Origin of the sequence: Mesorhizobium album, from assembly GCF_033977205.1 — a bacterium.
Classification (GTDB): Bacteria; Pseudomonadota; Alphaproteobacteria; order Rhizobiales; family Rhizobiaceae; genus Mesorhizobium; species Mesorhizobium album.
The window spans coordinates 114116-226829 of sequence record NZ_JAVIIW010000001.1 but is presented as its reverse complement, the minus strand read 5'-3'; the positions used below and the strand labels follow the sequence as shown (position 1 = coordinate 226829).

Below are 112714 nucleotides of genomic sequence, written 5' to 3'. Positions count from 1 at the left end.
GACAGCATTCTGTACGGCAAGTGGGATGCGCTGCGCTCGGCGCTCAGCCATCTCGTCCTGCCGGCGATTGTGCTCGGCACCATTCCGCTGGCGGTGATCGCGCGCCAGACGCGCTCCGCCATGCTCGAAGTACTGGGCGAGGACTATGTCCGCACCGCCCGCGCCAAGGGGCTGTCTGCCGCCCGCGTCATCAGCGTGCACGCGCTGCGCAACGCGCTGATCCCGGTCGTCACCACCATCGGCCTGCAGGTCGGCACGCTGCTTGCCGGCGCCATCCTCACCGAAACCATCTTCGCCTGGCCGGGCATCGGCAAGTGGATGGTCGATTCCATCTTCAAGCGCGATTATGTCGTCGTGCAGTCAGGTCTGCTTTTGATCGCGCTCATCGTCATGGCCGTGAACCTCATCGTCGACGTGCTCTATGCCGTCATCAACCCGCGCATCAGGGCGGCGTGATGAGCCAGTCGACCGAAATCGCCCCGATGCCCGCGGGCAGCCCGGACCGCCTGACCGGCTTCAAGACTTTTTGGCACTATTTCTCGGTGAACCACGGCGCCGTCATCGGCCTGCTCGTCTTCATCCTCCTGGTGCTGGCGGCGCTCCTTGCGCCGCTGCTCGCGCCCTATGCGCCCGATATCCAGGACAAGACCGCGTTCCTCAGACCGCCGGCCTGGCAGACCGGCGGCAGCACCCAGTATCTGCTTGGCACCGATCCGGTCGGCCGCGACATCCTTTCGCGCCTGCTCTACGGCGCGCGCTTTTCGCTGCTGATCGGCGCCGTCGTGGTCTCGTTGGCTCTCACCGGCGGCATCACGCTCGGCCTGCTCGCCGGCTATTTCCGCGGCTGGGTCGACGTCGCGATCATGCGCGTCATGGACCTGATCCTCGCCTTCCCGTCGCTGCTGCTGGCGCTGGTGCTGGTCACCATCCTCGGCCCCGGCCTGTTCAATGCCATGCTGGCGATCGCGCTGGTGCTGCAGCCGCATTTCGCCCGCCTGGTGCGCGCCGCCGTCATGGCCGAGAAGAGCCGCGAATATGTCGTTGCGGCCAAGGTCGCCGGCGCCGGCCATCTGAGGCTGATGCTCGCCACCATCCTGCCCAACTGCCTGGCGCCGCTGATCGTCCAGGGCACGCTGTCCTTCTCGAACGCCATCCTGGAAGCCGCAGCGCTCGGCTTCCTCGGCCTCGGCGCGCAGCCACCGACGCCGGAATGGGGCACCATGCTTGCCTCGGCGCGCGAGTTCATCCTGCGCGCCTGGTGGGTGGTGACTTTCCCTGGCCTCGCCATCCTCATCACGGTGCTCGCCATCAACCTGATCGGCGACGGCTTGCGCGACGCGCTCGATCCGAAGCTCAGGAGGTCGTGATGGCGCTGCTCGACATCCAGAATCTCGTCGTCGAATTCCAGACCGCGTCCGGCCCGTTCCGCGCCGTCGACGGCGTCTCGCTTCATGTCGACGAGCGCGAGGTGCTCGCCATCGTCGGCGAATCCGGCTCCGGCAAGTCGGTCTCGATGCTGGCGGTGATGGGCCTGCTGCCCTGGACGGCAACCGTCACGGCCGACCGCATGACGTTTGGCGGCCGCGACCTTTTGAAAATCAGCCCGGCCGAGCGCCGCAAGATCATCGGCAAGGACATTGCGATGATCTTCCAGGAGCCGATCGCCAGCCTCAACCCCTGCTTCACCGTTGGCTTCCAGATCGAGGAAGTGCTGCGCTTCCATCTCGGCATGGACCGTGCGCAGCGCCGGGCGCGCGCCATCGAGCTCCTGAAGCAGGTCGGCATTCCCGAGCCGGCGGAGCGGCTGAGTTCCTTCCCGCACCAGATGTCGGGCGGCCAATGCCAGCGCGTCATGATCGCGATGGCGATCGCCTGCAATCCGAAATTGCTCATCGCCGACGAGCCGACGACGGCGCTGGACGTGACCATCCAGAAGCAGATCCTCGATCTCCTGGTCTCGCTGCAGGCCAAATACGGCATGGGCCTGATCATGATCACCCACAATATGGGCGTGGTGGCGGAGACCGCCGACCGCGTCATCGTCCAGTACAAGGGCCGCAAGATGGAAGAGGCCGACGTGCTGTCGCTCTTTGAATCGCCGAAGAGCAACTACACGCGCGCGCTGCTCTCGGCGCTGCCGGAAAATGCCGTCGGCGACCGGCTGCCGACCGTCTCCGACATGCTGTTCGAGCCGGCGCCCTCGGGAGCTAGTGCATGACCGGAGCCGGCGCATGACCAAGGTTGTCGAAGGCAAGAACATCGTGCGCGACTACCATGTCGGCGGCGGCCTGTTCCGCCCCGCGCGCACCGTCCATGCGGTGAAGGGTGTCTCCTTCAGCGTCGAGAAGGGCAAGACGCTGGCGATCGTCGGCGAGAGCGGCTGCGGCAAGTCAACGCTCGCCCGCATCATCACGCTGATCGACCCGGCGACGGCAGGTGAACTCTTCATCGACGGCCACAAGGTCGACATCGCCAGGGATGGGCTGACCAAGGAGATGCGCCGCAAGGTGCAGATCGTCTTCCAGAATCCCTACGGGTCGCTCAACCCGCGCCAGAAGATCGGCGACGTGCTCGGCGAGCCGCTGCTCATCAATACCGACAAGCCGGCCGAGGAACGCCGCGACTTGGCGATGAAGATGCTGAAGAAGGTCGGTCTCGGCCCGGAGCATTATAACCGCTACCCGCACATGTTCTCGGGCGGCCAGCGCCAGCGCATCGCCATTGCCCGCGCCCTGATGCTGAACCCCAGCCTGCTGGTGCTGGACGAGCCGGTCTCGGCTCTCGACCTGTCTGTGCAGGCGCAGGTGCTTAACCTGCTTGCCGACCTGCAAGACGAGTTCAAGCTGACCTATGTCTTCATCAGCCACGACCTATCGGTCGTGCGCTACATCGCCGACGACGTGATGGTGATGTATTTCGGCGAGGCGGTCGAATACGGCTCGCGCGACGAGGTCTTCTCGGACCCCAAGCACAGCTACACCAAGACGCTGTTCGCTGCGACGCCGCGCGCCGACATCGCGAGCATTAAGGCGAGGCTGGCAAAGAAGGCGGCCTGACGCTAGGGGCGGAGCGCCGCGAAGCGGCGCGCAGACCCTAAGATCCATTCCGTTACCTCAGCCGAAACCTGCAACGGAGCAGAATTCTGGACCGTTGCAACGCTCGTATGTCACGGAATGGATCCTCGGGTCTGCGCCGTGTCGCTTCGCTCCTTGCTTCGCCCGAGGATGACGACGCCAAAAGCGCCCCACCTCCCCCTTGTAGGGAGGTCGGACCGAAGGTTCGGGTGGGGGTAAGCGCCCGACTTACGACAACTTCGCTATAGTCGCCCGCAACGCCTCGCCGAACCGGTGAACCTCATCAACCTTGTTATAGTGAACCAGCGAGGCGCGGATCGCGCCGCTGTCCATCGAGAGGTTGAGCCGCTTCATCAGCCGAGGCGCATACATGTGGCCGTCGCGGATGCCGATCTGCATGGCAGCCATCTCCTCGACGATCCTCTGCGGCGAGAGCTTGCCGATGTTGAAGCAGAAGGTCGGCACGCGCTCGTGGATGCGCGTCTCGTCGGCGACGCCGTAGATCGTGGCATTGCAGTCCTTCAGCACCTTCAGCATCTCGCGCGCCAGCGTCAGCTCGTAGTCGCGGATGGCGTTCATGCCGGCGACGATGTTGTCGCGGCGCGAGCGGTTGTTCTGGGCTAAGAAATTGCGGCCGACCGATTCCAGGTAGCGGACGGCGGCGTCCATGCCGGAGACGTTCTCGTAGATGAAGGTGCCGGCCTCGACCTTGTAGGGCGGCTCGTCCGGAATGAAATCCTCGCGGAAGGTCGGCAGCCGCTTCAGCGTGTCGAAGCGGCCCCAGAGGAAGCCCATATGCGGCGAGAAATTCTTGTAGCCTGAGCAGACGAGGTAGTCGCAGTCCCAGGCCCGCACGTCGATCAGCCCGTGCGGGCCGTAATGCACGCAGTCGAGGAACACTTCGGCGCCGGCCGCATGCGCGATCCTGGCCACGGAAGCGACGTCGACGATCGAGCCTATCGAATGCGCCGTCACCGTGCAGGCGACGAGACGGGTGCGGTCCGACATCAGCGGCTTGAGGTCGTCGACATGGAGATTGCCGTCCTCGCGCATGCGCCACCATTTGAACTTGGCGCCGGCCTGTTCGAGCGCCAGCCAGGTGGCGATGTTGGCGTCGTGGTCCATGTCGGTGACGACGATCTCGTCGCGCCCCCCATCTGTGTCTTTGGCAAGCATCTGGCCGATGCCAAGGCTGACCAGGCGGATGAAGGAGGTGGCGTTCATGCCGAAGCAGATCTCGGACGGGCTGTAGGCGTTGATCAGAAGCGCCACGCTTTCGCGCGCCTCGGCGACCGACTGGTCCACAGTCACGCTGCGGCCATAGCGGCCGCCGCGCTGCACATTGTGCCCCACCAGATGGTTGGTCACCGCGTCGAGCACGCTTTGCGGAATCTGCGCGCCGGCGGCGTTGTCCATGAAGATGAACTCGCCGGCCTGCTGAAGCGCGGGAAACATGGCGCGGATCTTCTCGACCGGGAACGAAGCGGCGCCATCCGGCGCTTTCGAAACATGATGCTGGTTCACGGGAGTCTCCTTCAATTCATGGATGCTATGCTGGGAGGGTCAGTGCGCGCCGGACTTGGCCTTGCCGCGCTCTTCGAGGTAGCCGACCAGCCGCACCAGCGGCCACAGGAAGGCGAGGTAGATGATCGCGGCGCCGATCAGCGGCGTCGGGTTGGCCATCAGCGCCTGCGCGTCGGTCGCCTGTTTCAAGAGGTCCGGCATCGCCACGACCGAGGCGAGCGCCGTGTCCTTGAACACCGAGACGCAATTGCTGGTGAGCGGCGGGATGACGACGCGGATCGCCTGCGGCAGGATCACCTTGCGCATGGCGACCCAGAAGGGCAGGCCGAGCGCGGAGGCCGCCTCGAACTGGCCTTTCGGGATGTTCTGGATGCCGGCGCGGCAGACTTCCGCAGTGAAGGCGGCGAGCACCAGCGACAGCGCAAGAGCAGCCGACGCGAAGGATGACAGGCGGATGCCGATGAAGGGCAGGGCGTAATAGATCAGGATCAGCACCACCAGGATCGGCAGCGCGCGGAACATGTCAATGTAGAGCGTCGCCAGCCGCCGCAGCGGCTTCGGCGCGTAGAGCCGCACCAGGCAGATCGCCAGCCCGGCGACGGTGCCGAAGACGATCGCGGCGCAGCCGAGCAGGATGGTGTTGCCAAGCCCGCGGATGAGGATCGGAAATGACCGGACCAGGATGCCCCAGTTGAAGAAGGTGTCGATCAGTTCCATCGGCATCACCCGTGAGACAAGGCCCGCCGCGTTTGGCGAAAACCCAAATGGCCGAAGCGAGAGCGCCAGCCGTTGCCGTCGCTCTCATCGAGGCTTGTGATTAGCCGGCTTATTGCGGGATCGGGCCGGGCGTCACCGTGCTGGTGCCGACTTCCGGATCGACGCCGAACCACTTCTTGTGGATCGCCGCCATCGTGCCGTCCTTCTTCATCTCGCTGATGGCGTCGTTGACCTTCTCAAGCAGCGGATGGCCCTTCTTGGTCATCATGGCGAAGCGTTCGCCGGTCGGGATGCGCACCAGGATCTTGAGCGCCGGCATCTGCTTGATGGCGAACAGGAAGCCGGCAAGCTCGCCGGCGCCGCCGTCGATGCGGCCGTTCTGCACATCGAGCAAAAGGTCCTGCTGGGCGTTGTAGCTCTTGGTCTCGGCGACGCCGAGCTTGGCGGCGTTTTCCTTCATATAGGCTTCGCCCGTCGAGCCGGCGATGACGCCGATGGTCTTGCCCTTGAGGTCGTCGAGCGCCTTGATGGCGGAGTCCGCCTTGCCGACGATGGTGCCGTCGCTGTCGTAATATGCCTGCGTGAAGCCCTGGTTCTGCAGCCGCTCCTTGGTGACCGAGATCGACGACACGGCAAAGTCGATGCGGCTCGAAGCGGTCGCCGCGAACAGCGCCTGGAAACCGAGATCCTGGAATTCGACTTCGGCGCCGATGCGCTTGGCGACATCATTGGCAACATCGATCTCAAAACCTTCGAAGCCGCCGGAATCGGTCTTGTATTCCCACGGCGGATTGGCCGGATAAGCGCCCACCATGATCTTGTCGGCGAAGGCGGGCGCCGCGAAGGCGACGCCTGCGGCGATGATCACCCCAATCAGTCCTAGACGTTTCAACATCTTGCTTCCCTCTGGTTCGGTCGTCGACTGCGACGCATTTCGTCTTCCGCTTCTTCCGGCGCCCCACTCCCGGGCGCCGCAGGCGATGCGGTGCCTGAATTCAGGATGAGCGGCGCCGCCGCGAACCGATATGTTCCTTGAGCCGCGCGATCAGCGCCTCGATCGCCGCTTCCGTGGAGACCATGCCGGGCGACAGCCGCAGCGTCGTGCCGCGCGCGTCGCAGTACAATCGCTCTTTGCGCAGCGCGGCGATGATCTTCGCTGGCTCGATGCCCTGCGGCAGGCTGAGCATGACGCTGCCGCCACGCTCCTTGGCGTCGAGCGGCGATCGCACCGCCCACCCGTTATCCAACGCAGCACCGATGATGCGTTCGACCAATGTCGCATTCTGCGCGCGTATGGCGTCGATGCCGGTCTCTTCCACCCATTCCAACCCAGGCAGCGATGCGACGCTAGCCAGGATCGCCGGCGTGCCGTGGTCGAAGCGGCGGGCGTCGTCGGCATAAGTGAAGGCGTCGAGATCCCAGGAGAACGGATTCGGCTGGCTGAACCAGCCGCGCAGCTCCGGCCGGCAGGTCGAGAGAAGGTCGGGTGCTACCTGCAATATCCCGGCGCCGGAAGAGCCGCACAGCCATTTGAGCGAGGTCGAAACGACGAAGTCGACCGGAGTTTGGGCAACTGAGAAAGGCGCCACGCCGACACCTTGCGTGATGTCGACGCCGACGATGCTGCCCATGGCGCGGCCATGCGCGGCAAGCCGCTCGACATCGCAGCGGTGCGAGGCCGTCGAGGTGACGAAGGTGAGCAATGCAAGCCCGACATCCGCCTGCCATTGGGCGATGAAATCCTCGTCGCGCACCCAGCTCTTGCCGGGCCGCAGCGGCACCGTGTCGAGCGTGAAGCCGAAACGCTCGGCCAATCCCGCCAGCAGGAAATGCAGGCTCGGAAAACAGTCGGCCGCAACCAGAAGCCGCCTTCCCGCCAGACGCTCGGCAGGCAAGGCGCCGATCAGGCTGTAGAGCGCCGAGGTGACGTTCTCGGCCGTGGTCAGCGTGCCTTGCGGCGCTTCGATCAGCCGTGTCCAGGCATCGATGAAGCGTTGCCGCGCGGCAAGGGCAGCCGGCCATTGGCCGTCATCCTCCGCCGACCAGATGTTGGAAAACTCCGTGAGCGCGGCGGCCATTCGCTCGGCCTTGCCGGGAAAGGTGCCGATCGAATGATAGAGAAAATAGCCGGACATTCGCTGTCTCTCGCTCCCTTGTGATCATGTGATCACAAAACCGGACACGGATCAATCGCCGCGGCTGAAGAAATGCGGATCGGCGCCTGCAAAATCCGGCTATTTTCTTGGTCCAGAGTTCGCGACGGATAGCTCGGGAGCCCGCCCGCTATCGCCTATGTCAGGGCGCCTTGCCGAAGGCGGCGAAATCGACCGGCCTGGGCTCCGGGCAGATCGTGCGCAAAGTCGCTTGCGTCGCGGTGATGTCGGCCACCACCTCGTCGCGGGCGCGCAGAAAATCCTTGTCCTTCAGCGCCGCGATGATCGCGACGTGCCGGCCCGAGGGCTCCATCACGCCTGCGCGCATCAGTGGCGCGACGTGGTTGGATAAAAGCCGCATATAGGGGCCGAAGCGCAGCCAAAGCGTCTCGATCAGTTGGAACAGCACGTCGGAGCCGGAGGCGCGATAGATGGTGAAGTGGAACTGCTGGTTCTTGGCGATCAGTTCGTAGATACTGCCGTCGCGCCCGATCGCCTGCTGGTCGTCGGTAACCTTCTGCAGGGTGGCGATCTCGGCCGCGGTCAGGCGCGGCGCCCCAAGCTCGGCTGCCAGCCCTTCGACGGCGAGGCGCGCGCGGCAGAGGTCGTCGAGCCGCGCCCGCGTCACCACCGGCACGCAGGCTGAGCCGTTCTGGGATATCTCCAGCGCGTTCTCCGCCGCCAGCCGCCGCAGGGCCTCGCGCACCGGCATGTTCGAGGTGCCAAAGGCCTCCGCCAGCGAGGCGATAGTCAGCACTTGGCCCGGGTCGAACCTGCCGACCATCAAGGCATGGCGAAGCTGCTGATAGACGCCATCCTGGACGGTGATGCGTCCCGATACCGGTTCGAAGCCCAGAGCCACGCTTTTGCTTTCCTTAAATCCTGACAGAAGCTATGTGCGGAGACGTGTAAACACATCTCTCCGCCAAAGCTTTGATCATCTGATCACAGATTGTGGCGGGAGCCAAGCGGTTGCGAGAGTCGCCGGTCTGACCACGTCGGCGCTGCCCCTTATCTGCCCGCCCGTCCTCCGCAGCAGCTGCGCTGCAGCTGCGGAGGGTGGACCGGCACCTTCTCGCCGTGAACGGGAGAACAGGGCTGGCCGCAGCCTTGGCGTCTGTCTGCAACGTTGGTGATTGGCGAAAGCGGCGACGACGGCGTCCTTCTCCCCCGATCACGGGGAGAAGATGGCGGCAGCCAGGTGAGGGGCGGCGCCGACGTTGAAAATTTGCCGCCTAAAATTGAGCGCCATACGGGTCATCGACCGTTGAAAGACCGGGGTCGGACAAGCTCGATCTCACTCCGGAATCACCGCCATCGCCTGAATCTCCACCTTGGCTCGGTCCTCGACCAGCGCCACCACCTGCATGGCGGCCATCGCCGGAAAGTGCCGGCCGATGACGGCGCGATAGGCTTCGCCGATCCCCTTGAGATTGGCGAGATATTCGGCCTTGTCGGTGAAATACCAGGTCATCGAGGTGATGTGCTGCGGCTCGCCGCCGGCTTCGGCGAGCACCGCGACTATGTTGGCGAGCGTCTGGCGCACCTGGCCGACGAAGTCCTCGGTCTCGAAACGGCACTCGGCATTCCAGCCCACCTGGCCGCCGATAAAGACAAGCCGGCCACGCGCGGCCACGCCATTGGCGTAGCCGATCGGCTTGGCCCAGCCTTGCGGCTGCAGGATGGTGTGCATATCTAGCCCCTCGAGTTCACTTTGCCGGCTCATGACGCTCCCATGACCTGCCTGGCGATCACCACCTTCTGCACGTCCGACGCTCCCTCATAGATGCGCAGCGCCCGGATCTCGCGATAGAGGCTCTCGATGATGTAGCCCTTGCGCACGCCGTCGCCGCCATGCAGCTGCACCGCCTTGTCGATCACCTCTTGTGCCTTGTCGGTGGCGAAGAGCTTTGCCATAGCCGCCTCGCGCGTCACCCGCTCCGCGCCCGTGTCCTTGGTCCAGGCGGCGCGATAGACAAGCAGGGCCGCGGCGTCGACATCCAACGCCATGTCGGCAATGTGGCCCTGCACCATCTGCAGCTCGGCCATCGGCGCGCCGAACAATTTGCGCTCCGCTGCACGTCTCACGCTTTCATCCAGCGCGCGTCGTGCGAAGCCGAGCGCCGCGGCGCCGACCGTCGAGCGGAAAACGTCGAGCACCGACATGGCGATCCGAAAACCGTCGCCGGGCTTGCCGATCAGGACAGAAGCCGGAACGCGGACATTGTCGAACGCCAACCTGGCCAGCGGATGTGGGGCAATCACCTCAAGCCGTTCGGCAATGCCGAGGCCTTTCGTTTCCGCAGGCACGATGAAGGCGGAAATTCCCTTGGCGCCGGGCGCCTCACCGGTGCGGGCGAAGACGGTGTAGACGTCGGCGATGCCGCCATTGGAGATCCAGGTCTTCTCGCCCGAAAGCACGTAACCGTCGCCGTCGCGGACGGCCGTCATCTCCATGTTGGCGACATCCGATCCCGAGCGCGGCTCTGAAAGCGCGAAAGCGGAGATTGCCTGGCCGGTCCGCGTCCTTTCGAGCCAGCGCTGTTGGTCCCGCGTGCCGAAAAGCGAGATCGCGCCGGTGCCAAGCCCTTGCATGGCAAAGGCGAAGTCGGCGAGCCCGTCGTGACGTGCCAACGTTTCCCGCGTGATGCAGAGCGTCCGCACATCGAGCGGCGCAGGGTTGTCAGGGTCGATCGCCGTCGGCTTCAGCCAGCCGTCGCGGCCGAGCTTCGCGACCAACTCGCGGCAGGCCATATCGACATCGTGGTGATCGACCGGCAGGTTCTTTGCACACCAGGCGTCCAGATTTTCGGCGAGCTCGCGATGGCGGTCTTCGAAGAATGGCCAGTTAAGGAAGGAGCGGTCAGGCATTTGCGCCCCCGCTGTGCTTCGAGCGTCGCGCTCTATGGCGCCCCCCTCTGGCCTGCCGGCCATCTCCCCCTCTAGGGGGGAGATCAGCCGTCGCCCACGTTTTCGCCAATCGCCAGCGTTGCAGAAAAGGCGTCGCCGGCGGAGCTGCCAATCTCCCCCCTAGAGGGGGAGATGTCCGGCAGGACAGAGGGGGGCGCTGTCCCGCCAACATGCCCGCCTTGATCGTAGAAAACATCCTCAATTCCCCTTGAACACCGGCTTTTCCTTCGCCACAAACGCCTTGTATGCTCGCTCGAAGTCGCCGGTCTGCATGCAGATCGCCTGCGCTTGCGCTTCGGCCTCGATCGCCTGGTCGAGGCCCATCGACCATTCCTGGTTGAGCTGCGTCTTGGTGATGCCATGCGCGAAGGTCGGGCCGGAGGCGATGCGCGCCGCCATGTCGAGCGCATCGGCCTCGAGCGCGGCAGCCTCGACGAGGCGGTTGTAAAAGCCCCAACGCTTGCCTTCGGCAGCACTCATGGTGCGGCCGGTGTAGAGCAGCTCGGCCGCGCGGCCCTGGCCGATGATGCGCGGCAGGATCGCGCAGGCCCCCATGTCGCAGCCGGCGAGACCGACGCGGGTGAACAGGAAGGCGGTCTTCGCCTCCGGCGTCGCGATGCGGATGTCGGAGGCCATGGCGATGATCGCGCCGGCGCCGACCGCCACCCCATCGACGGCGGAGATGATCGGCTTGCCGCAGTTGAGCATCGCCTTGACGAAGTCGCCGGTCATGCGCGTGAAAGCGAGCAGCGCCTTCATGTCCATCTTGACCAGCGGCCCGATGATGTCGTGCACATCGCCGCCCGAGCAGAAATTGCCGCCATTGGGCAGGAACACCACGGCGTCGACATCGTCGGCATAGACAAGGTCGCGAAAAGTGTCGCGAAGCTCCGCATAACTGTCGAAGGTGAGCGGGTTCTTGCGCTCGGGCCGATCGAGCCGGACCTTCGCGACCGTGCCTTCGACATCCCAGAGGAAGTGCTTCGGCTTGAGATTGGCCATGGCGCTCATTCGCGTCCCTCCCAATTGCTGCGGAACGACTTCAGCATGCCGGTCAGGCTCCGCGCCTCGTCCTCGCGGACATTGCCGAGCAGTTCGCCGATCCAGCCCTCATGCGCCGCGGCCATCGCAGCGAACGCCTTCGTTCCTTCCTCGGTCAACCGCACCATCGAGGTGCGGCGGTCGCCGTTGCGGCGCGCGCGGGTGACAAGCCCTTCCGAAACCAGCCGGTCAACGATGCCCGTCACATTGCCGTTCGACACCAGCAGGAAGCTCGAAAGGTCGCTCATCAGCATGCCTTCCGGCGACCGGTAAAGCGCCGCCATCACGTCGAAGCGCGGCAGCGTGGTGTCGAACTCCTTCTTCAGCCGCTCGCGCAGCTCTGCCTCGATGGTGCGCGAGGCGCGCAGCAGCCTGATCCACAGGCGCAGCCTATCCTTGCCGGAACTCGCGGGCAGGGGGCCGGCTACCATGTCTCGCCTCCCGAAACCGAGATCGCCTGTCCGGTGATCGATCGCGCGGTGTCGCTGCAGAGCCAAAGCACCGCGGCGGCAACTTCGTCGGGCTGGATGAAACGCCCTTGCGGGTTGGTCGCCGCAAGGCTGGCGCGTGCGTCATCGACGGAGCGGCCGGTTCTCTCGGCGATGCGCTGAATGGACTCTTCCAGCATGTCGGTTTCGACGAAACCCGGACAGACGGCATTGACCGTCACCCCGGACTTGGCGGTCTCGGCTGCCAGCGCCCGCATCAGCCCGACCACGCCATGCTTGGCCGCCACATAGGGCGCGACATAGGCATAGCCTTTCAGGCCGGCGGTCGAGGCGACGAAGACGATGCGGCCGGTCTTCCGCGCGAGCATGCCTGCCAGCGCGGGTTTCACCGTCAGGAAGGCGCCGGTCAGGTTGACGTCAAGCGTGCGCTGCCAGTCCACCAGCGCGGTCTTGTGCGCCGGCGCGCTTTCGGCCATGCCGGCATTGGCGACGACGATGTCGAACGGTCCGCGCGCGGCCTCCGCCTTCTCGTATAGAACCGTCATTTCGGCTTCGTCCGTGACATCGGCGGCGATGCCGAAGATGCGGTCGTTTTCCTTCGAGACCTCGGCGAGTGCTTCTTCGCGCCGTCCGCAAATGGTCACATCGACGCCGGCTTCCGCCAGGGCCAGCGCAGTTGCCTTGCCGACACCGGAGCCGCCGCCGGTGACGAGGACATGTCGGCCGGCGATTGTTCGAGCCGCGCTCATACTTTGAGCCCCGCTGCCGCTTCGCGTTCGGCCAGCCGGTAAATCTGGTCGCGCCCGGGCAGGTAAGGATCAGGCCATTTGACGCCGCGATCGCCGAGCGTCACCGCCGCATGCAGTGTCCAGTAGGGGTCGGTGAGATGCGGCCGCGCCAGCGCCACCAGATCGGCGCGCCCGGCCATCAGGATCGAGTTGGCATGGTCGGGCTCATAGATGTTGCCGACCGCCATCGTCGCCATGCCGACCTCATTGCGGATGCGGTCGGAGAACGGCGTCTGGAACATGCGGCCATAGACCGGCTTTGCGCCGATCGAGGTCTGGCCGGCCGACACGTCGCAAAGGTCGACGCCGGCCTCATGCAGCAGCCGCGCGATCTCGACCGCATCGGCCGGCGTGACGCCTTCGATGCCGACCCAGTCATTGGCCGAAATGCGCATCGAGATCGGCTTCTCGGCCGGCCACACGGCCCGCACCGCATGGAAGATCTCCAGCGGGTAGCGCATGCGGTTTTCCAGCGAGCCGCCATAGTCGTCGGTGCGGCGGTTGGTCAGCGGCGTGATGAAGGAGGAGAGCAGATAGCCGTGCGCGGCATGGATCTCCAGCATGTCGAAGCCGCAGCGCTTGGCCATCTCGGCCGAGGCGACGAACTGGTCGCGTACAAGGTTCATGTCGGCGCGGTCCATCGCTTTCGGCACCTGGTTCTGCGGCGACCATGGCACGGCCGAAGGCGCCATGACCGGCCAGTTGCCAAAGATGAGCGGCACGTCCGTTCCTTCCCAGCCAAGACGGGTCGAGCCCTTGGCGCCGGAATGGCCGATCTGCGCGCAGATCTTGGCCTCGGTCTCGGCATGGACGAAATCCACGAGCCGCTTCCAGGCGACCTCATGTTCGGGCTTGTAGAAGCCGGTGCAGCCGGGCGTGATGCGCCCCTCGGGGCTGACGCAGGTCATCTCGATATAGACGAGCCCGGCGCCGCCCTTGGCGCGCTCGGCATAGTGAGCGAAATGCCAGTCGGTCGGGCAGCCGTCGACCGCCTTGTACTGCGCCATCGGCGAGACGACGATGCGGTTGGTGAGTGCCATGTCGCGCAGCCTGAATGGCGCGAACATCGGCGCGCGGCGCAGCATGTTGCCGCCGGCGCCGGCCTTGCGCTGGAACCATTCCTCCGCGCCCGCCAGCCATTCGGCGTCGCGCAGCCTCAGATTCTCATGGCTGATGCGCTGCGAGCGGGTGAGCAGCGAATAGTTGAACTGCACCGGATCGAGGCCGAGATAGCGCTCGACCTCCTCGAACCATTCGAGTGAATTGCGCGCCGCCGACTGCAGCTTCAGCACCTCGGTGCGCCGCGCATCCTCGTATTTGCGGAAGGCAGCCTCGAGGTCCGGCTCGGATTCGACATAGTCGGCGAGCGCGACGGCACTTTCCAACGCGAGCTTGGTGCCGGAGCCGATCGAGAAGTGCGCTGAAGCCGCGGCATCGCCCATCAGCGCCAGGTTCTTGTGCGACCAGCGCTCGCAAAACACACGGGGGAAGTTGATCCAGGCGGAGCCGCGAATGTGATTGGCGTTGGTCATCAGCGGATGGCCGCCGAGATGCTTTTCGAAGATGCGCTCGCAGACCGCGATCGATTCCTGCTGCGTCATTTGGCCGAAGCCGAAGCGCTCCCAGGTCTCCTGGCTGCACTCGACGATGAAGGTCGCGGTCTCGCTGTCGAACTGGTAGGCGTGCGCCCACACCCAGCCATGCTCCGTCTTCTCGAAGATGAAGGTGAAGGCGTCGTCGAATTTCTGCGTCGTGCCTAGCCACACGAACTTGCATTTGCGGGTGTCGATGTCGGGCTTGAAGACATCGGCGAAGGCGGCACGGGATTTCGAGTTCAGCCCGTCGGATGCGACGACCAGGTCATGTGTTTCCATAAAGGGGCGGGGATCCGAAATCTCTGTCTCGAACATCATCTTGATGCCGAGCTCGCGTGCCCGCCGCTGCAGCAGGATCAGGAGCCGCTTGCGGCCGATGCCGCAAAAGCCGTGGCCGGAGGACACCGTGCGCACGCCGTCATGGATGACGGCGATGTCGTCCCAATAGGCAAAATGCTTCTTGATCCAGACCGCGCTGACGGGATCGTTCCTGGTCAGGTTCTCCAGCGTTTCGGCCGACAGCACCACGCCCCAGCCGAACGTGTCGTCGGGGCGGTTGCGCTCATAGACCGTCACCTCATGCGCGGCGTCGCGCAGCTTCAGCGAGATGGCAAAGTAGAGCCCGGCCGACCCGCCGCCGAGAACCGCAACCTTCATGTCTTGCGATCTCCTCTTCGCATCCGCAACCGCCGGACAAGGCCGGCGGTTCCAACTTCCAATATTGCCCTCACGTGAAATTATTTCAAGCTTGAAGTTTTATAATTGAATAATCGGTTCCGGGCCGTGCCGGCAAGCGCCTTGGCGCTCATCGACGAACCGCGACGAGTGCGAATTCCAGCCCGCGGCTTTTCAATTCATTTGCATATTTCCGGTGGAGGTCGGAGCCGGCGAACAGGCTCAAATTCACCGCGCCGAAATCATGCCGGAGGCCGGGAGGTGTGTATTCGCCCGTCCGGACGGCGCCGCCGATCGCCTGGCTGCGCTCGAAAACCGCTATTTTCCAGCCTTTGGCGGCCAGATGCGCGGCGCAGGCCAGACTGTTGTGCCCGCCCCGCCAAAGATGGCGTCGAACTCGCTCACGCCCCGCCCCGAAATGCTTATGCTTAAAGATAATTGCAGATGCATATGTTTTCGTCTAGTAGGATATTAAGGGCCGCTACGAGCCTTGATGATCACGAACAAGAGGGAACGAAGACAATGGACACGCAACAACTCCTCGGCGAGGTCGCCGGCCAGCTGCTTTCGGGCGCCATCAAGGTGGTCGACCTGTCGGCGCCGCTTGGGCCGAACACGCCGCTGATCAAGCTGCCGCCGGAGCTCGCCGTCGACACGCCGAAGGTCGAGATCCATGCCATCTCCAAATATGACAAGAACGGCCCGTGGTGGGCCTGGAACTGGCTGAAGCTCGGCGAGCATTCGGGCACCCATTTCGACGCGCCGCAGCACTGGATCACCGGCAAGGACTATCCGGACGGCGCCACCGACACCATTCCGGCGCAGAATTTCGTCGGGCCGGTCAACGTCATCGACTGCTCGAAGGAGGCCGCGGCCGATCACGATTTCTTGCTCACCGTCGACCACATCAAGGCCTGGGAGGCCAAGCACGGCGCCATCAACCCCGGCGAATGGGTGGTGATGCGCACCGACTGGTACAAGCGCAACGGCTCGGAAGCCGAGTTCCTCAACGCCAACGAGACCGGCCCGCACACTCCGGGGCCGACGGCGGAAGCCATCCAGTTCCTGATCAGCAAGGACATCAAGGGCTGGGGCAGCGAGACGATCGGCACCGATGCCGGCAAGGCCGGCGGCATGGAGCCGCCATTCCCGGCCCACACGCTGATGCACAAGGCCAACCGCTATGGGCTGGCCAGCCTCTGCAATCTCGACCAGCTTCCGCCGAAGGGCGCGATCCTCATCGCTGCCCCGCTCAAGATCGAGCACGGCACCGGCAGCCCGATCCGCGCGCTGGCGCTGGTGCCGGGCAAATAGGGCGAAGTGGCGGTCTTCGGGAGAAGATCATGCTCGTGGGCAACGGAGTGACGATGGGTGATGGGTGGCAGCCTTGCAGCGCTGGCGCTCACCCCCCTCTGTCCTACCGGACATCTCCCCCTCAAGGGGGGAGATTGGCAGTTTCGACGCCCTGCTCACTCTGGCTGCGTTGGCGATTGGCGAAAGCCGGCGCGACGTCCAATCTCCCCCCTAGAGGGGCAGATGCCCGGCAGGGCAGAGGGGGGCGCGAAGGAACGCCGTCCTGCGCGATTGCATATCCCGTCCCGAAGGCAGAGCCACCACCAATCACCTCGCCGGTAAGCCGCAACCACGAGACCGGCATCAAGGGTCTCTATCACATTGACGCCTCGACCCATCCGGGCGCGGGCCTTGGCGGCGGCTCCGGCTTCCTGCTGGCAGGGAGGCTGTGATGGACGAGAAAGCTCCGCCAAAACGCCAGCGCATCTCGACGCTCGGCGAGATTGGCCTGCAGCAGTTCGCGCCCTATCTGATGAACCGCATCATGGGCCGCTACAACGCCACTTTGCGCGAGGATTTCCGCAAGCAGGGCCTGACCATCCCGCAGGTACGCACGCTGGCCGTGCTCTCGGTCACCGACGGCGTAACCGTCAACGATCTCTCAGTCTATACGGTGATCGAGCAGTCGACCTTGAGCCGCACGCTCGACACGCTGGAAGGGCAGGGTCTCGTGCGGCGCGAGCAGGGCGTCACCGACAGCCGCTTCCGCCATGTGTTCCTGACCGATGATGGACGGGCGCTCTTTACCCGCGCGTGGCCGGGCATGCACGACGCCTTCGAGGCGATGTTCGACGGCGTCGACGATGCCGAATATGCCGCGCTGATCGCGATTCTGCAGAAGATGCTGAAGAACATCCGCAAGCACGACATTTGAGTTTGACGTACGCGCCGCCGACCAGCGGCGGCAACGGAAGGAGGCAGAGATGGCCGAACGGTCTTTTGCCAAGGAAGTCGAAAAGCTGAGACTCGGCGCCGGCGAGGAGTTCGCGGGCGAAGGCATCCTCGCCATCACCAAGGCGCTGCTGCAATGCGGCGTCGGCTTTGTTGGCGGCTACCAGGGCGCGCCGATCAGCCATCTGATGGACGTGCTCGCCGACGCGCAGGACATTCTGGGCGAGCTCGGCGTGCACTTCGAGGCGAGCGCCTCGGAGGCGACCGCCACCGCCATGCTGGCGGCGTCCGTGCATTACCCGATCCGCGGCGCCGCCACCTTCAAGTCGACGGTCGGCACCAATGTCGCTTCCGACGCGCTCGCCAATCTCGCGTCCGGCGGCGTCACCGGCGGCGCGCTGATCATCGTCGGCGAGGACTATGGCGAGGGCTCGTCGATCATGCAGGAGCGCAGCCATGCCTTTGCCATGAAGAGCCAGGTCTGGCTGCTCGATCCGCGCCCGAACCTGCCCTCGATCGTCAAGGCGGTGGAGGACGGCTTCGAGCTGTCTGAAGCCTCCAACACGCCGGTCATGCTGCAGGTGCGCATCCGCTGCTGCCATGTCCACGGCCATTTCACCGCCAAGGACAACAAGTGTCCGCCAATGTCGGTCGCCGACGCGCTTGCCGCGCCGCGCCGCGACACCGGCCGGATCGTGCTGCCGCCCGCGTCCTTCCTGCATGAGAAGGAAAAGGTCGCGAAACGCTGGCCGGCGGCCGTCAGCTTCATCCGCGAGCGCAAGATCAACGAAATCTTCGGCTCCGATCACGGCTCGGTCGGAATCGTCATGCAGGGCGGCATGTACAATTCCGTCATCCGCGCGCTGCAGCGGCTCGGCCTTGCCGACACCTATGGCGACACCGATGTGCCGCTCTATGTGCTGAACGCCGTCTATCCGCTGGTCGACGACGAGTTCCTCGCCTTTTGCGAGGGCAAGCAGGCGGTGCTGGTCGTCGAGGAAGGCCAGCCCAACTATATCGAGCAGGCCTTTGCCGCAATGCTACACAAGACCGGCCGCGGCACCAAGCTGGTCGGCAAGGAGCATCTGCCGATGGCCGGCGAATACACCGGACAGGTTATGCTCGACGGCATCGGCTCCTTCCTGCGCGCCTATGCCCCGCATCTTCTGCCCGGCGAGGTTCGCGCGCCGAACAAGCTGGGCGAGGGCGTCGACACTGCCGATCTCGTCAATGTCGTTCCCGGCCGCCCGCCCGGCTTCTGCGTCGGCTGTCCGGAGCGGCCGATCTTCGCCGCGACAAAACTGGTCGAGCAGGAGCTTGGCAAGCATCACATTGCTTCCGATATCGGCTGCCATCTGTTCTCGATCATGCCGCCCTTCGAGCTCGGCGCCACCACCATGGGCTACGGGCTTGGTCCGGCCTCGGCTTCGGCCTTCAATTCGCCGGAAGCAAAACGCCGCTCGATCTCCTTCGTCGGCGACGGCGGCTTCTGGCACAACGGCCTTACTTCATCGATCGGCAACGCCGTCTTCAACAAGAATGACGGCGTCATCGTCATCGTCGACAATTTCTACTCGGCCGCGACCGGTGGCCAGGACATCCTATCCTCGCGCGCCTCGAACCGCACGAAATCGACCAAGCACCCGATCACCGAGGCGGTGAAGGGCATGGGCGTCAAATGGCTGCGCCACATCGACCGCACCTATGACGTGGGCAAGATGCGCGATACGCTTCGCGAGGCGCTGACCACAGAGGAGAAGGGGCCGAAGGTCATCGTCGCCTCCTCCGAATGCATGCTCAACCGCCAGCGCCGCGAGAGGCCGGGGATCGACAAGGCGATCAAGGAGGGGACGCGCATCGTCAAGCCGAAATTCGGCGTCGACGAGGACATCTGCACCGGCGACCACGCATGCATGCGGCTCTCCGGCTGTCCGTCGCTGTCAGTGAAGACGCTCGACGATCCGCTGCGCGACGATCCTGTCGCAAGCATCGATCAGAACTGCGTCGGCTGCGGCAATTGCGGCGAGGTGGCGGATGCGGCCGTGCTCTGCCCCTCCTTCTACCGCGCTGATGTCGTCCACAATCCCAGCCGCTGGGACCGTTTCCTAGAAAGCGCGCGCCGCGCCGCGATCGGCGTTTTGCAGCGTCGCCGCGAAAGCCGCCGTTTGATGTTCGCCGATGCTTGAGCAGACCTCGCCCCTTCGTCCGAAATCCGGCGCCCATGATGAGGGACGCGTCATCAAGCTTGCCGTGCTTGCGGTCGGCGGCCAGGGTGGCGGCGTGCTTGCCGACTGGATCACCGACGTCGCCGAGCGCAGCGGCTATATCGCGCAATCGACTTCGGTCGCCGGCGTCGCCCAGCGCACGGGCGCCACGATCTACTATATCGAGATGGCCCGCGACACCGGCCGCCTGCCGGTCTTCGCGCTGTCGCCTTCGCAGGGCGATGTCGACATCTTGATTGCCGCCGAGCTGATGGAAGCCGGCCGCGCCATCATCCGCGGCTTCGTCACGCCCGAGCGCACGACGCTTATCGCCTCCTCGCATCGCATCGCCGCCGTCTCGGAAAAGATCGAGCCGGGCGACGGCCGCGCCTCGTCGCAGAAGGTGCGCGCGACGGCGCAGGTCGCGGCAAAACGCTTCATCGCCTTCGACATGGAAAAGATCGCCGCCGAGAACGGCACCATGATCTCTGCCAGCCTGCTTGGCGCCTTGGCCGGCTCCGACACGTTGCCCTTCACGCTTGAAAGCTACGAGCAGGCGATCGGCGCCGGCGGTCGCGGCGTCAAGGCAAGCCTTGCCGCATTCGGCGCCGCCTATGAGCGCGCGCGCAACATCGCGGCCGCTCCGGCGGGTGAAAAGGCCGCAGCGAAACCCGCCGAAGCCCGCTCGAAGGTCAGCGGTCCGGAAACCCTGCTGAAGGGCTGGCAGGAACTCGCCGCTCGCGTCGCAGCACTGCCGGAACCGGTGCGCGCCATGGCCGAGCGCGGCCTGAAGAAGGTCGTCGACTTCCAGGACATCGCCTATGGCGGCGAATATCTCGACCGGCTAGCCAAGGCGGTTGCGCTGGATAATGTGGAGCGCAGCTATGCGCTGTCGATCGCGGCGGCCAAGCATCTGGCGAATGCCATGTGCTATGACGACATGATCCGCGTGGCCGACCTCAAGACCCGCTCGACGCGCGACAAGCGCGTACGCAAGGAGGTCGGCGTCGAGGAAGGCTCGGTCCTGCAGGTCACCGAATATTTCCATCCGCGCATCGAAGAATTCTGTGGCACGCTGCCGGCGGGACCCGGCAGCTATATCGAGAGCCGGCCGAAGCTCGCCGCCTTCCTCGACCGCCGCATCAATCGCGGCCGCCACATCCGCACCGACAGCTTTGCCGGTTTCGCCACGCTGTGGTTCATCGGCGGCCTGCGCCGCTGGCGCCGCCGGCTGCTGCGCCACAGGGTCGAGATGGAGCATCTGGAGCGCTGGTACGAGCTGGCGCTCGCCCATGCGCGAGAGAACTATGCGCTTGGCACGGAAATCCTGAACTGCCGCCGGCTGATCAAGGGCTACAGCGACACCCATGCCCGCGCCCAGTCCAAATTCGACCGCGTGCTGTCGGCGCTTCCCATGCTCAAGGGCCGCGACGACGCCGCCGACTGGATCCGCCGCCTGCGCGAGGCGGCGCTGAAAGACGAGAAGGGCGACATGCTCGATGGCGCGCTGAAGACGGTGGCGACGCTTGGCGACAGGCCGGCTTCATAAAGATTCGAAAGTCGCCAGCACTCGAAAACACTGGCGATGACGCTCAGGCAAAGCGAATCAGAGACACGGCTCGCGCGCCGAACGGCGGAAACAGCTATTCGCTTGCTTCTCGTCCCGAGACCTGTTCGACAAGGATCCGGAAGAAAACGTGCGGCAGGTTATCCGACACGGGAGGCATGACAGGCTTGAGCGCACCGGGCTCCCACCAGTCTGTGTGCTTGCTCAACACCGACCATGCATGGTCGCGCTGAACCCGGTGGCCGATTTTGTCTGGCAGTTCCTCGTAGCGGCCGTCGACAATCACGCTTCTCCAGCCGCGCCCCTGGGTGTGTTCGTCGATCTGGGCGCACACTAGGGGATTGGCCCGCATCCAGTCGATCTTCTTGCCCGGCAAGGAGAATGCGTAGAGGTGGTTGTCGGCGTAGGCGTAGTTGAAGCACACGACGTAAGGTTGTCCGTCCTTCGCGCATGCCAGATGGCCGGAGCGATTGGCCGCCAGCAATTTCGTGCATTCCAAAGCAGAGAGCGTGCGGATCAACATCGAACGATCTCCCATCCGGCCTTCGGCCTTAACAATCTCCGTTCATAAAAACTTAGTGCGGGGCACTTCATGGCTCATTGATATGGATCAATGAGCCATGCGGCAAAGGCTAAGCTTGCCATCTCATGGGCGAACTCTGAAATGAGCTGACGAATATGTGATCAGCCTCAATGCGACGGAATTCGGCCGTTTCCTCCGTTTCACGGAGGTAGGGATGAATGACGGAGACGAACCTTATGCTCACCAAATATTTTCTGCCCTTCGCATTGGCGGCCGGCAACCTGCTGCTGTCCGCCGCCGGCTCGCAGGCCATGCCGCTGGCGAAACCCAACGCCGCGCCGCCGCCGATCGAAACCGTCGGCTGGCGCTGCGGTCCCGGCTGGCACGTGAACCACTGGGGCAGATGCGTGCCGAACCGCCGCGTGGTCATCAGGCCGGTGCGCCATTGGCATCCCGGCTTCTGGTACCACCACCGCTGGCACCCCGGCTATTGGAGCTGGTGATCGCTTTCAGGGGACAGATGCCCGCGCCGGAAACGGCGCGGGCCTTTTCACGCAATAAGTTCGCGCATCGGCTTCACCGCCACCGAGTCCGGAAACACCTTGTCGCCGAGCACGGCGGCCGAGAGGCCGAACTGGTCCGCGAGCAAACCCTTCAGCACCGCGCGCACATCGCTGGTCGGTGCGAGGTCGCGGCCCTCGTAGAGCTGAGCCGGCTTCAGGCCGGGCCAGTTGGCGATGACACGGCCACCCTTGATCGCGCCGCCGGCGAGCAGCACCACCGTGCCGGTGCCGTGATCGGTGCCGACGGTACCGTTGATGCGGGCGGTGCGGCCGAACTCGGTGATGGCGACGATCGCCGTATCCTTCCAGCGCTCGCCGAGCCCCTTCTCGAATTCCTCGAAGGCGCCGTCGAGGCCGCCGAGCAGATTGGCGAGCCGGCCGGTGGCGCCGCCTTCGTTGACATGCGTGTCCCAGCCATCGAAGGCGAGCGCGGCGATGCGCGGTCCGTCGTCCGCCGCCATCAGCTTCGCCGCGCCTTGCGCGGACTGGCGCATGCCGGCGGCATTGTCGAGGCCGCCTCTGGGCTTCATGGCCTTGCCGTCGAGCTCGTCGCCGAGCGCCATCCGGTCGGCGTCGAGGCCTTTCTGCAGCGCTGCCGCCAACACCGGATCGCGGTGGTTGTAGAGATCGAGCAGACGCTCGGCCAGCGCGTCGCCTGGCGTCGGCAGGGCCTGCGGCGCCCAGCCGAGCACGGATGCGGCGCCGCGGATCACCAGCGGCGTCGAAGGCCCGACTGCGAGCCCGCCGAGCTTTGCCACTTTTTCGCCTGCCGGTAGGCTGGCAAGCGTGCGGTTGAGCCAGCCGGTCGTGGCGTTTCCGGGTCCGGGCAGGCCGCTTTCCAGCACGTCCTGGCCGTCGAAATGCGAGCGGTCGCGGTAGCCGGTCGCCGCCGCGTGCACCACGGCCGCGTGGCCCGCCCTGAACAGCCGCGCAAACACCGGCATCGCCGGATTGACCGCGAAGAAGCCGTCGAGCGGCAGACCCGGGTTCGGGCCTGAAAGCGAGAGCGCGATATCGCCATGCAGGCCGGCATAGTCGGGGTCGCCGACCGGACCGACCGTGGACAGCCCGTCCAGGGCGCCGCGCAGCACGATAACGATCAGGCGCGGATCGCGATTGTCGGCGGCGCGCGCGAAACGCGGCAGATAGGCCCAGGCGAACAGCGCGCCGCCGGTCATCAGCACGGCGCGGCGGGAGGGATTGGGAGTTTCACAAAGAAGGCTCATGGCCGCGTCTCCGCTCGTCGATAGTGGACTATCTGCGCTGGAATTCCGGCGCCATCAGCAGCAGCGCCAGGCCTTGCTGCTTGGATTCGGCGCGCGCGATCGCCTCTCGCGTCTCGGCCGAAGCGGAGGCGCCAACCAGGGTGGAAAGCATGTCGTCCGGATTGCCGATATCGCTCGCCTGTCGCGCCGCCTGCCAGCCGATGTCGAGGCGCGTCTTCAGGCCCTCGGCCGAAGCCCAATTGTCGGTCCGGTCGGAAAAGCCGTTCGGGCCGGGCGGTTGCCAGAGCGGCCCACCCAGCACCCTTAGCCAGCGAAGCGTTCGTTGCGGCTCGTTGCCGGCGGAAGAGCCGAGCGCCCGCCGGACCGCAACGACATAGTCGAAGGGCGAGCGCAGCTTGGAGAGCGGCGTCGACCAGGCCTCCGGCATGTCGACCAGCGCAAACGCGAGCGCGCGCAGATCGCCGTCCCTCTTGGCGAAGACCTCGGCAAGGCGGTCGACCGCCGCCGGCGGCGGATCGTCCGCTATGAAATGGCGAGCGAGCTTGGTGGCGATGTGCCGCGCGGTCGCCGGATGGCTCGCAATGTCGTTGAGCGCAGCCTCGGCCTGGCCCATGCCGCCGGCGGGATAGGTCTTGCCGAGCAGCATCGCCTCGCCGGGTTGGTGCGCGTTGGCGTTGAAGACGAAAGAGCCGGGTTCGCCGAGCCGTCCCTCTCGTCCGGCCATCGTCCAGCCGGTGAGCATGCCGGCGAAACTGGTGACGTCGGCTTGGGCATAGCCGCTGCCGACGCCGAGCGTATGCAGTTCCAGGATCTCGCGGGCGAGGTTTTCGTTGAGGCCGCGTCCGCGCCGTTTGCCGGCGCGGGAGTCCGGCCCGATCGATTGCTGGTTGTCGAGATAGAACAGCATTGCCGGGTGATGCTCGACCGCCAGCAGCATGTCGGCGAAGCGGCCGAGCACGAAGGGGCGGATGGCCTCGCGCTCGAAAGCGCCGGCGCAGGCCCGCACGAGCTGACCCTTGGCGACGGAGACGCAGAAATGGTTCGACCAGAAGCCGACCAGCCGCTCGATAAAGCCGGGCGCGGCAGCGAGTGCCTTGTCGAAACGGGCTTGGGCTTCATCCCGATAGATATCGGCCTCGACCGGCGGCACGACCGGCTTCTCTTTTGCGTCGGTCGGGTTGTCCGCAGTGTCTGTCGCAGGCTGCATGACGGGCCCCGCCTTCTTCTCCCGCGCCACCTTGCGCTCCGCAGCGGCTGCCATGCTCGCCTGGATGGCGGCGGTGCTGTCCAGCAGCCAGGCATTCGCCGGATCGTCGGTCGCGATCAAGGCTATGTCGGGCTGCTTGAGTTCCGCCTTGAGATAGCCGCGCGCGTCGCCGGCGATCTTGCCGAGATCGTCGCCGGGCCTAGTGCCGAGCCCGAACCGGTTGAGCGCGACAAGCGCCGGATCGGGCGGAGCGGCATTTGAAACGGGTAGGGCCAACGCAGCCTCCGTCGCAGGGCCGACACAGATCGCGTCGGCCGACCAGTTCTGAAAGATCAAAGGCTGACGATCCGGCTTCGGCGCCGGCATCGTGAGCTGGGCCGGGCTTTACCAGCGGCGCCAGTGATGCCAGCGGTGGTACGGGTGCCAGACCGGGCCGATATAGACCCTCGGTCCACCCCAATAGTAATAGCCCGGATAGACGACGCGGCGATTGGGAACGCAGCGTCCCCACGGGTTGGGGTGCCAGCCCGGGCCGCAGCCCCAGGCCGCGTGTTCCACCAGCGCTGGCGCCGCAACCGGCGCGATCGGCATTGCGGAAGCCGCATTTGCCGCGACCGTCCCGCCGATGGCGAGGGCGGCAGCGAGCGAATATTTCGTCAGACCGTTCATGGGATACTCCCCAAGTTTCTCGAAGGTTGAAACCAACCTGTGCCGCATTCGCGCGGCGGCAGGCCTGTCCCTCTTCCCTTGAACGGAGGTGGTCGGCGGTTTCCGTCGCTCCTCAGGGCGTATTTTTTGCCGAGGGCGGCCGCTGCCTGCCAACATGGCGCAGCAAGGCGTCGGCCAGCAGCTTGCGGTCCTCCGGCGAGCTCGACGCGGCGAACTCGACGATGCGCTGTTCCAGCCGCGTGCGGATGGTGGCGTCGGCATTACGCGCCCGCTCGAGCGCTGCCGCGAGCGCTGTCGCGTCGAGCGTCGGCTGCTGCAGAAGGTTGGCCGCCTCGCGCCTTGCCTGCTGCCCGTCGAGGATGATCTGCCGCGACTCGCGACGAACGTCGCGCAGCGCCTGACGGAATGCCTTGCGGTCGTTGGCGGGAAGCTGCCAACCCGCCGATTCCAGCGAATAGCCCACGCCGGAGCGGCCGATCAGCCAGCCGGCGCCGCCGGCCACAGCACCGATCAGAAAGATGTTCAGCACCAGCGATGCCACGAAAAGACGAGTGCTCATAGGTCCTCCGTGTCGGCGTCGGGACCGGCATCGCCGAACGACGTTGCGTTGGCATCCATCACATAGTGGTCGGACGGGGCGTCGGGGGTGACGACGGTGACCAGCGCCAGCCCGGCCACGGCGCCGGCAAGGCCGACGCCGGCGAGCCCGAAGCCCAGCCACCAGAGCCGGCGATGACGTCCCTGTCTGAGCGGCACCCCGGCCTTGGCGACAATCTCGCCATGCAGCGTCCGGCTGGGGACTTCGACGTGATGACGGTCGAGGATGGCGTCGAGTCTGGCGGCGCGCCGCAGGATGGCGCGGCCCTCTTCGCTTTCGGCAAAAAGCGTCGCGGCTGCCTGCTCGGCCTGCGGCCAGCGATGCAAGGCGCTGCCATAGGCATCCGCCAGCGCGGCAAAGCGCCGGGCATCCATCGGCTTGTCGGTCCCTTTGCGGTTCTCAGCCATCACTTTTCCCCTTCCGTCGTCTCGACGTGGCCCCCCACGCCTTCATGCACGAAGCTGGCAGTGCCTTCGCCGTCTCAGTCATCGCGTTCGTCTCCGACGAGCATGGCCTGCAGCGCGCGACGACCACGCGCGACCAGGCTTTCCAGCGCATCGACGCTGACCTGCATGGCGTTGGCGGCCTCGATGTTGGACATCTCCTGATAATAGACCAGTACGATCGCCTCGCGCTGGCGCGGCGCGATGCGCTGCAGCGCCTGCTGGACGCGCCGGCCTTCGTCTCCGGCAACGGCGTCGGGCAGCGGTGCCTCATCGGGAACCTCCGGCAGTTCGTCCGTCGTCCATTCGCGGCGCCGCCGCAGCCGGTCGTAGCAGAGGTTGAGCGCGACCCGGTGGATCCAGGTGTCGAAGCGCGCGCGGCCTTGACGCCAGCCGGAGGCATGGCGCCAGATGCGCACGAAGGTCTCCTGGGCGACGTCCTCGGCCTCGGCGGCGTCGCCCAGCATGCGGGTGGCGAGCGAAAGCACGCGCGGCAGCTTGCGCGCCACCATCGCCTGCACGGCAGCCTGGTCGCCGGCGCCGATGCGCCGTACCAGTTCCTCGTCCGGATCGGCGCCCATCAGGCTGGGCGCTCCCAATGATCATCGTGCTGCATAACCTCTCGGTCATTGCTCCTGATTGGGAGCGGTTTTGTGGCCCGGCCTTTCGTCGGCGCTAAGCACGCCGTCGTTATTCTTGTCGAGCCTGGCGAAGCGCTTGGCGAGGAAAGCGTCGAGCTCGGACTTGTCGACGAAGCCGTCTTTGTTGGCATCCATCCGCGCAAAGGATTTGGCGGGATCGCCCTTGGCCTTGCGCTGGGCCTGGAACGCCGTCCACTCGGCGAGGCTGACCTTGCCGTCGCCGTCCGTGTCTGCCCGCATGAAAGCCTTTTCCCGGCGCGCCTCGAACTTTTCTAGCGTGGTGCCGGGCTTGGCGGGAGCCGAGGTGTTTGGCGCGGGTTGGGTCGGCGCGGGGGCTGGCGTCGTTGTCTGGGCGGCCGCGGCGGCGGCCTGAAGGCCAAGGGCAACGATAAATATCGAACGGCGGATCATGCTCTCGTTTCCGGTTGCGCGCGGCCATTGGCGGCCGCGCTTCAGCCGTTAAACGCGGTGACACGGAAAATCCGTCGGTCGTTCCGCCAAACCGGGTCGGCGGGTCCGGCAGCGCCGGAAAGCAGCCTCTCAGGGGCGCGGAAAACTATTTCCGTTCGTTGACCACCACCAGCTGGTCCGACTTGAAGCCGGCATGTTGCGGGGTCCAGACGTCGCCCTCGCGGTTGAACCAGTGGCACAGATACGTGCCCGACGCCGCGCCGTCGCTCACCGTCATATCCGGGCCTCCGGATTTCAGCCTGACGACGTCACCGGTCTTGAAACTGTTGGGCATTTTGACCTCCCATGCTGAAGTCACAAGTTTCCCACCAGATAACGCGCTCAACAATGGTCGAGATGCATCGGCAGGGTGGTGCAGGGCAGGAAATACACGGAAAACTAGTGCTGCTTTCGGGCCGGCAAGCGCGGCGTCGCAGCGCGATCAAGCCTTCGGAGCGCGCGACGCTTCGCCGTCGTCATTCCGGTGTAGCATCATGCGCCGGAAGCTCATCGAGATATGCGCCCGCCTGATGTGGCCGATCGAGGCCCAGTCGCCGATCTCGGCCGCCGCGAGCACCTCCTCAATTTCGCGGCGGAACGCGGTGAATTCCTCGACCAGCCCGAGCCTCGGCATCATCTTCAGGACGACCCGGGCAACCTGGATGTAGAGCCGCTCGCTGATGTCGCGTAGCGGCTGGTTTCCGGTCATCGCGCTGAGCTCGTAGAAGAAATCCATGTTGAGCCGCAGGAAAGCGCGCTGATCCGGACTGAGGATGTCGGCGTCGCAGCGTTCCATCAGCGCGCGTATGCGGTCGAGATCGGCGGCGGTGCGCGGGATCGGCGACAGCTTGCCGATCAGCTCCGCCAGTTCCATGCGCAAATGATAGACCTGCTCCAGTTCCTCGATGTCCACGTCGGTGACGATCGTGCCCACCCCATGGACGGACTGGACGAGGCCTTCCGATTCCAGCCGCGCCAGCACACGCCGCACTGGCGTCCGGCTGACTTCGAACTCCTGCGCGAGCTCTTCTTCGGAGAGGTGGCTTCCCGGGGGATAGTCCAGCAGGCAGATACGGTCCCTGAGGATCTTGTAGATGCGTTCCGACCTCTCCCGTGCCGAAGGCGGTCGCGCTGGACCGGTCATGACCTGTTCTGTCACCGCATCGTCATTGCGGGTCATCCCGCCTCCAGTACCGCACGCAGGAATTGCCGCGTCCGTTCGTTCTTCGGCGCGCCGAACAACTCGCCTGGAGGTCCCTGTTCGCAGATCTTGCCCTGGTAGAAAAAGCAGACCCGGTCGGAGAATTCCTTCGCGAAACCCATCTGATGGGTGACCATCAGCATTGTGAGGTCATGCTCCCGCCCGATCTGCCTTATCACCTGCAGCACTTCGCCGACAAGTTCCGGGTCGAGCGCCGACGTCACCTCGTCGAACAGCATGACTTTGGGCCGCATGGCGAGCGCGCGGGCGATCGCGACGCGCTGCTGCTGCCCGCCGGAGAGCTGCGACGGATAATGGTCCTTTTTCTCCGACAGCCCGACCATGTCGAGCAGTTCGGCCGCGCGCGCCTCGGCGTCGGCGCGCTTCATGCCGAGCACGGTCATCGGCGCCTCGATGCAGTTGGCCATCGCGCTCATATGCGGGAACAGGTTGAACGACTGGAAGACCATGCCGATCTTGGCCCGTACCCGCCTGATATGGGCAAGGTTCGCCGGAACCAGCTTGCCGCCCTTCTCCATATGCGTGAGCGGTTCGCCTTCGACCCAGATGACGCCGTCATTGATCGTCTCGAGCGTCATCAGCATGCGCAGCACCGTCGTCTTGCCGGAGCCGGAAGGTCCGATGATCGACACCTTCTCGCCGCGCGCGATATCGAGGCTGAGCCCGTCGAGAACCGTCAACGCGCCATAACGTTTCGACACATTGTCGAAGCGCACCATGGGCTTGTCTGTCATCGTGAGGTCCTCCGGTTGAGCAGGCGTTCGAGAACACGGATGATCGCGGCCGACACCAGGCTCATCACCAGGAAAAACAGCCCGACGAGCGTCATCGGCTCGGTGTAGCGGAAGGTGTCGGAGCCGATGATCTTGGCCGTCTGCATCAGTTCGAGAACGGCAATGGCCGAGAGCAGCGGCGTCTCCTTGAACAGCGCGACCAGGTAGTTGCCAAGCGCCGGAACGATCGGCGGAATAACTTGCGGGATGATGATATCCCGGAAGGTCGCCCATTGCGGCAGGTTGAGCGCGATCGACGCCTCCCATTGGCCGCGCGGGATGTTGTCGAATCCGGCGCGATAGACCTCGGAACAATAGGCCGCGTAGTGAAGTCCGATCGCGATCACCCCGGCGGTGAAGGCATCCAGCACGACCCCGAACTTCGGGAAGACGAAATAGAGGAAGAAGATCTGGATCAGCAGCGGCGTCGAGCGGATCAGCTCGACCAGCACCGAGATCGGCCAGGCGGTCCAGGGTATGGCGATGCGCACCAGGGCGAGCACAAGCCCGAGCAGGGCCGCGATCACGAAGCCGATCAGCGTCGCCTCGACGGTGATGATCGCCGCGCTTGCCAGCGTCGGCAGGATTTCGAACGTGAAGGACCAATCCCACATCAGGCGGCCCTTCCTCGTGAGAGCCCCGCGGATGCCCGCTGCTCGAGGAACCTCATGCCGATCGTGATCACCAGGGACATGACGAGATAGATCAGAAGCACCAGCGTGAAGATGGGAACGGTTTTAAGCGTGCTCTGGTTCATTTGCTGCGCTTTGAAGGCAAGGTCCGTGAGCGTGATGAGCGACACCAGCGCCGTCGATTTCAGCAGCTCGATGAACAGGTTGCCCCAAGGCGGGATCATGGCGATGAAAGCCTGCGGCAGGATGATCCTGCGCAGCATCTGGGCACGGCTCATGTTGAGCGCGATCGACGCCTCCCACTGGCCGGGCGCCACCGCGAGGATCGCCCCGCGCACCACCTCGGATCCGTAGGCCCCGACATTCAGGCCCAGCGCCAGCACGGCCACGCTGAATGCGTCCATTAGTATGCCGAATTGCGGCAGCACGAAAAACAGCCAGAAGAGCTGCACCAGCGCCGAGGTGCCGCGAAAGATCTCGACATAGACCGTCGCCAGCCAACGCACCGGGGCCGGCCCGTAAAGGCGGGCAAGGGCCGCCAGCACGCCCATCACGACGGCCAGTAGGCTGCCCAGAATAGCGATTTCGATGGTCAGCACCGCTCCCTCCAGCAGTCCCGGCAGGAACAGGCTGTAGGAAGTCTGCGTGGCGAGCAGGCCGATCACCGCCAATGCGGCAACCAGCATGCCAACAAGCGTTCGGATGCCCATCTGCCTCTCCGAAGAAAAAGGCGGCGCCGGAGCGCCACCCGGAGTTGGGACTTTACTTGCCGGCGCAGAGCTCGGCGGTCGTCTTGTTCGGCAGATAATCCTTGCCGAAGCCGAACGGCTCGACGAGGGCGATGTGCTCGGGCGAGCCGATGAACTTCTTCATCTCGGCGTTGAAGGCCTTGAGCAGGTCCGTATCTTCCTTGCGGAAGCCGAAGCCGCCATGACCTTTCACAGACTTTCCGTTCACTTCGCCGAAGGGCTTGGTGGATTCGACGCCGTCGGCCTTCTTGGCCATCTCGGCGATCGACAGCGCCGTCAGCGCAGCAGCGTCGGCACGGCCCGACTGGACCGCAGCAACCAGGCTTGACTGGTCCGGCAGGACCACGAGCTGGGCCTGGGAGACGCCGGCATCCTTGGCTTCTCCCCCTTCGACGGCTCCCGCCATGACCGCGAGCTTGAGGTCGGCGTTGTCCTTGAAGGTCGAAAAGTCCTTAACCTTCTTCGGATTGCCCTTTTGCACAAGCATCGCCGCGCCGATGCCGTAGGACGGCTCGGAAAAGTTGATCTCGGCGCAGCGCTTGGGATTGATGAACATGCCGGCGGCGATGATGTCGAAGCGACCGGCCTTGAGCCCCGGGATGAGCGAGCCGAACTCGGTCAGCACGCCGTCGACCTGCTTGATGCCGAGCTTGGCCAGCACCGCCTTGGCGACTTCCGGCGCCTCGCCGGTCAGCTTGCCGTCGGGCGTGGCGTATCCGAACGGCGCCTCGTTGGCGAAGCCGACCCGGATATAGCCGTTCTTCTTAGCGCGCTCCAGCGTCGTCTCGGCCAGCGCGACTCCAGTGCCGGACAACATGACAAGCCCTGCGCCGAGTCCAAGCGCAGTGCGGCGCGAAATTCTGATCGTCATCATCTTGCTCCCATTTTGCGAAACCGCCGCCTGATCCGACCCCGTTTTCGGCATTCGGCAGCTTGAACGTATGGTTGCAGATTTTTCGCCGCGTTTCAATAGATGTGCACATCAATGCCCGCGCAAAAGCGAAAAATCCTTGACATACTCGAAACTGAGAGCCGATATTGACTGAAGTTGTACACAACATGTCTCATGACAAGGCATGCAGCTGAAGCTGGGGCATCTGCTCCGGAGGGGAATGAACATGCTCGACAAAAGTTCCGGCGAAGCGGTCGCGCCGTATTTCGAGAGCGAGGAATTCGACCGGCGCCGCGACGCCGTCCGGCATGCCATGGCCGCGCGCGGCATCGACACTCTTCTCGTCTCCGCGCCGGAGAACATCTTCTATCTGACCGGGCTCGATCACTGGGGCTACTTCGCGCCGCATATCCTCGTCGTCCCGGCCGACGGCGAAATGATCCTTCTGACGCGCGCGATGGAAAAGGTGACCATTGCCAACCAGGTCAGGAATGCGCGCTTCGAAGGGCACCATGACGGCGAGACGGTCGCTGACCTTTTGGGGCGCGTGCTTTCCGGCAGGCTTGGTACCGTCGGCATCGAGTCATGGTCATCCGGCCTGCCGCACGGGCTCGCCGAGGCGCTGAAAGAGCGCCTGACCGCCGCGCGCTGGGTCGACGCCTCGGGCATCATCGACGACATCCGCATGGTCAAGAGCCCGGCCGAGCAGGCGCTGATGCGGGCGACCGCCAAAGTATCCGATGCCGGCGCGCAGGCGGCGATCGAAGCGATCGCGCATGGTGCGAGCGAGCGCCATGTCGCGGCGGAAGCCGAGCGCGCCATGATCGAGGCGGGCGGCACGTTTCCCGGCTTCGGGCCGTTCATCCGCTCCACCCGGCGGCTCGGCGAAGAGCATACGACCTGGACGAGCGACCGGTTCGGCGCGGGCGATGCGGTCTTCCTCGAGCTGACCGGCTGCGTCGCCCGCTACCACGCGCCTCTCGGCCGCCTTATCCATGTCGGCCACGCCGCGAAGGAAACCTACGAGATGGCCGCGCTCACGGCCGACGCCTTCGCGGCGGTGGTCGCCGCGATGCGCGAGGGCGTCCTGTTCCGCGACGTCTATGCGGCCTGGCAGGGCGTGGTCGACCGCGCCGGCCTCTCGCACTACCGCCGGCATCATTGCGGCTATGTGGTCGGCATCGGCGTGCCGCCGAGCTGGACCGGCGGCAACAAGGTGACGGGGCTGCGCCGCGACAGCGACATCGTGCTCAAGACCGGCATGAGCTTCCACGTGCTCTCTTGGCTGATGGGCACCGGCCGCGGCGATTTCTTCATGTCCAACGCGGTTCTTCTGGGGCCTTCGGGCGCCGAGGTGCTCACCAGGACGCCCTCGGGCGTGACCGTGCGCTGAGGACATTGGTGATGCAGTTCGGCAGCAACAACACGCCGTTCGATAAAGAGGAGTTCGCCGCCAGACTGGCGAAGACCAAGGAGCGTATGGCTGTAGCCGGGCTCGACGCGCTCTATGTGTCGGAGCCCGCCAACCTCAATTACCTCACCGGCTATGACGGCTGGTCCTTCTATGTCCATCAGGGGGTGCTCGTCGCGCAGGAGGCAACGCTTCCGGTCTGGATTGGACGCGGCCAGGACGTCAACGGCGCACGGCTCACCACGATCCTGCCGGAGGAAAACATCGTCGGCTATTCCGACGACCATGTGCAGTCTGAGGCGAAGCATCCGCTGCAGGCGGTGGCACGCGTGATGCGCGAGCGCGGCCTCGAGCGCGCAACCATCGGCGTCGAGGCGGATTCCTTCTATTTCACCGCGAAGTCGCTCGACGTGCTGAAGGCGGAACTGCCGAACGCCCGCTTCGTCGATGCCGGCACGCTGGTCAACTGGGTCCGCGCGGTGAAGTCGGACGCCGAGATCGGGCTCATGAAGCAGGCGGCGCGCATCGCCGAAAAGACGATGGCGCGGGCGATCGAGGTGATCGGCCCAGCCGTTCGCCAATGCGATGCGGCCGCCGAAATCCTCGCGACCGCCACACATGGAACCGAGGCTTATGGCGGCGACTACGCCGCGATCGCGCCGCTGATGCCGACCGGCGTCGGCACATCGTGCCCGCATCTGACCTGGCGCGATGCCCCGTTCGCTTCGCCGGCCGGCACGACGGTCGAGATCGCCGGTGTCAGGCACCACTATCATGTGCCGCTGACGCGCACGATCTATCTCGGCACGCCGCCGGAGAAGATGCGCAAGGCCGCGGACGTGGTTGTCGAGGGGCTCGAGGCGGCGCTCGGCGTGGCGAAGCCCGGCGCCGGCTCGCGCGACGTGCACGCCGCTTGGACGAAGGCCATCGAGCGGCATGGCTTCTTCAAGGATTCGCGCTGCGGCTATTCGATCGGCCTCGGCTATCCGCCGGACTGGGGCGAGCGGACCATCTCGCTGCGCTCGATCGACGAGACGGTGCTGGAGCCGAACATGACGATCCATTTCATGCCGGGTCTTTGGCTGGACGACTGGGGCATCGCCATTTCGGAATCGATCCGCATCACCAAGACCGGGGTCGAAGCCTTTTGCGAGTTCCCGCGCCGCCTCTTCGTCAAATAGAACCCAAGAAGCCTCCGATGCGCCGATATTCGGCCCTCTCCATCCTTGCCAACGGGCTTGCCGGCCACAGGCGCTGGCAGCGCGCCTGGCGCGCGCCGGAGCCGAAACGCTCTTATGACGTTGTCATCGTCGGTGGGGGCGGCCATGGGCTGGCGACGGCCTTCTATCTCGCCGAGAACCACGGCATCCGCAACGTCGCGGTGATCGAGAAGGGCTATGTCGGCGGCGGCAATGTCGGCCGCAACACCACCGTCATCCGCTCGAACTACCTGCTCGACGGCAACACCCAGTTCTACGAATTCTCGATGAAGCTGTGGGAAGGTCTGACGCATGCGCTGAACTTCAACGTCATGTTCTCGCAGCGGGGCCAGATCGTCACCGCCCACTCGGCCGACCAGCTCGACTTTTTCAGCTACCGCGCCAACGTCATGCGGCTGAACGGCATCGATGCCGAGATCCTGAGCCGCGACGACGTCCGGCGCCTGGTTCCCTATCTGGACTATTCCGACACGGCGCGCTTCCCGATCCATGGCGCGATCATGCAGTGCCGCGCCGGCACGGCCCGCCACGATGCCGTCGCCTGGGGTTACGCCCGTGCCGCCGACCGCCACGGCGTCGACATCATCCAGAATTGCGAGGTGACGGGCTTCCTGCGCGAGGGCGAAAGGATCGTCGGCGTCGAGACCGCTAGGGGCCCGATCGCCGCCGGCAAGGTCGGCCTCGCCGTGGCGGGGCATACCTCGGTTCTCGGCCATAAGGCGGGCTTGGAGCTGCCGATCGAGAGCCATGTGCTGCAGGCCTTCGTGACGGAGCCGCTGAAGCCGATGGTCGATCACGTCGTCGCCTACGGCGCCGATCATTTCTACGTCAGCCAATCCGACAAGGGCGGGCTGGTCTTCGGCGGCAATCTCGACGGCTACAATTCCTACGCCCAGCGCGGCAATCTCGGCGTCGTGCGCGAGGTCGCGGAAGCGGCGATCGCGCTGATGCCGTGCATCTCGCGGGTAAGGCTGCTGCGCCACTGGGGCGGCGTGATGGACATGACGCCCGACGCCAGCCCGATCATCTGCCCGACCCCGATCGACGGGCTCTACCTCAATGGCGGCTGGTGCTACGGCGGCTTCAAGGCGACGCCGGCTTCCGGCTGGTGCTTCGCGCACACGATCGCGACCGGCAAGCCGCATCCGCTGAATGGCGCCTACAGCCTCGACCGCTTCCGCACCGGCCGCACGCTCGACGAGGCCGGCGTCGGCCCCTTCGCGTGGCTGCAATAGGGGACGCCAAGACATGCTGCGCATCGACTGTCCCTGCTGCGGCCCGCGCGACCATGACGAGTTCCGTTATGGCGGCGACGCCTCGGTCATCCGCCCCGCCCTCGACGATGCGGATTTCGAAGCCTGGTACCGCTATGTCTTCGTCCGCAAGAACCCGGCTGGATTGCACCGGGAACACTGGCAGCACGTTCTCGGCTGCCGCCAGTGGCTGATCGTGGAGCGCGACACCCGCAACCATGCAATCACTTCGGTCGCACTCGCCCGAAGACCGCCTACGAAGAAACCGCCTGCGAAGAAGTCGCCTCCCAGGAAATCGCCACAATGAGTTCCAATCCCAAACGGCTGGCCGAGGGGGGCCGCATCGATCGCGGCCGGCCGCTCGAATTCAGCTTCGACGGCAGCAAGCTCACCGGTTTCCAGGGCGACACGCTCGCCTCGGCGCTGCTGGCTAACGGCGTGTCGCTCGTCGGCCGCAGCTTCAAATACCACCGGCCGCGCGGCATCTTCTCGGCCGGGGCCGAGGAGCCGAATGCGCTGGTGACGCTTGGCACCGGCGGACGGCGCGAGCCGAACCTGCCTGCGACGATGCTGGAACTCGCCGACGGCATGGTCGCCGAGAGCCAGAACCGCTGGCCTTCGCTCGCCTTCGACGTGCAGAGCCTCAACAGCCTGTTCGCGCCATTCCTTTCCGCGGGCTTCTATTACAAGACCTTCATGGGTCCGACCCGCCGCGCCTGGATGTTCTACGAGCATTTCATCCGCAAGGCGGCGGGGCTCGGCAAGGCCGCCATGGAGCCGGACCCCGACCGCTACGAGGTTCGCCACGCCTTCGCCGACGTTGCCATTGTCGGCGGCGGGCCGGCGGGGTTGTCCGCCGCGCGCGCCGCGGCGAGCGCCGGGGCGAGGGTGGCGCTGATCGAGCAGGATTTTCGGTTCGGCGGACAGCTCCTGTCCGAACGTCCCGGTTCGGAGGCCGCCGCCTGGCTGCAGGCAGTGGAAGCCGAACTCGAGGGTTTCGGGAACGTTCGCCTCATGGCGCGGACGACCGCCGTCGGCCTCTATGACGGCAAGGTGCTGGGTCTCGTCGAGCGGCGGGACGATGCGCGAGCCGCCGGCCAGGCCCGCCAGGTGTTCACGATCCTGCGCGCCGGCGCGATCGTCTTTGCCAGCGGCGCCATCGAGCGGCCGCTGGTGTTTTCCAACAACGACCGGCCGGGCGTGATGCTTGCATCGGCGGTCAGGGCCTATCTCAACCGCTTCGCCGTCCTGCCCGGAAGGAAGGCCGTGGTCGCCACGTCGAATGACGGCGCCTGGCGCACCGCCTTCGATCTCGCCGCGTCGGGGGCGCGGGTCACGGTCGCGGATCTGCGGGCTACCCTTGCGCCTGCCCTGCAGACGGAAGCCTCGCGGCTCGGCATCGCCGTTCACGCCGGCACGCATATTGCTGACCTACGTGGCGGCCGTGCGGTCAAGGCGGCCAGGCTTGCCGGAGCGGGCGCGGAGACCGAGATCGATTGCGATCTGGTCTGCGTTTCCGGCGGCTGGTCGCCGACGGTGCATCTCACCTCGCAGCTTGGCGTCAAGCCGGTCTATCGCGAGGATATCGACGGCTTTGTCCCCGGCCCCTTCGCGGCCGGCCAGTTCGGCGCAGGGTCCGCGGTCGGCGGCTACAGCACCGCGGAAGCGATTGAGACCGGCCATCGCGCCGGCATCGAGGCGGCCGCCTATTGCGGAAAAATGAAACCTGTGCCGGCCGCTCTCCAGCTTCAATCGGCGGAACTGGCCGCGACTGCGTTCCGCAATGTCCCGCGGGCACGCGGCAAGGCCTTCGTCGACTTCCAGATGGACGTCACCACCGGCGACATCGAACTCGCCCATCGCGAGGGCTATGAATCGGTCGAGCATCTGAAGCGCTACACCACGCTCGGCATGGGGACGGACCAGGGCAAGACCAGCAATTTCCCGGCGCTCTCGGCCATGGCGGCCTTGCGCGGCGCGACCATCCCCGAGACGGGCACGACCACCTTCAGGCCGCCCTATACGCCGGTAGCGATCGGCGCGCTCGCCGGGCGCGCCGTCCGCCATCACTTCAGGCCGATCCGCCGCACGCCGATCCATGACTGGCACGTCGCCAACGGCGCCGACATGCTGGAGGTCGGTCTCTGGATGCGGCCTTATTTCTATCGCGGCGCCGGGCGGGACGTGAACGAGGCCTATGTAGCGGAGATGCGGTTCGTCCGCGAAGCCGCCGGACTGATGGACATCTCTACCCTCGGCAAGATCGATATTCAGGGTCCCGATGCCGCCATGCTGCTCGACCGGGTCTACGCAAACGGGTTCGCCAGGCTGCCGGTCGGCCGCGCCCGCTACGGCGTCATGCTGCGCGACGACGGCATCGTCTTCGACGACGGCACCACGACAAGGCTTGGCGAGCACCGCTTCTTCATGACCACATCGACAGCCAAGGCGGCCGACGTGATGTCGCGGCTGGAATTCCAGCTCGATACCGCCTGGCCGGACCTGCGCGTCGCCGTCACCTCCGTGACCGACGAATGGGCGGCGATGTCGGTCGCCGGACCGAGGAGCAGGCAGGTTCTCGCCGCCGCCTTCCCTGCGCTCGATCTCTCCAACGAGGCTTTGCCGCATATGGGCTTCACGGAAGGGGAGTTCGACGGTCGCGCGCTGCGGATCATCCGGCTGAGCTATTCCGGCGAGCGGGCCTATGAGGTCTATGTCGGCGCGAGCGCGGGCGAAGCCGCTTGGCGCCGGCTGGTGGAGGTCGGCGAGCCGTTCGGTCTGAGACCCTACGGGGTCGAGGCGCTGGGCGCGCTGCGTGTCGAGAAGGGCCACGTCGCCGGCCCCGAGATCGACGGCCGCACGACGCTCGACGATCTTGGACTTGGCCACATGGTTGGAAAGCGCTCCGGTTTCGTCGGCGATGTGCTTCGTCGCCGCCCTGCTCTTTGCGACCCGAACCGGCAGCGCCTGGTCGGGATGAAATGCGTGGAGGCGGGAACGCGCCTGAGCGGCGGCGCCATTCTTTTCAAGCCGGGCGAAACCCGGCAGGGGCACGGCCGCGGCCGCATCACCTCGGTCACCTACAGCCCGAGCCTCGGAGCCTATGTCGGCCTTGCGCTGCTCGCCGGCGACGTGGCGACAGGGGAGGAAGTGGTGGCGGTCCACAGGATGAAGAACGAGGCCGTCCGCGCCCGCGTCGTCTCGCCGGTCTTTCTCGACCCGGAGGGAGAGCGGCTCCATGGCTGAAACCGTATCCGTTGAGGCTTGCGCGATCCTCCAGGTCGAGGCTTGGCCCGAGACGCAAGCGGCATTCGAGGCGGACCTGTCGCGCCGGTTGGGCGCCGCGCTGCCGATGGCCTTCGGCGCGGCAGTGCGGGTCGGCGGATGGGTCGCGGTTCGCATCGCGCCACGCCGGCTCTGGCTGATCGCGGAGGGCAAATCGCCGCCGCGCCTGTCGATCGATCCCGCCCTTGGCTGTTCGGTGTCGCTCGGCCAAGGCCGGATGCGGCTGAGGCTCAGCGGTCCCCGCACCTTCGACATCCTCAAGGCCTGCGTGGCGATCGACTGGGAGTCGCCGCAAGCGCGGCCGCGGAGCGCATTGCAGACCGGCCTCCATCATGTGCCGGTGCTTCTCTTGCGTACCGGAGCCGACGCCTGCGACATCCTTGCGCCGCGCAGCTTTGCCCAGAGCCTCATCGATTGGATCACGGACTTAGCCGCGTCCTACGATGCGCAAAAAGACGGGAACAGGCAGCCCGCCTGAGAGCTGCTGCGCGCCGAACCGAAGGCAATTCGGGGGAACTGGTGCCGCTTGCGTGACTCGAACACGCGACCCCATCATTACGAATGGCGTATATATGGGTCGATTTTGCCATTGGTTTCAGAACTTAAGCCGCATCCGCTTTCTTTATCCGGGAGTTTTTCCGGGATTTCGCTAGATTTTCCATCGCGTTGGCGACTTCGTCGTCCAAAACATGGGCGTAACGGGCAGTTGTTGCGATATTCGAGTGGTTCAGCGCTTTTTGTACGAGCCGCATGTTCCCGGTTTCGCGGAGCAGCTTTGTTGCTACGTCATGCCGGATGTCGTGAAACCGGAAGTCGGCCACGCCCGACCGCTTCTTCAGTCGCCGCCATTGAGACTTCGCCCCTTCGGGCGTGATCGGATAGCGCTTTCCCTTCACCTGTCCTTCACTGGGGCGCTGGCACACGTAGGTGAACACCCACTCGGGATGATGACCCACGCATTGGTCGAGGATCGCCCGCACGGTCGGGGTTATTTGTCCCGTCACCTTCTTTCCACGCTTCCCGATGGTCACGATTTGCTTCGGGGTTACGTTCTTCCATCGGATGAGCGTTTCATTGCGGCGTAGGCCAGTTAAGCGTGCGAACTCGAACCACGGAGCATAGTCGTCCCGGACTGCCCGGTCCAAGGCTTCGGCTTCTTTGTCATCCAGTTCCCGCACTCGCTCGTCAGGCATTTCTAGCCAATGCGACCGCCAGTCCGGCTCGACGGGGAGCGGATATTTCCATGTGCGCTTGGCGCGGGTGAAGATCGCCTTCAACACGACAACAGTGGTACGGTTAACCGTGGAATTGGACACGGTCGGAACCGGGTTACCCTCCATGTCTTCGGCCTTTCCGCGAAGGGTGTGCGTTCGCCGCCACGCGATAAGCGCCGACACCTCCGCGTCAGTGATATCTTCAAGGCGTTTATCCTTCCCGAAAAATTTCAGGAGCAATTCGAGGTAGTGCCACGTGTTTTTATGGCTGCTCCCCCGGTGATGTTGCCCGACTTCCTTCCAATAGCGGCCTGCGGCGATATCGAAAGTCATCGGGCCGTTGCCGGTCTTCATCTCGCGTTCAATGTCTTCCTTGGCCTTTACTCGGATTTGGCGCTCTATGGCTTCGGCTTCTTTTTTGCTCCGGGCTTTTGTAGAGCCGAAAAAGCGACGACCGTGGAGCTGGAAGTCATAGCTGTAGAATGGACTTTTGGGGCTTTTATAGACTGACATGACGCGGGAACCTCACGCTGTTGCTGCTTCTGCGAAAATTGTTTCAGGATGTAGTCTGTGAAGCGGTATTGCTTCCGGGAAGCCCCCGGCAGCGCGACGTTGATGTATCTGATGCGTCCGGCGCGGATGTGCCGCATAAGATGCTTGACCGATATCCCAAGCCTCTTAGCGGCTTCCTTTGCCTTGAACTGTTCCTCAAGAGGGCGGTCAATGAGTGCCATGTGTTGCCATCCTCAATGCATTGATGAACTCTCGTCCGGCTTCCCCGACCAGCATCATGAACCCGTCGAAATCGCTAAGCTCCGCCCGGAGTGTATCCACAGCCTTCGCCGCTGCGGTCTTGCGGACTTTGACTTGGCTCGCGCTGTCTTTGCCGTCCTTGCCGGCTTTACCGTTGGCCTCTGAAATCAGTCGCTCGACTTCATCCTTGGACTTCGGCGTATTGTTCTTGGCGGCGTTGATGACATCAAGCCGCAGAGCATCGGGAGTGGTCTTGGCCGCAAGACGGTAGATCGTGGGCGATGGGAGATACGTCAGGTAGTGATAGTTGTCGGCAACCCGCTCGGCGACGGCGATGTAGTTCTGCGCCGTCCTAGCGGTCCAACGGAACTCGGCCTCAACCCAAGGGCCAAAAAGCCCGCGCCCTAAGTCCTCCTTGATCGCCAATAGCTCCCGCCCGTTGGCGAGCAGGTTCTTTTCCGTGGCGCGGACATTGGCACGGATGCGATTGGCGATGGCCTGCGCCTTGGCGCGAACCTTACCGCTTTCAATCTGGCTGTAGTCGAATGCAGGTGACACTGCGTCCGGCTTGGCGAGTTCGGCCTTCATTTCGGCCTTGGCTTTGGCGGTGTTGAAGTGTGCAGCTTTCGGCGGTTTGGCCTTGGAGTGGCCTATCGTTTTCGCGGATATTGCAGCCGTGGGCTGCGAGCCGAGTGTGAGGCTCATTTCCATCATCTCCTCATTATCCGATTGGAAGCGGCGCACCTTGCACCGAGTGGATATCTATTGTATTATATGTGATATCTTTGTCAACTAATGCTAACTAAGAGATATCAACCCATGACCGAAGACGGAAACAGCCAGTCGGACCGCCCCATGTTGATCCGATTTCCACCCGGTTCTGATCTTCGCCAGCGTCTGGCGGACAGCGCACACGCCAATAGACGGACCTTGACGGCGGAAGTGATTAGCTTGCTGGAAATGGGCCTAAGCGGGGTCGAGGCCCGCCTTCACGCACAGGAGAAGGCCATCAACACCGCTCATGACCTCGGCAGCGATCTTAACGATATGGTGTGGGATTTGTTTGGTCGCGTGGAGAGGCTTGAAAGTCACTGCGGGATTGTCGATGGCGATAAGGTCGTTCCAACGAAACCCAAGGGCAAAAGGCGCTAAACATCAAAAACGAAATCCGATTTCGCTTTTGGGAACGGCTTGGTCTGATCGGAGACAGAATTGACATCCCTCCAAGGCTAATGCGGGGAAGGCATGTCAGGCCGAGCATTTGAAGGTTTAGAAGACTGTGTGGACTGTCGGGTGAAATTGATTTCACAAACATACATGACCTGTGAGAGCGCGTGGGTCTGATCGAGTAGTGTGCTCAATTCTTCATGCGTGTGAAGTTGTATCTGAAGTTGCCTGCCCTAGCCCAAAACTCGATGGTCGTTCCATCCTTTTCCCAGATAAATTGCCCTAAGTCTCCAAGCGTATCGAGGAGGATGACTTCTGTGTCCTTAGGGATGATGATGCAGTCGAGCTTGAGTGCCAGATCGAGGCGATTGGCACTATAGAGGTGGTTGAATTTGTCAACGTCGCCCGGCAATTGACAGCCCGGAGCGCTGTATTGGGCAAACTTCGCGTCCGGATTAGATGGATGTGGCTGGACCGGTTTCACAGGCGGGGGTTGATCTACCACCGGGACGGTCTCCGCTGACGCTGGAGTAGAAACATCGGTTGGCGCATATGCCGCGCCGGCATCGGAAACGGGTTGGCCCGCAGGCAACAGCTTAGCAACGAGGTTAACTGCTTCGAAAGACAAAGGTCCCGCCGAGACAATAGCTATTCCAACAATCACTTTCCTGAAGGCATCTCGTTTGACAATTGTCAGCACCGCAAGGGCGAGCAGCAGCGCCACAAGAACTAGCATGACTAGGTAATGAAAAATCGATAGCTGGCCCATATCAGCGTGTCCTCCACCCCGAGATACGTCTGGCAAAAGCTGGGCTGAGCAAAGACATCCTTTCCCAGATCGTGAATTACCGAAACGCTCAAAAATGGTAGCTGACTTGCGGTTAGTTGCAAATAGATTGCAACTTTTTGAGAACTCGGAGAAAGCGGCCCTAAAGTGAAATCCGCTCCGCATCTACACCTGCCGGTGTGGAGACGCGGATGGACGATCTAAGGAAGCGGTTCGGACGGTTGGTGATGGCGCACCGCAAGCGCGGCGGCTACACCCAAGAACAGTTGGCCGAACGAGCTGGTGTTAGCGTCGACACAATCTCAAAGATCGAGATCGGTGCGACCGGTGCTCGCTTCCCGATGATCGAAAAGATCGCTGCGGCACTTGCGGTTGATCCCGCAGAGCTATTCAGCCCTGAAATCCCTTCTGGGGCGCTACGGCGCGGCCTGCTGCTCGAATTGACAACCCGACTAGCTGCGCTGTCTGAAAGTGACCTTCAATGGGTAAGCGGTGTCATTGAGGCAGCGCTAAGAAACAAGAGCTAGTGCCGGATCGCAGAGCGAATGTCAGGAGATCAGAAAATCCGCGCTCAGACTGCCTTCGTTGCTTTCGAGCCAAGCCTTCGAGCGTTCGAAATCTGGTAGAATTGACGCCAAATAGGACCAAAACTGGGGGCCGTGTGAGCGGTGTCGAAGGTGCGTAAGTTCGTGAGCAACGACATACTCCAGAACCTTCTTCGGAGCGAAAACGAGATGCCAGTTGATGAGGATGTTACTCTCAGCACCGCATGATCCCCAGCCATTGGCGAAATCAGCGACGCGGATCGAGCGAGCCGAAAGGCCGAACCGGGCCTTATAGTCTGCGACGATCTCCGTCACGTCACGCCGAACTCGTCGTTTAAGCCACAGCTTGAGTTCGCGGGCGACGAGTTTTTCGCTGTCGTCAGCTGCCCACGACGGAAGATCGACTATGAAGCCATTGCGGAAAGTGAGTTCGATCCGCTCGCCATCGGTGCGTCGAACCGTCAGGGGCATGCGGCGGCCCCGAAAGAGTATCTTCGAACCGGTCATGAAGCGGGGCACGGCATGCCGGTCGGAGGCGATCCGCTCCATCTCGCGAACGGTATTGAAGACCCACTGCCGCTTGCGCTCCAAGAAGCCTGAGATGTCATCATCGTTGTCGCTGGTGAGCGCCAGCACCTCGACATGGCCCGGCGTGATGGTAATGCGGCGCTCCGATGCAGCAGCCGAGCGGCGAAGCTCGTAGGGGATTTGCTTTCTGCCAATCTGAAGCGTCGGCATCAGGCAGCGCCCGCAAAGGCATGGATGGCGAACTCTTCGACCTTCTCGCGGATCACTTTGGTCTCGCCGATGCCGTGCTCGGTCAGGATGCGCCGGACCTGTTGCCGCAAGGAACGCAGGTAAGCCTCCATGTGGGCGAAAGCCGGCTGGGTCGCGGCGGCCTCGGCATAGATAGAGCCGATGGCAATGGCCGCGTCCTGTAAGGTGGCATGGTCGGTATCGGGCACGATGGTTTCGATGATGCGCAGGACCGAGAAAGCATTCTCGTCCATGCCAAGCTCGGCGTGGGCACCTCGTTCGGCCTCGATGTCGCCAGTTAGCCTCTCGAACTCGTGCAGGCCATCGGCGACGACGAACTGGCCTTCCTCGAACCGTCGAATGATCTCCAGCACTCGTTCGGAAAAGCGGCCATACTGCGCCGGGTTCTTGTCCACCAGTTCGCGAGTGACGCGACGAAGCTCAGCGGACTTGCGGACGAACGCCTCGTGCAATTCCGGTTCGGCCTTGCCCTCGGTGGCGAAGTCGTCGGCGAAATTCGGATCGGTGATGTTCCGCAGGCGGATCGTCGTGGAGAGGCCGGTGACATGGACGTGCTGCTCCAGCATCTCCCTGATCTTGGCCGAATAGCTCCGATGGTCGAGGCTCTCGTGCTTGCTGATCGCCTGTGTTGCCAACCGCAGGAAGGCGGAAGCCCATTTGACTTCGGCGGTGAACTCAAGGATGGCCGGGTCGGGCGACAGGTCGCCATAGACCTTAATGAAGGTCCGGGTGAGACGCTGGAGGTCGAACCAGTCGTCCTCCTGCCCGCCGGCTGCCAGCTTGGCAGCGGCATAGGCGGCGGCCTTTTCATCCATGCCCTCCAGCCCCATGGCGCGCTTCTGCACGCGGTAGCGGGCGTGGGCTTCGTTGAGATCATTACGCAGGATGGCGATATCGCGCATCGCGTTCTCGACATCCTCGGAGCGATAGGATTGCAGCGCCTCGTCCAGATGGGCGGTAACGCCGATGTAATCGACAATGCGCCCGTTGGGCTTCTCAATCTCGCCCCCGTTCGGCAGCTTGATCGCGCAGGTTCGGTTGGTCCGGGCAATGGCCTGAAGCAGGTTGTGCTCCTTCAGCGGCTTGTCGAGATACATGACATGCTCGATGGGCGCGTCGAAGCCGGTCAGCAGCTTATCGCACACGATCAGGAAGCCGGGCTCCTGCCCCACCGCCTTGAACCGCTTCTTCACCTCCTTCTCGGCGGGATCGTCGAGGTAGTGCGTCTCCAACCCGGCGCGCAGCGCTGCAACTTCCGGGTTCTCGGACGGTTTGTTGTCCTCTTGGCTTTTGGAATAGACGCAGGCGATCATTGCATTGGCCTTGGCCTTTGCACTCTCGGCATCCATGCCGCTTCGCTCCAGATCGGCGGCTACCACGGCTGACAACGCGGCGAGGTAGAGGATCACTGCCTCCCGATCCACGACGACGATCTGGGCCTTGAACCCGTCCGGCTGGCAGACGGTCTTGAAGTGCTCCCAGATGTCCATCGCTATGAGCCGAATGCGCTCCGGATGCTTGGCGATGGTCGCCAGCGTCAGGCCCTTGCGCTTCAGTTCCTCGCGCTTGTCGTCCGGCAGGTCCACGAACCATCGGTCGAACAGGATGTCTATCTCGGCCTCGTTGATCGCCCAGTCGGCTTTGCGGCCTTCATAAAGGATCGGCACGGTTGCACCGTCGCGCACAGCGTCGTCGATCCCGTATTTGTCGAGATAGCCTTCGCCCGCTATGCTGAACCGGGCGTAGGTGTCCTTGTCGGTCGATTTGATCGGTGTGCCGGTGAAGCCGTAGAAGTGAGCGTCGGGCAGGGTCGCTTGCAAGAAGGCTCCCAAGTCCTTTTCCTGTGTGCGATGGCACTCGTCCACCAGCACGATCCAGTTGGCCGAGTTGGGGATCGGGTCTTTCGATCCGGCGAACTTGAAGATGGTGGATAGCAATATCTGTCCATTGCCGCCCCGGTTCACAGCCTCGCGCAGCGCCGCGACTGATCCGCACTGCGTCGGGTTTGGCAGACCGCAGGCAACGAACGTCTTGCTAATCTGGTCGTCGAGGTCGATCCGGTCGGTCAGCACAAGGATGTTGGGGTTGGCCAGCGTTGGCGCATCGAGCGTCAAGTGGGTTTTGAGCTTGAGGGCGAGGAACACCATGGTCAGGCTCTTGCCAGACCCCTGCGTGTGCCAGATCAGGCCCTTTCGGTGCTGCCCTTCCGCCACCCGCTTCACTGCCTTGTTGACGGCGCGGAATTGCTGGTAACGGCAGACTTTCTTGATCTTGCGGCCCGTTTCCGGGTCGATTTCGAACACGACGAAATGAGCCAGAAGGTCGAGCAGTCGCGACGGTTCGCATAGGGACCACAAGTCCTTGGCGAGATCATCGGCAAAGTCGTCTCGGTGGCGCGGCCATGCGTCGGGCCACGAAGCATAGAACTGGGACGGCGCACCTGTCGCGCCATAAAGCGTCGCCATGCCATCCGTGACGAGATTGACGGCGTTGGAATAGAACAGCCGGGGAATGTCCCGCTCATACTGCTTGATCTGCTCGAACGCTTCCTCGGCCTTGGCCGTGGTCTTGAGCGGAGACTTGGCCTCGATCACCACAAGCGGGATGCCGTTCACGAACAGAACGATGTCAGGAACACGGGGCCGCTGGGCGGCAACACGCATCTGGCGGACGACATGGAACCGATTGCGGCCCAATTCCTTGAAGTCAATCAGCGTGATCGGGCTGTCGCGGTTCTCGCCGGTTAGGCGGCGCGAATAGCCACCGCGCAGCTTGGCGCTCCATTCCTCATTGTCGGACAGAGTAGCAAGGTCGTTGTAGATCGCCTCGGCATCCTCCACACCGATGCGGTTCAACTTGCGAAGGGCATCCAACAGGATCGGCTTAAGGATGACCCGGTTTTCTTCAACCCGCATCCCCAAGGCTGCTTCTGGCGACAATGCCTGCCAGCCTAGCGCCGCCAGCGCATCCAGCGCGGGCTTCTCGGCGAGGCGGTATTCGCTCATGCGGGCACCCGCACGCGACCCGAGAGGAGGTCGGACATCAGGTCGGACTTGATCTGGCGCAACGTCACAAGTTGCTCCAGTGCAATTCGACGAGCAGCTTCAGCCGATTGCAACTGCTCCGAGATGCCCCGCTGATCCGCGAGCGGTGGGAGCGGGATGATCTGCTTCTTCAGATTGGTCGGGTTGATGTTCGATTGGCTCACGCCCGGTGTCGCAATGGATTTGAACTGCGCCTGTGCCCGGCGAGAGTGCATCATTGCGAACAGGTAATAGGGATCGGCAACCGATTGGTCGACCCGAAGCCGGACAATGTAACTGGCATAGAGGAAGTCGGTTGGCTCGCGGACCAATGCCACCTTGCCAACCAAATCCCGGCTGTTGGTCCGGTTGAAAAGGATGTCGCCGACATCGAGTGCGAGCGTCAGTGCCTCGGCATCGGCAATCTCGCCCCACTTCATGTCAGTGGGGTCTATCCAGCCGTCTTGCAGGTTCCCCATACGCAGCACGGCATATCCGGTTGGCTCGTTGCCGAGCGGCGCGTTGACACCATAGTCTGTGCCCAACAGCGCATGGCCAAGCGGCTGGGCTACATTGGGACTGCTTGAGAGCCGATCCCATATCAGCGTTTCGGTCAGGCCATTCCATACTGTCTGTGCCTGCTCCGCGACGTTCTGGCCACCGGCCATCGCATTATCCACCGACCGCAGCACCTCGGCGATCCGCCGCTGCTCGTCGAGGGGTGGGAGCGGAACACTGAGGCCATCTATGAGGCCCTTGCTTAAGTTGGGCTGACCCGATCCTTGCGTCATGGTCAACAAGCGTGGGGCTTCCGCTGATAGGAGGTGAAAACAGAACTCGTTGTCGAGTTTCGTCCCGACAGGTTCTATGGCGAGAACGGCTTGATTGAGGGCTGCATCAACTTCCAAAATGCCTGCCACCCCCGCCGTAGCTCCATACATTGCGATGACAGGGCTTCCAGCTTTTGCAATACGGGCTGAACTTTCTTGCAACCCAATTTCGGTAATCTGCTCCTCGACCATTGAAATGCGGCCAGCCCGAACTTCACCGGACTTCAACCAAGGGATGCCGGGGCCGTAATAAGCTGGATTGCTCCGGGAAGGTGTTCCACCGGCAAAACTGCGACTGACATCTCCCAAACGGGTTGATCGCCACTCCTTCGGCACCTCACCCGACATAGCCGAGCCTTTTGAGGTGGCCGAACATCACCGCCTCGGCCTCATTGCGCTTGACCATCAGGTCTTGCAGCTTGGCGACCTCCGCCGCGACATCAACCGCTCCGGCATCCGCACCGGTCTGGACATAGCGGCTGATATTGAGGTTGTGGTTGTTGGCCGCGATCTCCTCGACCGAGACGACACGGGCCAGCTTCTTGATGTTGGTAAAGCCGTGGACCGCCTCGGCTAACATGCGAACATGATCGTCCGTCAGAAAGTTCTGTGCCTTGCCCGACTGGAAGGTGGCATCGCCGTTGACTATCAGCACTTTACCCCGGCGCTCGGCAGACTTGGCCCTCCGGCATACGAGGATCGCCGCAGGGATGCCCGCTCCGTAGAACAGATTGGGAGCAAGGCCCACCACCGCCTCGATCACATCTGCGGCCAGCATGGCCTCTCTGATACGACCCTCAGCGCCGCCACGAAACAACACGCCGTGCGGCACCACCACCGCCAGCATCCCGTCATCCTTCACATTGGCGAGCATGTGCTGGACAAAGGCAAGATCGCCGTAGCCCTTTGGCGGGCAGCCATAGGTATCGCGTCCAAACGGATCGCCGTTCTGCCAGACCTCGTAACCCCATACCTTCTCCGAGAACGGCGGATTGGCCAGCACCCTGTCATAAGCGCCAATGCCTTCCACAAACTCGCGCATCTTGGGGTCGTAGCGCTTGGGGGAGAGGATCGTGTCACCCTTGGCGATGAAGGCGTCATCGACGTTGTGGAGGAACAGGTTGATCTCCGCGATGCCCCACGTCGCGAAGTTCTTTTCCTGACCGTAGAGCGATAGGGTGCGGGCATCCTCGCCCCGGTCCTTCAGATACTGGACGGCCTCCAACAGCATGCCGCCCGAGCCGCAGGTCGGATCGTAAATCGACATGCCGGGACGCGGCTCAACAATCTCGACCATGAGCCTGACGATCTGGCGTGGGGTGTAGAACTCGCCACCCTTTTTGCCTGCACCCTCGGCGAACATCTTGATGAGGTAGAGATAGGCGTCGCCGAGCATATCTGCGGGCACATCAGCATTGCGCAGTCGGTGCTTCTCGAAATGAGCCAGCATTTTTTCGAGCAGGGCATCGGAAAAGCGGTCCTGATTGGCGAAATCTACATCGCCGAACACCCCTCGTAGCCGGAGGTTGGCATCTTCGATGGCGTTTAGGGCGTTGTTTAGCCGCTGGCCAATCTGTGTCGATTGCCGGCGCACGGCCTCCCAGCGGTGTTCCATGGGGATATGGAACCGGTGCTCATCGGGGTCGGCGGCTTCCTCGCGGTCTCCGGTCTCGGCGAGAAGCTGCTCATACTCCTCGTCCCATACGTCGCAGAGACGTTTGTAGAAAAGCAGGCCGAAAATGTATTGCTTATAGTCGGCAGCATCGACGGTGCCACGCAGGATGTCCGCTGCCTGCCACAAATGTCGTTCGAGGTTCTGCTGGGAAAGGATGGGCATGAATTGGCGTTACGCTTTCAAACATGCGCCAACCTGACGGCGCCTCCTATACCCATAGGCGCGAGCCGTCGCTCGGTCCAGATGGGCGACATAGGCGGGAAGATCGTGCTTCGATGCTAATGTCGATCTGCACCTATGTTTCGTTGATCCGGGGATGTAGCTGCCAGACATAATAGGGGACATTTTTTTGCGGCAACCCGGGACTACTCGCCATAGTGTTGACGAGAGCAACAGCTGAGGCTTCCAAAATCCACCACTCCATGGCCCTTCTGGCGTCGATATTTATTCGCAAACCCGGCCTATCGCTCATAGCGCGGCCTGAGGCGCAAATGAAGGAATGCTTCGAGCAGTGAAAGCATCTCCCTTGGCTTGTCAGCGGCCATCAATATGTTCGCGCGGCAGGTATACTCCTTAATCCATGCACCCGGAAAGGCGGCGTCAAATCCGGCAATCGTGGTCATCGCCTCGTCGCCGCGAAGGGAGGCAGCTAGGGTGCTAGGCGCGCTACCGGGATTGTAATGCTGGCTCGTGTAACGCGCGTGGGAGTTGCTGCCAACCTTGCCGATCTTCAGCCAGCAGCCATTAGCCCAGAAACCGTAGACGGCCACTTTCCCGCTGGGCAAGCGTGAAGGCGGGCGGTGTGGCGCGTCAAGATACTCTACAACCAACTCGTGGCGGAGCAACGTTGAGTTACCTAACTGAGCAACGACACTGAATGCCTCAAGCGCGGCCTCAACGTCTTGTCTGTAGCTCATGGTGTGAAATCTAAATCGAGTTGCTTGGGATCAGGGATCACCCCTATTTCGATCCCGTCGCGCTGAAGCGTGATCTGTACAGACACGTGCTCTCGGGCAAAGGCAATTGTCCGACTTTGTCCAATCTCGCTGAAGCCAAAGAAAGCAAATGGCACTCGGTAGGTTCCTGCCCGAGTATATTCCCCGAACACCTCGGGGCTGATCGTCTCCTCCCTCAATAACTCACTGTCGGTCGGCTTCGGCAAACTGGTTCCAATAAGGAGACGTCCCTCGTCAAAGCCCCCCACCTTTTTGCGCTTACGCTCTGCCTCCAAAGCCACTGCATCGAAGTCGATTTCATACGATGAGATCATTGCACGAAGCACCTCGAACACATCTGCGAGTTCTGTCGTCAGATCGGAACGATCACCCGCTTCGCGTGCTTCCAAAAGTTCCTCAAGAAATTTCCCTATCAGGAACCCGATCCGGCCTGATTTTGGGATGGTCGCAATCGACTGTTGCTCGCGCTGGCTTGCAATCTTCGCAGGTATTTTGTCGCGCACGAGCTTACCAAAATTGGCCTGCCGTCTTACTCTGAGATGATCTTTATCGCCTTCGGGGATGACGACGCACCCGTGCTTTCTTAACTGATAATAAGCGTGAGCAAGCGTTGAGCCCGACAGGACAATGGGAACGCCCAATGGCACAGTAGCTTGCGCTACCTCTCCAAGGAATACATTGTCCCTCAACAGCTCTACAGTATCCGGCAAGAGGCCGACGGCAAGTTTGGGCTCGCGTTTTCTCAGCTCCGCTATACGAGCGATGTCGGCTCGTGTTCTAACTGCAAACGTGATCGAACGAGTGCGCTCGTGCGGCTCAGTTGAATGCGCGCCTGTCCAATACCACGGGATGTTTAGCACCCGGCCATCGTCTGTTCTGCAACCCACAAACCACATGACGTGGCAGGCGCTCCCGAGCCGCTCCGAGATTTGGAGGCTACGCCGTGCAATGTCGAAAACCTCAGTTCGGCTTATGCTCTGAAAGCGAGCAACCTCGTTTCTGACCCGCTCGTACTTCCATGAGCCATCATCTTGAAGAAGCAATACATTTGATTTGTAGCTCGGGTATTCAGTGATCTCGTCGGTTGGTACATGTACGTCCCAGATGTCGTACGGACAGAATTGAAGTGCATCCGGCAAGCCCCAAGTGCCATGCACTTCGACGACGGGACTGCGATAGTCCGCTCGAGCCCAAGCAGAAGCGCGCGCTGCAATATATCGATGTGCAATGAATGCGAACTCTCGATCTCCATACTTTTCGCGAAGGTCGAACGCCGTGTCCATGCACCACTTGGCAGCGCTAGCCGGTGTCAAGCAGTCGGTTTTAGGAAGGTTGGTAATCTTTTCCGTTCCTGCTGCGACGCTCGTCCTCACCACGATATTCTTTTTCAGTATCTCGCTAAAATCCCCCTGTAATAGCTCGTGGCTGTTAGGCTGGATCAAGTCTGCTAGAGGGACATAGTAGAGCGTCGGCACGTATTGATCGGCCTCAAAGAACAGCTCATTGAGCACGCCCAGTTTGTCCCATGCCTTCCGCGCGACTTGATCCGCCACGCGGAGGAGTTTCCCATTCTTTGGAGCCACCTCGATGGTCGGCTCGATATAGAGCTGCATTGGATTGACACCAGAGATGTCGTCGTCTTCCGCGTCAACTTGGACGACATAGAAGGCTTCCCCAGTTCGCACCCATTCACAACTCACCCTTGTTCTGACCCCCCGCAGCAACTCATTATTGATCCAAGCGGAGATCGAACCGAACAGCCTTTCGCGGCTTCGACCGGCTTTGGCTGTAAGCGGTTCGGAAATAGCGGGCGCAGTGTCGCGCTGGGAGTTGTACCGATCCGTCTGAACAAGCTCGCCCGACCGAACTCCTAGCTCCCAATGATCGCGCGTCTTCGAAACTCGTTGAAGGTTGCCGAACTCGCCCGCCTCGTCAGGCTCGACAAATGAATGCACGATGATCCCGCAGGGGCGTCCCTGTGCTGACTGTTGTACTTTTCGCAGTGTCTCCAAAAACAACGTTTTGTTGTTCTCGGTTAGTCCACTAAGTGTGAGTTTTTCACTGTGGTATGTCCCCCGATCCCAGATGGTTTCGCCGACTACGCTGGACCGGAGGATTATCGCGCCGGTCGGGATCGCCATCTTTTCCACAGATGGCCATATCTCCGCTAACAGCTCAGGCTCGCCAGTTACAAGCCTACGAGACACTTCGACAGACAGGAGGCCAAACGGCGGCGTCCATTTCCTTGGGATAGCAAGCAGCCGAGAACCTTTTGCACCATAGATAGGGCCAAAGCTCTCCGCTTCTCGCCACGAACAAACTTTCTCGTCTTCCGACGAAAGAACCTTTCCTGTCATTTCTTTTCGACGGTACCAAAGACCGCGTTAGCTACATTTGTAAGCAATCCGCTCACACCGTCCGAAAAATAGCCCACTAAAAAAGCTACTGCGCACAAAGCGCCAACGCTCGACTGGGTGTTGATCGCACCGGCCATCAAGCCAGCCCCCGCCAAGTTCATCACGATGACTGCGTAGACGCCACCAACCAATGGGACAAACAAACGCCAATAAAATCGATCTAAATGCCAGCGACCGGTCGCTACCGAATGCATCAACCATTTAATGGAAAAGGTGGTACCGCCAAGCGCACCCGTGCAAAAGACCGCAATTAGCTTGATATCAATACTAAAAGGCACCGTTTCCAAGGGATAGAATGTAAATTTCCGACCATCAAGACCGGCACATACGAAGGTTAGAAGAAGAAATATACCGAGATAGGCCGCTGCAATACACGCCTCTCGCTTGATCAATTTTCGTGCATCATCGGGAAATTTGGAACTCCAGTCCCAAGCCTTCCGCCCGTCGTCAAATCCCCGAGTTGGATCGACGCCACGAAATGGCTTGTTTTCGGGCTCTGTCCCATCTTCTCGTTTTGAGGGAAGATCGACGACGTTTTCGTTTGTCATGCAGCTTTTTGGATGGACTTTGAAAAGTGGTCGATAGTTTGCCGAACATTCTTCATGCCGTCGAACTCCCTATAGTCCCACTCACGTGGCCGACCGACCAACTGCGCAATCGCCTTTCTAAAAAACTGACGGCCTAACGTTCCACCCGCATGAACACGTGCACTATTGAAGTCCCCAAAGGCGTAGTAATGCCTATCGGCAATGGGCTGCGGATAAACGGAACTAACGTCAGCTTCCTGCCATTCCACCTGAGACAAATCGCTCACCGTTTGGTGGAACGTCTTGAGGTCAGCGGGTGGCTGCAAAAGAAGATGGATGTGCGCGTAGTCCACGCCGCAACCAACCTCGGAGCCCTCTTGCGATGGTCCATGCTCGAACCAGATAGGGGAGGAACCCGGCGCAATTCGGCGCTTAACGGCTTCAGCCAAAAAAATTGGGTTCCGGCCTGTCTTATTGCTCCAACTGGAGAAATTAAGGGCGTTCGCCTTTGGCACGATTAAAAGCCAATCAGCCACGAGCGCACCTAGCGTGGGGATGACAATCACGTCATCGTCCTCGTAAACTACGGTGTCCCACACCATCCGGCTATTGCGGGACAGCACGTTAGAGAACCGCCAAGAAGCGTCGATCTGCTCAACCGCCATATGAGCCCTCCCTATCCTATCCATGCCAGCAGGCGAAGCAGCAGCTTACACGAAACCCAAACGCAAAATAAGACAATGGTTTTCCAAAAATCGTCGATGGCGCGGAACGTGCCGGCGAATGCAGCCTAGAAGCCGATCTGGGATAGGCGGCGCGTCGGTGGGCCTATTTGATTGGGCGTTCTTCGCAAAGACAAATTTGGCCAGCCCGCCGGCTACTTGCCTTCACCTAGACGAGATATCGCCAGTGGCTCCAAAAAATCCCCCCGGGGGGGGCCGATAGCGAGCGGCCCGCCCAAGGCAATTTGTGAAATTGATTTCACAAGGCGACCCAACGACTTCAATCAGTCGGGGCTGTAGCTGCCGGTGGCAAAGACAAAATTTCAAAACTCCCCCGGCTACTCGCCATGGTGTTGATGGTGGCAACGACTGAAGCTTCAGAAATCCGCTAAGTCTATTGACGCGGAGAGCGCTGGATGGAGGTGTTTCTGAGCTACTAAATATAAAGTGTTTCGGAGGTCAGAGTTAACTCGGCCACCGTCCTCCCGTCATACGGTCGATGCTGGCCTCCATCTAACACCGACCTCGCCCGCGTTCTGACTGTTTGCCAGAAGCAATCGTATGGGCCGTTTGGCACGTGCTGTGCTAAAACGCACTAGCAGGGTTCTGTAAGGGGGAAGCAATGAATGAGGGCGAACCGAAACTGCGGGAAATCTATTCTCGCTGGGCGCGAGAAACTTGGTCGCTGAGCAAGTTTGCCGTTCGGCAGTTTGTCAGAACGAAACCGGCGGCAGTTGTCTTTATATGCACATTTATCGTCATCCCGACAGTTGGTGTCGCCGCATATTTCGGAGCGAGCGCGGCTCTCGACCGATGGAACGAGTATCAGGACGACAGGGTCTTGAGACAACGCCGAGAGGTAGAGTTTGCGCGTCTGAGGGCCGAACAGGATCAACAAGACGAGCGGTTGCATCGAATTTGCATTGCTTACTATGACCCGAACGCGTTGGCTACCAATGGCAGCGTCGGGGGGCGAAGCTACTCCAATTGCCGACAAGCAGAATTGTACAGAGAAGACCCGGCAACTGCTCACATTCCAGACGTGTGCGAGGAGAAAGTGGGGCAACAAAACACCGACGCATTCGCACAATGTCTCTTTGATGAGGGGATTAAAACCTCGTTAAACCTCAAAGGACTTATAGATCGCCCATAGCTGCACGGTTGCTGGGTTAGGTCAGAGCACCGCGCCCGCCGCATTGCTCGTGAACATATCCCCGTCTCGAATGTATCGGGTAAGCATGGCGTCGGATGCATGCCCCGTCTGTGCCCTGATCTTCCATGCGCTCGCGCCTGCCATCGCGGCGCTAGTGGCGAGGCCAGCACGGAGGGAATGACCGGAATAGCCGCTCGGACCGAAACCCGCCGCTTCGGCACGCTGCTTGACGATGATGCAGACGGCTTCACCAGAGAGGCGCTGATTGGCGATGTGACCATGGCGATTGATGGCCCGGAAAATCGGCCCGGCCTCGATCTTGGCGTGTTCCAACCACTCGGTCAGGTGCTTCACCGGGCACCATCTCGACCTGCCGAACGGAATACCGATCTTACGGCCCGCGCCAATCTGGTCAGTCTTGGACCGGCGTAGGGTGACGACGATGCCCTGCCTGACGTGCTCGATGTCGGCAATGTCGAGACCAATAAGCTCCGAGCGACGAAAAGCACCTGCGAAGCCGAGCAGCAGTAGCGCCTTGTCTCGGATGTCCTTGGGGCCGTCGCCCATGCGCTCCAACATCTGGAACAAGTCTTCCCGCAGTGTCGGCTTGGCTTCCTTGGTTGCCGTACCGAGTGTGCGTTTGATGCCCCGCATAGTGGCGCGAACGATCTCGGATTTGGTCGAGTTGGGCGCGCCTATGGCATCGTGAGCCTTCGACAGCGCTGTAACGCGCCGCACGATGGTCGCGGTTTTGTAGGTGGCGGACAGGTCCGCCAGATACGCGGCCACGGTCTCGGGCGAAGCGGGAACGCTCCCGCCCCATTTCTCGAAATGAGCGATGTCGTTCTGGTAGCCGCGCTTCGTCCCCTCCGACAGCGAGGCACTAACAAGGCGCTGCACCTCGGCTGGGAGGACGCTCTTCAACATGCGCTGACCCGTAGGGATCATGGTCGTGATGTCGGCGTTGCGTTCAGCGGACATAGGAGCGCTCTTCATCTATCGTAGGAAGGTCTGCCCGGATCATGTCGAGGAAGGCGGTAGGCTCCGGCAATTTCATCTGATGAAAGCCTCTGTCGGCCAACTTGCGAAGGGTCGTCGCCGCAGGCCACCGAACACGCTGGCGTACCAGCCCGCCCTCGACCCTGAATACACCGCCATGCAAAACCGCTAGACGGGCCTCAGCGCGAACGTGCTTTCGGAACCATCGCCCGGTTATAGTGTCACGTTTCAGGAACCTCGCGAGTGCCGCTTTCCCTTCCCACGAAAAGCCGTCGAGAAAATACGTAGGCAGACCGTTGCGCCCGATCACGACGGGCGGGAATTTATCATCAGATATAGAAAGCTCCCCCGAGGGAAGGGCGAGCGTCAGGAGCGGCAGGAGCACTGGCAGTGCTTCCCGCGTCCTGCGAAATCCCCGCTCGGCGAGGCTCACGATGGCGTGTTGGACACCAGCCTCACGCATCGCCGCGAATACCGCTTTGGCGTCCGCGGCCTTGCTCGTGACGTGTCCCTCCCACCTGACGCCAGAGGCGTGCAGAGCGGCCAGAGAGGCCCCCAGAAGCGCTCCGCGACCTGCGACGCGGGAAAGGTGCTCCGACAGGTCTTCGCGCGCCAGAGCGCCCCGCAGATCGTTAAGCTCGTGATGATGCGAGAGGGCGATTAGGAGGTCATCAGCCGCACGGCATTTCTTTGACAGGCATGCCTGCTTCACCAACAGCGACGCCACGGGCCATTCCCCGCCGAACGACTGGCGAAAGGTCTTGCCCAACGTGCCAGCTAGTACCAACGCAACGCAATCGAGGTTGGCCAATCCCACGTCCTCCACCACGATCCCAGCCAAACGCCGCCAAAGCTTCGCCGGATCGGAGCGCAGGAGCGTCATGGCGGCGCTCAACGCGAGTTCGACATCACCGCGTCTGATCCCCTTCTGCATCGCGGACATTGCTACCCACGGCGATATGGGGAGCGGTTCGACTGTTGGAGCTTTGTGGTCGGATGCGAGCGCTCGGAAGGTCGGGTCGGTGGCGTCGAATAGCGGCTGGAACATTTTGCGGTCTCCCTGTTCGGGGAGGCCAGAACCTTGGCCCCGCTTGCCAGCGTGGGGAACAAAGCCAGAGCATGCGAACTATTATTTCAGCTTTTTTTGCTTCCAACACCCGTTGGTAACCGGTCGCAAAGGTTGAAGTCGATGCCCGTCAGAAATGCATAGTCTTTCTGCAAGGAGCCACTGGTCAGACACTGGTCCGGGCCATCATGTGAAATTGATTTCACACCACGGGGAACATCACCCTTCGGAACGGCAATTGTTGTGCTCGGCATGTCCCTAGCGCCCCTGCCCGCATTCGTTGGCGCGGGACATGGGCAGTTCGGTTTCCCACGACGACATGAATTACCTTCCTCTGTTTGAGGTTGCTGATTTCTGCCGTGAGGTCAAACGTCCTTTCGCGGACATGTCTCCCGAACCACTATCGGGCCATTGCAATGTCTCTGGCTACATCCCCCGCGCGTTGGTGAAACCTAGGGGCTATGGGGTGAGGAAGGCCCGACCATCGGGAGGGCGGGGAGCGATAGCGACCTTCTTCCCGGAATCCAATTGTGATCGGTTAATAGGCGGCTCCCGCGAGCCATGGCGAGACGGGAGACCGTTCCATACTGGACTTTCTTTTATTTCGTGAAACGTATGAGTATGGAACTGTATCTAACCATCTAACTGTATCTTACTTACACAGTGGGACATAAACAAAGTTCGATTTCCATCACGCCTTCTTTTTGGGCTTTGGCCACTTCCACGGTTTGAGGGCTTTTAGTACGGCGGGTGGCTCGGTGCCCGTCCACTGATAGTGATCCTCCGTCATCTCCAAAGCCACATCGCTGTAGTCGAGAATGGTCTTGATATGTGGATACCGCAAAAATCGGGGCGGCGTGACGTCCTTCCCCTGAGACTGTTCTAGCGCCTGCCTGACCCTGACCCCCGCCATGAACTGAGGCAGGTTGTCTAGAACTCGCTTGAAAATCTCGACCTGCATCCCATCCGGCCATGCCTTCGCAAGCCCGATGAAATACCCGAACTCTGTCGGCGTTTCTCTCGCTTGCCGCATTCTCCGGAGAGCCTTTTCGACTCTCGCGAGCTTCACGAGTGCATCTTCCTTGGCGATCAGATCGCTCGTCTCTTGTGCCAACTTTTCAAGCTTCGACTTTCTGGCCTCTCGCTCGGCTCGGTGTCGCGGAAGGTTCTCCTTCAGCCATGCCCGCCAAACCGCAACCATCATACTCGCATAGTCATGCTCGTTCTTAGGTCCCGGCTCTCCGACGCGGAGCAGGGTGGTCTTGATCCCGTCAACCATACGGGTCTTGGAAACGAACGGCGGGCGGCCCGGAGGCCTGCCAATGATGCTAATTAAGGTGGTTCTGGAAATGCCGAGCGCCGTCCATCGCGCCTCGTGTGACATCTTGCACCACGGGTAGCCGTCAAGTTCGTGAGGGTTATTGGCTATGCTGGAGGCGATCAACTCTTTCAGAGCCAACACATTCAGTTTGTTAGTCATGGCCCGCCACCCTCTTCAGAGTGCCGAACCTGCTTGGCATTTAGTCCGGGGATTTTCCGGGATTTTCGGGCCTCATTCCGGGATTTCGTGTCCCTTATGTTCCCTTCTGCTCCGAAGACCCCAGCCAAAATCCGGGACAAAACATTCGGAAAATCAGAGGGTTGGTTGGTGCCGCTTGCGTGACTCGAACACGCGACCCCATCATTACGAATGATGTGCTCTACCAACTGAGCTAAAGCGGCCCGGGAAGCGACTGGGCTTCCAAGATGCGCCGGTTGATAGACTCAACCGAAAGCTAATTCAAGATGGCTGGCAGCGAAATCCAGCGGCCTTGCGCGGCAATTCCTGCCGGCGGCTGCCGCACGGCAGCCTCCGGCGCCTGGCGCCGCGGCTCGCCGGGGAGATGGCACCTGGCGTTCGCTCGCCCAGGCCGAACCGGCGGCGGTGACAAAAATGTTGATTCTTCAACAAAAAACGCCGAAATGGGCTTTGGATGCGTCGGCAAGGCAGGCGCCCGCCCGTTGATTGATTGGTCGCCTGCGGCTAACGATCAAGCAAGTGTGAGCGAACGCGCGCAGAGGGAGCTCGCTTGGACGCCATCGAAAAAGCGATCCGCAACGCCTTCGAGAAAGGCAATGCCGAGGACCGGGCGTTTCGCGAGAAGGTCTATCGCTCGGCCTTTGCCGCGCTGGATCGCGTCCTGCAGGCCAATCCGAATGTGACGGTGGAGGCCGCCATCAACCGCCGCAAGGCGGTGCAGGCCAAGATCACCGAGATCGAATCCGAATTCCTGCCTGCCGTTCCTGACGTGACGCTCCCGCCGGAGAGCGGGACGCCCGCCAGCAGTGCCGCGCCGGCGGTCGACACGCCGACCCGGTCCCCCGCGCCGTCGGTGGATGCGCCGCAACGACCAGCCCCGGCGACGTCGTCGCCGTCGATCACGGTGGACGGTCCGGTGCAGCCTGATGCTTCGGACGCGCCGCGCTCGCGCGTGCTGCCCATCGTGCCCGACATCATGCCGGATGAGGCGGCGCTTCCCAACGCGCCGAGCCTTGATGATTCGCGGGGAGCGCCCGTCGGCAACGGCGCCGAAGTGACACCGGATCGCGACGAGCGGCGGATCAGGGGACGCCGCCTGCCGCTGATGGCGATCTTTGTCGCGGCAACGCTCATCGCAGCCGCCGGCATCGGCCTCTACTTCGCGAAGCAGACCGGCGTCTTCAAGACGGCCGCCCAACTCGATACCGGTCCGCCGGAAGCGCCGCCGACCCTGGAGAGCGAAGACTCCACGCAACCCGCCGATACCGGCTCGCCGCAAAAGCCGGGCGAAGCGGACCAATCGAAGAACTGGATCAATGTCTTCTCGCCCAGCGATCCGACCCATGTCAGCACGCCGTCCGACGCCGGCGCCGACGTGATGAAGGACGACACCGGCCAGTTCCTGCGCATCCGCTCCGGCGCGTCAGGCTCGGCGATCGCCTTCGACGTCGGGCAGGGCGTGCTGGAAAAGCTTTCCGGCAAGCACGCCATGTTCGACATCGTCGCCCGCTCGGAAGAGGGCAAGGAGACGCAGATCTCGGTCGACTGCAATTTCGGCGAGCTCGGTGACTGCGGCCGCAAGCGCTATGCCGTCGGTCACGAGCGCAACGAATACCTGTTCGACGTGCAATTCCCCGCCAAACGTCCGGGCGCCGCCGGCACCATTGCCGTCAACTCCGACTTCGACAAGCAGGGCAAGTCGGTCGACATCTACGAGATTCGCGTTTCGATCGCGGAGTAGTTTCGGACCTCGACTGCCAAATGGCCGAGGCTGATGCTGCCCTTGCACCTGCCGGTCTCCAGCAAACGGGAGGAGGGCGTTCTCCAGGCGGCGTGGACAAATTGATGCAGTTGCTGCTTCCCGTCGGTGCGAAAGAGGTTCATCTCGTTCAATCCAAAAACTTAGCCATTGACCTAAGTGTTGAACGCATATAGTTAGCCTCATGGCTAACCAAGGTGTGGTGCTGGACACTGTTTTTCATGCGCTTGCGGACCCGACGCGCAGAGCCGTGCTGCAGCGGCTGAGCAAAGGGACCGCAACGGTAAGCGAGTTGGCGGAACCGTTCGACATGGCTCTGCCTTCGTTTGTCAAGCATATCTCGGTGCTGGAAAGATCGCGCCTCATCACCTCTCGCAAGAGTGGTCGGGTCCGAACATGTAGCCTTGAACGCGAAAACCTTGTCGCGGCGGAGCGCTGGTTTGATCAACTGCGCGCGCAGTGGGCAAGCCGATACAACAATCTTGATAATCTACTCGCAAAAATGAGCGGAGATAAGAATGACGAATGATCTGCGATTTGAGTTTGTGGCCGACAAAGACGAACGCCGCATCACGGTCATCAGAGAATTTGATGCCGATCGACAGCTCGTGTGGGATTGCCACACAAAGAGTGAACTTCTCGATCAGTGGTTTGCGCCAAAGCCATTGACGACGCAGACCAAGCACATGGACTTTCGCGAGGGTGGATATTGGCACTACGCCATGATCACACCTGATAACGAAAAATACTGGAATCGCCTCGATTACAAGACGATTGATCCCATAGATGGTTACACCGCACAGGACGGCTTCTGCGACGAGACAGGAGCCGTCAATCCGGACCTTCCCGGATCACATTGGGACGGTACGTTCGCTGACGAAAAAAAGCGGACGCTGGTGACAACCGTTGTTCAATACGCTTCGGCCGATTCACTTCAGGCTGCCATCGACATGGGGTTGAAAGACGGCTTGGCGTCGACCTTGGAACGCCTCGACGAATTGCTGCTCGTGTTGCAGGAAGCGTAGAGCGGCCTTTCCGAAACTGCAGCGCCGCCGCCGCGGAGGACAGGCAGGGCGATGAGGGGCGTCGCCAGGAAAGCGTCTCTCGGCTGGCTAACCATCAAGCAGCGCCTGCAGCGTCTCGATGCGGTCGGCCTCTGCGGCCGGCTTGTCCCAGCGCAGCCGCGAGATGCGGGGAAAGCGCATCGCGACGCCCGATTTGTGCCGGGTCGAACGGTTGAGGCCTTCGAAGGCGACTTCCAGCACCAGACCGTTATCGCGGTCGGCGCGCACCGAGCGCACCGGCCCAAAACGTTCGATCGTGTTGTCACGGACATATTTGTCGATCTGCCGCAGCTCCTCGTCGGTGAAGCCGAAATAGGCCTTGCCGACGGGCACTAGCTCTTCAGCGCCTTCCGGGCCGGACCAGACGCCGAACGTGTAGTCGGAATAGAAGCTCGAGCGCTTGCCGTGGCCGCGCTGCGCATACATCAGCACCGCGTCGACCGTGTGCGGGTCGCGCTTCCATTTGAACCAGGGGCCTTTCGGCCGGCCGGCGAGATAGGGCGAATCCCAGCGCTTCAGCATGACGCCTTCGATGATCGGGTGCGGCGGCGCCTGGCGCAGCCGCTCCAGCGCCTCCCAGTCGGGGAATTCGACCAGCGGCGAGAGATCGAAGCGGCCGGGATCGAGCGTCGCAACGAAGGCTTCGAGCCGGGTCCGGCGCTCGACGAAGGCAAGGCCGCGCAGATCCTTGCCACCGATCTGCAGCGCGTCGTAGCAGCGCATGAAGGCCGGATATTGCTGCTGGACTTTCAGCGACACGCTCTTGCGGTTCAGCCGCTGCTGCAGGTCGGAGAACGTTCCGGTCGCCTCGCGCGGGTCGCCGACCAACAGCTCGCCGTCGAGCACTGCGGAAAAGTCCATCGCCACCGCAAGGTCCGGGAAGGCGCCGGAGATATCGTCGCCGGTGCGCGAATAAAGCCGGCGGATGCCGCCCTCGCACACCGCCTGCACGCGGATGCCGTCCCATTTCCACTCTGCGGCATAGTCGGCCGGATCGAGCTTTTCGAGATCGCCATCGTCGACCGCGTTAGAGAGCATCACCGGCCGGAACAATGCGAGCGCGGTGCTCTTCGGCTTTTCCGCACGGCCTTCGAGCCAGGCGAACAGCTCGGTGTAGGGCGGCGTCAGTCCGTGCCAGAGCTCCTCGATCTCGGCGACGTCGACCTTGCCGAGATCGGCCAGCGCCTGTTTGGCGAGCCGCGCCGAAACGCCGATGCGCAGGCCCCCCGTCACCAGCTTGATGATGGCGAAGCGCGCCGAGATGCTGGCGCTGTCGAGCAGCCTGGCGAGCACTTGCGGCCCGTCGGAGCGGCTCGCCGCCTGTAGCCTGCCGACCACCTCGGCAAGCGTCGGCGCATGGCTCGGGATGTGGCCGGCCGGCTGCGGCCAGACCAGCGACACCGTCTCGGCAAGGTCGCCGACATAGTCGTAGGAATAGCCGAACAGAACGGGGTCCATGCGCTCCACCACCAGCGCACGCAGCATGGCCGGCTTCACCGCCGCGATCGACAGGTCCCCGGTGATCGCCGCCAGCGCCAGCCCGCGGTCGGGATCCTCTATGCTGCCGAAATAATCGGTGAGCAGCGTCAGCTTGCCGTTGCGCGACGGCGTCAGCACCAGCCGGTCGAGGAGTTCGGCGAAGCGGTTCATGGCTGGATGCGCCACGCCAATGGCGAAAGCCGGCGCGCGGCACCCCCCTCTGGCCTGCCGGCCATCTCCCCCGCAAGGGGGGAGATTGGCAGTTTCGACCCCGCCGCACATCCTGCAATGCTGATGGTTGGCGAAAGTCGTCGCGACGTCCGACCTCCCTTGCGGGGGAGATGGCCGGCAGGCCAGAGGGGCGTGCGAAGGATCGCTGCGTCGGCGATTGGCGGATCAAACAGTGCCATCAATCGCCCTCATCCTCATAGCCCACGAGGTGCAGCGGTCGCGCCGCGATGCCCTCCAGCTCGCACCAGCGCACCAGAGCCTCCTCGCGGCCATGCGTTACCCAGATCTCCCCGGCGCCTGTTTCCTTGATCGTGGCAATGAGCTCATCCCAGTCGGCATGGTCGGAGATGATCAGCGGCAGCTCGACGCCGCCCTGCTTGGCGCGCTGGCGGATACGCATCCAGCCCGAGGCGAAGCAGGCGATCGGATCGGGGAAGCGCCGCGCCCAGCGGTCGGCGAAGGCCGCAGGCGGACCGACCACGATGGCGCCGGTGAAATCGGCCTTGCCGCCGCTTTCGACCGTCGCCGGTTCCAACCTGCCGAGATCGATGCCCTGGCTCTGGTAATAGTCGCTGAGCTTGGCCAGCGCGCCGTGGATATAGATCGGCCGGTCATGGCCGGCGTCGCGCAGCAGCCGCATGACGCGCTGCGCCTTGCCCAGCGCATAGGCGCCGATCAAATGCGAACGTTCGGGAAATTGCGCCGCCGATTTGAGCAGGCGCGCAATCTCCTCGCTGTCCGGCGGATGCCGGAACACCGGCAGGCCGAAGGTCGCCTCGGTGATGAAGACATCGCAGGGCACCGGCTCGAACGGCAGGCATGTGGCGTCCTTCTGGCGCTTGTAGTCGCCGGAAGCGACGATCCGCATGCCCTGGTGCTCGACGCAGATCTGCGCCGAACCCAGCACATGTCCTGCCGGATGGAAGGTGACGGAGACGCCGTTGATATCGATCGTCTGACCGAGGATCGCTGCCTGCGTCGTGCCGGCAAAATCCTCGCCGTAGCGCAGTCCCATGATGTCGAGCGTCTGACGCGTGGCGAGCACCGCTCGGTGGCCGGAGCGCGCATGGTCGGAATGGCCATGCGTGATCAGCGCCCGGTTCACCGGCCGCACCGGGTCGATGAAGAAATCGCCTGGCGGGCAGTAGAGTCCCTCCGGTCGTGGCTTGAGCAGGTCGCTGGCGCGCATGGCTTGAAGATAATGGCTAAATTCGCAGCGGGAAGCCTGTTGCAAGAGACTGCTGACTCATCCTACAGCCGGCCTCCGGCTCGAATGCCGGTGGGATCCTTCGACCATGAAACCGCTTCAGGCCTCGTCCGGCGACTCGAACGCCGATCGCCGCGCCGACTTCGCCGAGATGCTGCTGGCTTCGGGCGAACCGGCGCAGGCGGCGGAACTTCTGCTTGGCGCGCTGGAGCTTGTGCCGCAATGGGGGGCGGGATGGTTCCGCCTCGGCGAAATGCAGGAGGCCGCGGGCCTTCTCGACCAGGCCGCCCACGCCTGGACGACGGCGCTGAAGCTCGATCCCGCGGACCGGCTGGGTGCAAATCTCAAGCTGCAACTGATCGGCCGCGCTCCGGCCGCAGCCGCGCCGCCCAGCGCTTACGTCGAGACGCTGTTCGATCACTACGCCGACAATTTCGAGGAATCGCTGGTCGGGAAACTCGGCTACCGCATGCCGGACTTTCTTGCCCGGGCCATCCGGACGGTAAGGTTCGGCCGTTTTCGACTGGCCCTCGACCTTGGCTGCGGCACCGGCCTGATGGGTGAAAGGCTGCGGCCGTTCGTCGATCGGCTCGAGGGCTATGACATCTCGGCCGGCATGTTGCGGAAGGCGCGCGCCAAGGGCATCTACGACCGGCTTTCGAAGGCCGATCTCCAGCACTTCTCGCACGCCGGCGCGAACGCCGACCTCGTGGTCGCCGCCGACGTGTTCATCTATGTCGGCGCGCTCGAACGCATCGCCGGGGCGGTTGCCGATGCACTCGCCGATGACGGCATGTTCGCGTTCTCTGTCGAAACACTTGCAAGCGGCGATGACTTCGCCTTGCTGCCGACGCGGCGCTACGCGCATTCCGAAGCCTATGTGCGGCGCGTCCTTGCCGCCGGCGGGCTTTCCATCCTGTCGCTCGATCCAGCCGTCATCCGCCAGGATCGGAGCGAGCCCGTCGATGGCCTCGCCGTTGTGGCGGAAAAATCGTCAACGCCGTGATCCTTCCCACCCCTTCTGTCCGGCCGGACAGAAGGGGTGGGAAGGATCACGGCGTTTGTATTAATTCTCTGCTCGCGAAAAAGCCCGAATCGCATGTCGGGCTACGCGCGGGGCGGATACCGCACGGAGGAAACCCATGCGCTGGAACATGGTGGTGTTGGCATCTTGCCTGATGACGGCCGGTTGCGTCGGCGGCACCTCGATGTCGGAACGGCAGGACGAGAATGTACAGTCGTCGCTGCAATATGACAGCGTGCCCTGCGATCAGCTGCTCGCCAACCGCAATGCGCTGGCGCAGCAGTACAATCTGCCGGTCACCGCCAAGCCTACCTTCTCCAATCCGGCGATGGGCTTTGGTCCGTTCATGCCGGACATGCGCTCCAAGGCGCAGCGCGACAGCGATCACGCAAGCGGCGATATCGACGCCATGAACCGCTCGATCGAGCGGCGCGACTGCGGCAAGCCGAAGAAGAAGGACAAGCTCGCGCTGCCGGGTTCAAAGCCTGTTTCGCCGCCTCAATAACCCGCTTCGCGGTCGACAAGGTTTTCGAGCTTTTCGCCGCGCTCGAACGCGTCCATCTGCCGCAGCATGATCGGCACCAGATGGGCCGGGTCCGAGGTCGCCGCCGCATGCGGCGTGACGAACACTTTTGGATGGCTCCACAGCGGGCTGGTCTTCGGCAGCGGTTCGACCTCGAACACGTCGAGGCTTGCTTCCTTCAGCATGCCGTCGTCCAGCGCGCGCAGGATGTCGGCATCCTTCTGTAGCCGCCCGCGCCCGGCATTGATCAACACAGCGCCGCCGAGGCCGTTGCGCCGGCGCAATTCCTTCAGCAAGCCGTAGTTGATGATGCCTTGCGTCTGCGGCGTGAGCGGCAGCAGTACCACGAGGATGTCGGTTGCGTTGAGGAAGGGGACCAGCCCCGCTTCTCCCGAATAGGTCGAAACGCCCTGCATCGGGTGCTCGGTGCGCGACCAGCCATTGACGGCGAAGCCGAGCGACAAGAGCACCGATGCAGCCGCGCGGCCGAGATGGCCGAGACCCATGATGCCGACGGAAATATCCCCGGCCGGCCGCTGTAACGGCTCGTGCCAGATCTTCTTCGGCTGCTGCGCCCGGTAGAGCATGCCGTGCCGATGGTGATCGAGCACCCGCCAGGCAACATATTCGGTCATGTATTGGGTAAGGTTGTCGGCGACGACCCTGACGATCGGCACGTCGGGCAGGCCCGGATCGGCGAAGATGTGGTCGACGCCGGCGCCCACCGAGAAGATGGCGCGCAGGTTGGGCAGTCCGGAGAGCAGGTTCGGCTTGTGCTTCCACACCACCGCATAGGCGATCGAGGGATCGCTGGCGCCGGCCGGCTCCAGCACCACCTCGCGCTCGGCAGCCAGCAACTGGTGCCAGCGCTGCGGATGAAACGCCGTGACGGCAAGCAGGATTTTGCCTTTTTCCATTTTTCGGATTTCAGTCCCTGTGATGTCGGTCCCGGCGCAATTCCAGGAAAAGTGTGTAGCGGTTCTCTGTCCGGAATTGCGTGAGACAGACAGATCGGCAATTCCAGGAAAAGTGTGCAGCGGTTTTCCGTCGGAAATTGCGTGAAAGCAACCAGCCTATTGGCTGACGACGCCGATCGGCGCCGTTTCGATCCGGAAAGCGGCCGAGATCAGCGCCCGGGTATAGTCCGTTTGCGGACTGCTGAAAATCTGTTCGGACGGTCCCGCCTCGACGACCTGGCCATTGCGCATGACAATGACGTCATTGGCAAGGGCGCGGATGACCTTCAGATCGTGGCTGATGAAGAGATAGGCGAGATTGTGCCTGGCCTGCAGGTCGCGCAAAAGGTCGACCACCTGCGCCTGCACGCTCATGTCGAGCGCCGAGGTCGGCTCGTCGAGCATGACGAAACGCGGATTGAGCACCATGGCGCGCGCGATAGCGACGCGCTGGCGCTGGCCGCCTGAGAATTCGTGCGGGTAGCGGTGACGCGTCTCGGGATCGAGCCCGACTTCCTTCAGCACCTCGACGACCTTGTCATCACGCTCGTCGGGCGAGAGTTTCGGCTCGTGGATCTTGAGCCCTTCTTCGATGATCTCCGCCACCGACATGCGCGGGCTCAAGGACCCGAACGGGTCCTGGAAGACGATCTGCAGCTCGCGTCTCAGCGGCCGCATGGCGCTGAAGGAAAGCTGGTTGATATCCTGTCCGTTGAAGTTGATCGCGCCCGTCGACGAGATCATCCGGGCGAGCGCCAGGCCGAGCGTCGTCTTGCCGGAGCCGGATTCGCCGACAACGCCGAGCGTCTGGCCGGCGCGCACGGTGACGTCGATGCCGTCCACCGCCTTCACGTGGTCGACGGTGCGGCGGAAGAAGCCGCGCTTGATCGGGAACCACACCTTGATGTCCCTGCCGGTCATCACTGCCTTGGCGGCGGCATTCGCCGCCGGCGGCTTGCCTTTCGGCTCGGCGGCGAGCAGGTGCCTGGTGTAGGCGTGCTGCGGGTTGGCGAAGATCTCCTTGGTCGGTCCGGTCTCGACTATTCTGCCCTTAGTCATCACGCAGACGCGGTCAGCGATCTTTCTCACGATGCCGAGGTCATGGGTGATGAAGAGCATGGACATGCCCTTGCGGCTTTTGAGCTTCGCCAGCAGCTCGAGGATCTGCGCCTGAACGGTAACGTCCAGCGCCGTCGTCGGCTCGTCGGCGATCAACAGTTCCGGCTCGTTGGCCAAGGCCATGGCGATCATGACGCGCTGGCGCTGACCGCCGGAGAGCTGGTGCGGATAGGCGTCGAGCCGCTTCTGTGGATCGCGGATGCCGACCTCAGTGAGCAGTTCCAGCACCCGGGCGCGGGCCTGCCGGTCGCCCAGCCCCTGATGCAGCTTCAGCACCTCGACGATCTGCTGCTCGATCGTGTGCAGCGGATTGAGTGAGGTCATCGGCTCCTGGAAGATCATGGTGATCTTGTTGCCGCGCACGCCGCGCAAGGTCTTTTCATTGGCGCTGAGCAGATCGGCGCCGTGGAACAGGATCCTTCCCGAAGGATGGCTGGCCGAGGGGTAGGGCAGGAGCTTCAGAACAGACAGCGCCGAGACCGATTTGCCGGACCCGGATTCGCCGACCAGTGCCAGCGTCTCGCCCTTGGCGATGTCGAAGGAAATGTGGTCGACGGCCGTCGACTGTGTGCCGCCTTGCGCGAAGGCGACGCTCAAATCGCGGACGGAAAGCAGCGGTTCGCTCATTTGAACGTCTTGCGCGGATCGAAGGCGTCGCGCGTCGCTTCGCCGATGAACACCAGCAGCGAGAGCATCACCGAGATGACGACGAAGCCGGAGATGCCGAGCCAGGGCGCGTTGAGATTGCGCTGCGCCTGCTTCAGCAGCTCGCCGAGCGAGGCCGAGCCCGGCGGCAGGCCGAAGCCGAGATAGTCGAGCGAGGTCAGCGTCGAGATCGAGCCTGAGAGCAGGAACGGCAGGAAGGTCAGCGTCGCCACCATGGCGTTGGGCAGGAGATGGCGGAACATGATGGTGAGGTTTGGCACACCGAGCGCGCGCGCCGCGTTGACATATTCGAAGTTGCGCGCGCGCAGGAACTCGGCTCGCACCACGCCGACCAGCGCCACCCAAGAGAACAAAAGCATCAGGCCGAGCAGGATGAAGAAGCCGGGAGGCAGGATCGCCGAGATGATCAGCAGGAGATAGAGCACGGGGATTGCAGACCAGATCTCGATGAAACGTTGGAACAGAAGGTCCGTCCAGCCGCCGGAATAGCCCTGCACCGCGCCGGCCGCGACGCCGATCAGCGAGGAACCGAGCGTCAGGATCAGCCCGAACAGCACCGAGATGCGAAACCCGTAGAGCGCGCGCGCCAGCACGTCGCGCGCCTGGTCGTCGGTGCCCAGCCAGTTCCAGTTGCCGATGGTGCAGTTCTCATCGGCCTCTCCCTTCGGGTATTGGCTGCAACGCTTCTTCTTGTCGTAGAGCCAGGAGGGCTTGGCAGGCGCCGCTTCCGGAATGGCGTTGTTGACAGTCTGGTAGGAGTAGCGCACCGGCGGCCAGATCATCCAGCCATTGGAATTGATCTCGTCCTGGATGACCGGGTCGCGATAGTCGGTGACGGCATAGAAGCCGCCGAACTTCTCTTCCGGATAGGCGACCAAAACCGGAAACAGGATCTCGCCCTTGTAGGAGGCGACGATCGGCTTGTCGTTGGCGATCAGCTCGGAAAACAGCGACAGCACGAACAGGAAGAGGAAGATCCACAGCGACCAGTAGCCGCGCCGGTTCGCCTTGAAGTTCTGCAGCCGCCTCTGGTTGAGCGGCGACAGCCGGGGTCGGGTGGCGCGTTCTCGCGTCGTTGCGGCGGCTTCTGCCATCAGATATCCCTCCGCTCGAAGTCGATGCGCGGATCAACCCAGGTGTAGATCAGGTCGGACAGAAGATTGACGAAGAGGCCGAGCAGCGAAAAGATATAGAGGTTGGCGAAAACCACCGGATAGTCGCGGTCGATCACAGACTTGAAGCCGAGCAGGCCGAGCCCGTCGAGCGAGAAGATATTCTCGATCAGCAGCGAGCCGGTGAAGAAGGCCGAGATGAAGGCGCCGGGAAAGCCGGCGATGACGATCAGCATCGCGTTGCGGAAGACGTGGCCGTAGAGCACCTTGCGCTCCGACAGGCCCTTGGCGCGCGCCGTCACCACATATTGCTTGCGGATCTCCTCGAGGAAGGAGTTCTTGGTCAAAAGTGTCGTCGTGGCGAAGGCCGACAGCACCAGTGCCGTCAGCGGCAGCGTCATGTGCCAGAAATAGTCGATGATCTTGTCCGGCCAGGAAAGCTGGTTCCAATTGTCGGAAACGATGCCGCGCAGCGGAAACCAGTCCCAGAACGAGCCGCCGGCAAACAGCACCATCAGCAGGATGCCGAACAGGAAGCCCGGAATGGCATAGCCGACGATCACCACGCCGCTCGTCCAGACATCGAAGGTCGAGCCGTCCTTCACCGCCTTGCGGATACCGAGCGGGATCGAGATCAGGTAGGACAGAAGCGTGATCCACAGCCCGATCGAGATCGACACCGGCATCTTTTCCAGGATCAGGTCGAGCACCGAGATGTCGCGGAAATAGCTGTCGCCGAAATCGAAGCGGGCATAGTTCCACAGCATCATGCCGAAGCGCTCGAGCGGCGGCTTGTCGAAGCCGAACTGCTTTTCGAGCTTCTTGATGAATTCGGGGTCCAGCCCCTGCGCGCCGCGGTATTTCGAGCCGACATCGCCGGCGACATCGAGATTGGTGGCGCCGGCATCGCCACCGCCGCCGCCGAGGCGGTCGGCGCCGCTCTGGTTGGTGAGCTTGGCGATGACCTGCTCCACCGGGCCGCCGGGAGCGAACTGGATGACGGCGAAGGAGATCGCCATGATGCCGAGCAGCGTCGGGATCATCAGAAGGATGCGGCGCAGGATATAGGCGCCCATCAGGCTGCCGGCCCCGCGCGAAGGGGAGTGTCAGGCTTTGCCAATTTTTGCCGCCTTGCCCTTGTCGACCCACCACAGCGCTTCGACCGGAAAGCCGAAATCGGGTTTCTGCTCGGGAAAGCCGAACATATCCCAATAGGCGCTTCGGTGATTCGCTAGGTACCAACTTGGAATCCAATCGCGCCGCGCGCGCAAGGCCCGATCGAGCGCCCGCATCGCGACGGTGAGGCTTTCGCGGTCCTTGGCCGCGCCGACGGCATCGATCAGGGCGTCGATGGCCGGGCTCGCTATGCCCGGCAGGTTGCGCGAGCCCGATATGGGGGCGCTGCGCGAATGGAAGAAGATCTCGAGATCGTCGCGGGTCGGCGTGGCGCTGAAGGAGAAAGCAGCCGAGATCAGGTCGAAATCGAAGGTCGATTGCCTGAGCTGGTATTGGGCAGAATCGACCAGCCGGATGGAAGCGTCGATGCCGATCGCCTTCATGTTGGCGACCCAGGGCGAATAGACCTGCACGAAGGTCTCGTCGTCGACCAGGAATTCGGCGGGCAGCCGGGCGCCCTTGTCGTTGACGACGAAATCGCCCGAGCGTTTCCAGCCGGCCTCGGCAAGCAGCTTCGCCGCCCTGCCGAGCTGCTTCCGGTCGCGGCCCGAAGCGTCCGAGGCAGGCTGTGTCACCGCTTCGCCGAAAGCCTCCGGCGGCAGCTTGTCGCGCAGTGGTTCGAGCAGCGCCAGCTCTGCCGGCGACGGCATGCCCTCGGCGCGAAAGTCGGATTTCTCGAAGCAGGATTGCGAGCGCTCGTAGGAGCCGTAGAAGAAATTGCGTCGCGTCCATTCGAAGTCGAAGCAGAGCGCGATCGCCTGCCGGACTCGCGGGTCCTGGAACTGCGCGCGCCGCTGGTTGACCGCCGTGGCCTGCATCGAGGGCACCGTTTCGGCCGGGAACTCGTGTTTGACCACCTTGCCCGCGACAAAGGCAGGGAAGTTGTAGGCCGTCGCCCAGACGCGCGAGGTGAACTCCTCGCGATAGAGGATCTCACCCTTCTTGAAGGCCTCGAAGCCGGCCGTACGGTCCTGGTAGAATTCGATGCGGATGCGCTGGAAGTTGTTCTGGCCGCGATTGACCGGCAGATCGTTGCCCCAATAGTCGGCCACCCGCTCATATTCGATCCAGGCGCCTGCCGACCAGCGCCCGACCTTGTAGGCGCCAGATCCGAGCGGCGGGTTGAGCTGCGAGGAATCGAAGGGATTGGCCGTGTAGAAGGCCTTCGACAGGATCGGAAAACCGACGACATTGAGGATCGTGCGCGCCGACTGCTTGCCGGAGAATTTGAGCTCGACTGTGTGGGCGTCCTTCGCCACCGCGTCGTCCAGATGCGTCAGCGACAGCGAATAGTCCGGATGCCCCTTGTCCTTCAGCAGCTTGAAGGTGAAGGCGGCGTCCTCGGCTGTCAGCGGCGTGCCGTCATGGAAACGCGCCTGCGGCCGCAGCGAGAAGATGAAGCCGTTGCGGTCGTCGGAAATCGTGACGCCGTCGGCAATCAGCCCATAGACGGCGTCGGGCTCGTCGAGCGCTCTCACCATCAAGGGATCGAAACACATTTCCATGCGCTGCGGCGCATCGCCCTTGGGCACGAAGGAGTTCAGCGTGTTGAACGTCAAAGGGCTCTGGTTCTGGCCCCAGTTGGGCGGCGAGAAGTTGAAGGTGCCGCCTTGCGGCGCATCGACATTGACATAGTCGAAATGCGTGAAGTCGGGCTTGTATTTGAGGTCGCCGAAGGCGGACAGGCCGTGCACTTTCACACCGGTCGGAATGGCGGCAAAGATCTTGCCGGGGAGCAGCGATGTTGCCGCCGCTGCCGCGCCGAACGCCAGGAAGTCGCGGCGAGGAAGCAAGGTCTGCCGCAGCATCAATTGACGCCCTTGTACTTGGCGGCCAGTGCCTTTTCCTTCGCGGGGTCGACCCACCAGGAATCGATGTCGGCGCCGCGGTAGCTGGGTTGCTTTTCCGGCATGCCGAACTTGTTCCAGTAGGCTATCCACACAACCGCCCGGTAGTATTGCGGCACGACATAGGAGTTCCACAACAGCACGCGATCGAGAGCATGGGTGGCGGCGACGAGATCGTCGCGGTCGGTGGCGAAGATGATGCGGTCGACCAGCGCGTCGACGACCGGGTTCTTGATGCCGGAATAATTGCGCGATCCCGGCGTGTCCGCCGCCTTCGAGCTCCAGAAGTCGCGCTGCTCGTTCCCAGGCGATTCCGATTGCGCGAGTATGCCGATTATGACGTCGTAGTCGAAATTGTTGCGGCGGTTGATGTACTGGGTCGGATCGATGATCCGCAGCGTCGCATCGACGCCGATCTTGCGCAGATTGGTGATGTAGGGACTGGAGATCACCTGGTCGGTGTCGGACGAACCAAGGATCTCGAACTTGAATGGCTCGCCGGTCTTGGCGTTCACCATCTTGCCGCCCTTGATCACCCAGCCTGCCTTGGTGAAGAGGTCGACTGCCTGCTTCAGATATTTCCGTTCCGACTGCGGCGAGTCATAGACCGGCAACTTGAATTCCTGCGTGAAAAGTTCCGGCGGCAGCTTGTCGCGATATTTTTCGAGAATTTCCAGTTCCTTGCCTTTCGGTAGCCCGCTCGACGCAAGTTCCGTGCCCTGGAAATAGCTCTGGGTGCGCGTGTTCGAGTTGTAGAACAGCGTGCGGTTCATCGTCTCGAAATCGAACGGATAGGTCAGCGCTGCCCGCACCAGACGATCCTGGAACAGTGGGCGCCGCTGGTTGAGCATGAAACCCTGCATCGGCTCGGGCGAGGTGGTCTTGAACTCCTTCTTGATCACGTCGCCGGCGTTGATCGCCGGGAAATTGTAGAATGTCGCCCAACGCCTCGAGCTGTTCTCCGGTCTGAGATCCTGAAGTCCGCCCTTGGTGAAGGCCTGCCAGGCGGCATTGTCGTCCAGGATATAGGTGAAGCGCTGAGTGTCGAAATTCTCGCGGCCGATCTTCACCGGCAGCTTGGCGGCCCAATAGTCGGGCACGCGCTGCCAGATGATCTCCGAGCCGGGCTTGAAGCTGGCGATCTTGTAGGCCGCGGAGCCCAGCGGTGGTTCCAGCGTCGGCCTGGTGATGTCGCGCTTCTTGCCGCTGGCGTCGGTGCCTTCCCACCAGTGCTTCGGCAAGACGACGAGGTCGCCGAGGATTTTCGGCAGTTCGCGGTTACCTTTCTGGCTGAAATGGAACTCGACCTCGCGATCCGAGATTGCGACCGCCTCGGTCACGTTCTCGAAGTAGCGACTGTACATCGGGCTATTGGTCTTCAGCACCTGGAACGACCAGATCACGTCGTCGACGGTGATCGGCTGGCCGTCATGCCATTTCGCTTGAGGGTTGAGCCGGTAGGTCGCCGACGAGTAATCCGACGGGTATTTGTAGGCCTCGGCGATCAGCGGGTGGCTGACGCTGCCCTCATCGGTCGCCTGGTCCATCAGCGTGTCGTAGAGCAGGCCGCCGCCGAATTCTGCGAAGCCGGCTGCCGGCGCTCCCTGCACGATGTATGGATTGAAGCTGTCGAAGGTGCCGACAACGACGGAGTTGTAGATGCCTCCCTTCGGCGCATCCGGATTGACATAGTCGTAGCGCTGGAAATTCTCGCCGTATTTGGAGGGGCCTATCAGCGAGGAGGTGGTGTGCCATTCGTCGGCGAAGCTGGCCTGCAGGCTCGCGGCGAAAGCAACCGCCAGCATTGATGCGAAAAACGTCCGGGAGCGGCCAGCCGTCATGCGTTCTCCTCGTCGCGAACAGTGTCCATCGGCAATCTAGATCATTTGACGCCGGTGAAAACCGCAAGCGGCGGCTTTTGTCGCAGCATATGCGGCTTTCCTAACAGAAAAGCCGGGATGAACCCGGCTTTTCTGAGGAGATATCCAAGGCAAATCGCTTATTGAGCGGGTGCCGCGGGCTTGGCCGGGGCGGCGCCTTCGGCCGGCTTGGCGGGTGCTGCACCCTCGGCGGGCTTCGCTTCGGCCGAAGCGCCCGGCTGCGGCAGCGGCTTCGGACTGTCCGACAGCGTGCGCAGATAGGCGATCACGTTGGCGCGATCCTCATCCTTCGGCAGGCCGGCAAAGCCCATGGCCGTGCCCTTCACGAACTTCTTAGGCGAGGTGATGAAGTGGTTGAGGTTGTCGTAGGTCCACTTCTCCTGGCCGCCCTTGGAGAAATCCTTCATGCCAGCCGAATAGGCGAAGCCTTCATGCTCGGCGACAGGACGGTCGACGACATCCCAGAGGTCCGGACCGACCTTGTTCGGGCCGCCCTTCTCGCCGGAATGGCAGGCCTGGCACTTCTTGAAGATGGCGGCGCCCGCCTCGACATTGGCCTTGGCCAGCAGATCGGCGATCGGCTTGGCTTCTGCCGCCGGAGCGGCTGCGCCGCCGCCCTCGGTCGGCTCTTGAGCCTCGATGGCGAAGCCGGGCTTCTCGGGCGCGGGAGAGGCAAACAGCGCGTTCGACACGATGCCCACGGAAAAGATGACGAAGCAGGTTCCGAGGAATCCGGCCAGCAGCTTGTTGACTTCGGTGGAATCCATTACGCCCCTTGCTCCCTTTTCCGGCGGACCGTCCCGTCCACTCCGTCCGTCGGTATCGCTAAGGCCCGAGCGGGCCAGTCAAATCGGGCGGAAACTAGGTCTTTTGCTTCGGCGTTGCAACACCTATAAGAGCGCTTCCAGTGAGACCTTTTGCCACTTTTCCATCCGCTTTCACGGCGCTCCGAAAGTCCCATGTCGACATTGATCCTGATCCCCGCCCGGATGGCCTCGACGCGCCTGCCGGGCAAGCCGCTAGCCGACATCGCCGGCGCGCCGATGATCGTCCATGTCGCCCGCCGCGCCGCCGAGGCCGGGCTCGGCCGTGTGGTGGTGGCGACCGACACGCAAGCCGTTGCAGAGGCGGTGCGCTCGCATGGTTTCGAGGCGGTGATGACGCGTGCGGACCACGAATCGGGTTCCGACCGTATCTTCGAGGCCCTCACTGCCCTCGATCCCGAGAAAAGGGTCGAGACGATCGTCAATGTCCAGGGCGATCTGCCGACCATCGATCCTGAAATCATCGGCGCTTCGCTCAGGCCCTTCGCAGACGCAGCGGTCGACATCGCCACGCTCGGCGTCGAGATTGTGCGCGACGAGGAGAGGACCAATCCGAATGTGGTCAAGATCGTCGGCTCGCCGCTGTCCGCGACGCGGCTCAAAGCGCTCTATTTCACCCGCGCCACCGCGCCCTGGGGAGAAGGCCCGCTCTATCACCACATAGGCCTCTATGCTTACCGCCGCGCGGCGCTGGAACGCTTCGTGGCGCTGAAGCCGTCGCCGCTCGAGCGCCGTGAGCGGCTGGAGCAGCTGCGGGCGCTGGAAGCCGGAATGCGCATCGACGCCGAGATCGTCCGGTCGCTGCCGCTCGGCGTCGACACGCCCGACGACCTGGAACGCGCCAGGCAAATCCTTTCAAACTAGTCCGCAAGAGAGACATTGGCGCATGCCAGAAAAGACCAACAGAATCTCCTTCCAGGGCGAGCCCGGCGCCAACTCCGACACTGCCTGCCGCAACATGTTCCCCTCGATGGAGCCGTTGCCTTGCCCGACCTTCGAGGACGCCTTCAACGCGGTCGAGACCGGCAAAGCCGAGCTCGCCATGATCCCGATCGAGAACACGATCGCCGGCCGCGTCGCCGACATCCATCACCTGCTGCCGGAATCGCGGCTGCACATCGTCGGCGAGTATTTTTTGCCGATCCACTTCCAATTGATGGTGCTGCCCGGCGTCAGGCGCGAAGAGATCAAGACCGTGCACAGCCACATCCACGCGCTCGGCCAGTGCCGCAAATATATCCGCAAGAATGGCTGGAAGCCGGTGGTCGCCGGCGATACGGCGGGTTCGGCGAAGATGGTCTCCGAGGTCAAGGACCGGACCATGGCAGCGCTTGCGCCGGCGCTTGCCGCGGAGCTCTACGGCCTCGACATCATCGAGAAGAACGTCGAGGACACCGACAGCAACGTCACCCGCTTCGTCGTGCTGACCAAGGACAAGCGGTGGGCCGAGCGCCCGTCGCCGGACGCCAAGATGATGACGACTTTCATCTTCCGCGTCCGCAACGTGCCGGCCGCGCTCTACAAGGCCATGGGCGGCTTCGCCACCAACGGCATCAACATGACCAAGCTCGAGAGCTACCAGCTCGGCGCTTTCACCGCGACGCTGTTCTACGCCGACATCGAGGGCCACCCCGACGATCCGCTGGTCAAGCTCGCGCTCGACGAGTTGCGCTTCTTCTCGCGCGAGATGCGCATCCTCGGTGTCTATCCGGCGAGCGCGTCGCGCGAGCAGTGGAAGGTGGCGGACTAGGTGGTTCCTAGGACCTTCGAGATTGACGAAGGCCTTGATACTTCGTCATCCACGGGCGAAGCAAGGAGCGAAGCGACGCGCGCAGACCCAAGGATCCATGCCGTGATTTCGACGCGTTACGACGGTCCAGAATTCTGCTCCGCTGCGCCCCTCGACTGAGGTAACGGCATGGATCCCAGGGTCTGCGCTCCGCTTCGCGTCGCTCCGTCCTGGGATGATCCTCATGGGGTCCGTGTTAATCCCAGACGTTGGCGCTCGACCCAATCTCAGCCAAAGCCGAGCGGGACATAGTCGATTTCGAGAAATTTCTCGACCTCCGGAACCCAGCGGTCGCGCACGAAGGCGACGTGGTCGGGATGCTCGTTATACCTGGTGTATGCAGCCTGGTCGGCGAACTCCATCGAGAAGCCGAACTGGTAGTCGTTCTTGGGGCTGACCTGCCGCAACTGCTCGAAATGCGTCACACCCTTGATCGCGGTCAGGATCTTCTTGGCGTCGTGGAGGAAGCGCTTCGCTTCCAGCGAATGCGGCGCATGCTTCAGCGTGAACACGACGGTGTGACGGATCATTTTTCGGCTCCTGCTCCTATTCGCTGTCGACCCAGGCGCGAATGAGGTGGTGGGCGATCGCCCCTTTCGGGGGCGTGATCAGATTGCCGGGATGCATTCTCTCCAGCATCGAGCGCACCTCGTCGCGGAAAAACCAGCGGCAGTCCTCCAACTCGTTGAGGTCGGCCTGGATATCCTCGTTGAGCGGCTCGCCGAAGCAGCCGATCATCAGCGAATAGGGAAACGGCCAGGGCTGGCTGGCGTGGTAGACGACACGGCCGAGCCGGATCCCTGCCTCCTCCAGCGTCTCGCGGCGCACGGCGGCCTCGATCGTCTCGCCGGGCTCGATGAAACCGGCAAGCGCCGAATACATGCCCGGCGCAAAATGCCGGCCGCGCCCGAGCAGGCATTTCTCGCGCGTCGCCGTCAGCATGATCGCCACCGGGTCGGTGCGCGGGAAATGCTCGGTGCCGCAGGCCGGGCAATGGCGTCTGTAACCGCCGGCCCGCATTTCCGAAGGGCTGCCGCATTTGCTGCAGAAGGCGTGGCTGGCATGCCAGGCAAGCAGCGCCGCGCCTTGCGCTAGCGCGCCGGCCGCCGCCTCGTCGATCAGCCCCTGCATGTAGACGGAGCGGTAGTCGATCGCCTTGACCATTTCGGGCAGGTTTTCCGGCTCGATGCCGGCCGGCACCGCAAGCACCGGTCCGCCCTCCGAAAAGCCGAGCAGCACGCCGCGGTCCAGCGAAACGTCGAAGGGCTGGCTTTCGGCAACCTTGAACCAGGGGTCGAACCCGCCGTCCTCCAACTTCAGATAGAGCCTGCCGCCATGCATCAGCATCAGCCGCGCCGATTGTTCGGCGAGTGCCTTTTCGACGGCGTCATCGGCGCGGTTTTCCGATTGCCGGTCGATCCGGTTGCCGGCGAAACCGACGAACTGGCTCGGCTCGCGCAATGGCGCGTCAAAGAGGCGGAAGCTCATGGGGACTCAAGGTGCAGGGTGGACACTGGTCGGCTTATAGCGCTGCCTTGATCGTTTCGGCAAACCGGTGGAGCTCGGGGCGTTGATAGGGCTCGCGCATGCCGTGTCCCCAGACCGGCCCCGGCCAGCCGGGATCGCCTTCGCTGCGGGCAATGACATGGACGTGCAGCTGGCGCACGATGTTGCCGAGCGCGCCGGTGTTGATTTTGGTGCAGCCGGTCACCTTCTTCAGCGCCTGCGCCACCATATTGGTCTCGAAGGTCAGCATCGCCTGGTCGAGCGGCGTCATGTCGTGCAATTCCTCGATCCCGGGGCGCTGCGGCACCAGGACCAGCCACGGCCAGCGGCGGTCGTTCATCAGCCTGAGCTCGCACAGGCCGAGCCACATGAGCTGCTCACTGTCCGCCTCCAATCGGGCGTCCAGCGCAAATCCGGCCTTGAGGCCAGGCAGCATGGGCGTTTCCTTCGCTTTTGTCATATTTTCCAAACCGGGGAACGCTAGAGCGGCGGCAAGGTGGCTGCAAGCGAATCATTGGCCGCTATTGAGGATTTGAAGGCATTGTCGTCAGCATGACCGGCCGGCCCTTCACCTCTGCCCTTGCATTTCGCCGCTGAATTGCCGATATGGAGCGCGGGAGGTTGGTGGTGGACGATCCACTCGCCAACCGGGTCAGGTCCGGAAGGAAGCAGCCCTAACGAGCCCGGAACGGGTCATTGTTCCAGCCTCCCGCCTCTTCGCCTTTTCTCCCGCGACATTGACGGCGCCGAGCCGTGCGGGTGAGACTATGCGCAGGAATCGACCGCCTTCCGTCGCGGTCCTTGGAGCTTTTGACGGCGAATGAGCGAAGCCGGAAATTTGGGGACGGAAAAGGCTGGCGCCTATCGCGTGCTGGCGCGCAAATATCGCCCCTCGAATTTCTCCGAACTGATCGGCCAGGAGCCGATGGTTCGCACGCTGACCAACGCCTTCGCCACCGGCCGCATCGCCCAGGCCTGGATGCTGACCGGCGTGCGCGGGGTCGGCAAGACGACGACGGCGCGCATATTGGCGCGGGCCCTCAACTACAAGACCGCGACCGTCGACCAGCCCTCGGTCGATCTTTCGATCCCCGGCGAGCATTGCCAGGCGATCATGGAAGGCCGCCATGTCGATGTCATCGAGATGGACGCCGCTTCGCATACCGGCATCGACGACATCAGGGACATCATCGACCGGGTGCGCTACGCGCCGGTCTCGGCCCGCTACAAGGTCTATATCATCGACGAAGTGCACATGCTCTCCACCCAGGCCTTCAACGGCCTGTTGAAGACGCTGGAGGAGCCGCCGCCGCACGTCAAGTTCATCTTCGCCACCACCGAGATCCGCAAGGTGCCGATCACGGTCCTGTCGCGCTGCCAGCGCTTCGATCTGCGGCGCATCGATGCCGGCGCGCTGGTCGCGCATCTCTCCGCGATCGCCGCCAAGGAAGGCATTTCCGTCGACGACGAGGCCCTGGCGATGATCGCGCGCGCCGCCGAGGGCTCGGCGCGCGATTCGCTCTCCATCCTCGACCAGGCGATCGCCCATGGCAGCGGCGCAGTCAGCGCCGAGGCGGTGCGCGCCATGCTGGGGCTCGCCGATCGCGCCCGCATCATCGACCTCTTCGAGCATGTCATGAAGGGCGACGTGGCGGCGGCCCTGGCCGAGTTCCGGGCGCAATACGACACCGGCGCCGATCCGGCGGCTGTGCTCACCGATTTGGCCGAATTCAACCACCTCGTCACCCGGCTGCGTTTCGTGCCGGGCGCGGCCGAGGATGCTTCGCTCTCCGAGGACGAGCGCCGGCGCGGCGCCGAGTTCGCGAGCGCCCTGTCGGTGCGCGTGCTGTCGCGGACATGGCAGATGCTGCTCAAAGGTATCCCCGAGGTGCAGTCCTCCAACCGCCCGGTCAGCGCTGGCGAGATGGTGCTGATCAGGCTGGCGCACGCCGCCGATCTGCCGACGCTGGACGAGGCGCTGAAATCGCTGGAAGGCGCGGCCCCGGTGCCGAATGGCGCCCCGCGCGCCAACGGAGCGCCGGCCGGCAATGGCGGCGCCGGCGCGGTGGCGCAGGCGCGCATGCCGGCCTCCAACGGCGGCGCGCAGACGATGCGGCTGGTCGAGGCGCAGCCCGTGCCCGCCGCCTTCGTTCCGGCGCCGGAGCCGGCCGTCGAGCCGCCCGCCGTTCCGGTGAAATCGCTGGCCGATATCGCAGCGCTTGCCGACGCCAATCGCGACATCGCCTTCAAGGTGCTCCTGAAGCGCTGCGTGCGGCTGGTGCGCATCGAGCCCGGCCGCATCGACGTCAGCTTGACCGACGATGCGCCGAAGATGCTGCTGAACGACCTGACGTCCAAGCTGCGCGCCTGGACCGGCCGCAACTGGCTGGTCTCGCTGTCGAAGGAAGCGGGCGGCCAGACGCTGGCCGAGATGGAGACGACGAAGCGCGAGAACGCCTTCTCGGACGCCAGGAGCGACCCGACGGTCGCTGCCATCCTCGCTCGCTTTCCTGGCGCCAAGATCATCGACGTGCGCATTCCGGATGTGCCGGAAGTGGAAGGCGTCGAGGCCGACCTGCCGGTTGAGCCGGCCGCGGACGATGATGAAATCTAGAGCATGATCCCGAAGGGAACCGGTTTTCGGACAAGATCATGCTCCAACAAAAGAAACTAAGAGGATATTTGCGATGAAGGATCTTCTCGGCCTGATGGGTAAGGCGAAGGAAATGCAGGCCAAGTTCCAGGCCATGCAGGATGAGATCGCCACGCTGGAGGCCACCGGCCAGGCAGGCGGCGGCCTGGTCAGCGTGACGCTGACCGGCAAGTTCGAAATGAAGGCGCTGAAGATCGATCCGTCGCTCATCAAGGACGACGAGGTCGAGATCCTCGAGGACCTGCTTTTGGCCGCGCACAATGACGCCAAAAATAAGGTCGAGCAGGTCATGCAGGAAAAGACCAAGGCCTTGACGGCGGGTCTGCCGATTCCGCCCGGAATGAAATTGCCGTTCTGAGGCGAGCGCCGCCAGTTAATTGATTATGAACGAAAATCGAGCCCGGGTCGCTATATTAACCATTTTGCCGGCTTTGCTCACGGGCTCATTTCGGGACATTCATAAAGTTTTACCCAAGTCTAGAGTTTGCTAACCATCTGGCCATCTTTTTGCCTGAAAGAGTCTCATTCTTGCCACATCTCGGGGCGGGCTGGCATCTGGAAATGAGGCTTTTTTGTTGATCGCGACGCGATGGAAGACGCCGCTGCTGCTTATCGGCATCGCCGCTTCCCCCTTGTTCCTGGCCGGCTGCAGCCAGACCGCTTCACATGGCATGTCGAGCCTGACCGACGCCGTCACGCCGAGCTTCTTGAGTTCGCGTTCCTACAAATACACGATGAAGGACAAGGAATGCCTGCAAAGGGCGATGTTCTTCGAGTCCAACCGGTCGAGCCGCGACGGCATGATCGCCGTCGGCACGGTCGTGATGAACCGGCTGCGCTCCGGCCAGCATGGCAGCACCATCTGCGAGATCGTCGGCGAGAAGGGCCAGTTTGCTCCCGGCGTGCTGACGCGGCCGATGAATTCGAAGGCGCTGCCCGATGTCGAGCTGGCCGCCGAGGCGGTGCTCAAGGGCGAGCGCAAGGCCAAGCTCAAGAACACGATGTATTTCCACACCGCCGGGCTGCGCTTCCCTTACAAGAACATGCATTACACGATGGTTGCCGGCGGCAACGCCTTCTATGAAAAGCGCGGCCGCAACTGGCAGCCGCTGCCGGACGAACCCATGGTCGCCATGGCCTCTGACAAGTCGCAGAAGACCGATCCTGCCGCTCCGGTGCTCGTCGCTTCCGCCGAGCCGGTGGTCAAGACCATCGTCCATGCCGATCCGGCCAAGCAGGCCGGCGTGACCGCAGCTGCCGCACCGACGCTTCCGGCCAAGACGATGATCGTCCCCGCCCAGCAGGTCTACATGACGGCCTCCATCGCGCCGGCGCAGAAGTCCGGCCGCGTCACGGCGAAGCCGACGGTGGTCGCGATGCAGGAGCCGATGGAGGAACCGGATGCCTCCCGCTTCGGCGGTACCCTGAAGGGCCGGTATGTCACCTCGGTCCCGAGCGCGCCGCAGGAAGCGACGATGGGGTTCCAGTCGACGCCTGAGAACACCGATGCTATCGGCGCGCTGATCGTCAGCCAGGACCGGCCGCTCTAAACCAGCCTCAGTCGACCATCGACCATGATCGGCCTTGGCAGCATGGCGGATCATGCTCGGATGCAGCGTGTTCCAAAGCGCTCTGAAAAATCCTGGATCAGCTCATCGTTTCACGGAAACGGCGAACCGATCCATCTTTTCGTTTTGACGCAATCCCGGACGGAAAACCGCTTCGCACTTTTCCTGGAATTGCTCTAGATCAGAGCGATGTCGAAGCGAATCGCCGGTCCAGAGATCGAACGCCTGATCCAGCTCCTGGCCAAGGTGCCGGGACTCGGGCCGCGTTCGGCAAGGCGCGCGGCCCTCCATCTGATCAAGAAGAAGGAGCAGCTGCTTCAGCCGCTCGCCGCCGCCATGGGCGAGGCGGTCGACAAGGTGCGGATCTGCTCGACCTGCGGCAATGTCGATACCTCCGATCCCTGCATGATCTGCACCGATCCGCGCCGCGATGCCGCCACCCTCATCGTCGTCGAGGACGTTTCCGACCTCTGGGCGCTGGAGCGCGCCGCCGCCATGAATGTGCGCTATCACGTGCTCGGCGGCACGCTGTCGCCGCTCGACGGCATCGGCCCCGACCAGCTCAACATCCGCTCGCTGGTCGACCGAGTCGCCGGCGGCGAGGTGAAGGAGGTTATCCTCGCCGTCAACGCCACCGTCGAGGGCCAGACGACGGCGCATTACCTCACCGACCAGCTCTCGGGCTTCGACGTCAAGGTGACAAGGCTGGCACACGGCGTCCCGGTCGGTGGCGAGCTCGACTATCTCGACGAAGGCACGCTTGCCGCCGCGCTGCGATCGAGGACGGTTTTTTGAGGGATTGGGGGAGGGGGCAATGAGAGGCGGCTTTTCTCGAGCGATTGCAATCCGTCCAACCCCCCTCTGGCCTGCCGGCCATCTCCCCCGCAAGGGGGGAGATTGGCAGTTTCGTCGCACGAGCTCTTCCTGCGGCGTCGGTGATTGGCGAAGCCCAAGGCGACATCCGATCTCCCCCCTTGCGGGGGAGATGGCCGGCAGGCCAGAGGGGGGTTGGAAGGAACGCAAGCTTCTCAGATTGGCTGTACTTTCCTTCCTTGCAGCGCTTGTCGGGCTGTTTCTCGCACATCCCTCCCGCGCGGCCCCCATCGACGACCAATTCCAGGCCTGGCTGCAGAACGACCTCTGGCCCGAGGCCAAGGCCAAGGGCATCTCCAAGAAAACCTTCGACGCCGCCTTCATCGGCGTGAAGCCGAATCTCAAGCTGCCGGACCTCGTCATGCCCGGCGAGAAGCCAACGACGCCGCAGATACAGCATCAGGCTGAGTTCGGCCCGCCCGGCGCCTATTTCGCCGAGAAGATCGTTCGCGCCGTCACCACCGGAGGGAGGACGCGCGAGAGCGCCAATGCCCGCGTGCTCGGGCTGATCGAGAAGCGCTACGGCGTGCCGGGCGAGGTGGTTCTGGCCATCTGGGGACGCGAGACCGGCTTCGGCGCGGCCAAGATGCCTTACGATGCCTTCGAGGTGCTGGGCACGAAGGCATTCATGTCGACCAAGAAGGATTTCTTCCGCACCGAGGTGCTGGCGGCGCTCGAGATCGTCGAGCGCGGGCTGGCACCGGTCAACGCCATGAAATCCTCCTGGGCCGGCGCGCTCGGCCAGCCGCAATTCATGCCGACTTCCTTCCTTAAGCACGCCGTCGATTTCGACGGCGACGGCCACCCCGACATCTGGAACTCGACGCCGGACGTGCTCGCCTCGATCGCCAACTATCTCGTCCATTACGGCTGGGTGAGGGGCCGCGGCTGGGGCTTTGAAGTGACGGTGCCGGCAACCGTCTCCTGCTCGCTGGAGGGGCCCGACCAGGGCAAGAAGATCTCCGACTGGGCGGCGATGGGCATCGCGCGCGTCGGCGGCAAGCCGTTCCCGGCCGGCGAGCTTAAGGCCGAGGGCTTCCTGCTGATGCCGGCCGGGCGCAGCGGCCCCGCCTTCATCGTCACGCCGAACTTCTATGTCCTGAAGGAATACAACACCAGCGACCTCTACGCCCTCTTCATCGGCCATGCCGCCGATCGCATCGCCAAGGGCGACGCAACCTTTGCCGGCGCCTGGGGCCCGGTCGGCGATCTCCACCGGTCCGATATCGCGGCACTCCAGCAGGCGCTGGAAGCCAAGGGCTACGACGTCGGAAGCGCCGACGGCCTGCCCGGTTTCAAGACGCGCCGCTCGATCGGCGCATGGCAGGCGAAGATCGGCAAGCCCGCCACCTGCTTTCCAGATGCAGGGCTGGTTGCTCAGCCGAAATGACGGCGACGTCCGGATAACGGACCGGGCAGAATTTTCCCGATTGGCGGCTTCAATTAGCCGTCGCACGGATCGACAGATCTCGGCCCGTTCTGGCCCAATAAGCTGTCTTGCAAAATGCGCGTTGCCGGCCGCGGCGTCGCCGAATAGGGTGTTGACCAACTGGACAAAAACCACGACGGTAAGCGGTCCGAGCCGCTTCCGGCTTCGAGAAGAATGCAGCCCTGAGCCGGGAACTCAGGTCAACAAAACAGGGAACGATCATCATGATGCTGGAAAGGTTTGCTCTTCGCTCTCGTGGCTTGCTCGCGGGTGTGGCGATGTCCGCGCTGCTCGCTGCGCCCGCTTTTGCCGTCTCGCCTCCCGACACGTTGGTCGAAGGCTTCGCGATCGACGACATCATCACCATGGATCCGGGCGAAGCGTTCGAATTATCGACCGCCGAAGTCACCGGCAACACCTATGATCTCCTGGTCCGCCTCGATCTCAGCGACACCTCCAAGGTGAAGGGCGATCTTGCCGAGAGCTGGACCGTTTCCGACGACGGCCTGACCTACACCTTCAAGCTCAAGCCCGGCATGAAGTTCGCCTCGGGCAATCCGATCACCGCGGCCGACGTTGCCTACTCCTTCGAGCGCGCCGTCAAGCTCGACAAGAGCCCGGCCTTCATCATCGAGCAGCTGGGCATCAGCGGCGACAACGTCGCCGAAAAGGCCAAGGCGGTCGACGACACCACCTTCCAGTTCGTCGTCGACAAGGCCTATGCGCCGAGCTTCGTGCTAAACTGCCTGTCGGCAACCGTCGCTTCCGTCGTCGACAGCAAACTGGTCAAGGAACATGTCGCGGCCGTCAAGCCAAGCGCCGACTACAAATGGGACAACGACTTCGGCAATGCGTGGCTGAAGACTGGCTATGCAGGCTCGGGCCCCTACAAGCTGCGCGAATGGCGGGCCAACCAGGCCGTCGTCCTGGAGCGCAACGACAACTACAACGGCGAGAAGGCCAAGCTCGCCCGCGTCATCTACCGCAACATGAAGGAAAGCTCGGCGCAGCGCCTGGCGCTGGAAGCCGGCGACATCGACGTCGCCCGCAATCTCGAGCCGAACGACCTCGATGCCATTGCCAAGAACGCGGATCTCACTACGGCCAGCGCACCGAAGGGCACCGTCTACTACATCAGCCTCAATCAGAAGAACCCGAACCTCGCCAAGCCGGAGGTGCGGCAGGCCTTCAAATACCTGGTCGACTATGACGCGATGGCCTCGACCATCCTCAAGGGCATCGGCGAGATTCATCAGTCCTTCCTGCCCAAGGGCGACCTCGGCGCCGTCGACGAGAATCCCTTCAAGTTCGACGTCGCCAAGGCGAAGGAGCTGCTGGCCAAGGCCGGCCTGCCTGACGGCTTCAAGGTGACCATGGACGTGCGCACCGGCCAGCCGACCACCGGCATGGCGGAATCGATCCAGCAGACGCTGGGCCAGGCCGGCATCAAGCTGGAGATCATCCCTGGCGACGGCAAGCAGACGCTGACCAAATACCGCGCCCGCAACCATGACATCTATATCGGCAACTGGGGCCAGGACTATTTCGATCCGAATTCCAACGCTCAGACCTTCGCCTCGAACCCGGACAATTCCGACGCAGCCAAGATCAAGACGCTGGCCTGGCGCAATGCCTGGGACATTCCGGACCTGACCAAGGAGACCGAGGCGGCGCTGCTGGAGAAAGATTCGGCCAAGCGCGCAGACATGTACAAGGATCTGCAGCAGAAGATCCTCGACACCAGCCCCTTCGTCATCATCCACCAGCAGTTGGAAGTGGCCGGCCTGCGCAAGAACCTCAAGGATTTCAAGCTCGGCCCGAGCTTCGACACCAATTTCGTCTGGACGGTTTCCAAATAGGCTCGTCGGACGCGTGAGCGTAGCTGAAAACCAGGCGGCGGCGGGGCGCGGCAGCGCCCGTGCCGTCGCGATTGCCTCATCGATCGGCCGTTTCCTGGTCATCGCGGTGACGACCTATCTCGGTCTTCTCGCGGTGACCTTCTTCATCGGCCGCGTTATCCCGATCGATCCAGTGCTGGCCGTGCTTGGCGACCGGGCCCCGACAGCCGTCGTGGAGCGCACGCGCCGCGAGATGGGCCTCGATCTGCCGCTGATCCAGCAGTTCTACATCTATGTGAAAAGCGCGCTGAGCGGCGATTTCGGCACCTCGGTACTGACCACCAATCCGGTGATGTCCGACATCCGCCGCGTCTTCCCGGCGACGATCGAGCTCGCCACACTGGGCACCATCATCGGCGCCGTCATAGGCGTGCCGCTCGGGGTGCTGGCCGCGGTGCGGCGCGGCAGCCTCATCGACCAGATCGTGCGCATAATCGGCCTGATCGGCTATTCCGTGCCGATCTTCTGGCTGGGACTGCTCGGCCTCGTCCTGTTCTACGCCAAGCTGCAATGGGTCGCCTTTCCGGCGCGGCTCGACGTCGTCTACGAATACACCTTCACGCCGATCACCGGCTTCTACCTCCTCGACGCGGCGATGCAGGGGCAGTGGGATGTCTTCTATGACGCCTACCGCCACATCATCCTGCCGGCCTCGCTGCTCGGCTATTTCGCGCTCGCCTATATCAGCCGAATGACGCGATCCTTCATGCTGAACGAAATGGCGCAGGAATATATCGTCGCCGCGCGCGCCAAGGGCCTGTCGGAAAGGCGCATCATCTGGGGCCATGCGCTGCGCAACGCCGCGGTGCCTATGGTCACGGTGATCGCGCTGTCCTACGCCAGCCTGCTCGAAGGTTCCGTTCTGACCGAAACCGTCTTCTCCTGGCCGGGCATCGGCCTTTACATCACCGATTCGCTGCAGAACGCCGACATGAATGCGGTGCTCGGCGGCACCATCATCATCGGCTCGGTGTTCATCGGCATCAACCTTCTGTCCGACCTGCTTTACCGGCTTCTCGATCCAAGGACCAAGGCCCGATGATCAGAGGTATCGCATTTTCGGGCTTGGCTGCGGCCGATCACCCCCACTCCGGCCCTTCGGGCCACCTCTCCCCCTGCCCGGGGGAGAGGAGAAGCCGGTCGCACGCTTGGCGCCTTTCCTCTCCCCCGTCGAACGGGGGAGAGGTGGTCTGCGAAGCAGACCGGAGTGGGGGTCGACAGCTTCAAGAGGCATCGTCATGACCGCCTCCGACGCCGGCCCCCTCTCCCGTCGCGAATGGTTGCTGTCGGAGCGGCCGGCCTCGCGCATGCAGGCAAGGCTCGGCCGCGCCTATGTCGCGTGGCGGCGCTTCACAGCCAACCGTCTGGCCTTCATTGGTTTGCTCATCATCCTCGCGTTGGTGGTGATCGCCGCCCTTGCCGGCGTGCTGGCGCCCTATTCGCCGACCGTGGGTGACCTGAAGAATGCCCGCCTGCTGGCGCCGAGCGCCGCGCACTGGTTCGGCACCGACGACCTCGGCCGCGACATCTATTCGCGCATCGTCTACGGCTCGCGCTGGACGCTATATGTGGTGATCCTCGTCGCCGTCATTGCGGCGCCGATCGGTCTGCTGGTCGGCACCGTGGCCGGCTATGCCGGCGGCTGGACCGACGCCATCCTGATGCGCATCACCGACATCTTCCTCGCCTTTCCGAAGCTGGTGCTGGCGCTCGCCTTCGTTGCCGCGCTTGGACCGGGCATCGAGAACGCCGTGCTAGCGATTGCCATAACGTCATGGCCGCCTTATGCGCGCATCGCCCGCGCCGAGACGCTGACGGTGCGCAATTCCGACTACATCAAGGCGGTGCAGCTGATGGGAGCCTCGCCCTTTCGCATCGTGCTGCGCCACATCATGCCGCTCTGCATTTCCTCGCTGATCATCCGGGTGACGCTGGATATGGCCGGCATCATCCTCACCGCCGCCGGCCTCGGCTTCCTCGGCCTCGGCGCGCAGCCGCCGCTGCCCGAGTGGGGCGCGATGATCGCGTCAGGCCGCCGCTTCATCCTTGACCAGTGGTGGGTGGCCGCAGCGCCGGGTGCTGCCATCCTGATCGTCAGCCTCGGCTTCAACCTGCTCGGCGACGGCCTGCGCGACGCGCTCGATCCCCGGAGCGGCGACCAATGAGCGGTGACCAATGACCGGCAATCGGGATATGCAGCGACAAGGCGAGCTGCTCGAAGTCGACGACCTGCGCGTCACCTTTCCGACCCGCACCGGCGTCGTGCAAGCCGTGCGCGGCGTCTCCTTCTCGCTGGGCCGCGAGCGGCTGGGCATCGTCGGCGAGAGCGGTTCGGGCAAGTCGCAGACCGGCCGCGCCATCATGGGCCTGACCCCGCCGCAGGCCCAGGTGTCGGCGAAAAAGCTCAACTTCGACGGCATCGACTTGCTGTCGATATCGCCTGGCCAGCGCCGCGCGCTGCGCGGCAACCGTATCGCCATGATCCTGCAGGATCCGAAATATTCGCTCGATCCGGTGATGACCATCGGCCGCCAGATCGTCGAGACGCTGCGCACGCACGAGAAGGTGGGAAAGGCGGAAGCCCGTGAGCGGGCGATGGAGATGCTCCGGGCGGTGCAGATCCGCGACCCGGCCCGCGTCTTCGACCTTCACCCGCACGAGGTATCGGGCGGCATGGGCCAGCGCGCCATGATCGCCATGATGCTGATCGCCGGGCCGGAGCTGATGATCGCCGACGAGCCGACCTCGGCGCTCGACGTCACCGTGCAGCTCGATGTGCTGAACATCCTCGACCGGCTGGTGGCCGAGCGCGGCATGGGACTGATCTTCATCTCGCATGATCTCCGTCTGGTCTCCTCCTTCTGCGACCGCGTCGTCGTCATGTATGCCGGCAAGGTGGTCGAGCAGATCAAGGCGTCCGAACTGCGCGGCGCCCAGCATCCCTATACGCGTGGCCTGCTCAACTGCATGCCGAGGATCGGCTTCGAGCGCCATCCGCTGCCGGTGCTCGACCGCAAGCCGGAGTGGGCAGCATGACGGCGGCACTTACCGTCGAAGGGGTCGAGGTCATCTTCGATCGTTTTCGGGCGCTGAAGGGCGTCAGCCTCGAGGTCAGGGAAGGCGAATCCTACGGATTGGTCGGCGAAAGCGGCTCCGGCAAGTCAACGCTATTGAGGGCAATCACCGGCCTGGCACCCGTCGCCGGCGGCACTATCACCGTCAACGGCAAGAGCCTGGGCAAAACCCGCGACAAGGCCTTCTACCGCGAGGTGCAGATGGTCTTCCAGGATCCTTACGGTTCGCTCCATCCGCGCCAGACCGTCGACCGGCTGCTGCAGGAACCGCTCGCCATCCACGGCATCGCCGACGGCGAGAAGCGCATCGAGCGCGCGCTGGACGAGGTCGGCCTCGGCAAGGGCTTCCGCTTCCGCTACGCGCACCAGCTTTCCGGCGGCCAGCGCCAGCGCGTGGCGATTGCCCGCGCGCTGATCCTCGAACCTTCGATCCTGCTGCTCGACGAGCCGACCTCGGCGCTTGACGCGTCCGTGCAGGCGGAGGTGCTGAACCTGCTCGAAGAGGTACGGCGGCGGCGCAAGCTCACCTTCCTGATGGTCAGCCACGACCTCGCCATCATCACCCATATGTGCGAGCGGCTGATGGTCATGCAGAACGGCGAGGCGGTCGAGACGCTGACCGCGAGCCAGCTGATCGGCCATCGGGTGAGCGAGGACTATACGCGCAATCTGCTCAGGGCGAGCGAGGGGTTTGTGAGGGTGTAGGGCGACGGCCTCAGACCGTCGCGCCTTCCGATACCGCTTCGTTGTGCCCAGCCTGGTCCTCCCGCACTCGCTTCGGCGGCTCCTTGATCCGGAACCACGTCACATAAAGCGCCGGCAGGAAGAGCAGGGTGATCGCAGTGCCCGCGATGATGCCGCCCATCATCGCATAGGCCATCGGTCCCCAGAACACTTCGCGCGCGATTGGGATTAGCGCCAGGCTTGCCGCCGCCGCGGTGAGCGCGATCGGCCGCATGCGGTGCTCGGTCGCTTCGATGACGGCTGCCCAGCGCTCCTTGCCCTCGGCGACGAGATCCTCGATCTGCACGATCAGGATGACCGAGTTGCGTATCAGGATGCCGATCAGCGCCAGCACGCCGAGGATGGCGACGAAGCCGAGTGGCGCGCCGCTGGGCACCAGGGCCGCCACCACGCCGATCAGGCCGAGCGGCGCCACCGCCACGACCAGGAACAGGCGCTGGAAGCTCTGCAGCTGCACCATCAGGATGGTCGCCATGATGAACAGCATCAGCGGCACCACGGCCGCGATCGGTCCCTGGCTGTTGGCGCTTTCCTCGACCGAGCCGGCGGTTTCGACGGAATAGCCGGGCGGCAGCTTGGCAATGAAGGCGTCGACCGAGGGCTTCAGCTCGTTGACGACCGTCGCCGGCAGCACGTCGCCGACCATGCCGGCGCGCACTGTGATCGTCGGCGTGCGGTTGCGCCGCCACACCGTCGGCTGCTCCAGGTCGTAGCGGATGTTGGCGACCGCGGCGAGCGGGATCGCATCGCCATTGCCGGTCGGCAATTGCATGTTCTGCAGCGTCGATATCGAGGTGCGGTCCGCCTCGCGCGAGCGCGCCACGACATTGATCAGATAGGTGGCGTCGCGCACCTGGGTGATCGTCGCGCCGCCCACCGTGCTGTTCAGCGCGCTGGCGATGTCGGATGAGGTGATGCCGAGCTGACGCGCTTTGTCCTGCAGCACGTCGACCCTTAGCACGCGTTCCGGCTCGTTCCAGTCGAAGGTGGGTGCCGCGAGCTTGGGATTGGCGGAAATAATGCCGGCGAATTGCTGCGCCAGCTCACGCACGGTCTGGATATCCGGGCCGCCGACGCGGTACTGCACGGGGCGCCCGACCGGTGGCCCGAGCTCGAGCGGCTTGACGAAGGCATCGGTGCCGACGAGCTCCTCGCGCAACAGCTTCTCCAGCGCCGGCTTCACCCGGTTGCGCGCCTCGATGCTCTTGGTGACGATGACGGTCTGGCCGAAATAGGCATTGGCCGGCTGCACGTCATAGGCAAGCACGAAGCGCACCGCTCCCTGGCCGATATAGGAGGAGAAATGGTCGATGTCGGGATTGCCGACCAGCGCCCGCTGCTCGAAGCGCTCCATCTGGTCGCGCGTTTCGGCAATCGAGGAGTTCTGCGGCAGGTTCCAGTCGACGATCAGCTCCGGCCGATCGGAGGGCGGGAAGAACTGCTGCTGCACGAGGCCGAAGCCGGCGATCGAGACCGCGAACAGAAGCACAGTCGCAATGATGGTCAGCCAGTGTCGGCGCACCGAGACGACAAGGATGCGCCGGAACAGCGAGGTGAAGCGTCCAGGCTGGTCGTGGTGCTTTGCCTTCATCTTGGCCGGCAGGATGGTGACGCCGAGCAGCGGGGCGAACAGCACCGCCACGATCCATGACACGAGCAGCGACACGGCGATGACGACGAACAGCGTGAAGGTGTATTCGCCGGCGGCGCTGTTGTTGAGGCCGATCGGAATGAAGCCGGCGACCGTTACCAGCGTGCCGGTCAGCATCGGGAAGGCGGTCGAGGTGTAGACATATGTCGCCGCCTTGCGCAGGTTGTCGCCTACCTCCAGCCGCGCCACCATCATCTCCACCGCGATCATGGCGTCATCGACCAGCAGGCCGAGCGCGATGATCAGCGCGCCCAGCGAAATGCGCTGCAGCGAGATGCCGAGATAGGCCATGACGGTGAAGGTGATGGCTAAAACCAGCGGGATCGACAGCGCCACGACGAAACCGGCGCGCAGGCCAAGGCTGATGAAGGAGACCGCGAGCACGATCGCCACCGCCTCGAACAAAGCGCGCGTGAAGCCCGACACTGCCTCCTCGACGATCACCGGCTGGTCGGCGACCAGATGCACGCCGACGCCGACCGGCAGGTCGGCCAGCACCTTCTGCATCTCCTTGTGCAGCGCCTCGCCGAATTCGAGCAGGTTGGCATTGGGCTTCATGCCGATGGCGAGCCCGATCGCGTCCTGGCCGTTGACGCGGAACAAAGCCGTCGGCGGATCGACATAGCCGCGCGTGATCGTGGCCACGTCGCTCAGCCGGAAGAAGCGGTCATTGACGCGCAGGTTGATGGCGCGCAGGCTTTCCTCGGAGGTGAACTGGCCGCCGACCCGCACGCTGACGCGCTCCGGTCCGGACTGGACGACGCCCGAGGGGGTGATCGCGTTCTGCGCCTGGAGGCTCGCGACGATCTGCTGCTGGTTGAGGCCGAGCGCGGCGATCTGGCGGCTCGAGAATTCGAGGTAGATCGTCTCATCCTGGGCGCCGACGAGATCCACCTTGCCGGCATTCGGCACGGTCAGGACCTTGGTGCGCACGTCTTCGACATAATCGCGCAGCTGGCGCGGCGTCAGCCCGTCGGCGGTGAAGGCGTAGATGTTGCCGTAGACGTCGCCGAAGCGGTCGTTGAAGAACGGCCCCTGCACGCCTTGCGGGAACTGCGACCAGATGTCGTTGACCATATTGCGCACCTGCAGCCAGGTCGGCACGACATCGCGCGCCTTGGTGGTCGGCTTCAGGTTGACGAAGATGACGGTCTTGCCGGCGGTGGTGACGGATTTGGTGTAGTCGAGGCTGTCGAGCTCTTCGAGCTTCTTCTCGATGCGGTCGGTCACCTGGCGCACGGTCTCGTTGACCGAGGCGCCCGGCCAATTGGCCTGGATGACCATGGTCTTGATGGTGAAAGCCGGGTCCTCCTCGCGGCCGAGATGCAGATAGGAGAAGATGCCGGCCACCACGAAGACCAGCATGAAATACCAGACCAGCGAACGGTGGCTGAGTGCCCAGTCGGAGAGGTTGAAGCCCTTCATGAGGCCCCTCCATCGGGCACCCTGACCTTCTGGCCTTCGCTCAGGCTATGGACGCCGGCGGTGACGACGCGCATGCCGGCCTCAAGCCCGTCGGCCACTGTGAAGGTGCCGCCGCTCTTCGAAGCGATCTTGATCTCGCGGGTGCTGACGCTCGATGTTTGCGGATCGACGATCCACACTTTTTCGGAGCCGTTCTTTTCGAGCAGCGCCGACATCGGTAGTGTTATGGTCGGCGCCACCTTGGTCATGCGGGTCGCCGTGATCGTCGAGCCAAGCCGGAATGCCTGCGGCGGATCGGTCAGCGTCAGCCGCACGCGACGGGTGCGGGTCGAGCCCTCGGCCTGCGGTGCGATCTCGCGCAGCCTGGCTTCGGTGGTGATCGAGGGCAGCGACTGCAGGATGATCTGGAATGGCGTGCCGACGGCGAGATCGCCGGTAAGCTGGTCGGGAATGTCGACCACCGCTTCGCGCGGGTCGGTGCGCGCCACGGTGACGACGGTCTGTCCCGGCGAAACCGTCTGGCCGACCTCGGCGCCGACCGCGGTGACGACGCCGTCGAAGTCGGAGAACAGCCGCGCATAGCCGAGTTGCTCCTGCGACTTGGCCAAACCGGCATTGGCCCGCTCGACGCCAGCTGCCGCAGCCTGCCTCGCCTGCTGCGCGGCGTCGTAGACCGCCTGCGAGGTGTTGGCGGAAGCAAGCAGTGCGCGCTGCCGCTCCTCGCTTGCCGAGGCATTGGCGAACTGCGCCTGGGCATTCGACAAATCCGCTTTCGATGCCTGGACGGCGAGCTCCAGCGCCGTCGGATCGAGTGCGGCGATCGTCGTCCCTTTGCTCACGATGTCGCCCACCTTGACGTCGCGCGAGACGACACGGCCGAGCAGGCGGAAGGCAAGGTCGGCGCTGTATTGCGGCTCGACCATCCCGGCGAAGCCGAAGGTCTCGACGGATTTCGGCTCGACGACCATCGACAGCACCGGCCGGATGATCTCGGGCGGCTTCTCTTCCGAGCGGGAGCAGGCGGCAAGCGACGTGATGAGGATGAGGGCATAAACACCAGGCAGCCGGCTCATTGTCCTTCCCCCGCCATCTCGATCGTCTGTCCCGGACTGAGCAACTGCCCACCAGCGGTGACCACGCTCTGGCCGGCCTCGAGCCCTTTGTCGACGACCACCACGCCGGATTCGAAAGCAAGCACCTCGATCGGCGCCGCCGTTACTGCCTTGGTTGACGGGTCGACGATCCAGACGGCCGGCTTGCCGGCGGTGGACGTCAACGCCTGCCAAGGCAGCAGCACGGCCTTCACCGCCTTGGCGCCGACGGTGCCGATCACGGCCGCACCCAGCGGCATGCCGGCGGGCGTATCGGGTATGCCGACCTTCACCCGTATCGATCCCGACGCGGTGTCGACCGCCGGCGAGATCTCCCGCACCTTGCCTGTCGCCTTGACCTGCGGGTCGGAGAGCAGCGTGATCGTCACCGCCGGCGACGTGGGCGTCCTGGCAACCAGCGTCTCATGCACGTTGAAGACGGCATCGCGGTCGCCGTCCTCGGCGACGGTGAAGACGGTCTGCGCCGCCTGCACCACTTGTCCGGCCTCGACCTGGCGCGCGGTGATCACGCCGGCGGCACCCGCCTTGAGCTCGGTGTAGGACAGGTTTTCTTTGGCGTTGGCCAGAGCGCTTTGTGCGGCCTCGACGCTGCCTTGCGCTACTTTCAGCGTCTGGTTGGCGCTGTCGAAGTCGCGCCTGGTCGTAAAACCCTGCGAAAGCAGCGTCTTTTGCCGTTGGTAGGTGGCCGTGGCCTGGGTGAGCTGTGCCTGCGCGGCGTCGAGGTCGGCCTGCGCCGAGCGCAGGTCGGATTCCTGTTCCTGCGGATCGATGCGGGCCAACACTGCACCCTGGTCGACATGCTGGCCGATATCGACCAGCCGCTCGGCGACTCGGCCGCCGACGCGGAACGACAGATTGTTGAGCGTGCGCGCCGCAATCACGCCGGTCAGCGAGGTCCTTGGCGCATAGTCGGCAATGGCGACCGTCTGTGTTGTGACCATCACCGGCAGCTTCTTGTCCGCTGCCTGCTGTTTCTGGCAACCCGCGACCGAAAGGGCGGTGGCGCAGACGAACAGCAACAAAACGTTTGGACGACACGGAGGGCGGAGCGGCGAAAACGGCAAGGCGGACGATGTCGCGATCCTGCTCATGATTCCCCTCGGCCCGCGGGAGCCGCTCATGACGGCGGCACGTCGCGGATGAAATGAGGATAATCGATCGGCAGGAAAAGGAAACTGTTTCTGCCTGACGACCGACGGGCTGGTTACGATGAATTTCCGCCCCGAAGCAGGCCCAATCGACTGGGCCATGGTGCCAACTTGAGGAAAACGTGAAATAAGGCGAGAAGAGCTCCATCAAACGGAACGGGCTGCGGCCCGACGAGGGACCTTATGAAGAATTCAGCCATTTCCGAACGCAAGAACCAGTCGATCTCGCGCGGCGTCGGCATGACCACGCAGATCTACGCCGATCGCGCCGAGAATTCGGAAATCTGGGACGTCGAGGGCCGCCGCTACATCGACTTCTCGTCCGGCATCGCCGTTGTCAACACCGGCCACCGCCATCCGAAGGTGATCGAGGCGGTCAAGGCGCAGCTCGACCGCTTCACCCATACCTGCCATCAGGTCGTGCCTTATGAGAGCTATGTGCGGCTGGCCGAGCGGCTGAACGGCATGCTGCCCGGCAAGTTCGACAAAAAGACGATCTTCGTCACCACCGGCGCCGAAGCGGTCGAGAACGCGATAAAAATCGCGCGCAACGCCACCGGCCGCCAGGCGGTCATCGCCTTTTCCGGCGGCTTCCATGGCCGCACTTTCATGGGCATGGCGCTGACCGGCAAGGTCGTGCCCTACAAGGTCGGTTTCGGCGCCATGCCGGCCGATGTCTTCCACGCGCCGTTCCCGGTCGCGCTGCATGGCGTGTCGGTCGCGGATTCGCTCAGCGCGCTCGACAAGCTGTTCAAGGCCGATGTCGATCCGGGCCGCGTAGCGGCCATCATCGTCGAGCCGGTGCAGGGCGAGGGCGGCTTCTACGAGGCGCCGCGCGATTTCATGACCGCGCTGCGCAAGATCTGCGACCAGCACGGCATCCTGCTCGTCGCCGACGAGGTGCAGACCGGCTTTGCCCGCACCGGCAAGATGTTCGCCATGGAACATCATGATGTGGCGCCCGACATCACCACCATGGCCAAGAGTCTCGCCGGCGGCTTCCCGCTGGCGGCCGTCACCGGCCGCGCCGAGATCATGGACGCACCTGGCCCGGGCGGACTCGGCGGCACTTATGGCGGCAGCCCGATCGGTGTGGCCGCAGCCCATGCCGTGCTCGACGTCATCGAGGAGGAAAAGCTCTGCGACCGCGCCAATGCGCTCGGCGCCAGGCTGAAGCAGCGGCTGGTGTCGATGCGCGAGGACGTGCCCGAGATCGTCGACATCCGCGGCCCAGGCTTCATGAACGCTGTCGAGTTCAACGACGTGAAGAAGGGCTTGCCGTCGGCGGAATTCGCCAATGCGGTGAGGCTGAAGGCGCTCGATAAGGGCCTCATCCTGCTCACCTGCGGCGTCTACGGCAACGTCATCCGCTTCCTGTCGCCGCTCACCATCCAGGACGGCGTAATGACCGAGGCGCTGGACATACTGGAGAGCTCGATCCGCGAAGTGCGCGCCGCCTGAAGGGCGGCCCGCATTCTCCTGAGGGCTTACCCCGAACCGGGTGCCGTCAGGAGTTCGGATTCTGTAACCAGGCTGGAATATCCATCTTGGCGTGCAGAACCCGCCACACATCGATATGGTCAGCCTGTTCAAGATAGAAAATGAGGTATGGATAGCGCTTGAATTGCACGCAACGCAGACCGGGCAATCCAATTTCATAGCCATGCCTCAGAGACCCCGATGCCGGATGACTGGCTATCAGTTCGTAGGCATTTTGAAGATCCTCGACATAGCCCAACGCCATGTGCGAACCAACTTCACGCGCATAATAATCAATAGCGTCCTCGATATCCCGCAAAGCAAGGTTTCGAGGAATAATTGCCTTTGCGGCCACTAATTTATTGGCCCTGCGCTCGTTTTCGCAGCGCTGCGAAATAGTCGTCGTCAACTGGAGCGCCCGGCGCGGATGACGCGCCCTCGAGGAGCAAACGGCGCAGAAGTTGACGATTCTGATCGTGACGGATCAATTCACGCACATACTCGCTGCTTGTGCCATAGCCGCGATCCGCCACCTGCTGATCGACAAAATGCTTCAAGCTATCAGGCAGTGAGATATTCATGGTGCTCATTCGGGCACTTTATGGCGGTTGGCAAAAATTGGCAACCTACGCACCTGCCTTGGCTGGCTCCATGGTCCGAAACGCGGCAAGCGCTGCCTTCAGCGCGTCGGGCCCGGCCGCAACGGTCTGCGGCGTCGGCGAGAAACCGGCGCCGAGCATCTTGCGGCCGAGCATGTGGTCGGCGGGGCGGTTGATGGATTCGATGCCGAGCAGCCGGTTTCCGGCATAGTGGTAGATCGAGAACTTGTTCTCGGCCGGCTCGCCCAGCACGACATGGCTGTCGCCGCCTTGCGTCAGGCCGACCATCTGCAGCTTCATGTCGCCGATATCCGACCAGAACCACGGCACGGCCGAATAAGGCTCCGCGTGGCCAAGGATGGTGCGCGCGGCGAGCCGCGCCTGGTCGGTGGCGTTCTGCACCGATTCCAGCCGCACGTCGCCGCCGGTGAACCAGTGCCGGTAGGAGGCGGCATCGCCGACGGCGAGGATTTCGGGGATCGAGCTCTGCATATGCTGGTCGACGCGGATGCCGTTGCCGACGGCGATGCCGGCAGCCTCCGCCAGCTCGACATTGGGCACCACGCCGATGCCGATGACGACCATCTGCGCCGGCAGGCGTTCGCCGCCCGACGTGATCGCGGCCGAGACGCGGCCGCCTTCGCCGTCGAGCCTGGCAATGGTGATGCCGGTGAGCACGCGCACGCCTATCGCTTCCAGGCGTTGGCGCACATGCGCTGCGATCGCCGGCGCCACGGCGCGGCCGAGCAGCCTTTCGAGTGCCTCAACGACCGTGACTTTGCGGCCGGCCGCCCTCAGCGTCGCCGCGATCTCCAGGCCGATGAAGCCGCCGCCGAGGATGACGACGTCCTCGCTTTGCGCGCTGAGCTCGCGGATCAGCCGCGCGTCGGCCAGCGAGCGCAGCGACACCACGCCGGCGAGCTCCCCGCCATAGAGCTTGAGGAGGCGCGGCCGCGATCCGGTCGCAAGCACCAGCCGCTCGAAGGCAATTGCGCCGCCGCCGGAAACGTCGAGCCTGCGCGCGCCGATATCGATCCGGTCGATCCAAACGCCCGGCCGGAAATCGATGGCATTGCCTGAATAGAAGGCTTCGCCGCGCAAGGGCTGCGGCTTAGCTTCGGCATCCTTGATGAAAGTCTTGGACAGCGGCGGCTTGTGGTAGGGCAGCTCGTTCTCGTCGCCGACCAGGATGACGGGTCCGTCATAGCCTTCCTCGCGCAGGCTGGCCGCCGCCTGGACGCCGGCATGGCCCGCACCGACAATCACCACCCCGCTCTTCATCGCAGTCCCTTTTTGCCTTGAAATCTAGGATCTTCCGGCAGGTGGCGATTGTCTGCCGCCGCCGCAAGAGCCCTGGTCCGGGTCGCACCCGGAACGGCCGCCTGTCAATCCGAACGTTAAGAAGCGTCATGGGCATAAAGTTGACAATTGCAGTTTAGAATAATTCTAAACTGTTGTTTCAATTGAATTTTCTCTGCCGAACCAGTTGACTTCCAGCCTCTCCGCCGCTTTATGGAGGGCTGCGCCCCTGGCGCGTTCCTTTGATGTCTGGGCCTTGAACCCTTTCGATTGGAGGCATTTCGGTGTCTTTTGCTGATTGGCCGCGCCATAGCGCGGCGACTTTGCCTTTCCGGTCATTCGTGTTTGCGCTGGCGCCGCGCGCCGGCGGTCGCACACCTATGTCATTGAATTTCTGAGGAGATGGGATTGATGAAAGCGATAATCACGCTGCGCATTATTACGCCACGTTGGGGCAGCAGGCTTGCCGCGATCGGCGCCACCGCGGCGCTGACGGCCGCCGTGTTCGTGCTGCCGGCGAAAGCCGCAACGGATGCGAAGGCTGTCATCAAGACCTATGCCGACATCGCGCTGGCCAAATACGAGGATTCGCTGACCACCGCCCTGGCGCTCGACAAGGCCGTCGACGCGCTCATCGCCAAGCCATCGGCCGAGACGCTGAATGCTGCGCGCGACGCCTGGAAGGCGGCGCGCGTCCCTTACCAGCAGACCGAGGTCTACCGCTTCGGCAACAAGATCGTCGACGACTGGGAAGGTCGGGTGAATTCCTGGCCGCTGGATGAAGGCCTGATCGACTATGTCGCCAAGAGCTATGGCACGGAGTCGGACGAGAATTCGCTCTATACGGCCAATGTCATCGCCAACAAGGAGATCGAAATCAACGGCAAGAAGGTCGACGCCTCGAAGCTGACGCCCGAATTTCTCGCCGGCACACTGCAGGAGGCCGGCGGCGTCAAGGCCAATGTCGCGACCGGCTATCACGCCATCGAATTCCTGCTCTGGGGCCAGGATCTCCATGGCACGGGCCCTGGAGCAGGCGAGCGGCCCTACACCGACTACGATCTCAAGAACTGCACCAATGGTCATTGCGAACGCCGCGCGGAATATCTGAAGTCGGCGAGCACCCTTCTGGTGTCCGACCTGCAACAGATGGCCAACGACTGGAAGGAGGACGGCGCGGCGCGCAAGAGCCTCGTCGACGGCGAGACGAATGCCGGCATCTCCACCATCTTCACCGGCATGGGTTCGCTCTCCTATGGCGAGTTGGCCGGCGAGCGCATGAAGCTCGGCCTGCTGCTGCACGATCCGGAAGAGGAGCAGGACTGCTTCTCCGACAACACCTACAACTCGCATCTCTATGATGCCATCGGCATCCGCGCCGCCTATCGCGCCAGCTACACGCGCCTCGACGGCAGCGTGGTTTCCGGCCCGTCGGTCTCCGACATGGTGAAGGCTGCCGATCCGGCGATCGACAAGGAACTGTCTGACAAGCTGGACGTCACAGTTGCCAAGATGGAAGCGATCAAGGCGCGCGCCCTGGCCGGCGAGGCCTATGACCAGCAGATCGCCGAGGGCAATGCGGAAGGCAATGCCACGGTGCAGGCGGCGATCGATGCGCTGATCGACCAGACCAAGTCGATCGAGCGCGCCGTCGGCTCGCTCAAGCTCAACGCTATCGCCTTCGAGGGCTCCGACAGCCTCGATGCGCCCGATAAGGTTTTCAAGTAAAGTCTGCCTAGTACAGCCAAACGGCGCCAGAGTGGCGCCGTCAGCCAGAGCAAGTAAATGCTGATCTGCCATTGCAACATCATCACCGAAAAGGAGATCGAGCAGACGATCATCGGTCTGCTGGATGAAGATCCCTGGCAGCTTATTGTGCCGGCGAAGGTCTATCATGCCATGGGCAAGCGCGGCCGCTGTTGCGGCTGCTTCCCAAATGTGGTGGAAACGATCATTCGGGTCACCGAGAACTACCACGCCCGTTCAGAGGGGAGCGGCGTGGACATCGTTTCACACCTGGACCGCGTGAGAGGCTTGCGCGTCCAATACGGGAGCAGATTCCATGAAAGGCGAACCGCAGATCATCGAGCGGCTTAACGAGGCCCTGTTTCTGGAACTCGGAGCCGTCAATCAGTACTGGGTCCACTATCGCCTGCTCGAGGACTGGGGATACACCAGGCTGGCCAAGAAGGAGCGGGCGGAATCGATTGAGGAAATGCATCACGCCGACCGGCTGGTGGCTCGCATCATCTTCCTCGAAGGGCACCCGAACCTGCAATCCGTCGCGCCGCTGCGCATCGGCCAGAACGTGAAGGAAGTGCTCGAATCCGATCTCGCCGGCGAATATGACGCGCGCACGTCCTACAAGCGCTCGCGCGAGATCTGCCAGGATGAGGGCGACTATGTGTCGATGAAATTGTTCGAGGAGCTGCTGGCCGACGAGGAGGGCCATATCGACTTCCTCGAGACGCAGCTCGACCTGCTCGCCTCGATCGGCGAGGAAAAATACGGCCAGCTCAACGCCGACTCGGCCAACGAGGTGGAGTAAGGACATGCGGGAATGCGGCGCTCCATAGACGTCTTGCGCCGCGCGCGGCGGGTCCGAGATTATGGCCCGCCGCTTCAGAAGAACCCGCGATACCGGATTTATCGCGGGGCTTCGCTTTTGCTGGCAATCGCGCTTTCTGCTTCGGCCACAGCCAGCGAGCCGTTTCCCGCGGGCCTCTCTGCCAGCCGCACTGACCTGACCCCGAAAGATCAGGCGCGGGTTCTGGCCGTCACCCGGCCGACCATGGATTTCTCCAAGCCGGAGCCGTTCGAGCTGATGCAGGGCGGCGCCGGAACGTCGCTGAAGGACGTCAACCGCGACACCTTCTCGCAATCCTCCGCCAATATCACCTTCGAGGAAGAGGCGACCTTCAAGCTCGGCAATGCGCTTTTCCGCAAGAACTGGGTGTCGTCGCCGTCCTCGACCCAGGCCTCGGACGGGCTCGGCCCGCTGTTCAACGAGCGTGCCTGCCAGAATTGCCACCTGAAGGATGGCCGCGGCCGGCCGCCGGAAGGCGGCGTCGGCTCGACCTCCCTGTTTCTGCGGCTGGCGCGCGACGCAAGCAATGCGGAAGAGAAGGCGGCGCTTGCGGACCATAAGGTGTTGAACTTCCCCGATCCGGTCTACGGCTCGCAATTGCAGGATCTCGCGGTCCCCGGCCTCAAGGGCGAAGGCCGCATGCGGGTCGCCTATTCTGAAGAGAAGGTCACGCTCGGCGACGGCACCATGGTCTCCTTGCGCAGGCCCAGCTACTTGGTCGAACACCTCGCCTATGGCCCGCTCGATCCGCGCACCACGCTCTCGCCGCGCCTGACGCCGCCGATGATCGGCCTCGGCCTGATCGAGCAGATTGCGCCTGCCGATATCCTCGCCCATGCCGATCCGGACGATCGCGACGGCGACGGCATCTCCGGCCGGCCCAATATTGTGCGCGATGCGCTGAGCGGCGAACTGACGCTCGGCCGTTTCGGCTGGAAGGCGCAGGCCGCATCGATCCGCCAGCAGGCCGCCGACGCCTTTGCCGGCGACATCGGCATCTCGACGCCGGAAGTGCCGAAGCATTGGGGCGACTGCAGCGCGGCTGAGAAGGATTGCCTTGCCATGCCGAACGGGGTGCAGGAGCGGCTCGGCGCGGCGGAAGCGCCGCCTCCGGTCATGGACCTCGTCACCTTCTACTCGCAGAACCTTGCCGTGCCGGCGCGACGCGACATCGACAAGCCCGACGTTCTCGCCGGCAAGAAGCAATTCTACGAGATGGGCTGCATTTCCTGCCACACGCCGAAATTCGTCACCATGCGCGGCACGCCCGACAAGGCGCAGGCCTTCCAGCTGATCTGGCCCTATTCCGACTTCCTGCTGCACGACATGGGCGAGGGCCTCGCCGACGGCCAGCGAGTGGGGGGAGCAAACGGCAGCGAATGGCGTACGCCGCCGCTCTGGGGTACTGGCCTCACCGGCACCGTCAACGGCAACAGCTTCTATCTGCATGACGGTCGCGCGCGCACGCTTGCCGAGGCGATCTTGTGGCATGGCGGCGAAGGCCAAAAGGCCCATGATCGCTTTGCCGGCGCCAATGCTGCCGATCGCGATGCGCTGATCAAATTTTTGGAGTCGCTCTGATGTTTAACCGACTGGCAGCCGCGCTTGCTCTCCCGTTCCTTCTGGCCGCCGCCTTGCCGGCGTCGGCAGCGGTCAAAGCCTCCCATGTCATAGAACACGCTATCGACGGATTCGTGCGCCCGGCCTATGCCAGCCTCGACGATCATGCGATGAGCCTGACCAAGGCGATGCGCCAGCTTTGTGCGGCACCTTCCCAGCAGAATTTGGATGCGGCGCGCGCGGATTTTTCCGCCACGGTCGAGGCCTGGTCGGTAGCCGAGGTCATCGCCTTCGGGCCGATCAAGGAGAACAACCGGCTGGAGCGCATGCTCTATTGGCCGGACCGCAAGAGCATCGGCTTGAGGCAGGTGCAGGCGACGCTCGCAGCCAAAGATCCATCCGCCGCGGATCCGGCGCAGCTGGCGAGCAAGAGCGTTGCCATGCAGGGGCTCGGCGCGCTCGAATATGTGCTTTTCGGCGATGGCGCCGAAACGCTTGCCGGCAAGGACGAGCCCTATCACTGCGCCTATGGCGCGGCGGTGGCCGCCAACATCCAGGCGATCGCCGGTGAGGTCCGCGATGCCTGGAGCGACAAGCCCGGCGGCTTCGCGGCACTTTGGGCCAATCCGGGGTCAAAGAACCCGCTCTATCGCAACGGCACCGAAGCGGTCACAGAACTCGTTGGCGCTTTGATCAACGAGCTGGAAATGGTCCGGGACGTGCGGCTCAAAGGCTTCCTGAGTGCGAAGCCGGACGCGGACGACAAGCCCAAGCAGGCAATCTACTGGCGCTCGCAGAACACGACGATTTCGCTGGCCGGGAATCTTCGGGGCATCGACGAACTGTTCCAGGCTTCGAAACTCGGCAATGCGCTGCCTGGCGATACGCGGTGGATGGCCGAATCCATCCACATCCAGCTCACCAACGGGGTAGCGACGGCGAAGTCCGTCAACGGCCCGATCGACAAGGCGCTCGCCGATCCGGCTCTGCGCGACAAGCTCGACCATTTTGCGCTGATCACCTCCAGCCTCTCGACCTTGATCGGCACCAGGATGACCGCCGAGTTCGGCCTGACCGCCGGCTTTTCGTTCTTGGATGGGGATTAATGCTGTGAGGACCCCTCTCATCGATCGCCGCGATTTCCTGAGGGCAGCGGGCGCCGGCTTCGTCGCCGCCATGGCGCCGCGCGCCTGGGCGGATACGCTGGCCGTGGATGCCGTCTTTGCCACCGCCTTCGTCAAGCGCGACGGCAGCTTCGGCGCCGCCGTGCTGTCGGAAGCCGGCAAGATCCTGCACACCATCGATCTGCCCGACCGCGGCCATGACGTCACCTTCGATCCGGTGTCGAAGCGCTCGGTCGTCTTTGCCCGCCAGCCCGGCACCTTCGCCGTCGTCTTCGACCATGCCGGCCGCGAGCCGCCCTTGACCATCGCCAGCGTCGCCGGCCGGCATTTCTTCGGCCACGGCGTGTTCTCGCCCGACGGCGCGCTGCTCTATGCGACTGAGAACGATTTCGATAACGCCGCCGGCGTCGTCGGCGTCTATGACGCGAAGGCGAAATTCAGCCGCATCGGCGAGTTCCCGACCTACGGCATGGGGCCGCATGAACTGCTGCTGCTCGGCGACGGCAGGACGCTCGCCATTGCCAATGGCGGCATCGAGACGCATCCGGACTATGGTCGCGCCGAGCTGAACATCGCGACGATGAAGCCTTCCTACACGCTGGTCGACCGCATCAGCGGCGACCTGATCGAAAAGCACGAGCTGCCGCCGGCGCTGCACCAGCTGTCGATCCGCCATATGGACCGCGACCAGTCAGGCACCGTCTGGTTCGGCTGCCAGTATCGCGGGCCGGCGACCGACCGCCCGGCGCTGGTCGGCCGCGCCGCGCGCGGCAAAGACCTTGAGCTGCTGGAGATGCCGCAGGACGTGCTCTCCGGTTTCCGCAACTATATCGGCTCGGTCGCCGCCAATCCTGCCGCCGGCACGGTCGCCGTCACCTCGCCGGAGGGCAATTCGCTGGCCGTCATCGATGCCGCCAGCGGGCGCGTGGTCGCGACCAGACCGCTTGTCGAAGTTTGCGGCGTTGCGGCGGATGGCGCGGGCTTCATGGTGACGACGGGTGCCGGCGAGATCGTCGACGGTGCGGGTGCTTCGCGCTCCGAACCCGACTATGTCTGGGACAACCACATGCTGCGCATCGGGCCGGCGGCCTGACTGCCGGAAGCAAAGCCGCTTAACATTTATGCGGCGTGGCCCTTGCGGCGGCGAGCCATGCCGGGCACAGGGAATGTGTTTCGATCCAGTTGGTTAACCGGCCACATGAAGCTGCCCACATGAAGCTGCTCGCCATCGACTGCGCCGCCAATCTCTGTGCCGCCTGCATCTACGACGCGGGTGCGGGCACCGAGCTTGGCCGCCAGGTGCTCGACCTCGGCAAGGGGCATGCCGAGCATCTGATGGCCGTCATCGAGGCCGCCTTGAAGGCAGGCGGGATCGGCTATCAGGACCTGCGTGCCGTCGCCGTCTCGATCGGGCCCGGTTCCTTCACCGGCCTGCGCGTCGGCGTCTCCACCGCGCGCGGCTTGGCTTTGGCCCTGAAGATCCCGGCAATCGGCGTGACGACCCTGGAAGCTTTGGCTGCCGAGGCGGCGACCGTCTTTCCCGGTCGCGCCGTGCTTGCCGCGCTCGACGCCGGTCGCGAGGAAATCCATGCGGCTCTTTTCGACAAAGCGTTAGTTTTGGCTTACGGTCCAGCGGTAGCCTCGATATCAGAGGCGACCGGAATGGCGGTCGAAGCGAAGGCAGTTCTCGCGGGCACCGCCGCGCCGCAGGTCGCTGCAGCCGCCGGAAATAGCTTCGACATCGGGCCGGTTGCCGCAACGGCGGACATCGCCACATACGCCAGGCTGGCCGCCGCCAAGGGGCCGGGCGACAAACCGAAGCCGCTTTACCTGCGCGCCGCCGACGCCAAGCCGCAAGCCGGGTTTATTTTGCCGAGACGAGACAAGGATCGCCCCGCGGGGGATCCAGGGAGAAAAAAGCCCTGATGCGCATACCTTTCCTTCAGCCGCGCCGCCGGGACTATGCGCTGGAGCCTCTGACGGTCGCCGACAGCGCCGCGGTCGCCATGCTGCATCGCGAGGATTTCGTCCGCCCCTGGACCGACGGCGAGTTCGCCGCGCTTCTCGAGCAGGACACCGTGTTCGGCTACGCCGCGCGCGAGACCGGGCAGGGCGCAAAACCTCCGGTCGGCTTCGTTCTGGCGCGGCTCGCCGCGGGCGAGGGCGAGATCCTGACGGTTGCCGTTGCCCGCGCGCATCGCCGCCAGGGGCTGGGCTGGCAACTGGTCGACGCGGTGCTGCGTGAATTGCACGCGCAGCGCGCCGAGGCGCTCTTCCTCGAGGTCGACGAGACCAACGCGCCGGCGATCGCGCTTTACCGCCGGCTCGGCTTCCGCCAGGTCGGCCACCGTCCGAACTACTACAGGTCGACCGAGCACGGCCCGACCGGCGCGCTTGTCATGCGCCGCGATCTTCGCTAGCCAGACGCGCGCATGACCCCGAAAATCGGTCCAATTTTTGCTTCGCTGACCTTCGGTTCGGAAAGGATCATGCGCCGAATTGGGGTGTTACAGCATCCTTTGCGCGCCCGAGAGGGCGCGCGGCGCTGTAATGATAGGGTCCGTAGCGAATGATCAAGAGATTGCGGATTTTCCTGGCGTTCGGCCTTGTCGTCACCGGCTCGGTGGTGCTTGTGCCGCTGCAGATCCTGTCGATGAAGACCAGACTCTGGCCTGAAACGGTCATCCTCAAGATCTGGCACGGCATGATCCTCAAGGCGCTTGGGCTTCGTGTCCATGTCAAAGGCAAGCTGGCCAAGGAGCGCCCCTTGCTCATCGCCGCCAATCACATCTCCTGGACCGACATCATGGTGCTCGGCTCCTTTGTCGATGTGAAGTTCATCGCCAGGGCCGACATGGAAGGCTGGCCGCTGATCGGCATGCTTTCCAAGCTGCAGCGCACCGTTTTCATCGAACGCGAGCGCAAGCGCACCTCCGGCGACCAGGCGAGCGAGATCGCTAGGCGCATGGCCAAGGGCGACGCGATGGTGCTGTTCGCCGAGGGCTCGACGGGCGACGGCAATCTGGTGCTGCCGTTCAAGAGCACCTTGTTCGGCGCTGCCTCGATGGCGATCTCGGAAGGAGCGGCGGACCAGGTTTTCATCCAGCCGGTGGCGATCGCCTACACGCGCGTGCATGGCGTGCCGATGGGCCGCCGCCACCGGCCGATGGCCGCCTGGATCGGCGACCAGGATCTGATGCCGCATCTGAAGGTCCTGCTTGCCGAAGGCGCGATGGATGCCGAGGTGCATTTCGGCGAGCCGGTGCCGTTCTCCAAGGGCTCGAGCCGCAAGGAAACGGCAAGATTGATGGAAGCCAAGGTGCGCGAGATGATGCAGGCCGTGCTCGCCGATCCGCGTCCCAGTCGTCAGCGCGTAGGCTGAAAACCTAACGCGTGGCGCCGTAGGCGGCCAGAATCGTCTGTTTTTTGTCACGGAAAGGCGTTAGAAGCCGGCCGATGGAATTGAACACGATTGAAAGTCACCGCATCGGCGCTGCGCCCGAGCGCCCGGCCGGCGCTGCCCCGGCGGCGAAGAAGGTCTTCGTCAAGACCTATGGCTGCCAGATGAACGTCTACGATTCCCAGCGCATGACCGATGCGCTGGCCGCCGACGGCTATGTCGCGACCGACGCCGTCGAGGACGCCGATCTGGTGCTGCTCAACACCTGTCATATCCGCGAGAAGGCGGCCGAGAAGGTCTATTCGGAGCTTGGCCGCATCCGCGACATGAAGGCCGAGCGCGCCGAGGCCGGGCGCGAGCTTTTGATCGGCGTCGCCGGCTGCGTGGCGCAGGCCGAAGGGGCAGAGATCATCCGCCGCGCGCCCGCGGTCGATCTCGTCATCGGCCCGCAGACCTATCACCGTCTGCCCGACGTGCTGGCGAGAGTCCGCGGCGGCGAGAAGATCGTCGAGACCGACTACGCCATCGAGGACAAGTTCGAGCATCTTCCGCAGCCGAAGCGCGCCGAAGTCGCAAAGCGCGGCGTCACCGCCTTCCTTACCGTGCAGGAAGGCTGCGACAAGTTCTGCACCTTCTGCGTTGTGCCCTATACGCGCGGCTCCGAAGTCTCGCGGCCGGTGGCGCAGATCGTCTCCGAGGCCGAGCGCCTGGCCGAGGCCGGCGTGCGCGAGGTGACACTGCTCGGCCAGAACGTCAATGCCTGGCACGGCGCGGGCGAGAACGGCGAGGAATGGGGCCTCGGCCGCCTGCTCTTCCGCCTGGCGGAGGTCCCCGGGCTGGCACGCCTGCGCTACACAACCAGCCATCCGCGCGACATGGACGATGAATTGATCGCCGCGCACGGTGACCTGCCGGCATTGATGCCCTATCTGCATTTACCAGTGCAGTCTGGTTCCGACCGGATATTGAAGGTGATGAATCGCAGGCATACGGCACGCGACTATCTGGCCCTCATCGATCGCATCCGCGCCGCGCGGGGCGATATCGCCATGTCCGGAGATTTCATCGTCGGCTTCCCGGGCGAGACGGAAGAGGATTTCGAGGCGACGCTCAAGCTCGTGCGCGACGTGAAATACGCCTCGGCCTTCTCGTTCAAATATTCGCCACGCCCCGGCACGCCCGGCGCCGAGATGGACGGCCATATTTCCGAGGCAGCGAAGGACGAGCGGCTGCAGCGCCTGCAGGCGCTGATCAACGAGCAGCAGAAGGATTTCATCGCCAGCCTGGTCGGCCGCACGGTCAGCACATTGATCGAGAAGCCCGGCCGCCATGCCGGCCAGATCGTCGGCCGCTCGCCCTGGCTGCAGCCGGTAATTGTTGACGACAAGGCCGGCGGAATCGGTGACATTATCGACGTACGAATCACGAAGACAGGCCCCAACAGCCTGTTCGCCGAGTTGGCCTGAATGCATGTCGCCCAAAAGTGCCCGTGGGTTTGGGACAACGACATGCATAGCCACAAGCCTCGGCAGATGAGGAGAGACGGTTGAGCGCTGCTGAGCTGAAGAACTCGCCCCAGAACCAGGCATCCGGGGCCTCCGACATGGCGCACATCGTACTGACCTTCGACAACAACAAGCTTGCCAGCGCCCTTTACGGCCAGTTCGACGAAAACCTGGCCAGGCTCGAGCAGAAGCTCGGCGTCGATATCCGCTCGCGCGGCAACCAGCTTGCGATCAAAGGCTCGGCCTCTGCCGCCGAGCAGGCGCGCCGGGCGCTGGATACGCTCTACGGCATTCTCCAGAAGGGCGCCGAGATCGGCCAGTCGGACGTCGACGGCGCCGTGCGCATGGCGATCGCCGCCGACGACCAGCTGACGCTGCCGACCATGGAGCGCAAGGGCAAGGTCTCCGCCGCCCAGATCGCCACGCGCAAGCGCACGATCTATGCCCGCTCGCTCAACCAGGACGCCTATATGCGCGCGCTGGAGCGCTCCGAAATGGTCTTCGGTATCGGCCCGGCCGGCACCGGCAAGACCTATCTGGCGGTGGCCCACGCGGCGATGCTCTTGGAGCGCGGCATGGTCGAGCGCATCGTGCTCTCGCGTCCCGCCGTCGAGGCCGGCGAGCGGCTGGGCTTCCTGCCCGGCGACATGAAGGAGAAGGTCGACCCATATCTGCGGCCCCTCTACGACGCGCTCTACGACATGATGCCGGCCGACAAGGTCGAGCGGGCGATCGCGGCCGAAGTGATCGAGATTGCGCCGCTCGCCTTCATGCGCGGCCGCACGCTGGCGCATGCGGCGGTGATCCTCGACGAGGCGCAAAACACCACTCCGATGCAGATGAAGATGTTTCTCACCCGTCTCGGCGAGAACTCGCGCATGATCGTCACCGGCGATCCGACCCAGATCGACCTGCCGCCCAACACCAAGTCGGGCCTGGTCGAGGCGCTGCGCATCCTTGACGGCGTTCCCGGCATCGTCACGGTCCGCTTCAACGAAGGCGACGTGGTGCGGCATCCGCTGGTCGCCGAGATCGTCAAGGCCTATGACCGCGACGGCAAGCTGGCCAGGGGCCTCGGCGCCGAGAGCTGAAAGGCCGCATGGCTGAAAACCTGAGACCCGCCGCCGAAATGCCGGTCGACATCGATATTTTCGTCGAGGCCGGCGACTGGCCTGCGGAGACCGAGTTGACGCGCCTCGTCGACCGGGCGGTCGCGGCCGCCTTTGCCGAGACCGGCGCGAAGGGCGCCTCCGAGCTCAGCGTCGTTTTTTCCGACGATGCCCATATCCGCACCCTCAATGCCGAATGGCGCGGCAAGGACAAGCCGACCAACGTCTTGTCTTTCCCGGCTTTTTCCTTCCCGAAAGGCGGCAAGCTGCCGCCGATGCTGGGCGACATCGTGCTGGCCTCCGAGACGGTCGCGCGCGAGGCTGCACTGGAAGACAAGCCGTTGGAGAACCATATCACCCATCTCGTCATCCATGGCCTTCTGCACCTTATGGGCCATGACCACGAGACCGACGCCGAGGCGGAGGAGATGGAGGCGATCGAGCGCGCTGCGCTTGCGAGGCTTGCCATTCCCGATCCCTACGCGTAACAAAAAAGACCAATTGATCAGACGACGATGAACGACAAACCAGAACCTGCCGCCCGTCCGGACGCCGGCGGTGCGGTCAAGCCTTCCGAGAAGTCGGAAGAAGGCTCCAGTCAGAGTATTCCGACCGGCAGCGCGGCCGCTGAGGCTTCGCATGCCGGTCCTTCGCTCTTCGATCGCGTGCTCGGCCTGTTCAGGCACCGCAACGGCACCAATCTGCGCGAGGAGATTGCCGACGCGCTGGCCGAGACGGCGAGCGACGCCGAATCCTTCTCGCCCGGCGAACGCGCCATGCTCAACAACATCCTGCGGCTGCGCGAAGTGCGCGTCGAGGACGTCATGGTGCCGCGCGCCGACATAGAAGCGGTCGAGATCTCCACCAAGCTTGGCGATCTGCTTGGCCTCTTCGAGCAGTCCGGCCATTCCCGCATGCCGGTCTATTCCGAGACGCTCGACGACCCGCGCGGCATGGTTCACATCCGCGACGTTCTTGCCCACATCACCAAGGTTGCCCGCGTGAAGCGGGGCCGCGCGAACAGGAAGGCGCCGGCGCCCGCCGCCCTCGATCTCGCCCAGGTCGATCTCGCCCGCACCATCGGCGATCTCGACCTGATCCGCCCGGTGCTGTTCGTGCCGCCTTCGATGCTTGCTTCCGACCTGATGGGGCGCATGCAGACGACCCGCACCCAGATGGCGCTCGTCATCGACGAATATGGCGGCACCGACGGTCTTGCCTCGCTGGAGGACATCGTCGAGATGGTGGTCGGCGACATCGAGGACGAGCATGACGACGACGAGCCGATGATCACCCAGGCCGGCGACGGCGTGTTCGTGGTCGACGGCAAGGCCGAGATCGACGAGGTCGCCAAGATGATCGGCGAGGATTTCGCCGCCGGCGAGCATGGCGAATATGTCGACACCATCGGCGGCATGATCTTCAACACGCTTGGCCGGGTTCCGGCCCGCGGCGAAGTGGTGCAAGCCATACCGGGCTTCGAATTC

Annotated in this window: 108 protein-coding genes, 2 tRNA genes, 1 other RNA gene and 1 pseudogene (2 of these 112 cut by a window edge); 50 read left to right on the top strand and 62 right to left on the bottom strand. The window is 63.4% G+C overall.

The features are described 5' to 3' along the window. The 4 genes in view from RFN28_RS01075 to RFN28_RS01060 are tightly spaced (at most 13 nt apart) and all read left to right on the top strand, a layout consistent with a single transcriptional unit that may run on beyond the window. Positions 1-456: the 3' portion of an ABC transporter permease subunit gene (locus tag RFN28_RS01075; protein ID WP_320285504.1), read on the top strand. The gene continues 552 nt to the left of window position 1, outside the view; the window shows 456 of its 1008 coding nt (coding positions 553-1008); its start codon lies beyond the left edge, outside the window; the stop codon is at positions 454-456. Next, complete coding sequence (locus tag RFN28_RS01070) at positions 456-1367, top strand: ABC transporter permease subunit (protein ID WP_430676930.1); 912 nt, start codon at positions 456-458, stop codon at positions 1365-1367. Before RFN28_RS01075 ends, RFN28_RS01070 begins: the two co-directional genes overlap by 1 nt. Beyond that, positions 1367-2218 carry an ABC transporter ATP-binding protein gene (locus tag RFN28_RS01065; RefSeq protein WP_320285503.1) on the top strand — a complete coding sequence of 284 codons (852 nt, stop codon included), beginning with the start codon at positions 1367-1369 and terminating at the stop codon, positions 2216-2218. Before RFN28_RS01070 ends, RFN28_RS01065 begins: the two co-directional genes overlap by 1 nt. Before the next feature lie 13 nt (positions 2219-2231). Next, positions 2232-3056, top strand: coding sequence for a dipeptide ABC transporter ATP-binding protein (locus tag RFN28_RS01060; RefSeq protein ID WP_320285502.1), 825 nt, complete (start codon positions 2232-2234; stop codon positions 3054-3056). Positions 3057-3302: 246 nt separating this feature from the next. Here the strand turns inward: RFN28_RS01060 and RFN28_RS01055 are convergent, their stop codons facing one another. From RFN28_RS01055 to RFN28_RS01000, 12 genes and pseudogenes are all read right to left on the bottom strand, one after another. After that, positions 3303-4598 carry a cysteine desulfurase-like protein gene (locus RFN28_RS01055; RefSeq protein WP_320285501.1) on the bottom strand — a complete coding sequence of 432 codons (1296 nt, stop codon included), beginning with the start codon at positions 4596-4598 and terminating at the stop codon, positions 3303-3305. Between the two features lie 39 nt (positions 4599-4637). Then, on the bottom strand, positions 4638-5315 hold the full coding sequence (locus RFN28_RS01050) for an amino acid ABC transporter permease (protein WP_320285500.1): 678 nt from the start codon (positions 5313-5315) through the stop codon (positions 4638-4640). 109 nt (positions 5316-5424) lie between these two features. After that, complete coding sequence (locus tag RFN28_RS01045) at positions 5425-6210, bottom strand: ABC transporter substrate-binding protein (RefSeq protein ID WP_320285499.1); 786 nt, start codon at positions 6208-6210, stop codon at positions 5425-5427. A 100-nt stretch (positions 6211-6310) separates the two neighbouring features. Beyond that, on the bottom strand, positions 6311-7450 hold the full coding sequence (locus tag RFN28_RS01040; protein ID WP_320285498.1) for an aminotransferase class V-fold PLP-dependent enzyme: 1140 nt from the start codon (positions 7448-7450) through the stop codon (positions 6311-6313). A gap of 160 nt (positions 7451-7610) precedes the next feature. Next, positions 7611-8330 (bottom strand): GntR family transcriptional regulator, encoded by a 720-nt coding sequence (locus tag RFN28_RS01035; protein WP_320285497.1) that lies wholly within the window; start codon positions 8328-8330, stop codon positions 7611-7613. A 435-nt stretch (positions 8331-8765) separates the two neighbouring features. Further along, complete coding sequence (locus tag RFN28_RS01030) at positions 8766-9161, bottom strand: RidA family protein (RefSeq protein WP_320285646.1); 396 nt, start codon at positions 9159-9161, stop codon at positions 8766-8768. Between the two features lie 29 nt (positions 9162-9190). Then, the gene (locus RFN28_RS01025) at positions 9191-10339 is read right to left on the bottom strand and encodes an acyl-CoA dehydrogenase family protein (RefSeq protein ID WP_320285496.1); all 1149 of its coding nucleotides are present in this window, start codon (positions 10337-10339) and stop codon (positions 9191-9193) included. A gap of 237 nt (positions 10340-10576) precedes the next feature. Beyond that, complete coding sequence (locus RFN28_RS01020) at positions 10577-11389, bottom strand: enoyl-CoA hydratase family protein (RefSeq protein WP_320285495.1); 813 nt, start codon at positions 11387-11389, stop codon at positions 10577-10579. Then, positions 11386-11850, bottom strand: coding sequence for a MarR family winged helix-turn-helix transcriptional regulator (locus RFN28_RS01015; protein WP_320285494.1), 465 nt, complete (start codon positions 11848-11850; stop codon positions 11386-11388). The genes RFN28_RS01020 and RFN28_RS01015 overlap by 4 nt, the downstream gene beginning before the upstream one ends. Continuing rightward, positions 11844-12617, bottom strand: a complete 774-nt coding sequence (locus tag RFN28_RS01010; RefSeq protein ID WP_320285493.1) for an SDR family NAD(P)-dependent oxidoreductase — start codon at positions 12615-12617, stop codon at positions 11844-11846. The genes RFN28_RS01015 and RFN28_RS01010 overlap by 7 nt, the downstream gene beginning before the upstream one ends. Next, the gene (locus RFN28_RS01005; protein ID WP_320285492.1) at positions 12614-14908 is read right to left on the bottom strand and encodes a bifunctional salicylyl-CoA 5-hydroxylase/oxidoreductase; all 2295 of its coding nucleotides are present in this window, start codon (positions 14906-14908) and stop codon (positions 12614-12616) included. Before RFN28_RS01005 ends, RFN28_RS01010 begins: the two co-directional genes overlap by 4 nt. Before the next feature lie 160 nt (positions 14909-15068). Next, a pseudogene (locus RFN28_RS01000) lies at positions 15069-15331 on the bottom strand (NAD(P)-binding protein); the annotation flags it as partial. Positions 15332-15448: 117 nt separating this feature from the next. Between RFN28_RS01000 and RFN28_RS00995 the strand changes: the two are divergent. The 4 genes from RFN28_RS00995 (at position 15449) to RFN28_RS00980 (ending at position 20923) form a co-directional block, all read left to right on the top strand. Next, a complete protein-coding gene (locus RFN28_RS00995) occupies positions 15449-16240 on the top strand; it encodes a cyclase family protein (RefSeq protein ID WP_320285491.1) in 792 nt (263 codons plus the stop codon). 430 nt (positions 16241-16670) lie between these two features. Continuing rightward, a complete protein-coding gene (locus tag RFN28_RS00990) occupies positions 16671-17153 on the top strand; it encodes a MarR family winged helix-turn-helix transcriptional regulator (protein ID WP_320285490.1) in 483 nt (160 codons plus the stop codon). 49 nt (positions 17154-17202) lie between these two features. Next, on the top strand, positions 17203-19356 hold the full coding sequence (locus RFN28_RS00985; protein ID WP_320285489.1) for a thiamine pyrophosphate-dependent enzyme: 2154 nt from the start codon (positions 17203-17205) through the stop codon (positions 19354-19356). Beyond that, positions 19349-20923, top strand: coding sequence for an indolepyruvate oxidoreductase subunit beta family protein (locus RFN28_RS00980; RefSeq protein ID WP_320285488.1), 1575 nt, complete (start codon positions 19349-19351; stop codon positions 20921-20923). Before RFN28_RS00985 ends, RFN28_RS00980 begins: the two co-directional genes overlap by 8 nt. Before the next feature lie 94 nt (positions 20924-21017). Here the strand turns inward: RFN28_RS00980 and RFN28_RS00975 are convergent, their stop codons facing one another. Continuing rightward, positions 21018-21464: a pyridoxamine 5'-phosphate oxidase family protein gene (locus tag RFN28_RS00975; RefSeq protein ID WP_320285487.1), complete on the bottom strand. Its 447-nt coding sequence runs from the start codon at positions 21462-21464 to the stop codon at positions 21018-21020. A gap of 236 nt (positions 21465-21700) precedes the next feature. Here RFN28_RS00975 and RFN28_RS00970 point away from each other — a divergent pair, with 236 nt between their 5' ends. Next, the gene (locus RFN28_RS00970; protein WP_430676992.1) at positions 21701-21967 is read left to right on the top strand and encodes a GCG_CRPN prefix-to-repeats domain-containing protein; all 267 of its coding nucleotides are present in this window, start codon (positions 21701-21703) and stop codon (positions 21965-21967) included. A gap of 47 nt (positions 21968-22014) precedes the next feature. Here RFN28_RS00970 and RFN28_RS00965 read toward each other — a convergent pair whose 3' ends face one another. From RFN28_RS00965 to ehuB, 13 genes are all read right to left on the bottom strand, one after another. Further along, positions 22015-23253, bottom strand: coding sequence for a DUF1501 domain-containing protein (locus tag RFN28_RS00965; protein ID WP_320285485.1), 1239 nt, complete (start codon positions 23251-23253; stop codon positions 22015-22017). A gap of 28 nt (positions 23254-23281) precedes the next feature. Further along, positions 23282-24736, bottom strand: a complete 1455-nt coding sequence (locus RFN28_RS00960; RefSeq protein WP_320285484.1) for a DUF1800 domain-containing protein — start codon at positions 24734-24736, stop codon at positions 23282-23284. Positions 24737-24844: 108 nt separating this feature from the next. Beyond that, positions 24845-25129 (bottom strand): GCG_CRPN prefix-to-repeats domain-containing protein, encoded by a 285-nt coding sequence (locus tag RFN28_RS00955; protein WP_320285483.1) that lies wholly within the window; start codon positions 25127-25129, stop codon positions 24845-24847. 112 nt (positions 25130-25241) lie between these two features. Continuing rightward, entirely contained in the window at positions 25242-25688 is a 447-nt protein-coding gene (locus RFN28_RS00950; RefSeq protein ID WP_320285482.1) for a periplasmic heavy metal sensor, read from the bottom strand. Beyond that, on the bottom strand, positions 25685-26134 hold the full coding sequence (locus RFN28_RS00945) for a hypothetical protein (RefSeq protein WP_320285481.1): 450 nt from the start codon (positions 26132-26134) through the stop codon (positions 25685-25687). The genes RFN28_RS00950 and RFN28_RS00945 overlap by 4 nt, the downstream gene beginning before the upstream one ends. 74 nt (positions 26135-26208) lie before the next feature. After that, positions 26209-26751 (bottom strand): RNA polymerase sigma factor, encoded by a 543-nt coding sequence (locus RFN28_RS00940; RefSeq protein ID WP_320285480.1) that lies wholly within the window; start codon positions 26749-26751, stop codon positions 26209-26211. A 45-nt stretch (positions 26752-26796) separates the two neighbouring features. Next, complete coding sequence (locus RFN28_RS00935; RefSeq protein ID WP_320285479.1) at positions 26797-27222, bottom strand: EF-hand domain-containing protein; 426 nt, start codon at positions 27220-27222, stop codon at positions 26797-26799. A 145-nt stretch (positions 27223-27367) separates the two neighbouring features. Then, positions 27368-27556, bottom strand: a complete 189-nt coding sequence (locus RFN28_RS00930; protein WP_292124023.1) for a YodC family protein — start codon at positions 27554-27556, stop codon at positions 27368-27370. A gap of 147 nt (positions 27557-27703) precedes the next feature. Continuing rightward, entirely contained in the window at positions 27704-28441 is a 738-nt protein-coding gene (locus RFN28_RS00925; RefSeq protein WP_320285478.1) for a GntR family transcriptional regulator, read from the bottom strand. Further along, positions 28438-29217, bottom strand: a complete 780-nt coding sequence (gene ehuA, locus RFN28_RS00920) for an ectoine/hydroxyectoine ABC transporter ATP-binding protein EhuA (RefSeq protein WP_320285477.1) — start codon at positions 29215-29217, stop codon at positions 28438-28440. The genes RFN28_RS00925 and ehuA overlap by 4 nt, the downstream gene beginning before the upstream one ends. Next, positions 29214-29873, bottom strand: a complete 660-nt coding sequence (gene ehuD / locus RFN28_RS00915) for an ectoine/hydroxyectoine ABC transporter permease subunit EhuD (protein WP_320285645.1) — start codon at positions 29871-29873, stop codon at positions 29214-29216. The genes ehuA and ehuD overlap by 4 nt, the downstream gene beginning before the upstream one ends. Beyond that, a complete protein-coding gene (gene ehuC / locus RFN28_RS00910) occupies positions 29870-30598 on the bottom strand; it encodes an ectoine/hydroxyectoine ABC transporter permease subunit EhuC (protein WP_320285476.1) in 729 nt (242 codons plus the stop codon). The genes ehuD and ehuC overlap by 4 nt, the downstream gene beginning before the upstream one ends. Positions 30599-30650: 52 nt before the next feature. After that, positions 30651-31508 carry an ectoine/hydroxyectoine ABC transporter substrate-binding protein EhuB gene (gene ehuB, locus RFN28_RS00905; RefSeq protein ID WP_320285475.1) on the bottom strand — a complete coding sequence of 286 codons (858 nt, stop codon included), beginning with the start codon at positions 31506-31508 and terminating at the stop codon, positions 30651-30653. Positions 31509-31755: 247 nt separating this feature from the next. Here ehuB and RFN28_RS00900 point away from each other — a divergent pair, with 247 nt between their 5' ends. From RFN28_RS00900 to RFN28_RS00875, 6 genes are read left to right on the top strand one after another with little or no spacing between them, the layout of a single operon-like run. Then, entirely contained in the window at positions 31756-32922 is a 1167-nt protein-coding gene (locus tag RFN28_RS00900) for a M24 family metallopeptidase (RefSeq protein WP_320285474.1), read from the top strand. 11 nt (positions 32923-32933) lie between these two features. Then, a complete protein-coding gene (locus tag RFN28_RS00895) occupies positions 32934-34121 on the top strand; it encodes a M24 family metallopeptidase (RefSeq protein WP_320285473.1) in 1188 nt (395 codons plus the stop codon). Positions 34122-34138: 17 nt separating this feature from the next. Beyond that, positions 34139-35395, top strand: a complete 1257-nt coding sequence (locus RFN28_RS00890; RefSeq protein ID WP_320285472.1) for a sarcosine oxidase subunit beta family protein — start codon at positions 34139-34141, stop codon at positions 35393-35395. A 13-nt stretch (positions 35396-35408) separates the two neighbouring features. After that, a complete protein-coding gene (locus tag RFN28_RS00885) occupies positions 35409-35720 on the top strand; it encodes a sarcosine oxidase subunit delta (protein WP_320285471.1) in 312 nt (103 codons plus the stop codon). After that, positions 35717-38659 carry a sarcosine oxidase subunit alpha family protein gene (locus RFN28_RS00880; protein WP_320285470.1) on the top strand — a complete coding sequence of 981 codons (2943 nt, stop codon included), beginning with the start codon at positions 35717-35719 and terminating at the stop codon, positions 38657-38659. The genes RFN28_RS00885 and RFN28_RS00880 overlap by 4 nt, the downstream gene beginning before the upstream one ends. Beyond that, positions 38652-39176 (top strand): sarcosine oxidase subunit gamma, encoded by a 525-nt coding sequence (locus tag RFN28_RS00875; protein WP_320285469.1) that lies wholly within the window; start codon positions 38652-38654, stop codon positions 39174-39176. The genes RFN28_RS00880 and RFN28_RS00875 overlap by 8 nt, the downstream gene beginning before the upstream one ends. A 39-nt stretch (positions 39177-39215) precedes the next feature. On the opposite strand, the gene RFN28_RS00870 is transcribed toward RFN28_RS00875, so the two are convergent. The 4 genes from RFN28_RS00870 to RFN28_RS00860 form a co-directional block, all read right to left on the bottom strand. Beyond that, positions 39216-39309: transfer RNA gene (locus tag RFN28_RS00870), tRNA-Tyr, on the bottom strand. Further along, on the bottom strand, positions 39301-40425 hold the full coding sequence (locus RFN28_RS00865) for a tyrosine-type recombinase/integrase (RefSeq protein WP_320285468.1): 1125 nt from the start codon (positions 40423-40425) through the stop codon (positions 39301-39303). Before RFN28_RS00865 ends, RFN28_RS00870 begins: the two co-directional genes overlap by 9 nt. Continuing rightward, positions 40311-40646 (bottom strand): helix-turn-helix domain-containing protein, encoded by a 336-nt coding sequence (locus tag RFN28_RS34805; RefSeq protein WP_430676915.1) that lies wholly within the window; start codon positions 40644-40646, stop codon positions 40311-40313. Before RFN28_RS34805 ends, RFN28_RS00865 begins: the two co-directional genes overlap by 115 nt. Then, on the bottom strand, positions 40633-41370 hold the full coding sequence (locus RFN28_RS00860; RefSeq protein WP_320285467.1) for a hypothetical protein: 738 nt from the start codon (positions 41368-41370) through the stop codon (positions 40633-40635). Before RFN28_RS00860 ends, RFN28_RS34805 begins: the two co-directional genes overlap by 14 nt. Positions 41371-41484: 114 nt before the next feature. On the opposite strand from RFN28_RS00860, the gene RFN28_RS00855 reads away from it, so the two are divergent. Beyond that, positions 41485-41817 carry a hypothetical protein gene (locus RFN28_RS00855; protein WP_320285466.1) on the top strand — a complete coding sequence of 111 codons (333 nt, stop codon included), beginning with the start codon at positions 41485-41487 and terminating at the stop codon, positions 41815-41817. Positions 41818-42022: 205 nt separating this feature from the next. Here the strand turns inward: RFN28_RS00855 and RFN28_RS00850 are convergent, their stop codons facing one another. Continuing rightward, positions 42023-42601 (bottom strand): hypothetical protein, encoded by a 579-nt coding sequence (locus RFN28_RS00850; protein WP_320285465.1) that lies wholly within the window; start codon positions 42599-42601, stop codon positions 42023-42025. 209 nt (positions 42602-42810) lie between these two features. On the opposite strand from RFN28_RS00850, the gene RFN28_RS00845 reads away from it, so the two are divergent. Further along, positions 42811-43146, top strand: coding sequence for a helix-turn-helix domain-containing protein (locus tag RFN28_RS00845; protein ID WP_320285464.1), 336 nt, complete (start codon positions 42811-42813; stop codon positions 43144-43146). Between the two features lie 21 nt (positions 43147-43167). Here RFN28_RS00845 and RFN28_RS00840 read toward each other — a convergent pair whose 3' ends face one another. The 8 genes from RFN28_RS00840 to RFN28_RS00805 all read right to left on the bottom strand — a co-directional run bounded on the left by RFN28_RS00840 (position 43168) and on the right by RFN28_RS00805 (position 54034). After that, positions 43168-43902, bottom strand: coding sequence for a M48 family metallopeptidase (locus tag RFN28_RS00840; protein WP_320285463.1), 735 nt, complete (start codon positions 43900-43902; stop codon positions 43168-43170). Beyond that, positions 43902-46946: a type I restriction endonuclease subunit R gene (locus RFN28_RS00835; protein WP_320285462.1), complete on the bottom strand. Its 3045-nt coding sequence runs from the start codon at positions 46944-46946 to the stop codon at positions 43902-43904. The genes RFN28_RS00840 and RFN28_RS00835 overlap by 1 nt, the downstream gene beginning before the upstream one ends. Then, positions 46943-48142 (bottom strand): restriction endonuclease subunit S, encoded by a 1200-nt coding sequence (locus RFN28_RS00830; RefSeq protein ID WP_320285461.1) that lies wholly within the window; start codon positions 48140-48142, stop codon positions 46943-46945. Before RFN28_RS00830 ends, RFN28_RS00835 begins: the two co-directional genes overlap by 4 nt. Further along, positions 48132-49631, bottom strand: a complete 1500-nt coding sequence (locus tag RFN28_RS00825; protein ID WP_320285460.1) for a type I restriction-modification system subunit M — start codon at positions 49629-49631, stop codon at positions 48132-48134. The genes RFN28_RS00830 and RFN28_RS00825 overlap by 11 nt, the downstream gene beginning before the upstream one ends. Positions 49632-49930: 299 nt before the next feature. Continuing rightward, positions 49931-50386, bottom strand: a complete 456-nt coding sequence (locus tag RFN28_RS00820; RefSeq protein WP_320285459.1) for a hypothetical protein — start codon at positions 50384-50386, stop codon at positions 49931-49933. Then, positions 50383-52782: a nucleoside triphosphate pyrophosphohydrolase gene (locus RFN28_RS00815; RefSeq protein ID WP_320285458.1), complete on the bottom strand. Its 2400-nt coding sequence runs from the start codon at positions 52780-52782 to the stop codon at positions 50383-50385. The genes RFN28_RS00820 and RFN28_RS00815 overlap by 4 nt, the downstream gene beginning before the upstream one ends. After that, on the bottom strand, positions 52779-53390 hold the full coding sequence (locus RFN28_RS00810; protein WP_320285457.1) for a hypothetical protein: 612 nt from the start codon (positions 53388-53390) through the stop codon (positions 52779-52781). Before RFN28_RS00810 ends, RFN28_RS00815 begins: the two co-directional genes overlap by 4 nt. Continuing rightward, a complete protein-coding gene (locus tag RFN28_RS00805; RefSeq protein WP_320285456.1) occupies positions 53387-54034 on the bottom strand; it encodes a hypothetical protein in 648 nt (215 codons plus the stop codon). The genes RFN28_RS00810 and RFN28_RS00805 overlap by 4 nt, the downstream gene beginning before the upstream one ends. A gap of 679 nt (positions 54035-54713) precedes the next feature. Here RFN28_RS00805 and RFN28_RS00800 point away from each other — a divergent pair. Further along, the gene (locus tag RFN28_RS00800) at positions 54714-55244 is read left to right on the top strand and encodes a hypothetical protein (RefSeq protein ID WP_320285455.1); all 531 of its coding nucleotides are present in this window, start codon (positions 54714-54716) and stop codon (positions 55242-55244) included. A 21-nt stretch (positions 55245-55265) separates the two neighbouring features. On the opposite strand, the gene RFN28_RS00795 is transcribed toward RFN28_RS00800, so the two are convergent. From RFN28_RS00795 to RFN28_RS00780, 4 genes are all read right to left on the bottom strand, one after another. Further along, positions 55266-56225: a site-specific integrase gene (locus tag RFN28_RS00795; RefSeq protein WP_320285454.1), complete on the bottom strand. Its 960-nt coding sequence runs from the start codon at positions 56223-56225 to the stop codon at positions 55266-55268. Then, positions 56215-57291, bottom strand: coding sequence for a hypothetical protein (locus RFN28_RS00790; RefSeq protein WP_320285453.1), 1077 nt, complete (start codon positions 57289-57291; stop codon positions 56215-56217). The genes RFN28_RS00795 and RFN28_RS00790 overlap by 11 nt, the downstream gene beginning before the upstream one ends. 709 nt (positions 57292-58000) lie before the next feature. Further along, complete coding sequence (locus tag RFN28_RS00785; RefSeq protein WP_320285452.1) at positions 58001-58789, bottom strand: hypothetical protein; 789 nt, start codon at positions 58787-58789, stop codon at positions 58001-58003. Positions 58790-58955: 166 nt separating this feature from the next. Then, a tRNA-Thr gene (locus RFN28_RS00780) sits at positions 58956-59031 on the bottom strand. 347 nt (positions 59032-59378) lie between these two features. Between RFN28_RS00780 and RFN28_RS00775 the strand changes: the two genes are divergently transcribed. The 3 genes from RFN28_RS00775 (at position 59379) to RFN28_RS00765 (ending at position 61612) form a co-directional block, all read left to right on the top strand. Then, positions 59379-60569: a hypothetical protein gene (locus RFN28_RS00775; RefSeq protein WP_320285451.1), complete on the top strand. Its 1191-nt coding sequence runs from the start codon at positions 59379-59381 to the stop codon at positions 60567-60569. Between the two features lie 202 nt (positions 60570-60771). After that, complete coding sequence (locus RFN28_RS00770) at positions 60772-61116, top strand: ArsR/SmtB family transcription factor (protein WP_320285450.1); 345 nt, start codon at positions 60772-60774, stop codon at positions 61114-61116. Further along, entirely contained in the window at positions 61106-61612 is a 507-nt protein-coding gene (locus tag RFN28_RS00765; RefSeq protein WP_320285449.1) for an SRPBCC family protein, read from the top strand. Before RFN28_RS00770 ends, RFN28_RS00765 begins: the two co-directional genes overlap by 11 nt. Positions 61613-61699: 87 nt before the next feature. Here the strand turns inward: RFN28_RS00765 and RFN28_RS00760 are convergent, their stop codons facing one another. Then, on the bottom strand, positions 61700-63301 hold the full coding sequence (locus RFN28_RS00760) for a cisplatin damage response ATP-dependent DNA ligase (RefSeq protein WP_320285448.1): 1602 nt from the start codon (positions 63299-63301) through the stop codon (positions 61700-61702). A gap of 238 nt (positions 63302-63539) precedes the next feature. Continuing rightward, positions 63540-64550, bottom strand: a complete 1011-nt coding sequence (locus tag RFN28_RS00755) for a ligase-associated DNA damage response exonuclease (RefSeq protein WP_320285447.1) — start codon at positions 64548-64550, stop codon at positions 63540-63542. Between the two features lie 106 nt (positions 64551-64656). On the opposite strand from RFN28_RS00755, the gene RFN28_RS00750 reads away from it, so the two are divergent. Both RFN28_RS00750 and RFN28_RS00745 read left to right on the top strand, forming a co-directional pair. After that, a complete protein-coding gene (locus RFN28_RS00750) occupies positions 64657-65574 on the top strand; it encodes a class I SAM-dependent DNA methyltransferase (RefSeq protein ID WP_320285446.1) in 918 nt (305 codons plus the stop codon). A gap of 136 nt (positions 65575-65710) precedes the next feature. Next, complete coding sequence (locus RFN28_RS00745; RefSeq protein ID WP_320285445.1) at positions 65711-66097, top strand: hypothetical protein; 387 nt, start codon at positions 65711-65713, stop codon at positions 66095-66097. Here RFN28_RS00745 and RFN28_RS00740 read toward each other — a convergent pair. The 7 genes from RFN28_RS00740 to RFN28_RS00710 form a co-directional block, all read right to left on the bottom strand. Next, entirely contained in the window at positions 66091-67032 is a 942-nt protein-coding gene (locus tag RFN28_RS00740) for a 2-hydroxyacid dehydrogenase (RefSeq protein WP_320285444.1), read from the bottom strand. The genes RFN28_RS00745 and RFN28_RS00740 overlap by 7 nt on opposite strands. Positions 67033-67188: 156 nt before the next feature. After that, entirely contained in the window at positions 67189-68817 is a 1629-nt protein-coding gene (locus tag RFN28_RS00735; RefSeq protein ID WP_320285443.1) for an ABC transporter ATP-binding protein, read from the bottom strand. Beyond that, positions 68814-69950, bottom strand: a complete 1137-nt coding sequence (locus RFN28_RS00730) for an ABC transporter permease (RefSeq protein ID WP_320285442.1) — start codon at positions 69948-69950, stop codon at positions 68814-68816. Before RFN28_RS00730 ends, RFN28_RS00735 begins: the two co-directional genes overlap by 4 nt. Further along, positions 69950-71044, bottom strand: coding sequence for a microcin C ABC transporter permease YejB (locus RFN28_RS00725; RefSeq protein WP_320285441.1), 1095 nt, complete (start codon positions 71042-71044; stop codon positions 69950-69952). Before RFN28_RS00725 ends, RFN28_RS00730 begins: the two co-directional genes overlap by 1 nt. Before the next feature lie 30 nt (positions 71045-71074). Next, positions 71075-72952 carry an extracellular solute-binding protein gene (locus RFN28_RS00720; RefSeq protein WP_320285440.1) on the bottom strand — a complete coding sequence of 626 codons (1878 nt, stop codon included), beginning with the start codon at positions 72950-72952 and terminating at the stop codon, positions 71075-71077. Next, entirely contained in the window at positions 72952-74832 is a 1881-nt protein-coding gene (locus RFN28_RS00715; protein WP_320285439.1) for an extracellular solute-binding protein, read from the bottom strand. Before RFN28_RS00715 ends, RFN28_RS00720 begins: the two co-directional genes overlap by 1 nt. Positions 74833-74990: 158 nt before the next feature. Beyond that, positions 74991-75638, bottom strand: coding sequence for a c-type cytochrome (locus RFN28_RS00710; protein WP_320285438.1), 648 nt, complete (start codon positions 75636-75638; stop codon positions 74991-74993). Positions 75639-75830: 192 nt separating this feature from the next. On the opposite strand from RFN28_RS00710, the gene RFN28_RS00705 reads away from it, so the two are divergent. Beyond that, a complete protein-coding gene (locus RFN28_RS00705; RefSeq protein ID WP_320285437.1) occupies positions 75831-76559 on the top strand; it encodes a 3-deoxy-manno-octulosonate cytidylyltransferase in 729 nt (242 codons plus the stop codon). Positions 76560-76581: 22 nt separating this feature from the next. Further along, the gene (locus RFN28_RS00700; protein WP_320285436.1) at positions 76582-77445 is read left to right on the top strand and encodes a prephenate dehydratase; all 864 of its coding nucleotides are present in this window, start codon (positions 76582-76584) and stop codon (positions 77443-77445) included. A 266-nt stretch (positions 77446-77711) separates the two neighbouring features. Here RFN28_RS00700 and RFN28_RS00695 read toward each other — a convergent pair whose 3' ends face one another. From RFN28_RS00695 to RFN28_RS00685, 3 genes are read right to left on the bottom strand one after another with little or no spacing between them, the layout of a single operon-like run. Next, positions 77712-78014, bottom strand: a complete 303-nt coding sequence (locus RFN28_RS00695; RefSeq protein WP_320285435.1) for a Dabb family protein — start codon at positions 78012-78014, stop codon at positions 77712-77714. Between the two features lie 16 nt (positions 78015-78030). Beyond that, positions 78031-78972, bottom strand: a complete 942-nt coding sequence (gene nudC / locus RFN28_RS00690; RefSeq protein ID WP_320285434.1) for an NAD(+) diphosphatase — start codon at positions 78970-78972, stop codon at positions 78031-78033. 34 nt (positions 78973-79006) lie between these two features. Then, the gene (locus RFN28_RS00685) at positions 79007-79426 is read right to left on the bottom strand and encodes an HIT domain-containing protein (protein ID WP_320285433.1); all 420 of its coding nucleotides are present in this window, start codon (positions 79424-79426) and stop codon (positions 79007-79009) included. Between the two features lie 180 nt (positions 79427-79606). Here RFN28_RS00685 and ffs point away from each other — a divergent pair. The 11 genes from ffs to RFN28_RS00630 all read left to right on the top strand — a co-directional run bounded on the left by ffs (position 79607) and on the right by RFN28_RS00630 (position 91190). After that, positions 79607-79703: signal recognition particle sRNA small type (ffs, locus tag RFN28_RS00680), an RNA gene on the top strand. A gap of 107 nt (positions 79704-79810) precedes the next feature. After that, the gene (locus tag RFN28_RS00675; RefSeq protein WP_320285432.1) at positions 79811-81604 is read left to right on the top strand and encodes a DNA polymerase III subunit gamma/tau; all 1794 of its coding nucleotides are present in this window, start codon (positions 79811-79813) and stop codon (positions 81602-81604) included. A gap of 73 nt (positions 81605-81677) precedes the next feature. Beyond that, positions 81678-82001, top strand: a complete 324-nt coding sequence (locus tag RFN28_RS00670) for a YbaB/EbfC family nucleoid-associated protein (RefSeq protein WP_320285431.1) — start codon at positions 81678-81680, stop codon at positions 81999-82001. Between the two features lie 217 nt (positions 82002-82218). After that, positions 82219-83193, top strand: coding sequence for a cell wall hydrolase (locus RFN28_RS00665; protein ID WP_320285430.1), 975 nt, complete (start codon positions 82219-82221; stop codon positions 83191-83193). A gap of 207 nt (positions 83194-83400) precedes the next feature. Further along, a complete protein-coding gene (gene recR, locus RFN28_RS00660) occupies positions 83401-84006 on the top strand; it encodes a recombination mediator RecR (RefSeq protein ID WP_320285429.1) in 606 nt (201 codons plus the stop codon). Between the two features lie 190 nt (positions 84007-84196). Beyond that, the gene (locus tag RFN28_RS00655; RefSeq protein ID WP_320285428.1) at positions 84197-85474 is read left to right on the top strand and encodes a lytic murein transglycosylase; all 1278 of its coding nucleotides are present in this window, start codon (positions 84197-84199) and stop codon (positions 85472-85474) included. Between the two features lie 263 nt (positions 85475-85737). Beyond that, positions 85738-87372 (top strand): ABC transporter substrate-binding protein, encoded by a 1635-nt coding sequence (locus tag RFN28_RS00650; RefSeq protein WP_430676898.1) that lies wholly within the window; start codon positions 85738-85740, stop codon positions 87370-87372. 13 nt (positions 87373-87385) lie between these two features. Beyond that, positions 87386-88453 (top strand): ABC transporter permease, encoded by a 1068-nt coding sequence (locus tag RFN28_RS00645; protein WP_320285427.1) that lies wholly within the window; start codon positions 87386-87388, stop codon positions 88451-88453. A gap of 196 nt (positions 88454-88649) precedes the next feature. Beyond that, positions 88650-89576 (top strand): nickel transporter permease, encoded by a 927-nt coding sequence (nikC, locus tag RFN28_RS00640; RefSeq protein ID WP_320285426.1) that lies wholly within the window; start codon positions 88650-88652, stop codon positions 89574-89576. Positions 89577-89586: 10 nt separating this feature from the next. Continuing rightward, on the top strand, positions 89587-90447 hold the full coding sequence (locus RFN28_RS00635; RefSeq protein WP_430676895.1) for an ABC transporter ATP-binding protein: 861 nt from the start codon (positions 89587-89589) through the stop codon (positions 90445-90447). After that, positions 90444-91190: an ABC transporter ATP-binding protein gene (locus tag RFN28_RS00630; protein ID WP_320285425.1), complete on the top strand. Its 747-nt coding sequence runs from the start codon at positions 90444-90446 to the stop codon at positions 91188-91190. Before RFN28_RS00635 ends, RFN28_RS00630 begins: the two co-directional genes overlap by 4 nt. 10 nt (positions 91191-91200) lie before the next feature. Here RFN28_RS00630 and RFN28_RS00625 read toward each other — a convergent pair whose 3' ends face one another. Genes RFN28_RS00625 through RFN28_RS00615 form a run of 3 tightly spaced genes read right to left on the bottom strand, consistent with a single transcriptional unit; the run spans position 91201 to position 96508 of the window. Then, complete coding sequence (locus tag RFN28_RS00625; protein WP_320285424.1) at positions 91201-94305, bottom strand: efflux RND transporter permease subunit; 3105 nt, start codon at positions 94303-94305, stop codon at positions 91201-91203. Next, positions 94302-95378, bottom strand: coding sequence for an efflux RND transporter periplasmic adaptor subunit (locus RFN28_RS00620; protein WP_320285423.1), 1077 nt, complete (start codon positions 95376-95378; stop codon positions 94302-94304). The genes RFN28_RS00625 and RFN28_RS00620 overlap by 4 nt, the downstream gene beginning before the upstream one ends. Further along, complete coding sequence (locus tag RFN28_RS00615; protein WP_430676892.1) at positions 95375-96508, bottom strand: efflux RND transporter periplasmic adaptor subunit; 1134 nt, start codon at positions 96506-96508, stop codon at positions 95375-95377. The genes RFN28_RS00620 and RFN28_RS00615 overlap by 4 nt, the downstream gene beginning before the upstream one ends. Before the next feature lie 240 nt (positions 96509-96748). On the opposite strand from RFN28_RS00615, the gene RFN28_RS00610 reads away from it, so the two are divergent. After that, the gene (locus RFN28_RS00610) at positions 96749-98026 is read left to right on the top strand and encodes a 4-aminobutyrate--2-oxoglutarate transaminase (protein ID WP_320285422.1); all 1278 of its coding nucleotides are present in this window, start codon (positions 96749-96751) and stop codon (positions 98024-98026) included. 46 nt (positions 98027-98072) lie between these two features. On the opposite strand, the gene RFN28_RS00605 is transcribed toward RFN28_RS00610, so the two are convergent. The 4 genes from RFN28_RS00605 to RFN28_RS00590 form a co-directional block, all read right to left on the bottom strand. Further along, positions 98073-98399, bottom strand: coding sequence for a type II toxin-antitoxin system RelE/ParE family toxin (locus RFN28_RS00605; protein ID WP_320285641.1), 327 nt, complete (start codon positions 98397-98399; stop codon positions 98073-98075). Positions 98400-98403: 4 nt separating this feature from the next. Further along, entirely contained in the window at positions 98404-98634 is a 231-nt protein-coding gene (locus RFN28_RS00600; RefSeq protein ID WP_320285421.1) for a type II toxin-antitoxin system ParD family antitoxin, read from the bottom strand. A 36-nt stretch (positions 98635-98670) separates the two neighbouring features. Next, positions 98671-99924 (bottom strand): NAD(P)/FAD-dependent oxidoreductase, encoded by a 1254-nt coding sequence (locus RFN28_RS00595; protein WP_320285420.1) that lies wholly within the window; start codon positions 99922-99924, stop codon positions 98671-98673. A 165-nt stretch (positions 99925-100089) separates the two neighbouring features. Next, entirely contained in the window at positions 100090-100281 is a 192-nt protein-coding gene (locus RFN28_RS00590) for a hypothetical protein (protein ID WP_320285419.1), read from the bottom strand. A 99-nt stretch (positions 100282-100380) separates the two neighbouring features. Between RFN28_RS00590 and RFN28_RS00585 the strand changes: the two genes are divergently transcribed. The 13 genes from RFN28_RS00585 to RFN28_RS00525 all read left to right on the top strand — a co-directional run. Further along, positions 100381-101670, top strand: a complete 1290-nt coding sequence (locus RFN28_RS00585) for an imelysin family protein (RefSeq protein ID WP_430676989.1) — start codon at positions 100381-100383, stop codon at positions 101668-101670. Between the two features lie 57 nt (positions 101671-101727). Beyond that, entirely contained in the window at positions 101728-102039 is a 312-nt protein-coding gene (locus RFN28_RS00580; RefSeq protein WP_320285417.1) for a (2Fe-2S)-binding protein, read from the top strand. Continuing rightward, complete coding sequence (gene bfr / locus RFN28_RS00575; protein ID WP_320285416.1) at positions 102005-102490, top strand: bacterioferritin; 486 nt, start codon at positions 102005-102007, stop codon at positions 102488-102490. Before RFN28_RS00580 ends, bfr begins: the two co-directional genes overlap by 35 nt. Positions 102491-102502: 12 nt before the next feature. Then, positions 102503-104110 (top strand): di-heme oxidoreductase family protein, encoded by a 1608-nt coding sequence (locus RFN28_RS00570; RefSeq protein ID WP_320285415.1) that lies wholly within the window; start codon positions 102503-102505, stop codon positions 104108-104110. After that, the gene (locus RFN28_RS00565; RefSeq protein WP_320285414.1) at positions 104110-105195 is read left to right on the top strand and encodes an imelysin family protein; all 1086 of its coding nucleotides are present in this window, start codon (positions 104110-104112) and stop codon (positions 105193-105195) included. Before RFN28_RS00570 ends, RFN28_RS00565 begins: the two co-directional genes overlap by 1 nt. A gap of 4 nt (positions 105196-105199) precedes the next feature. Further along, positions 105200-106306, top strand: coding sequence for a DUF1513 domain-containing protein (locus tag RFN28_RS00560; protein ID WP_320285413.1), 1107 nt, complete (start codon positions 105200-105202; stop codon positions 106304-106306). 119 nt (positions 106307-106425) lie between these two features. Continuing rightward, positions 106426-107139, top strand: coding sequence for a tRNA (adenosine(37)-N6)-threonylcarbamoyltransferase complex dimerization subunit type 1 TsaB (gene tsaB, locus RFN28_RS00555; protein ID WP_320285412.1), 714 nt, complete (start codon positions 106426-106428; stop codon positions 107137-107139). After that, a complete protein-coding gene (gene rimI, locus RFN28_RS00550; protein ID WP_320285411.1) occupies positions 107139-107633 on the top strand; it encodes a ribosomal protein S18-alanine N-acetyltransferase in 495 nt (164 codons plus the stop codon). The genes tsaB and rimI overlap by 1 nt, the downstream gene beginning before the upstream one ends. A 149-nt stretch (positions 107634-107782) precedes the next feature. After that, complete coding sequence (olsA, locus tag RFN28_RS00545) at positions 107783-108595, top strand: lyso-ornithine lipid O-acyltransferase (RefSeq protein ID WP_320285410.1); 813 nt, start codon at positions 107783-107785, stop codon at positions 108593-108595. A 74-nt stretch (positions 108596-108669) separates the two neighbouring features. Further along, a complete protein-coding gene (gene miaB / locus RFN28_RS00540) occupies positions 108670-110079 on the top strand; it encodes a tRNA (N6-isopentenyl adenosine(37)-C2)-methylthiotransferase MiaB (protein ID WP_320285409.1) in 1410 nt (469 codons plus the stop codon). A 137-nt stretch (positions 110080-110216) separates the two neighbouring features. Next, entirely contained in the window at positions 110217-111209 is a 993-nt protein-coding gene (locus tag RFN28_RS00535) for a PhoH family protein (RefSeq protein ID WP_320285640.1), read from the top strand. Between the two features lie 8 nt (positions 111210-111217). Beyond that, complete coding sequence (gene ybeY / locus RFN28_RS00530; RefSeq protein WP_320285408.1) at positions 111218-111715, top strand: rRNA maturation RNase YbeY; 498 nt, start codon at positions 111218-111220, stop codon at positions 111713-111715. 27 nt (positions 111716-111742) lie between these two features. Next, positions 111743-112714 carry the 5' portion of a hemolysin family protein gene (locus RFN28_RS00525; RefSeq protein WP_320285407.1) on the top strand. It continues 105 nt past the right edge of the window, so 972 of the gene's 1077 nt are visible here — the first part of the coding sequence; the start codon lies at positions 111743-111745; the stop codon falls past the right edge of the window.

Bases quoted from the DNA above. Each gene is read 5' to 3' on its own strand.
- RFN28_RS01070 (WP_430676930.1), top strand. From the start codon at position 456: ATGAGCCAGTCGACCGAAATCGCCCCGATGCCCGCGGGCAGCCCGGAC.
- RFN28_RS01065 (WP_320285503.1), top strand. From the start codon at position 1,367: ATGGCGCTGCTCGACATCCAGAATCTCGTCGTCGAATTCCAGACCGCG.
- RFN28_RS01060 (WP_320285502.1), top strand. From the start codon at position 2,232: ATGACCAAGGTTGTCGAAGGCAAGAACATCGTGCGCGACTACCATGTC.
- RFN28_RS01050 (WP_320285500.1), bottom strand. From the start codon at position 5,315: ATGGAACTGATCGACACCTTCTTCAACTGGGGCATCCTGGTCCGGTCA.
- RFN28_RS01045 (WP_320285499.1), bottom strand. From the start codon at position 6,210: ATGTTGAAACGTCTAGGACTGATTGGGGTGATCATCGCCGCAGGCGTC.
- RFN28_RS01040 (WP_320285498.1), bottom strand. From the start codon at position 7,450: ATGTCCGGCTATTTTCTCTATCATTCGATCGGCACCTTTCCCGGCAAG.
- RFN28_RS01030 (WP_320285646.1), bottom strand. From the start codon at position 9,161: ATGCACACCATCCTGCAGCCGCAAGGCTGGGCCAAGCCGATCGGCTAC.
- RFN28_RS01025 (WP_320285496.1), bottom strand. From the start codon at position 10,339: ATGCCTGACCGCTCCTTCCTTAACTGGCCATTCTTCGAAGACCGCCAT.
- RFN28_RS01020 (WP_320285495.1), bottom strand. From the start codon at position 11,389: ATGAGCGCCATGGCCAATCTCAAGCCGAAGCACTTCCTCTGGGATGTC.
- RFN28_RS01015 (WP_320285494.1), bottom strand. From the start codon at position 11,850: ATGGTAGCCGGCCCCCTGCCCGCGAGTTCCGGCAAGGATAGGCTGCGC.
- RFN28_RS01010 (WP_320285493.1), bottom strand. From the start codon at position 12,617: ATGAGCGCGGCTCGAACAATCGCCGGCCGACATGTCCTCGTCACCGGC.
- RFN28_RS01005 (WP_320285492.1), bottom strand. From the start codon at position 14,908: ATGAAGGTTGCGGTTCTCGGCGGCGGGTCGGCCGGGCTCTACTTTGCC.
- RFN28_RS00995 (WP_320285491.1), top strand. From the start codon at position 15,449: ATGGACACGCAACAACTCCTCGGCGAGGTCGCCGGCCAGCTGCTTTCG.
- RFN28_RS00990 (WP_320285490.1), top strand. From the start codon at position 16,671: ATGGACGAGAAAGCTCCGCCAAAACGCCAGCGCATCTCGACGCTCGGC.
- RFN28_RS00985 (WP_320285489.1), top strand. From the start codon at position 17,203: ATGGCCGAACGGTCTTTTGCCAAGGAAGTCGAAAAGCTGAGACTCGGC.
- RFN28_RS00980 (WP_320285488.1), top strand. From the start codon at position 19,349: ATGCTTGAGCAGACCTCGCCCCTTCGTCCGAAATCCGGCGCCCATGAT.
- RFN28_RS00975 (WP_320285487.1), bottom strand. From the start codon at position 21,464: ATGTTGATCCGCACGCTCTCTGCTTTGGAATGCACGAAATTGCTGGCG.
- RFN28_RS00970 (WP_430676992.1), top strand. From the start codon at position 21,701: ATGCTCACCAAATATTTTCTGCCCTTCGCATTGGCGGCCGGCAACCTG.
- RFN28_RS00965 (WP_320285485.1), bottom strand. From the start codon at position 23,253: ATGAGCCTTCTTTGTGAAACTCCCAATCCCTCCCGCCGCGCCGTGCTG.
- RFN28_RS00955 (WP_320285483.1), bottom strand. From the start codon at position 25,129: ATGAACGGTCTGACGAAATATTCGCTCGCTGCCGCCCTCGCCATCGGC.
- RFN28_RS00950 (WP_320285482.1), bottom strand. From the start codon at position 25,688: ATGAGCACTCGTCTTTTCGTGGCATCGCTGGTGCTGAACATCTTTCTG.
- RFN28_RS00945 (WP_320285481.1), bottom strand. From the start codon at position 26,134: ATGGCTGAGAACCGCAAAGGGACCGACAAGCCGATGGATGCCCGGCGC.
- RFN28_RS00940 (WP_320285480.1), bottom strand. From the start codon at position 26,751: ATGGGCGCCGATCCGGACGAGGAACTGGTACGGCGCATCGGCGCCGGC.
- RFN28_RS00935 (WP_320285479.1), bottom strand. From the start codon at position 27,222: ATGATCCGCCGTTCGATATTTATCGTTGCCCTTGGCCTTCAGGCCGCC.
- RFN28_RS00930 (WP_292124023.1), bottom strand. From the start codon at position 27,556: ATGCCCAACAGTTTCAAGACCGGTGACGTCGTCAGGCTGAAATCCGGA.
- RFN28_RS00925 (WP_320285478.1), bottom strand. From the start codon at position 28,441: ATGACCCGCAATGACGATGCGGTGACAGAACAGGTCATGACCGGTCCA.
- ehuA (WP_320285477.1), bottom strand. From the start codon at position 29,217: ATGACAGACAAGCCCATGGTGCGCTTCGACAATGTGTCGAAACGTTAT.
- ehuC (WP_320285476.1), bottom strand. From the start codon at position 30,598: ATGGGCATCCGAACGCTTGTTGGCATGCTGGTTGCCGCATTGGCGGTG.
- ehuB (WP_320285475.1), bottom strand. From the start codon at position 31,508: ATGACGATCAGAATTTCGCGCCGCACTGCGCTTGGACTCGGCGCAGGG.
- RFN28_RS00900 (WP_320285474.1), top strand. From the start codon at position 31,756: ATGCTCGACAAAAGTTCCGGCGAAGCGGTCGCGCCGTATTTCGAGAGC.
- RFN28_RS00895 (WP_320285473.1), top strand. From the start codon at position 32,934: ATGCAGTTCGGCAGCAACAACACGCCGTTCGATAAAGAGGAGTTCGCC.
- RFN28_RS00890 (WP_320285472.1), top strand. From the start codon at position 34,139: ATGCGCCGATATTCGGCCCTCTCCATCCTTGCCAACGGGCTTGCCGGC.
- RFN28_RS00885 (WP_320285471.1), top strand. From the start codon at position 35,409: ATGCTGCGCATCGACTGTCCCTGCTGCGGCCCGCGCGACCATGACGAG.
- RFN28_RS00880 (WP_320285470.1), top strand. From the start codon at position 35,717: ATGAGTTCCAATCCCAAACGGCTGGCCGAGGGGGGCCGCATCGATCGC.
- RFN28_RS00875 (WP_320285469.1), top strand. From the start codon at position 38,652: ATGGCTGAAACCGTATCCGTTGAGGCTTGCGCGATCCTCCAGGTCGAG.
- RFN28_RS00865 (WP_320285468.1), bottom strand. From the start codon at position 40,425: ATGTCAGTCTATAAAAGCCCCAAAAGTCCATTCTACAGCTATGACTTC.
- RFN28_RS34805 (WP_430676915.1), bottom strand. From the start codon at position 40,646: ATGGCACTCATTGACCGCCCTCTTGAGGAACAGTTCAAGGCAAAGGAA.
- RFN28_RS00860 (WP_320285467.1), bottom strand. From the start codon at position 41,370: ATGAGCCTCACACTCGGCTCGCAGCCCACGGCTGCAATATCCGCGAAA.
- RFN28_RS00855 (WP_320285466.1), top strand. From the start codon at position 41,485: ATGACCGAAGACGGAAACAGCCAGTCGGACCGCCCCATGTTGATCCGA.
- RFN28_RS00850 (WP_320285465.1), bottom strand. From the start codon at position 42,601: ATGGGCCAGCTATCGATTTTTCATTACCTAGTCATGCTAGTTCTTGTG.
- RFN28_RS00845 (WP_320285464.1), top strand. From the start codon at position 42,811: ATGGACGATCTAAGGAAGCGGTTCGGACGGTTGGTGATGGCGCACCGC.
- RFN28_RS00840 (WP_320285463.1), bottom strand. From the start codon at position 43,902: ATGCCGACGCTTCAGATTGGCAGAAAGCAAATCCCCTACGAGCTTCGC.
- RFN28_RS00835 (WP_320285462.1), bottom strand. From the start codon at position 46,946: ATGAGCGAATACCGCCTCGCCGAGAAGCCCGCGCTGGATGCGCTGGCG.
- RFN28_RS00830 (WP_320285461.1), bottom strand. From the start codon at position 48,142: ATGTCGGGTGAGGTGCCGAAGGAGTGGCGATCAACCCGTTTGGGAGAT.
- RFN28_RS00825 (WP_320285460.1), bottom strand. From the start codon at position 49,631: ATGCCCATCCTTTCCCAGCAGAACCTCGAACGACATTTGTGGCAGGCA.
- RFN28_RS00820 (WP_320285459.1), bottom strand. From the start codon at position 50,386: ATGAGCTACAGACAAGACGTTGAGGCCGCGCTTGAGGCATTCAGTGTC.
- RFN28_RS00815 (WP_320285458.1), bottom strand. From the start codon at position 52,782: ATGACAGGAAAGGTTCTTTCGTCGGAAGACGAGAAAGTTTGTTCGTGG.
- RFN28_RS00810 (WP_320285457.1), bottom strand. From the start codon at position 53,390: ATGACAAACGAAAACGTCGTCGATCTTCCCTCAAAACGAGAAGATGGG.
- RFN28_RS00805 (WP_320285456.1), bottom strand. From the start codon at position 54,034: ATGGCGGTTGAGCAGATCGACGCTTCTTGGCGGTTCTCTAACGTGCTG.
- RFN28_RS00800 (WP_320285455.1), top strand. From the start codon at position 54,714: ATGAATGAGGGCGAACCGAAACTGCGGGAAATCTATTCTCGCTGGGCG.
- RFN28_RS00795 (WP_320285454.1), bottom strand. From the start codon at position 56,225: ATGTCCGCTGAACGCAACGCCGACATCACGACCATGATCCCTACGGGT.
- RFN28_RS00790 (WP_320285453.1), bottom strand. From the start codon at position 57,291: ATGTTCCAGCCGCTATTCGACGCCACCGACCCGACCTTCCGAGCGCTC.
- RFN28_RS00785 (WP_320285452.1), bottom strand. From the start codon at position 58,789: ATGACTAACAAACTGAATGTGTTGGCTCTGAAAGAGTTGATCGCCTCC.
- RFN28_RS00770 (WP_320285450.1), top strand. From the start codon at position 60,772: ATGGCTAACCAAGGTGTGGTGCTGGACACTGTTTTTCATGCGCTTGCG.
- RFN28_RS00765 (WP_320285449.1), top strand. From the start codon at position 61,106: ATGACGAATGATCTGCGATTTGAGTTTGTGGCCGACAAAGACGAACGC.
- RFN28_RS00760 (WP_320285448.1), bottom strand. From the start codon at position 63,301: ATGAACCGCTTCGCCGAACTCCTCGACCGGCTGGTGCTGACGCCGTCG.
- RFN28_RS00755 (WP_320285447.1), bottom strand. From the start codon at position 64,550: ATGCGCGCCAGCGACCTGCTCAAGCCACGACCGGAGGGACTCTACTGC.
- RFN28_RS00750 (WP_320285446.1), top strand. From the start codon at position 64,657: ATGAAACCGCTTCAGGCCTCGTCCGGCGACTCGAACGCCGATCGCCGC.
- RFN28_RS00745 (WP_320285445.1), top strand. From the start codon at position 65,711: ATGCGCTGGAACATGGTGGTGTTGGCATCTTGCCTGATGACGGCCGGT.
- RFN28_RS00740 (WP_320285444.1), bottom strand. From the start codon at position 67,032: ATGGAAAAAGGCAAAATCCTGCTTGCCGTCACGGCGTTTCATCCGCAG.
- RFN28_RS00735 (WP_320285443.1), bottom strand. From the start codon at position 68,817: ATGAGCGAACCGCTGCTTTCCGTCCGCGATTTGAGCGTCGCCTTCGCG.
- RFN28_RS00730 (WP_320285442.1), bottom strand. From the start codon at position 69,950: ATGGCAGAAGCCGCCGCAACGACGCGAGAACGCGCCACCCGACCCCGG.
- RFN28_RS00725 (WP_320285441.1), bottom strand. From the start codon at position 71,044: ATGGGCGCCTATATCCTGCGCCGCATCCTTCTGATGATCCCGACGCTG.
- RFN28_RS00720 (WP_320285440.1), bottom strand. From the start codon at position 72,952: ATGCTGCGGCAGACCTTGCTTCCTCGCCGCGACTTCCTGGCGTTCGGC.
- RFN28_RS00715 (WP_320285439.1), bottom strand. From the start codon at position 74,832: ATGACGGCTGGCCGCTCCCGGACGTTTTTCGCATCAATGCTGGCGGTT.
- RFN28_RS00710 (WP_320285438.1), bottom strand. From the start codon at position 75,638: ATGGATTCCACCGAAGTCAACAAGCTGCTGGCCGGATTCCTCGGAACC.
- RFN28_RS00705 (WP_320285437.1), top strand. From the start codon at position 75,831: ATGTCGACATTGATCCTGATCCCCGCCCGGATGGCCTCGACGCGCCTG.
- RFN28_RS00700 (WP_320285436.1), top strand. From the start codon at position 76,582: ATGCCAGAAAAGACCAACAGAATCTCCTTCCAGGGCGAGCCCGGCGCC.
- RFN28_RS00695 (WP_320285435.1), bottom strand. From the start codon at position 78,014: ATGATCCGTCACACCGTCGTGTTCACGCTGAAGCATGCGCCGCATTCG.
- nudC (WP_320285434.1), bottom strand. From the start codon at position 78,972: ATGAGCTTCCGCCTCTTTGACGCGCCATTGCGCGAGCCGAGCCAGTTC.
- RFN28_RS00685 (WP_320285433.1), bottom strand. From the start codon at position 79,426: ATGCTGCCTGGCCTCAAGGCCGGATTTGCGCTGGACGCCCGATTGGAG.
- RFN28_RS00675 (WP_320285432.1), top strand. From the start codon at position 79,811: ATGAGCGAAGCCGGAAATTTGGGGACGGAAAAGGCTGGCGCCTATCGC.
- RFN28_RS00670 (WP_320285431.1), top strand. From the start codon at position 81,678: ATGAAGGATCTTCTCGGCCTGATGGGTAAGGCGAAGGAAATGCAGGCC.
- recR (WP_320285429.1), top strand. From the start codon at position 83,401: ATGTCGAAGCGAATCGCCGGTCCAGAGATCGAACGCCTGATCCAGCTC.
- RFN28_RS00655 (WP_320285428.1), top strand. From the start codon at position 84,197: ATGGCCGGCAGGCCAGAGGGGGGTTGGAAGGAACGCAAGCTTCTCAGA.
- RFN28_RS00650 (WP_430676898.1), top strand. From the start codon at position 85,738: ATGATGCTGGAAAGGTTTGCTCTTCGCTCTCGTGGCTTGCTCGCGGGT.
- nikC (WP_320285426.1), top strand. From the start codon at position 88,650: ATGACCGCCTCCGACGCCGGCCCCCTCTCCCGTCGCGAATGGTTGCTG.
- RFN28_RS00635 (WP_430676895.1), top strand. From the start codon at position 89,587: ATGACCGGCAATCGGGATATGCAGCGACAAGGCGAGCTGCTCGAAGTC.
- RFN28_RS00630 (WP_320285425.1), top strand. From the start codon at position 90,444: ATGACGGCGGCACTTACCGTCGAAGGGGTCGAGGTCATCTTCGATCGT.
- RFN28_RS00625 (WP_320285424.1), bottom strand. From the start codon at position 94,305: ATGAAGGGCTTCAACCTCTCCGACTGGGCACTCAGCCACCGTTCGCTG.
- RFN28_RS00620 (WP_320285423.1), bottom strand. From the start codon at position 95,378: ATGAGCCGGCTGCCTGGTGTTTATGCCCTCATCCTCATCACGTCGCTT.
- RFN28_RS00615 (WP_430676892.1), bottom strand. From the start codon at position 96,508: ATGAGCAGGATCGCGACATCGTCCGCCTTGCCGTTTTCGCCGCTCCGC.
- RFN28_RS00610 (WP_320285422.1), top strand. From the start codon at position 96,749: ATGAAGAATTCAGCCATTTCCGAACGCAAGAACCAGTCGATCTCGCGC.
- RFN28_RS00600 (WP_320285421.1), bottom strand. From the start codon at position 98,634: ATGAGCACCATGAATATCTCACTGCCTGATAGCTTGAAGCATTTTGTC.
- RFN28_RS00595 (WP_320285420.1), bottom strand. From the start codon at position 99,924: ATGAAGAGCGGGGTGGTGATTGTCGGTGCGGGCCATGCCGGCGTCCAG.
- RFN28_RS00590 (WP_320285419.1), bottom strand. From the start codon at position 100,281: ATGACCGGAAAGGCAAAGTCGCCGCGCTATGGCGCGGCCAATCAGCAA.
- RFN28_RS00580 (WP_320285417.1), top strand. From the start codon at position 101,728: ATGCTGATCTGCCATTGCAACATCATCACCGAAAAGGAGATCGAGCAG.
- bfr (WP_320285416.1), top strand. From the start codon at position 102,005: ATGAAAGGCGAACCGCAGATCATCGAGCGGCTTAACGAGGCCCTGTTT.
- RFN28_RS00570 (WP_320285415.1), top strand. From the start codon at position 102,503: ATGCGGCGCTCCATAGACGTCTTGCGCCGCGCGCGGCGGGTCCGAGAT.
- RFN28_RS00565 (WP_320285414.1), top strand. From the start codon at position 104,110: ATGTTTAACCGACTGGCAGCCGCGCTTGCTCTCCCGTTCCTTCTGGCC.
- tsaB (WP_320285412.1), top strand. From the start codon at position 106,426: ATGAAGCTGCTCGCCATCGACTGCGCCGCCAATCTCTGTGCCGCCTGC.
- rimI (WP_320285411.1), top strand. From the start codon at position 107,139: ATGCGCATACCTTTCCTTCAGCCGCGCCGCCGGGACTATGCGCTGGAG.
- olsA (WP_320285410.1), top strand. From the start codon at position 107,783: ATGATCAAGAGATTGCGGATTTTCCTGGCGTTCGGCCTTGTCGTCACC.
- miaB (WP_320285409.1), top strand. From the start codon at position 108,670: ATGGAATTGAACACGATTGAAAGTCACCGCATCGGCGCTGCGCCCGAG.
- RFN28_RS00535 (WP_320285640.1), top strand. From the start codon at position 110,217: ATGGCGCACATCGTACTGACCTTCGACAACAACAAGCTTGCCAGCGCC.
- ybeY (WP_320285408.1), top strand. From the start codon at position 111,218: ATGGCTGAAAACCTGAGACCCGCCGCCGAAATGCCGGTCGACATCGAT.